Origin of the sequence: Nocardiopsis sp. MT53 (assembly GCF_019598965.1) — a bacterium.
Lineage (GTDB): Bacteria > Actinomycetota > Actinomycetes > Streptosporangiales > Streptosporangiaceae > Nocardiopsis > Nocardiopsis changdeensis.
Map to the genome: position 1 here is coordinate 3,243,433 of NZ_CP080599.1, position 113,985 is coordinate 3,357,417.

Sequence of the window (113,985 nt, forward strand, 5' to 3'; positions counted from 1 at the left end):
GAGCGCGTCGCGTTCGCGTGGCCCGCCTCCCTCGCCGACGGGGCCGCCGCCACGGCCTTCGCCGAGGGGGCGCTGCTGGCCTCCTACACCTTCACGCTGAAGACCGCGGAGCCGGAGGCCGCCCAGCGCCCCGCCCCCGCGATCGACGTCGTCGGGGACGCCCCCGCCGAGGCCCTGGCCCGGGGCGTCGTCCTGGCCCGCGCCACCGCCCTGGCCCGCGACCTCATCAACACGCCCTCCCAGACCAAGGACCCCGCCTGGATGGCCGAGCGCGCCCGCGAGGTCGCCGCCGGGTCCGGGCTCGACATCAGGGTCTGGGACGAGGAGGACCTGGAGAACGAGGGCTTCGGCGCCATCCTGGCCGTCGGCCGGGGCTCGTCCCGGCCGCCCCGGCTGGTCCAGGTCTCCTACACCCCGCAGGACCCCGACGCCCCGCACGTGGTGCTGGTCGGCAAGGGGATCACCTTCGACACCGGCGGCCTCTCGCTCAAGCCGAACGAGAACATGTCGCTGATGAAGACCGACATGAGCGGGTCGGCGATCGTGCTGGCCGTGCTGTCGGCGCTGTCCGCCGTGTCCGCGCCGGTGCGGGTCACCGGCCTGCTGGCCCTGGCCGAGAACGCCTTCTCCGGGGACGCCACCCGCATCGGCGACGTCCTCACCACCTACTCCGGCACCACCGTCGAGGTGCTCAACTCCGACGCCGAGGGCCGCCTGGTCCTGGCCGACGCGCTCGGCTACGCCGTCGACCGCCTGGGGCCCGACACCCTGGTGGACGTCGCCACCCTCACCGGCGCCGCCAAGGTCGCCCTGGGCACCGGCACCGCGGCGCTGTACAGCACCGACGACGCCCTCGCCGAGCGGATCACCGAGGCCGGGAAGGCCGCGGGCGAGCCGCTGTGGCGGATGCCGCTCACGGAGGAGTACGTCCCCACCACGAAGTCGCGGGTCGCCGACCTGGCCAACATCGGCACCCGCAAGGAGTTCGGCCCGGCGGGCGCCACCGACGCGGCCCTGTTCCTGCGCGAGTTCACCGGCGGCCTGCCCTGGGCCCACCTGGACATCGCCGGCCCGGGCCGGTCCATGAAGGAGAGCGGGATCCTCACCCGGGGCGGCACCGCGTTCGCCACCCGCACGCTGCTGCGCTGGCTCGCCGGGGCCTGACCGAGGGGGCGGAGGCGCCCACCGGGCACCGGAGGCCGGGAGCGGACATCCGGGGAACGGGGACGGCCGCGCAGGGCCGGGGGTCCCCGTCCTCCGGGCGCCGAGGCGCGGCCCGAGGCGAAGCCGGGGACCGGAGCACGTACGAGGGGCCGACGCGCGCCGCGCGTCGGCCCCTCGCCGGCTCCGTGCCTCCGGTCCGTGCCCCCGGGCCGGTTCCGGCCCCCGGGCGGCGGACGCCTCCGGGGGCCGCCCGGTCAGCGGCGGATGGCGGCGAGGAGGCCCTCGCCCAGCGGCATCAGCAGCGGGATGAACGCCTCGTCCTCGCGGATGCGCCCGATGACCTCGCGGACCGCCGTCTCGGCCGGGTCCGGGGCGCGCAACGGGCCGTCGGGGCCGCCGGGGCCGGACAGGACCCCGTGCAGCACCACCATGCCGCCCGGCCGCAGCAGGCGCAGCGCCTCGTCCAGGAACGCCGGGTAGGAGCGCCGCTCGGCGTCGACGAACACCAGGTCGTAGCCGCCGTCGGTGAGCCGGGGCAGCACCTCCGCCGCCGTGCCGCGGATCAGCCGGGCCCGCCCCGCGCCGAACCCGGCGCGGGAGAACACCGACCGGGCGTGGTCCAGGTGGACGGAGTCGGAGTCCATGGTGGTGAGGATGCCCTCGCGCGCCATACCGCGCAGCAGCCACAGCCCGGAGGCGCCGTACCCGGTCCCGATCTCCACCACCGACCGGGCGCCGATCGAGGCGGCCAGGAACCGCAGGGCGGACCCCGCGGACGGATCGACCGGAGGGGCGAGCGATCCCGCCGCCGCGTCGTAGGCGTCGGCGAGAGCGTCGTCCCGCAGGGCCTCCTGCTCGAACCGCTCCTGCTCGGTGCGGACCCAGCCGAGCCGGGCCGCTGTCTCTTCCACGCCGGTGATGACGCCCTCCAGCTGCGATGGTCTGTGGGAACTGTGGCCGGGGCGTCCGACCGGCGCAGGGTCACCCACCGTGGAAGGATGATCGCGATCGGGTCACGGCCCAGGGAAAGCCTAACGTGATCCGGTGGACGGACCGAGCGTGGCGGCGGGAACTTAATCGGCGCTCCTCGGCGTTGAACCGGGAGGAACGTACGTTGATCGCCACGAAGCAGGACTCCCCCCGAGCTCACTGCCCGAGCGCTTCGACGGGATGAAGGGAGAAGCGGTGCCAGAATCCGGCCCTGCCGCGGAGTTCGAGGCATGGGAACCGCCGAGCTGGGACGAGGTCGTCCGCACCCACTCCCCCCGGGTGTACCGACTCGCCTACCGGCTGACCGGCAACAAGCACGACGCCGAGGACCTCACCCAGGAGGTCTTCATCCGCGTCTTCCGCTCCCTCGCCAACTACACCCCCGGGACCTTCGAGGGGTGGCTGCACCGCATCACCACCAACCTCTTCCTGGACATGGCCCGGCGCAAGGCCCGCATCCGGTTCGAGGGCCTGGCCGACAACGCCGACGAGCGCCTGGAGGGCCGCGAGCCCTCGCCCGCCCAGCGCTACGACGACCGGCACTTCGACGCCGACGTCCAGGCCGCCCTGGACGCGCTGCCCGCGGAGTTCCGCGCCCCCGTCGTCCTCTGTGACATCGAAGGCCTCTCCTACGAGGAGATCGCCGCGACGCTCGGCGTCAAACTCGGCACCGTGCGCAGCCGTATCCACCGGGGCCGCGCCCAGCTGCGCCGCGCCCTGGAGCACCGGCGGTCCCTGGCCGCCGCCGAGAACAACGGGGAGGCGGAGTGAGCAGAGAACACCTGGGGGAGCGGCTCTCCGCGCTCATCGACGGAGAACTGGGACCCGCCGACCACGAGAGCGCCCTCATCCACCTGGCCAAGTGCGAGAGCTGCCGGTTCGAGGCGGACATGATGCGCCGCCTCAAGCGCCGGCTGCACGGACTGGGCGAGCCCGAGCCCGACCTCGACTTCATGGGACGCCTCGTGGGGCTGTCCCGGGGGGACGGCCCCGGAGGTCCGGACCGGGGCCCTTCTGAGCCGCCGACCGGAGGCGCGGGCTTCGGCGCCCGGCCGCCTCTGGGCTCCTCCCGCCCCCTCGGCGGCTTCCCGGACCCGGGGCCCACCCCGCCGGCGGCCCCGATGATCACCGAGGAGACCGTGGTCGCCCCGGAGCGGCGCACCCGCCGCCGCGGCGAGCGGTTCTCCCACCTGTTCCCCACCCTCCCCGGCGGCCGCTACGCGGTCGCGGGGGCCGCGGTCACCGCGGTCCTGCTGGGCGGCGCGTTCGTCGCCGGGGGAGAGACCGGCGACGCCCCGGTGGTGGAGCCCCGCCTGTCGGACTTCGCGGTCGAGCACGCGGTGACGGGCCGGGTCATCCCGGTCGTGGACACCCCGCCGTTCCCGGACCACTCCGGGCCCGGACCGGATCTGCCGACGCGGTGAGCGCGGGGGGACCCTCCGCGCACCCGGTACCGGCCGCCGTCGCGGCCGTGGTGCTCGTCTGCCTGCTGCTGACCGGCGGCGCCCACCCGTGCGCCGACGCGGTGCCCGGGGACGGCCCCGACGACGGCATGGCGGTGCTGCGCCGCTCGGCCGCCGCCGGCGTGGCCTACACCGCGGTCCGCGAGATGACCGGGGAGGCGGGCGACGGCGCCCCGCCCACCCGGGTGGTCGTCCGTCCGGGCGAGGGCGTGGCGCTCATCCCGATGAGCGGGGACTCGGCCCCCTTCGTGGCCGACGACCCGTTCAAGGAGCTCGACGAGCGGCTGCTCACCACCCTGGAGCGCGTCTACACGGTCGCCGACGCCGGGATCGAGGAGGTGGACGGCCGCCCCGCGCACACGGTGGAGGCGGTCCGCGCCAACGGCACGGTCGCGGGCCGGTTCTGGGTGGACGCCGACACCGGCGTCCTGGTGGGCGGCTCGGTGTACGAGCGCGACGGCCGGGACATGCTCGGCTTCCGGCTGACCGACCTGGAGCCGGGGGACCGGCACTGGCCGGAGGAGGCCACCGAGGACTCCCCGTGGGGCGACGTCCTGACCCCGGACGAGCGCGAGGAGCTGCGCGCGGACGGCTGGGCCCTGCCCGAGAACCTGGCCTGGAACCTGAGCCTGATCGACGCGCGCGGCACGGTCCACGCCGGACAGAGGGTCGTCCACGCTGTGTATTCGGATGGATTGTCGCAGGTGTCGGTCTTCTCCCAACGTGGGAAGCTGGAGGAGGACGCCCTGACCGGAGTCCGCGGCGGATCCGTCGGAACCGGAACCGGGGGAACGGGCGTCACACCACAACATGACACGATCTTCGGCGGCGAGGGCGGCCGGTACCACGGCATGTGGCAGGCGGACGGGTTCGTCTACACGGTCCTGGCCGACGCACCGGAGGACCTGACCGCCTCGGCGGTGACGGCCCTGCCGGGTCCGGACGACTCCGGTTTCTGGTCCCGGGTCCACCGGGGCCTGTCGCGCCTGGGGCTGATGTAGGTCCCCGCCGCCTCCGACCGAAAGCCACAGCGACACACGGAGCAGGTCTTGACTGAGGAAAACGGCCGTTCGGAACAGGGGAGCGGCCCGGGGCGGCCGACCCCGCCGGGGGGCGCGCCCCCCGGCTTCGGCGCCCCCGAACCGACGTCGGGCCGTCCGCTCCCCGCTCACCGCCCCCACGCTTCGCCTCCCGGCAGTGGAGAACCCATGCACCCCGATCCCCAGGGCCGTCCCCCCTTCGGCGCCCCCGAACCCGCACCCGGTCACCCTCCCACCGGCCGACGGCCCGCCCCCGGACCCGGCGCACCCGGCCCCGGTGGTACCCCTGGCCCCGGCATCCCCGGCCCCGGCGCACCCACCGGCAGGCAGGCGTCCTTCGGCCCCGGCGACCCCAACGCCCCCGGCGTACCCGCGGGCCCCGGCGACCCCCACGTCCCCGCGGCGCCCCCCGGGCCCGGGTTCGCGGCCCCGACGGGGCAGCAGGCGTCCTTCGGCACGGGTGTTCCCGGCGGCCCAGGCGTTCCCGGCGGTCCCCCGGGCGGAGTCCCCGGCGACCCCGCCGGGGCGGACCCGGCCGGGCCGTACGCGTACGCGGCGACGGGATCGCAGAGACGGGGGAAGCGCGGCGTCCCCCTGTGGGCCGCGCTCAGCGGCATGCTGGTCGTCGCCGTGGTCGCGGGCGGCGTCGGCGGTGTGGCGGGCGGGGTCTTCGCTGGCGGCACCGCCCAGGAGGCCCAGCCCCAGGCCGAGGGGCCGACCATGAACGAGCCCCCGCCGGAGGCGCCCCAGCGCGACCCCGACACCATCGCGGGCGTCGCGCAGCGGGTGAGCCCCAGCGTGGTGTCCATCCGCAGCGCCGACCGGAGCATCATGGGCGGCGGCTCAGGGTTCATCATCGAGGGCGACTACGTCGTCACCAACGACCACGTCTCCTCCGAGCTGGAGGACGACGGCATCCTCGTCGAGTACAGCGACGGCAGCCTCTCCCCGGCCACCGTCGTGGGCGCCGACCCCAGCTCCGACCTGGCGGTGCTCTCCCTCGAAGAGCCCATCGACGTGGAGCCCCTGGAGTTCGGCGACTCCGAGCAGGTCATCGTGGGCGACGAGGTCATCGCCATCGGCGCGCCCCTGGGCTACTCGGGCACCGTCACCCAGGGCATCATCAGCGCGGTCAACCGCCCGGTGACCTCCGGCGACGGTCCCGACGCCAGCCGGTTCTACGCGCTCCAGACCGACGCGGCCATCAACCCCGGCAACTCCGGCGGGCCGCTGGTGGACACCCAGGGCCGGGTCATCGGCGTCAACTCGATGATCGTGACCATGGGCTACGCCGGCGAGAGCGCCGGCAACATCGGCCTGGGCTTCGCCATCCCCTCCGTGGAGGCCGAGCGGGTCGTGCAACGGCTCATCGAGGACGGTGAGGCCACCTACGCCGACCTCGGAGCGGAGATCGACGTGGAGCGCACCCTGGCGGGGGCGGCCGTCGACTCCGTCGAGTCCGGGGGCGCCGCCGACCGGGCCGGCCTGCGCTCGGGCGACGTCATCGTCCGCTTCGACGGCCGCACGGTCAACTCCGGCCAGGAGCTGCTGGCGATGATCCGCGACCGCTCGCCGGGCGACGAGGTCGAGGCCGAGTACGAGCGCGGCGGCACCACCGAGGTCACCACGATCACCCTCGACTCCAGCGACTGACCGCGGGAACGGCGAAGGCCCCCGGGTGCGCGCACCCGGGGGCCTCCCCACGTCCTCCCCGCCCTCTTACCTGCGCATGGGGGAGATGCCGAGCTGCATCCCGGCCAGGCCGCGCGGGCGGCCCACCAGGCTGTCGGCGATCGAGTCGATGATCTTGGACGCCTCGGCGTCGGGGTCGGTCAGGACCAGCGGCCTGCCCTCGTCGCCGCCCTCGCGCAGGCGCGTGTCGAGCGGGATCTGGCCCAGCAGCGGGATGTTCGTGCCCAGCGTGCGGCCCAGGGCGTCGGCGACGGTCTGCCCGCCGCCCTCGCCGAAGAGGGGGATCCTCTCGCCGCCGTGCTCGTAGTACGACATGTTCTCGATCACGCCCGCCACCCGCTGGTGGGTCTGGGCGGTGATGGAGCCGGCGCGCTCGGCGACCTCCGCGGCGGCCTGCTGCGGGGTGGTCACCACCAGCAGTTCGGCGGTCGGCAGCAGCTGCGCCACGGAGATGGCGATGTCGCCGGTGCCCGGGGGCAGGTCCATGAGCAGGACGTCGAGGTCGCCCCAGTACACGTCCGACAGGAACTGCTGGAGGGCGCGGTGCAGCATCGGCCCGCGCCACACCACCGGGGTGTTGCCCTGGGTGAACATGCCGACCGAGATGACCTTGATGTCGTGCGCGGTCGGCGGGATGATCATGTCCTCGACCTTGGTCGGGAAGTCCGACGCGCCGAGCATGCGGGGCACCGAGTGCCCGTAGATGTCGGCGTCGACGACGCCGACCTTGTGCCCCTGGGCGGCCATGGCCGCCGCGAGGTTGACGGTGACGGACGACTTGCCGACCCCGCCCTTGCCGGACGCGACGGCGAAGACCTTGGTGAGCGAGTTCGGCTTGGCGAAGGGGATCTCCTTCTCCGCCTGGCCGCCGCGCAGCTTGGTCTGCAGCTCCTTGCGCTGCTCGTCGCTCATCACGTCGAGTTCGACGCGCACGGAGGTGACCCCGGCGACCTTGGTCACCGCTTCGGTCACGTCCTTCTCGATACGGCCACGCATGGGGCACCCGGCCACCGTCAGGTAGATGCCGACGTGCACGGAACCGTCGTCGCCGATGTCGACGCTCTTGACCATTCCGAGGTCGGTGATGGGACGGCGGATCTCCGGGTCTTGCACCGTGGCCAGGGCCTTGTGCACCTGATCGGTGGTTGGTGTGGAGGACATGTGCTCAATCGTAGGTCAGCGGGACGGGGTACTCGGTCCGTGGTCTGCCACAACGGACCGTTCATTCCAACGAGGGGGGTTCGCCCCGCTATTCCATGCCGGGCCCGCATGCCCTTCCGGGGCGGCCCGACCGGATCCGCACCGTGACCGGCCGATAACGGCACGGACTTAACGCAGGCAATACATGGCCGGATAGTAATCTCAGCGCACGATGGGAAATGTTCCGCCACCGCCGGGTTCGTCCTGGCCCGCCGCCCCGCAGGGGCAGGAGGGGCAGGCGTCGCGGACCCATGCCCAGGAGCAGACCTGGGCGGGGCCGCCCGGGGGAGGGCGGCTGACCCCGCCCGAGGGGCATCCCGCGGTGAACGCCGGCCACGGCGTGTGGGCATGGCCGCCCCCGAGCCCGGTGCGGACCAAGCGGGCGCACCCGTACGCCCCCGCCGCGGCGCCGGAGGGTGAGCCCTATCACAGGCTCGGGCGGACCTCGTGGTACCGCTGGTGGACGCCGCTGCTGACCCTCGCGGTGCTCGGTGTCCTGATGTTCTTCCTGTGGGTGGCGATGGCGCTGGCCGTCACCCTGGTCGCGGTGCTGGGCGGCAGCGGCCTGGCCCCGGAGTCGGTGAAGGTCGGCGAGATCGCCGGGCTCGCCTTCGGGCTCCTCAGCTCGGCCCTGTTCATCCCCATCGTCGTCTTCCTGGTGCGGGTGGTGCAGTGGCGCCGCGTGGGCTCGCTGATGTCGGTGGCGGGGCGCACCCGCACCCGCTGGCTGCTGCGCTGCGCGGCCCTGGCGGTCGTCCCGGTGGTGCTGAGCACGGCCGCCTACGTCCTGCTGGCCGACCGGTTCGACGCGGTCCCGGTCACGGCCGGGGCGGCGGGGAGCGGCCGGGTCCTGGTCGCCGCGCTGGCGGTCATCGTCCTGCTGGTGCCGTTCCAGTCGCTGGCCGAGGAACTCACCCTGCGCGGCCTGGTCATGCAGCTGGTGGGCGCGCTGGGCGCCCGCCCGGACGAGCCCCGGGGCTCCGGCCCGGTCGCCCGCGTCCTGCGCTCGCCCTGGCCCGCGATCCTGGCCGGGAGCACGCTGTTCCCCGCCATGTACGCCTCGACCCACCAGGACCAGCCCTGGACCATCGCCGCCCTGGCGGTGCTCGGGCTGGCGCTGTCCTGGCTGACCTGGCGCACCGGCGGCCTGGAGGCGGCGATCGGCCTGCACGTGGTCGCCGCGATGGTGCAGTTCACCCTCACCGTCCTGGCGGGCGGCATCGCCGCCATCGGCACCGGCGTCGTCCTGGGCGCGGGCCTGGCCCCGGGGACGGGGACCCCGCTGGTGCTGGTGCTCACCGCCGCCCAGACCGGGCTCTACGTCCTGCTGGTGCGCCGGGCGGCGCGCCGCGCGGGCGTGGGCCGCCTGGCCGCGGCCTGACCCCTCAGGCGCTCTCCCGGACCCCGGCGGGCCGCTCGGGGAACACCCACGTCCGGTAGGAGAAGAACCGGAACAGCGTGCCCAGCCCCACGCCCACCACGTTGCCCGCGATGTTGCGCGACAGCGGGTCGTCGAACCCCAGCACGTACACCGAGAACGCCTGGCAGCCCAACTGGATGAGCAGCCCCACCCCGTTCATCGCCAGGAACAGCAGCGTTTCCCGCCCGTACCCGGTCCGGGCCCGGTCGGCGAACGTCCAGAACCGGTTCCCCACGAACGCCACCGCGATCGACACCAGCGTCCCCAGGACCTGCCCGGGCAGCGCGGCCATCCCCGCCGTCTCCCAGAGGAGGTTGGTGACGGCCAGCTGCACCACGTACGCCACGGCCCCCACGGAGCCGAACTTGCCCAGCTGGGCGATGAGCGCGGCGAGCCGCGGGTGCCGGGTCGGGAACGCGCGCACGGGGCCTCCGGAGTGGGGATCACCTGGGGTGACGGGGCGGCTCGGGCGGGGCCCCGGGCACACCCTAGACTTCTGACCGGGGGTAGGAGCAACCCCGGCCGCGGGTTCCGAGCCGTTCCGGCCAGGCTCCGTCGTGCGCGGAGCCGTCCCGTCACCGCGGTTCGAGCAGATGAGTTGAGGAACTGTGAGCGAGCGTAACCGCACCGTCCCCCGCGTGGGAATGGTGGGAGGGGGGCAACTCTCCCGCATGACCCACCAGGCCGCGATCGCACTGGGGGTGGACTTCGGGATCCTGTCCACCGGCCCCGCCGAGAGCGCCGCCCTGGTGTGCGGGAACGTCACCCTCGGCGACGACCGCGGGCTCGACGACGTCCTGGCCTTCGCCAAGGCCAACGACGTGGTGACCTTCGACCACGAGCACGTCCCCGAGCCGGTGCTGCGCGCGGTGGAGGAGCAGGGCGGCCTGCTGCGCCCGGGCCGCGACCCGCTGCGCTTCGCCCAGGACAAGCTCCGCATGCGCACCCGCCTCACCGAGCTGGGCGCCCCGGCCCCGCGCTGGCGCGCCGTCTCCTCCCCGGAGCACGTCACCGCGTTCGCCGCCGAGACCGGGTGGCCGGCCGTCCTCAAGGCCGCCCGCGGCGGCTACGACGGCAAGGGCGTCTGGGTGGTGGACGACGCCGCCGAGGCCGCCGGGGTCGTGGAGCGCGCGGCCGCCGAGGGCGTCCCGCTGCTGGTGGAGGAGAAGGTCGCGTTCGAGCGCGAACTCGCGGTCCAGGTGGCCCGCTCCCCGCACGGGCAGGTCGCCGTCTACCCGGTGGTGGAGACCGTGCAGCGCGACGGCATCTGCCACGAGGTGATCGCCCCGGCCCCGGGCCTGCCGGAGGAGAAGGCCACCCGCGCCCAGCAGCTGGCCATCGAGATCGCCCACGCCCTGGACGTCACCGGCGTGCTCGCGGTGGAGCTGTTCGAGACGGCCGACGGCGTGGTCGTCAACGAACTGGCGATGCGGCCGCACAACTCCGGCCACTGGACCATCGAGGGCGCCCGCACCTCCCAGTTCGAGCAGCACCTGCGCGCCGTGCTGGACCTGCCCCTGGGCTCGCCCCGCACCAACGCCCCCTACACCGTCATGGCCAACCTGCTGGGAGGCGAGGACCCCGAGGTCTACCGCCGCTACCTGCACGTGATGGCCGCCGACCCCGAGATCAAGATCCACTTCTACGGCAAGGACGTGCGTCCGGGCCGCAAGATCGGGCATGTGACAGTGACCGGCGACGACCACCGCGACCTGCTGGAGCGGGCCCGCGCCGCCGCCGACTACCTGCGAGGAGACGACCAGTGAGCAAGGACCCCGTGGTGGGCATCGTGATGGGCTCGGACTCCGACTGGCCGGTGATGCGGGAGGCGGCCGAGGCCCTGCGCGAGTTCGGCGTCCCCTTCGAGGCCGACGTGGTGTCGGCGCACCGGATGCCGCACGAGATGGTGTCCTACGGCGCCGACGCGGCGGGCCGGGGCCTGAAGGCGATCATCGCCGGGGCGGGCGGGGCCGCCCACCTGCCGGGCATGCTGGCCTCGGTGACGACGCTGCCGGTCATCGGCGTCCCGGTGCCGCTCAAGTACCTGGACGGGATGGACTCGCTGCTGTCCATCGTGCAGATGCCCGCCGGGGTGCCGGTGGCGACGGTGGCCGTGGGCGCCGCCCGCAACGCGGGCCTGCTGGCGGTGCGGATGCTGGCGGTGCACGACCCCGCGCTGGCGGAGAAGATGGCGGAGTTCCAGGTGGAGCTGCGCGAGCAGGCGCACGCCAAGGGCGAGCGGCTGCGCCGCGAGGTCGCCGAGGGCTCCCGGCCGGCCGGATTCGGCCTGTAGGACGGAGACCGAGCGCCCCGGTGCCCGAACGGGCACCGGGGCGCCGCCGTGTCCCGGGTCCGCCCGGGCCCTCAGGAGGGCGCGGTGAGGGCGCGCAGCCCGGCCAGCGCCTGTTCGGCGGTGGGCAGGGAGTCGGGGGCCACCAGGTACTGGAGCACGTAGCCGGCCACGAGGTTGTAGAGGACGGAGCCCACCCCGGCGACGACGGCCGGGTCGATCCCGTCCGCGGGGAGGTCCAGGACGAGCGCGGCCAGCTCCCGGCGGCCCTCGTCGATCCCGGCGGCCAGGGCGGCCCGCATGGACTCGTCGAACTGGGCTTGGCCGAAGGCCTGGACGCTGGAGACCAGCAGGTCGCGCTGCTCGGGGAGGGTCTCCAGCAGCGAGGTGAGCAGGACCCGCATCCGGTCCTCGGGGGCCTCGGCCCGGGAGGCGCGGACCGCCCGCGTGAAGACGTCGCCCCACTCGCCGCTGGCCTCCAGGACCGCGGCGTTCATCAGCGCGTCCTTGGAGCCGAAGTGGTAGCCGATCGAGGCCAGGTGCGCGCCCGAGGCGGCCGCGATGTCGCGCGCCGTGGTCTTGGCATAGCCCTTCTCGACCAGGCAGCGCCGCGCTCCGGCGAGCAGGTCCTCACGTTGACTCATGGGTGCAGCCTAGCATTTTTAGACGTACGTACATATTGACGCGAGATTTTGACGTACGTACGATCAAAGCCATGACGACCGAACACCCTCCCCGCGCCGCGCGCGCCCTGGCCGGGCTGGTCTTCCTGCTCATCCCGGCCCTGCTCGTGTCCATGGACCTGTCGATCCTCTTCGTGGCCGCGCCCGCCATCGCCGAGGACCTGGCCCCCACGGCCACCCAGTGGCTGTGGATGCTGGACGTCTACGGCTTCGTCCTCGCCGGCCTCCTGGTCGCCATGGGCTCCCTCGGCGACCGGATCGGCCGCCGCCGGCTCCTGCTCGCCGGCGCCGCGCTCTTCGGCGCGGCCTCCGCGCTGCTCGCCCTGGCCGACAGCGCCGGCTGGTTCATCGCGGGCCGGGTCCTGCTCGGCGCCGCCGGCGCCACCCTCGCCCCCTCCACGCTGTCCCTCATCCGCTCCCTGTTCGCCGACCCCCGGCAGCGGGCCACCGCGGTCGGCGCCTGGACCGTCGCCTTCACCGGGGGCAGTGTCCTGGGACCCATCCTCGGCGGGGCGCTGCTGGAGTTCCTCCCGTGGAACTCGGTGTTCCTGGTCAACCTGCCGTTCATGGCGCTGCTGCTGGCCGGCGCCCCGTTCCTGATCCCGGAGTCGCGCGACCCCCGCCCCGGCGGATTCGACCTCCTCGGCGCGGCCACCTCGCTGGTCGCGGTGCTGGGCCTGGTCAACGCGGTCAAACGGTTCGCCGAACACGGGGCCGACCCCTACGCAGCCGCCTCCCTGGCGGCGGGCGCCCTGTTCCTGGTGCTGTTCGTCGTCCGCCAGCGCCGCTCCGCCCACCCGCTCATCGACGTGGGCCTGTTCGCCCGCCCGACGTTCGCCGCGGCCGTCGGCGGCAACACCGCGGTCTCCTTCGCCGCCGCCGGGATGGGCGCGCTCACCTTCACCTTCCTCCAGACGGTCCACGGGCTGAGCCCCCTCGTCGCCGCGCTGTCCTCACTGCCCGTCTTCGTCGGCACCCTGCTGGGGGCGGTCCTGGCCGGGACCCTCGCCCACCGGGTCCGCCCCGGGTTCCTGATGGCCGGCGGCCTGGCGACGGGCGCCGCCGGCTTCGGCACCGTCGCGAGCCTGGAGGCGGACACCTCCCTGTGGGTGCTCATCGCGGGATACACCGTGATCACCCTCGGCGTCGGCGTGGTCGCCACCCTGGCCAACACGCTCGTGCTGGCCTCCGCCCCGCCCGAGCGCGCGGGGGCGGCGGCCGGAATCTCCGAGACGAGCACCGAGTTCGGTGCGGCCCTTGGCATCGCCGTCCTGGGCACGGCGGCCGCGGGCGTCTACCGCGACGCCATGCTGGCCGGGGGAGCCACCGGCCCGGCCGCCGAGACCGTCGCCGGAGCGGTGGCCGGGGCCCCCGCGGCGCCCGACCCCGGGGCCCTGCTGGAGCTCGCCTTCGCCGCGCAGACCTCGGGGTTCACCACGGCGGCCCTCACCGGCGCCGCGGTCCTGGCCGCCGTCTCCGCGGTGGTGGCCGTGGCCCTGCGCCGCCTCCCCCCGGGCACCGGGGAGCCGGCCCCGGGGGAGCGGGCTCAGGAGACCGTGTAGCCGGTGAACGCCGCGCACTCCTCGACCGGGCGGCTCTCCAGGTAGCCCAGGTCGAGGAGCTCGTTCACGCGGGCGTACTCGCCCTCGACCGGCTCGGGCAGCTCCCCGGCCGGGACCAGCACCTGCTCGCCGCCGCCCGGCTGCTCGAAGTGCGGGGCGATCGGGCCGGTCAGCACGGTCAGCTCCGCCGACACCTCGAAGCAGGTGTAGTTGTTCTCGGGGCCGTCCGGCCAGGTGTTCAGCGAGTCCGGCGGCAGCGCCCGCTGCGCGTACGGGGCGCCCGCCGGCGCCAGGAACGTGCCCCGGGCGGACCCGAACCGGTCCAGCATCCAGCCCTCGGGAAGGACGGTGATGTCGGTGACCGGCTCGCCGTCCACCACCTCGAAGCCCATGTGGTCCGGGTACTCCCAGCCGTCGGGCCCCCACCACCGGTCGATGAACCCGGCCGGGGACAGCCCTCCCAGCCGGTCGTAGTCCTCCAGCAGCTCCGCGACCGGTCCCTGGTCGGGCAGCTCGGCCGGCCCTAGGCGGCGGTCCCCGCACAGGTACCTCTCCAGGTCATCGGCGGTGGGCGGCGGGTCGAGCACCGGGCAGTCGGCGGGGAGGGCCGGGGCCCCGGAGGAGGGCGAGGGGGCTGCGTGGGCGGGGGCGGCCCCCGCGAGCAGGGCCAGGGCTGCCGCCCCCGCGGCCAGGCGGAAGTTCACCGGTCGGACTCCGTTCGTCACCGACGCACGGCACGCGGCCGAACGCCATGGAATGCATACGGAGAGTAGTCAAGCATGCCCGGGTCGTATCCGGGTCGCATCCGTGGCGGGACCGGGAACGGTGACGGCCGGGACCCCGCGGGGTCCCGGCCGTCACCGTGTGGAGAAGGAGGGGGCTACTGGCGGCCCAGCGCCCGGTAGGTCCAGCCCGAGGCCCGCCAGAAGGTCGGGTCCAGGGCGTTGCGCCCGTCCACGATCCGCTTGCGCGCCACCAGGCGGCCCAGCTCGTCCGGGTCGGCCTCGCGGAACTCCGCCCACTCGGTGAGCAGCAGCACCACGTCGGCGTCGGTGACCGCCCCGCGCATGGAGTCGGCGTAGTTCAGCTCCGGGTGCGCCGCGCGGGCCCGCTCCAGCGCCGCCGGGTCGTACACCGTCACCTGCGCGCCCAGCGAGGCGATGGTGGCGGCCACGTCCAGGGCGGGCGAGTCGCGGATGTCGTCGGAGTTGGGCTTGAAGGCCGCCCCCAGCACCGCCACGCGGCTGCCCGCGAAACCGCCGCCGATGAGCTGGCGGGCGATGTCGATGGTGCGCGCCCGGCGCCGCTGGTTGATGGCGTCCACCTCGCGCAGGAACGACAGCGCGGGCTCCACGCCCAGCTCGTCGGCGCGGGCCATGAACGCGCGGATGTCCTTGGGCAGGCAGCCGCCGCCGAAGCCCAGGCCCGGGCCCAGGAACTTGCCGCCGATGCGGTCGTCGTAGGACAGCGCCTGCGCCAACTGGATGACGTCGGCCCCGGCCACCTCCGACACCTCCGCCATCGCGTTGATGAAAGAGATCTTGGTCGCCAGGAAGGCGTTGGCCGCCACCTTGACCAGCTCGGCGGTCTGGAGGTCGGTCACCAGGAACGGGACGCCGCCGTCGATCTGCTTGTGCCACAGCGCCCGCACGGCCTTCTCGACCCGCGGCGAGTCGGTGCCCAGCACGATCCGGTCGGGCCTCAGGGTGTCCTCCACACCGAAGCCCTCGCGCAGGAACTCCGGGCTCCAGCCCAGCTCGGCCTCCTCGCCCGCGGGCGCCAGCGCGGCCAGCCGGGCGGCCAGGGTCGCGGCCGTGCCCACCGGCACCGTCGAGCGGCCCACCACCACGGCGGGGCGGCTCAGGTGCGGCGCCAGCCGGTCCACGGCGGAGTTCACGTAGCTCAGGTCCGCGGCGCCCGACTCGTCCTTCTGCGGTGTGCCCACGCAGATCAGGTGCAGGTCCGCGAACTCGGCGACCTCGGCGAACGAGGTCGTGAAGCGCAGTCTCCCGGACTCCAGACCCGAGACCACCAGGTCCTCCAGCCCGGGCTCGAAGAAGGGCACACGACCGGAGCGGAGCATCTCGATCTTGGCCTCGTCGACGTCCAGGCCCAGCACCTCGAACCCCAGTTCGGCCAGGCAGGCCGCTGTGGTGGCGCCCAGGTAACCGGTACCGATGACGGAGACGCGCATACGGTCCGCTTCGATCACTGGTTGAGTCCTTCCTCGCTTTCGTCCGCGCCCGTATCCCATGGTTGTTCCCGCTCGTGGCGGTGAGCACCCGGGGGAGGGCGGAAAGACGGACATGAGTCGGCGTCGGGGGAGACCCGCACGCGGAGCCTCACCCTACGCTCCGGGACATGGCCCGTACCCGAACAGGGCGTGAACACATCAGGCGCTCAGGTTACCGGTGCGCACCCGGTACCGGACACAGGGCCCCGGAGCGCCTCAATCCCGGCGCCCGGACTCCCCGTCCAGCGGTGTCCACCCGCCCTCGCCCCGGGAGAACGGCGTGGTCGTCCTGGCCGGATCGCCCTCCCGCGGCTCCCAGACCTCGGTCGCGGTCCGGCGGCCGGGGACCTCGGGCACGGTGTCGCCGACCGGCGGTTCCGGCAGCTCCTCCCGGGGCCCGTGCACGCGCTCCCAGGGGGCGGCCATCATGGCGGGCCCGGCCTCCGCGGGGGAGCGCCAGCGGCCCGGCAGGGCGGCCGAGAACAGCAGCAGCGCGCCCAGCGGCAGCGCCACGGACACCCCGGGCCCGCCCGGGTACACGAAGCTCTCCGGATTGAGCCAGGACAGCGCCGACGCGAGCGACGCCGGGTGCACCGCGGGCCACAGCGCCAGTGCGGCCAGCGGCAGCCCGGCGGCCCCGGCGGTGAGCGGCGAGACCCGGGCCGCGGCCAGGTACGCGCAGGCGAAGCCGACGAGGACCAGCAGCACCGCGGCCGCGACCGCGGCGACCGACACACCGCCCTCCAGGAGCCCCGGGAGTTCGCCCGCCGACCAGGACACGGCGATCCACAGCAGGGGGGCCAGGGCGATGCCGACCAGCAGGCCGAGCAGGTGGCGGAGCACGGGAGCACCTTCCTTCGCGGGGATCACCCGCAGATGTTGTCCCGGGCGGTCGAGGTGGTCAGCGGGGCGTCCCCGGCCGAGGGGGACTCCTCCGGCTCGGGGGCCTCGACCTCCGGAGCGTTGAACGTCGTGTAGTTGAAGCCGATCACGATCTGGATCTCGCCGTCCAGGGTGGTGTCCTCCACCACCTCGGCGCCCGGGATCGTCCCGGCCACGTACTCGGCGGCCGCGGCGTCGCCGGCGCCGTGCCGGACCTGGGTGGCGGGCACGTCCCGGCTGCTCCAGTCGGAGGCGGGGTCGGGCACCTGGAACCCGGCGCCGGCCAGGGAGCCGTCCAGGGAGGCGCCCAGCCCGGGGGTGCCGGTGCCGTTGAACACCCGCACCCGGATGTCGGCCGGGACGGGCTCCGCCGCTTCCTCCTCCGGTGCGGAGGGCTCGTCGGAGGGCCCGGTGATCGGGCGGTCGGCGTTGATGTCGGCGAACAGGTCGCGGGCGGCGGGCTCGTCCCACAGCAGGGCGACGTCGCCGCGCGGGGTCCAGAAGTCCATGTCGGCGATGGGCACCTGCGCGAAGGTCACCGCCGCCATGTCCAGGTCGCGCATCTGGTAGGCGAGCTCGTTGATGGTGGAGGTGTCCAGCCCCTCGTCGACGGTCACCGACGACAGGGCGCTGTCCAGGAACGCGGTGAGCTTGCCGGGGTCGGACAGGGTCTCGCTGCTCAGCGCCTGGTCCAGCATGGCCGCCAGCACCTGCTGCTGCCGGTCGATGCGGTCCAGGTCGCCGCGCGGGGTGGCCCGGGTGCGGGCGAAGGCCAGGGCCTCGGTGCCGTCCACCCGGTGGGTGCCCGCCGCCATGTCCAGGTGGGCCTTGGGGTCGTCGATCGCCTCGGGCAGGCACACCTCGATGCCGCCCAGCGCGTCGACCACGCCGACGAACCCCGAGAAGTCGACCTCCACGTAGTGGTCGACGCGCACGTCCGTGACCGATTCCACGGTGCGCACGGCCAGCTGCGGGCCGCCGTAGGCGTAGGCGGCGTTGATCTTGTCCTCGCCCTCGCCGGGGATGTCCACCCACAGGTCGCGGGGGATGCCGACGACGGTGATCCGGTCGCGCTCGTGGTTGAGCCGGACCAGCATCATCGTGTCGGAGCGGCGCCCGGGCGTGGAGCCCACGCTCAGCGCGCTGCGGTCCTCCTCGGCCAGGGTCTCGCGGCTGTCGGAGCCGATGACCAGGAACGTCAGCCCGCCGGTCTCCTCGGGGCGGTCCCCGTCGGCCAGGCCGCCGAAGACGTCGAAGCGGTTGAGGGTGCCCGACATCCACCCGGTGATCGCCCAGGAGGTCCCCGAGGCGAGCAGGACCAGCACGGACAGGACCGACATCACGACCAGGCCCGCGCGGCGGCGGCGGACGGCGGGGGAGGGCACGGTGATCCGGCCGGACCGGGAGGAGCGCCGGTCGCCGGGCGGGATCGGCCGGGACCGCTCACGGCGGAACTCGCCGTCGCCCGGTCGATTCCGTCCCCCGTTGTCGTCGTTCATCGGTTTCCCCGTCCCGCCCCGGTCAACGGTGTCCTCAACCCTTAGGTTGTCACCCGATCCCCCGCATCGTGTGAGATGTCGATCCTCGGCGTGTTGTTCTCGGCTTGGGGCGTCCCCGTCGGGATGGGGGAGAAAAGGGGCGGGGTCTCCACTGCAGGTCGAAGACCCGGCTCTGTGGTACTTTGTCGCCGATCTGACCGGTACCCGGCGCCGCCCCGCACGGCGCGGGACTCCCCGCCACCGGTTCCCTTCCCGGACACGGACGCCTTCATGTCCGCCGTTCCCCCTGATATTCCGGAGAAACCGATGACGCATCCCCCTGTCTCCCCCAAGAACTGGCTCGTCACCGTTCTGCTGTCCTTCTTCCTGGGCTACCTCGGCGTCCACCGCTTCTACGCGGGCAAGATCGGCACGGGCGTCCTGATGCTCGTCACCTGCGGCGGCGTGGGCGTGTGGGCCCTCATCGACTTCATCATGGTGCTGCTCGGCAGGTTCCAGGACTCCGACGGCCTCCCGATCAAGAACCAGGCCTGACCCCGCCGGCCGCGCCGGGAGACCGGCGCGGCCGCCGCCCGCGGTGCAGTACCTTGGACGCGCGCGGGCGTCGATGCCCCCACGCATCCGCCGCGCAGTCCGACACGTCTCGATCTTGGGAAGTGCCCGTGTCCTGGCCGCCGGTCTCCGTCGTCATGCCCGTCCTCAACGAAGAGCGCCACCTCGCCGCCGCGGTGGAGCACGTCCTCGCCCAGGAGTACCCGGGCGAGCTGGAGGTCGTGCTCGGCGTGGGGCCCTCCGAGGACCGCACCCGCGAGGTCGCCGACGGCCTGGCCGCCGCCGACCCCCGGGTCAAGGTGGTGGACAACCCCACCGGCAGGACCCCCTCGGGCCTGAACGCCGCCATCGGCGCCTCCTCCCACGACATCGTGGCCCGCATCGACGGCCACGCGATGATGCCCTCCGACTACCTCCGCGTGGCCGTGGAGACCCTGGAGGAGACCGGGGCCGACAACGTCGGCGGCATCATGGCCGCCGAGGGCACCACCCCCTGGGAGAAGGCGGTCGCCGCCGCCATGACCTCCAAGGTCGGCGTGGGCAACGCCCGCTTCCACACCGGCGGCGAGGGCGGCCCGGCCGACACGGTCTACCTGGGCGTCTTCCGGCGCTCGGCGCTGGAGCGCGTGGGCGGCTACGACGAGGCCTTCCTGCGCGCCCAGGACTGGGAGATGAACCACCGCATCCGCGAGAGCGGCGGCGTGGTGTGGTTCCAGCCGCGCATGCGCGTCTCCTACCGCCCGCGGCGCAACGTCAGGCTGCTGGCCAAGCAGTACTTCCACTACGGCCGCTGGCGGCGCGTGGTGGCCCGCCAGCACAGGGGCACCATCAACCTGCGCTACCTGGCGCCGCCCGTCGCCCTGGCCGGGGTGGTCCTGGGCCTGCTCGGCGGCCTCCTGTGGTGGCCGCTGTGGCTGGTGCCCGCCGCCTACCTGGCCCTCGTGGTCGCCGCGTCGCTGCCGCTGGGTCGCGGCCTGCCCGCCGCCTCGCTGCCGCTCATCCCGGTCGCCCTGGCCACCATGCACATGTCGTGGGGCGCGGGCTTCATCACCAGCCCACCCGGTCTGGGCTCGGACTCCCGTACCGCACGGGCCTCCCGGGGCGCCCAGGCCTCCTGAACCGGGCCCGGTTCCGGCATGATGTCCCCATGGACGAATTGCGCGGAGACCAAGCGGATTGGGGCTTCGACGGGGAGACCGTCGACATCGTCTACAAGAAGTCCTGGACCGGCAGCGCGCTCCTGAAGGAGCTCGGCCGCCTGAGCGTCCCGGTGGGGGCGATCGCCGGGGTCGAGTTCACGCCGGGCGGCGGCCGCCGCAAGGGGTGGCTGCTCCGGCTCTCGCTGCGCGAGCGCATGGACCCCTACGCCGCCGTCGGCGCCATGCTCCGGGACGACCTCCAGCCCTTCCGGCTCACCGGTCCCGCCAAGACCGAGCTGGTCGCCGAGTACCTCGCCGACCAGATCCGGTTCGCCGCCGAGCAGACCGAGGGCGACCCGGCCCCGGAGACCGTGACCCGGCTGGTCCCCGCCGTCCCCCTGCACATCAAGACGCGGGAGGGCACCGCCACCCTGGACGGCTCCACCCTGCGCCTGGTGTGGTCCGGCGACTACGCGAGCGCGGCCAAGCGCCGCGCGGGCCGCCGCGAGTACGACCTGTCGGAGATCTCCAGCGTGGACTGGGGGCCGCCGGACGGCTGGGGGTGGGGCTTCCTGCGCGTGGTCCCCGCAGGCGAGCCGACACGGGACGGCCGGCCCAAACACGACCTCGGCATGCTGCGCTCGGCCGACGACGGCGGCGAGATCTACAAGGTGTTCCTCATGGCCGCCACGGTCACCGCGCACGTGTGGGCCCGGGGCGGCCCGGCCCCGGCGGGCCCCGGCGGCCGCTGGCGGGAGATCGCCCGCGGCACCGTCCGCGCGCTGACCGGGGCGCCCGCGCTCCTCGGCGCCGACACCGGCCGGGACGCTCAGCCGGACCCGGACCCGGACGCGCGGGCGGAGGAGGCCCCGGACGGGGCCGAGGGGGAGCGCGGCCCCGACACCGCGTGGATCTTCGCCCAGATCGAGCGGCTGGGGGAGCTGCACGCCAAGGGACTGCTCACCGACGAGGAGTTCGCCGCCAAGAAGGCCGAGCTCCTCGACCGGATCTGACCCCGGCCGGCCCCGGCCGGCGCCTCAGGCCGCGCCGTTGAGCTCCGCCTCGCGCAGCGCGGCCACCGCGCCGGGCACGTCGTCCACCACCACCGCGTCCATCCCGGCGGCCGCGAACATCGCCGCGTCCTCCGGGGCCGGGCACCAGGAGGCCACCTCCAGGCCCGCCTGGTGGGCCAGGTCCACGGTGTACTCCACCGAACGCCGACCGGGCAGCGGGCCGTCGTCGGTGAGGCCGAACGACCGCACGTCCACGGCCACGATCGGGCAGCCCAGCCCCACCGCGCCCGCGACCGCCTGGTCCAGCGGGTTGCGCACGAACGGCATCCACGCCGTGGGCACCTCCGGGGCGCCCTCGTGGACGGCCAGCAGCACACCGGGGTCGAACGAGCACACGAACACCCGGCGGCGCTCGGCCTCCCGCCGCAGGTACGGCATCAGCAGCGAGGCGGTCCTGCGGGCGGGGGCGTCCACGGCGTCCTCCATCACCGTCTTGACGTCCACGTCCAGGCCCACCTGCGGGGGGATGGCGGCCAGGCCCTCCTCCAGGCCCACCAGCCCGGCCCGGGCGCACTCGGCCGCGGTCAGGTCCACCACCGCGCGCCCGTCGTCCAGCGCCGCGTTGTGGTAGAGCACCAGCTCGTCGTCGGCGGTGCGCCGCACGTCGATCTCGATCCAGTCGGCCCCGGCCGCGACCGCGGCGCTGAAGGACTCCGGTGTGTTCTCGCGGGCCTGGTCGACCACTCCGCGGCCCACGCCGCGGTGGCCGATGACCTCCGTCGTCCCGCCGAAGACCCCGCTCACGGCGCCGCCTCGCGCAGGGGGGCGTCCCCCCGGGACCGGCGCAGCAGCGCTTCGGCCACCTCCACGTCGCCGGGGTTGGTCACCTTGATGTTCGTCTCTTCGCCCGGCACGATCCGGACCTCCTTCTCGGGCAGGTAGCGGAGCACGACCCCGCAGTCGTCGGTGGCGACCAGGCCGGGGTCGGCGGTCGCCAGGGCGTAGGCGCGGCGCACCGTCCCCAGCCGGAAGCCCTGCGGGGTCTGCATGCGGCGCAGCGAGGAGCGCGCGGGGACCTCGGCGACCGCCTCGCCGCCGGGGCCCTCGACCACGCGCACCACCGTGTCCGCGCTGGGCACCGCCACGCCCACGGCGTCCGCCCGGGCCAGAGCGGCCACGCAGGCGGAGACGGTCGCGGGGGAGACCAGCGGCCGGGCGGCGTCGTGCAGCAGCACGAGGTCGTCGTCGGCGGCGCCGGACACCGCGGCCAGGGCCGCCACGGAGGTGTCGGTGCGGGTCGCGCCGCCCGGCAGTACCCGGGACAGCTTGGCGAACCCGGCGTCGGCCAGCAGCTTCTCCGCCCGGGGAACGTACTCGTCCACCATGAGCACGATGATCTCGTCCACGTCGGGGCACTCCTCGAACGCGGACACGGCGTGTTCCAGGATCGTCCGGCCGGCCAGCGGCAGGAACTGCTTGGGGGTGTCCGCGCCCATGCGCGCCCCGACCCCGCCGGCCAGGACCGCCGCGATCACCCGCGGGCGCCCGGCGCCGTCCACCTCGTCCACCGATCTCCTCCTCATGGCGGTCTCCCCGACGGCGGCGAACCGGCGGGGCCCGTACGCGGAACGGAGGGTGACGCGGCGCGGACGCGACGGTTCCGGCTCCCGGCGGGGACACCCGCGGCCGCGGCGGCCCGGATGTTGCGCGCGTGTTTCCGTTCCCTACGAGCCGAGGCTAGTCGACCGGCCCCGGGCACGCATGGTCACGGTCCGGACACGGATGTGCGGCAGGTTGGTGGGCGCGCCCCGTCCGTCGCAGCGGTAATCTATGCACGCCTGTTCAATGTGCCCGGTCCGACCGCGACCCACAGCGGTCGTCGAGCCGGGCGCGGTCCGTGACAATCCCCCGGTCGCCCGGACACGTCCCCCCGTTTCCCCGGTCGTCGTCCGACCGGGGCCGTGGACCGCGCGTGTCGACCGGTGCGCGCAGGCACGAGAACCCACCTGTCCGGTGGCGCGAGCGTGGACCGGACGGCAATTCTTTCGATCCTTGGAGGTGGCGGTGGCGTCAAGGGCGCTGGCCGTCTGGGAGCACCGGAAGGTCGTCGGCCTCCTGGTCCGACGCGACCTGAAGGTCAAGTACCAGCAGTCGATTCTCGGATACGCCTGGACGATGTTGGAGCCGCTGGCTCTGACCCTGGTCTACTTCTTCGTCTTCGGGGTCATCCTGGGGGCCGACCGCGGCATGCCCGCGAACGCGATGGAGTACGGCGGTTTCCTGCTCTTCCTGGTGGCCGGGATCCTGCCGTGGAACACCTTCGGCGCGATCCTCAGCGAGGCCCCGCGCGCGATGATCACGCACTCCAAGCTGATCACCACGATGAAGGTGCCCCGGGAGATCTTCCCCACGGCCACGGTGGGCACCAAGTTCATCGAGTACCTGCTCACCTGGCCGGTGCTGATCCTCTTCGTGATCTTCCTGGGCGGCCGCCCCTCCTGGGAGGGCGTGCTGGTCTGGCTGCCGCTGGCCATCCTGCTCCAGTTCACCATCGGCCTGGGCCTGACCCTGCTGCTGTCCTCGATCAACGTGCTGGTGCGCGACGTCGAGCGACTCGTGCGCATCGCCTCCCGCATCCTGTTCTACGGATCGGCGATCCTGTACCCGGCGTCCATGGTCCTGGAGTCGGCCCGGGTGCCGGAGTGGCTCAAGGTCGCCTACCAGTTGAACCCGCTGCTGGGTATCTTCGAAATGCACCGCGCGGTGTGGTTCGCCGGGTTCGAGGAGCTGACCCCGGGGCCGATCGCGATCACCTCTGCGGTCGTCGGTTCGCTGCTGATGCTGGTCATCGGATACTGGACGTTCCGCCGCCTGGAGATGTCCGTCCTGAAGGAGTTGTGATGGCCCAGACCGACTACGGCACCGACCTGGCGAGCGGCCCGGTCATCGAGGCCAAGGGCCTCGGTGTCAAGTTCGCGGTCAACCGCCGTCGCAAGCGCAGCCTGCGCGAGATGTTCATCCACGGCACCAAGCGCGACCCCAACGCCGAGGGGGACGAGTTCTGGCCGCTGCGCGACGTGTCCTTCGAGGTCGCCCGCGGCGACTGCGTCGGCATCGTCGGCAAGAACGGCACCGGCAAGTCCACCCTGCTCAAGATGATCGCCGGGGTGCTCATCCCCGACGAGGGCGAGGTGCACGTGCGGGGCAAGGTCGCGCCGCTGCTGGAGCTGCGCGCGGGCTTCAACGACAACCTCACCGGCCGCGAGAACGTGTACCTGGTGGGCTCGCTGCACGGGATGACCGAGAAGCAGATCGACGAGCGCTTCGAGGAGATCATCGACTTCGCCGAGATCAAGCAGAAGTTCGTGGACACCCCGGTGCGCCACTACTCCAGCGGCATGAAGGTGCGGCTGGGCTTCGCCCTGATCTCCCAGCTGGAGCACCCGATCATGCTGGTCGACGAGGTGCTGGCGGTGGGCGACAAGGCCTTCAAGCGCAAGTGCTACGAGGCCATCGAGCGGATGCTGGCCAACCACCGGACCATGGTGCTGGTCTCCCACAACGAGGGCGACCTGCGCCGGTTCTGCAACCGCGGCCTGTACATCAAGGGCGGGGCGCTGGCGCTGGACACCGACATCGACGCCGCGCTGGCCGCCTACAACGAGGACACCAAGGCCGAGATCGCCAAGCGCAAGCAGGCCGAGGAGGCCAAGAAGAAGCGCGCGGAGGAGGCCGAGAAGAAGGCCGGCGGCGACAAGGACGGCGGCCAGGCCGCCTGACCCCCGCCGCGCCCCGAGGGCGCCCCAGGGGGCTCTCAGGGCCCGCAGAGGACACACGGTGCGCACTGCCGGAGGATTCCGGCGGTGCGCACTTTGTCATCTGACCCGACCGAAATGGCGCCACGCCGCTCTGAACAGGCCAAACGGACACCTGTGGCGTGTCAGTGATTGATTGACCACAGAGCGTGGGTGACGGTTGCTCTCACCGAGAACTCGAGAGGGACACGCCCATGGCCAACGGCACCGTGGCGCGCTCGACCGCGCGCCTCCTCGAACGCAGGCACGTCACCCGGGCGGGGATGAGCCGGATCGCCGTGATGGTCTCCGTCGGCGCCGCCGTCTGGTTCACCCGCCCGGACACCGTCGGCGGGCTGGCCGGATCGGCCTTCCTGGTGGCGGTGCTGTTCTGCGACTCCGTCCGCGAGCGCATGCGCGCCGGGCGCTACGACGCCCTCACCCTGTGGCTGTCCGCCATGCTCTCCCAGCTGCGCGAGTACATCGTCTACCTGGGCCTGGCCGTGGGCGCGGTGCTGGCCGGGGCCGGCGGGGCCTGGGGGTGGGCCGCCGGGGCCCTGGTGGCCCTGGCGCTGCGCGACGCGCTCCTGGTGGCCCGGGAGGCGCCGCCCGCGCCCCCGGTGCCGTCCCGGCGCGGCCGGGGCGCGGGGAAGGCGGCCGGGGAGGCGGCGGTGGCGCCCGCGGCGGCCGGACTCGTCCCGCGCCCGGCCACCGGGGGCCACGACCGGGACGGGGCCGCCGTGCCGTCCGGCCACCGGACCGCACGGCCGGGCCCCCGGCCCGCGGCCGGGGCGGCCCCCGGGGACGCCCCGCGGCCCCGCCCCGCCGCGTCAGCGGGGCAGGGGGCGCGGCGGCGGGCGCCCGCCGCCGACCTCGCCCGGCGGCTGCTCGCCTTCCCCCAGCCGGTCCGCTTCCTGGCGATCGCCGTCACGGCCACGCTGTGGGACCCGCGGATCTCCTTCGTCACCCTCATCGTCGGCTGCGCCATCGCCATCACCACGGCGCTCGTCGACCCCGCGGCGGCCCACGGGGGGCGGCGGTGAACGGGGCGCAGGGGGCCGCGCGCACCGCCGGGACCGTCCCGGACCTACGCGCGCTCCGTGATGACGGTCACTTCTGCCGTCTGGCGGGGCGCGTCGCCCCGGGCCTGGTTCCGCCGCTCCCGACCGCGGCGGCGGCCGCGATGGTCGTCCTCGTCCTCCTGGCGGCGGACCGCGGGCTTCCGGCAGGCATTACCCTGTTCGCACCGGTCGCTGCCCTGCTACTGTCCGGAACGGCCTCGGGCCACCCCCACGACGGACGGTTCGACCGACTCGTTCCGCCCGTTCTGCGCGTCATGGAGTACGCGTACCTGATGGTCGTGGGGCTCGCGTCCGGTGTACCCGGTCCCCTGGTGTTCGTACTCTTGATGACGGTCGCCTGTCACCACCGCGACGACGCCGTCCGCCCCCCGGTCGGTGTGGCGAGGTCGCCGCGGACGCGCGCGGCCGCCCTCGGCTGGGACGGGCGCATGCTCGTCGTCGCCGCGGGGAGCGCGCTGCACGTGCCCGTTCCGGTCTACGGCATACTCGCCGGATACCTGGCGGTGCTGCTCGTCACCGAGGCGGTGCGCACCTGGAGCGCCACGCCGGTGGCCGACGTGCTCCCGGCCGGCACCGTCCCCGAGGACGGCGCCGGGCCCGGACACCCCCGGCCCGGGTACGGCCAGGAGGGCGACCCTGCACCGGTCGCCGAAACGTTCGGGGAGGCGTAGGACCTCCCCGCTAAGGAGGAACACGCCCGCATGCTCGGAATGGTTCTCGCCGCAGGCGCGGGGCGGCGTCTGCGCCCCTACACCGACACGCTGCCCAAGGCCCTGGTGCCCGTCGACGGTGAGACGACCATCATGGACATCTCGCTGCGCAACCTGGCCGCGGCCGGCCTGACCGACGTGGTCGTCGTCGTGGGCTACCGCGCCGAGGCCGTGGAGGCCCGCAAGGAGGCGCTCGAGGAGCGCCACGGCGTGAAGCTCACCCTCAGCTACAACGACAAGGCCGAGGAGTGGAACAACGCCTACTCCCTGTGGACCGCGCGCGAGTTCTTCTCCGAGGGCGTCCTCCTCGTCAACGGCGACACCGTGCACCCGGTGAGCGTCGAGGAAACGCTACTCGCCGCCAGGGGTCCGGAACTCCTCCTCGCGGTGGACAACGTGAAAAGCCTCGCCGACGAGGAGATGAAGGTGACCCTCGACGACGACGGCCACCTCGCCACCATCACCAAGCTCATGGACCCGGCCACCGCCGCCGGCGAGTACATCGGCGCCACCCTCTTCGAGGGCTCCCTGGACGCCCGCCTCGCCGACGCCCTCAAGGCCACCTGGGAGCGGGACCCGCAGCTCTACTACGAGGACGGCTACCAGGAGCTCGTCCGCCGCGGCGAGAAGGTCTCGGTCGCCCCCATCGGTCAGGTGGAGTGGGTCGAGGTCGACAACCACGACGACCTGGCCAAGGCTCGGGAGATCGCGTGCCGCTACTAGCCCGAATGCTGCCCTCGCCGGTGGCCATCGACGTCCGGCGCGGGGCCATCGCCTCGCTCGGCTCGGTGCTCGCCGACCGGCGCATCGCCACCGAGGGCCGGATCGCCGTCGCGGTCGGCCCCGGCCAGGGCGAGCAGATCGCCGCCGACCTCGACCTGCCGCACTGCGAGGTGTTCCGGGTCGAGGAGGGCACCGTCGACGCCGCCAACGAGCTGGGCAGGAAGCTCCGCTCGGGCGCCTACGAGGCGGTCGCCGGGATCGGCGGCGGCAAGACCATCGACGTCACCAAGTTCGCCGCCACCATGGCCGGCATCCCGATGGTGGCGGTCGCCACCAACCTGGCGCACGACGGCATCGCCTCCCCGGTCAGCTCCCTGGAGCACGAGGGCGGCAAGCCCTCCATCGGGGTCACCATGCCCATCGCCGTGGTCATCGACGTGGACTACGTCCGGGCCGCGCCCTCCCACCTGGTGCGCTCGGGCATCGGCGACGTGGTCAGCAACATCTCGGCCATCGAGGACTGGGAGCTGTCCGGGCGGATCAACGGCGAGCCGGTCGACGGCATGGCCGTCACCTTCGCCCGGGTCGCGGCCGAGGCGGTCCTGCACCGGCCCGACTCGATCGAGTCCGACGCCTTCCTCACGGTCCTGGCCGAGGGCCTGGTCCTGTCCGGGATGGCCATGTCGGTCGCCGGGTCCAGCCGGCCCGCCAGCGGCGCCTGCCACGAGATCCTGCACGCCGTCACCCAGCTCCACCCGGGCAAGGGCAACCACGGCGAGCTCGCCGGCCTGGGCGCGCTGTACGCGTCCTTCCTGCGGGTCCGCCACCTGGGCTGGTCCGAGGCGCGGATGGGCGAGATCCGGGACTGCCTGGTCCGCCACGGGCTGCCCGTGGTGCCCTCCGACGTCGGCCTGGACGATGAGGCGTTCGCGCGGGCCGTGGTGCACGCGCCGGACACCCGTCCCGGCCGGTTCACCATCCTGGAGCACCTCGGCCTGTCCGAGAGCGAGATCGGACGGAGCGTCGCGGACTATGTCAAGACCGTCGGTCGCTGAGGTCCGCGCGGGCGGCCAGCCCGCGGGGATCAAGGAGCGCACGAACGAGGAGCACTGGGCGGGCCGCCTCTACATGAGGGACCTCTCGCCCTACGTCAGCACCTTCTTCGTCCGGCTGGGCGTGCCGCCGAACCCCATCACCTACCTGATGATGGCGTTCGGCGTCCTGGCCGGCGTGGTGGTCGCCTTCGGCGGGCTGTGGTCGGCCCTGGCGGCCGCCCTGCTGATCCAGGTCTACCTGCTGCTGGACTGCTCCGACGGCGAGGTCGCCCGGTACACCGGCCGCACCAGCGTCACCGGAATCTACCTGGACCGGATCGGGCACTACGTGGCCGAGATCGCCCTGCTCATCGGCCTGGGCGTGCGCGCCCAGGGCGGGCTGGAGCCGGGCGGCTGGGTGATCCTGGGCATGGTCGGCGCGATCGGCGTGGCCCTCATCAAGGCCGAGACCGACAACGTCGTGGTGGCCCGCGCCAAGGCGGGGCTGCCCGAGAAGGTGACCGACGAGGCGATGCGCCCGCGCTCGTCCGGGCTGAGCCTGGCCCGGCGGCTGGCCTCCGCCCTCAAGGTGCACCGGCTGATCCAGGCCGTCGAGCTGTCCCTGATCGTCGTGGTGGCCGCGGTGGTGGACCTGTTCCTGGGCGACCTGCTCGCCACCCGGGTCCTCGTCGCCGCCTGCGCGGCGGTGGCGGCGCTGATGAGCGTCGCGCACTTCGTGAGCGTGGTGGCCTCGCGCCGCCTCGAATAACGCGTCGGTGACGTTCGCGTCACATACGGGGCCGCGGCCCATACCCCGCCCGCGGCCCCGTACACCGGCCTTTTATTCTTTCGTTAGCCTGTTCCTGCGAATGTCGGTCTTCGTCAACCTGCAAGAAGCCTGTCGTCCACAGATACGGTCCCGAACATGACCACACCCGTGATTCCGCCCCGGACCGAGGGGTCCGTGACGGAGGTCTCCCCAGGGCCCAGAGCCGAACGGAGCCGTCCCCAGGTGTCCGGTGCCAGCAAGCCCACCCTCTCCTGCGTTCTGCTCACCATGGGCAACCGCCCGGCCGAGCTGCGCCGCGCCATCACCAGCGTGTTCGAGCAGGAGGGCGCCGACGTCGAGGTCGTCGTCGTGGGCAACGGCGCCGACCTGCCCGAGCTGCCCGAAGGCGTGGTCACCGTCCGCCTGCCGGAGAACGTGGGCATCCCCGAGGGCCGCAACCACGGGGTGCGCGCCACGAAGGGCGACGTGATCCTCTTCCTGGACGACGACGGCTGGTACCGCTCCACCGACCTGGCCCGGCACGTGCGCGAGCGGTTCGCCGCCGAGCCGTCCCTGGGCGCCCTGTCCTTCCGCATCGCCGACCCGGACGGCGGCCCCGACCAGCGCCGCCACGTGCCGCGGCTGCGGGTGGGCGACTCCCGCCGCTCCAGCGTGGTCACCACGTTCCTGGGCGGTGCCAGCGCGGTCCGCCGCACCGCGTTCGAGGCGGGCGGCGGCCTGCCGGGCGACTTCTTCTACGCCCACGAGGAGACCGACCTCGCCTGGCGGATCATGGACGCCGGGTACACCATCGAGTACGACGCCGACGCGGTCATGTACCACCCGGCGGTCGCCCCGACCCGGCACGAGAACTTCTACCGGCTCAACGCCCGCAACCGGGTGTGGCTGGCCCGCCGCAACCTGCCCTGGCCGCTGGCCTTCGCCTACCTGGGCACCTGGGTGGCCCTGACCGTGCTCCGCGAGCGCGACCGCGCCTCCCTCAAGGCCTGGTTCGCCGGCTTCCGAGAGGGCTGGCGCGAGGACGCCGGCCCGCGCACCCCGATCCGCTGGTCGACCGCCTGGCGCATGACCCGCGCCGGCCGCCCCCCGATCATCTGAGCCGGGCGTGCCATGATGGGCGTTCCCGCCCCGTGAGCCTCGGGGCCGTACCCCCTGGGAGGCAGAGTGGGTTCCAGCCTGCTCGGACTCATCATCCTGGCCGTGGTCGCCCTGGGCGGCCTCGCGCTGGTCGGCGGACTGGTCTTCTTCGTCGTCCGGGCGGCCAGGCCCAAGGCGCCACCTGCGCGGCAGTACCATCCGGGCGCCCCGCAGCAGCCCCACCCGGGGCAGGGCGGGCCGCAGTACCCGCAGGGCCCGCCCGGACAGGGGTGGGGGCCGCCGCCGGGCGGCCCCGGACCGCGCTGAACACGACGACGGGCCCCTCGCGGTGCGAGGGGCCCGTGCCGTTCCCTCCCCGGCCGGGTGGCGGTCCGGTCGGAGGCGGGGATCAGACCTCGGTGACGACGGCGTCCCGCTCCAGGCGCGGCAGGCGGTCGAACCAGGCGTCCGGCCCGGGGCGGCCGATGTTCATCACCACGACCGGGCGCAGCGGCGAGTCCTCGCCGAAGAACTCCCTGCGCACGCCCTCGGCGTCGAAGCCGGTCATCGGCCCGGCGGCCAGCCCGGCCGCGCGCACGCCGATGATCAGGTAGGCGATCTGCAGGAACGCGTTCTTGACGGCCATGTCCTCGCGGGCCCCGACCGGCATCTGCGCGAAGTTCTCGCGGGCGTCGGGGGCGACCGGGAAGGTCGTCGGGAAGTTCTCGTGGAAGTCGGTGTCCGCGGACAGGATGAGCGTCAGCGGGGCCGCCGCGGTCTTGGGCGCGTTGTTGCCCGCCATGTGCGGGACCAGGCGCTCGCGGGCCTGCTCGGAGCGGACCGCGGTCACGCGCAGGGACTGCAGGTTCATCGCGGTGGGGCCGTACTTGACCAGTTCGTAGATCTCTCCGAGCTGCTCCTCCGTCACCGGCTCGGCGGTGAAGGAGTTGGCGGTGCGGGCGGCCCGGAACAGCAGGTCCTGGGCGTCCTTGTCGAGCAGCAACTGGGTCATGGTCGTACCTCGGTCGTTCGTGGGGTGTGACCGGCGGAAACGTGCGCCGGTCGGTACACCCGCACCCAACCTGCTTGACCAGGAAGATATTTCCTAGGCCAGGTAAGTGTGGTCGCCCTCACTCGCCGGAGCCCGCTCGTCACTGCGCTGGCGGGGTATCCGCGGTGTCGGACCGCCCGCCTCGTCCACCCACTCCTCGAGCTGCTTGACGAACGCCCGGGCCTGGACCGGCCAGTGGTACGAGGTCTGCGCGATGCGGTGGCCGGTCCGCGCCAGCCGGCCGCGCAGGCCCTCCTCCGCGCGCAGGCGCAGCACCGCGTCGGCCGCCGCGGCCGGGTCCTGGAACGGCACCACCAGGCCCGCCGGCCCCTCGGGCCGCTCGGTCACCAGCCGGACCGCCACCGGGCTCGGCGAGGTGACCACCGGCAGCCCGTGCGCCATGTACTCCACGACCTTGGTCGGCATCGAGTGCCGGTAGTTGGGGGTGTCGTGCAGCAGGCTGATGCCCGCCATCGCCCCCGCGCACATCCGCAGCGCCCGGTCGTTGGGCACGAACCCGTACCAGGTCAGCGCGTCCTCCTGCTGCGCCTCGCGCAGCAGCGGCCGCACGCCCGCGTCGGCGCCGCCGATGATCTCCAGGCGGACCCCGTGCGGCTGGAGCAGGCGCCCCAGCTCGACCATCTCCCGGGCGCCCCGGGCCAGGGACACGTGCCCCAGGTAGACGACCCGGTCGTCGCCCGGAAGGCGGGTCGGGGAGTCGGGGACGTCGGTGGTGTTGGGCACCACCGGGTGCGGCCGCCGGAACCGGTCCCGGTACCCCTCCTCGGCGAGCAGCAGCTTCATCCGCCGCTCCGCCCGCCGCTCGAAGGAGCGCACCAGCATCCCCAGCGGGCGGCGCGCCGGCCGGGGCACCCACGGCTTGGTGAGGACCGCCGCGGCGGTGTCCTCGTGCACGTCCCACACCGTCACCGGGCGCTCGGCCGGCAGCGCCAGCAACAGCTCGGGGTCGTGGAAGAGCAGCAGGTCGGCCTTGGGCGCGTGCTCGGCCAGCACCGCCCGGGCGGCGCGCAGGGCGGACAGCCGCTCGCGCCCGGAGGCGCGCGGGACGTCCACGGAGCGCAGCTCGCTCCACGGGGTCACGCCGCACTCGCGGAACGGCGCGACGTAGGTCACCGTGTGTCCTGCGTCCAGCAGGGCGCGGATCTGCCGGTGCAGGATCCGGGCGTCCTCCGGGTGGTGGACCACTGTGGCCACAAGCGCGTGCATCACATCACCTACCTGTGTCGCCGGTAAGGCGCATCTGAGAAGATGATCCGCTTTTGGGCAGCGGTACCGGCTGTGCGACACGGTATTCATCTGCGGAAACACGCAAAGGTCGGCGGGGTGGACGCCCGGGGGGCAACCGGTGAACCTTGGTGCGACGGCGAGTGAACACACGAGGGCACGCCGTCGGACACCGGGTGTCCGGGACGGCGCGCCCCCGTTCTGTGGGCCCGTGAACGGGCTCTCGGGCGTGTTCGGTGGATGCTTCCGTGCGGCTCGGCGCTCGCGCCGGGTGCCGGGAGCGGTCGTCGGGCGCTCTCTCGCAGACCGCCCGGCGGCCGCGACCCGGAATGATCCGCCGAACAGCCCTAGAGCACCTGGATGCCCTCGCGCTGGACGTAGCGGCGGGCCTGCGCGGGCACCACCGTCGGGTCCTCGTCCTTCGGGGCGCGGCGCAGCACGCCGCGGGTGTCCAGCAGCAGCCGCGCGTACTCCTCCAGCAGCTTGGGCCGGTACTCGCTGTGGTCGGTGAGCAGGATCACCAGGTCGGCCTCGGCCAGCGCCCGGTCCAGGTCGGTGGACCGCTCGATGTCCTGACCGTCCACCTGCCAGGACTCCACGTGCGGGTCGTGGTAGGTGAGGGTCGCGCCCTTGGCGAGCAGCTTGCGCGCCACCGGGCGGGCCGGCGACTCGCGCTGGTCGGCGATGTCGGCCTTGTAGGTCACGCCGAGGAGCAGCACCTTGGACCGCGACAGCGCCAGCCCGGACTCGTTGAGCAGCTCCTGGGCGCGCTGGATGACGTAGGACGGCATCCGGCTGTTGATCTCCTGGGCCAGCTCCACGAACCGGAACGGGTAGCCCAGGGTCTTGACCTTGTACGACAGGTAGTTCGGGTCGATCGGGATGCAGTGCCCGCCCACGCCCGGACCCGGGTAGAAGGCCTGGAAGCCGAACGGCTTGGTGGCCGCCGCCGCGATCGAGTCCCACAGGTCGACGCCCAGCTCCTGGCAGAAGATGGCCATCTCGTTGACCAGGGCGATGTTGACGTGCCGGTAGGTGTTCTCCAGCAGCTTGGCCATCTCGGCCTCGCGGGTGCCCCGCGCCCGGACCACGGTGTTCACGAACCGGCCGTAGAACGCGGCCGCCGCCTCCCCGCACTCGGGCGTGAGCCCGCCCACGACCTTGGGGGTGTTGGCCACGCCGAAGGTCGGGTTGCCCGGGTCGATCCGCTCCGGCGAGAACGCCAGGTGGAAGTCGGCGCCCGCGACCAGCCCGGACTCCTCCAGGATGGGGCGCACGACCTCCTCGGTGGTGCCCGGGTAGGTGGTCGACTCCAGGATCACCAGGGTGCCGGGGCTCAGGTGCGCGGCGATCGACTTGGCCGCGGAGGTGACCGCGCCCAGGTCGGGGCCGCCCTCCGGCGACAGCGGGGTCGGCACGCAGATGACGATGGTGCGGGCGGTGGCCAGGACCGACGGGTCGGTGCTCGCCGTGAACCCGCGGTCCAGCATGGCGCGCACGTCCTCTTCGGACAGGTCGTCCACGTGCGACACGCCGCTGTTGAGGCCGCGGACGACGCGCTCGTTCACGTCGAGTCCGGTGACCTTGAGACCGGCGGAGCAGGCTTCGGCGGCCAAGGGCAGACCGACGTAACCGAGACCGATGATGACAAGGTCGCCGGTCACCGCGGACTGCTCGGCTGCAAGGGCTGGGTTGGAGGCTGCGGCATCCACTTCGTGGTCACACTCGCATTCGTTTCGTGAACGGGCGCACTTCATCGAGGACAGCCGGGAACGTCACTGCAAGCGGGACGTTCGAGTGTAGATAGCCGTTGTCCACGATCACGGGATCTGGCCTGGTTCGGACATTCTCCGGATAAGGGCCCGGTACGCGTGGTTGTAGCGGTATACGGCCCCGGTCCATGTTCGGTTCGCCCCGATAAGGCTGCGACCTGCGAGACCGTAGGCCTCTCGCCTTTCCCGACTGTAAGCGAGTTTTGTCAGGACATCAGCGAGACCTGCCGATTCGCCCGGAGGAATTAACTCACCGGTCACCCCAGGTTCCACGATCTCTCGCAGAGCCGGAAGATCACTGGCCACAACCGGCAATCTTCCGGCCATGGCCTCCACGGGTTTGAGCGGTGTCACCACCCGGCACACGCGGTCGTCGCGCCGCGGCACGGCGAACACGTCCATCGCGGCGTGGTGCTCGCGTACCCGGTCCGCGGGGACCCGGCCGGGGAAGTGGGCGGCGCCGGCCAGCCCCAGCTCCTCGGCGCGGGCGCGCAGCGCCGCCAGCTCGGGGCCGTCGCCGACGATCAGGGCGTGCGCCCGCTCGCCGGCCCCGCGCATCCGCGCCACGGCCTCCAGCAGGGTGTCCAGGCCCTCGTAGCCGTAGCAGCTGGTGGTGGTGCCGACCACGAACTCCTCGGGGCCGATGCTCCATTCCGCCCGCACCGCCGTGCCCGGCGGCAGCGGCTCCAGGAACGACTCGTCCACCGCGTTGGGCACCACGAGCAGCCGCTCGGGCGGCACCCCGCGCGCCTCGATGTCGGCGCGCATCGCCTCGCCCAGCGTTACCACCAGGTCGGCGGCGAGCATGCACTCGGTCTCCTGCGCCCGCTCGTGGCGGTAGAAGGCGTCGTCCACGCTCCGCGAGGGGTCGCGGGACAGCCACGACTCCTCCAGGAAGCCCCGCACCTCGTACACCACGGGCAGGCCGAACCGCTGCCCCAGGGCCAGCGCCAGCCGGGCGTTGCGGTGGTTGCTGGCGGCGTGCAGCACGTCCGGCCGCACCTTCTCCACCAGCTCGGACGCCAGCTTCAGCCCGGACGCCAGCTCCTGCCCGGGGTCGGCCGGAGCGGTCCACGGCAGCAGCCGGTGGTAGGAGATCCCGTCCACACGCACCAGCGTGCGCGCGTCCCTGCTCCCCTTGTCCAGGGGGTGCCCGACCCGGCTCACCACGTGCACGTCCATGCCCGCCTCGCGCTGGGCGACGGCGATGCGGTGGGTGCGCTGGGTGTACCCGGCGTTGGTGTGCGGCAGTGCGTTGGTGACCAGATGCAGCACCCGCACACCCGACCCGTCCACCGGGCCCTCCGGAGGCGATGCGAGACGTTCACCTGCGGGGCTTTCCGGTCGCCGAGCGTTCACCGTGTCTTCGGGCCGCGTTGGGGCATCGCGGGTTAACGTGATCCCGTGGTGGACGGGCGACGGGGACGGGGACGCGGCGACGGCCCGCCCCGTGGCCAGGTCCGTCCGGTGGACGGCCCGGTCGCGGACCGGACCCGGAGGAAGGCGTTCGAGCAGTTCGCGCGCCGTCCGGGTGTCCCCGGCGGCCAGGCAGGCCGCCACCAGGCGCCCCACCCTGCGGGGCCCGGCACCGGACGCGGCGGCGAGCACCGCCTCGCGCGCCTCGGCCCGGCGCCCCTCGTCCCACAGGGCGTAGGCGCGGGCCTGACCGCCCACCCGGGCGGCCGCGCCGCGCGCCGCGCGCCGGGCCGGCCCCGGCATCAGCCGCAGCGCGAGCAGCGGCGTCCGGGCGGGGTCGGAGCGCAGGTGGCGCCAGGCCGTCGACGCGGTGAACGTCACCGCCCGCAGCCTGCGGGTCCGGGGACGGGGCGCTTCGGAAACAGGGATGTCATGCACGGTCAGTCACCCAACCACGCGGATGTGGCCGGATGGTGACACCACGGCGACACGGACGGGACGTCCCGGCGAGGAACGCCCCACCGGACCGCCACGGCCCCACCGGAACCGGTGGGGCCGAACGACGAACAGAAGGAGACCAGAGAGCCGTGGCAGCGAGCGCCCCCCTGGGCAGCCGGGACACCGCGATCGTTCACGTGGTCGGTGCCCGCCCCAACTTCGTCAAGGCCGCCCCCGTCGTCTCCGCCCTGCGCGACCGCGGAGCCCACCAGGCGGTGGTGCACACCGGGCAGCACTACGACGACCGCATGTCCGCGGTGTTCTTCCGCGACCTGGGCCTGCCCACCCCCGACGTCGACCTGGGCGTGGGCTCGGGCTCGCACGCCGCGCAGACGGCGGCGCTCATGGTCGGGCTGGAGCAGGAGTTCACCGCCCGCGAGCCCGGGATCGTCGTCGTGTACGGCGACGTGAACTCCACGGTCGCCGCGGCCCTGGTCTCCGCCAAGCTGCACATCCCGGTGGCGCACGTCGAGGCGGGCCTGCGCTCCTTCGACAACACGATGCCGGAGGAGGTCAACCGCCGGGTCACCGACCAGCTCAGCGACCTGTGCTTCGCCACCTCGCCGGAGGCGATCGGCCACCTGGCCGCCGAGGGCGTCTCCCCGGACCGGGTCCACCTGGTCGGCAACCCCATGATCGACACCCTGCTGGCCAACCTCGACCGGTTCGACGCCGAGGCCCTGCGCGCCCGCCTGGGCCTGCCCGAGCGCTACGTCGCCGCCACCCTGCACCGCCCGGCCAACGTCGACGACCCCGACACGGTGGCGCTGCTGGTCGCCCGCCTGCACGAGATCGCCGACCTCGTGGACGTGGTCATGCCGGTGCACCCGCGCGGCAAGGCCGCCTTCGACCGCGCCGGGCTGGGCGACCACCCCCGCGTCCACCTCCTGGAGCCCCTCGGCTACCTCGACTTCGTCGCCCTGGTCCGCGGCTCCGAGGCCGTCGTCACCGACTCGGGCGGCGTGCAGGAGGAGACCACCGTCCTGGGGGTCCCCTGCCTGACCCTGCGCCCCAACACCGAACGGCCCATCACCATCACCCACGGCACCAACCGCCTCGTCACCGAGGCCGACCTGCTCCAGGCCGTCACCAAGGTCCTGCACGGCCACGGCTCCGAGGCACTGCTCGACACGACTCCGCCCCTGTGGGACGGCCGCGCCGGTGAGCGCATCGCCGCCGTCCTGACCCAGTGGTCCAGGTGATCCCATGCCCCGTCCCCTCCCTTCCCGAAGAGCCCCCGGCCCCCGGCCCCCGGCGGACGACGCCGGGTCCGGCGGCGCTCCGCGGCGGTACCCGGCAGGGCACCCGGCCCAGGGCCCGACACGACACAAGGCGGGCGAATCCACCGTTCCGCCCTCTTCCGGCGGTACCGTTCCCCGACAGAGGGGCAGGTGAGCCGCCGTGTCGTACCAGCACACACCACCGACCGCGCCCCGCGAGCCCGCGACACGGCTCACCAAGGGCATCCGGACCCGTCCCGGGACCCGGCGCGGACCCCACCCGACGGGGTGCTCCCGCACGGTGACCCCGGCGGTTCCGCCGATCCGATCCGAACACAAGGTGGCAGACCGTGAAACGGCGTGAACAGAGCCAGACCGAACAGCTCAGGCAGGCCCTGGCCGAACGCGAGGCCCAGCTCCAGGAGGCCCGCGCCCGCCTTGCGGCACTGGAGGACTCCACGTCGCTGCAGGTGGGACGCGCGCTCACCGCCGCGGCCAAGAAGCCCGGCCGTTCCCTGGTCCGCCTCCCGCGCGACCTCTACCGCCTGTGGCGGCGCAGCGGCACCACCCGCCACTCCCAGCAGCAGCGGCGCCCCGGCACGGAGCCGGTGCGCTCCTTCGACGCCGACCGCCAGGAGGCCCGCCTGCTGGCCGGGGCCGCCGGCGGGGCCTCCGACCTGCTCATCGCCGCCACCGCCCTGGGGCCGCAGGTCCAGCGCGCCCTGGACCCCTACATCCGCTCGATCCCGCTGCGCCCCCACGACGCGCAGATCGTCATGGACGGCGTCGACGTCGACCTCGTCCTGGTCTCCGCCTCCGCCGCGGCACCCGGCTCGCCGTGGGCGCACGTGGGCGACCCCGCCGCGGCGGACCGCACCCGCGCCCTGCACTGGGTGCTGGAGTCCGCGGCCGCCCGCGGCATCCCCACCCTGCTCCTGGACGACGCGCCCACCGCGCCGGGCCTGCGCGCCCTGGGCTTCACCCGCGTCCACCGGGGCGACGCCGGGGTGCCCCTGCACCTGTTCAACCCGGTCGCGGCCGAGCTGGCCGAGGGCCCCGAGACCGTGTTCGTCCGCGACACCCCGGCCGAGCCGGTCCCCGACATCCTCACCGGGCTGGGCGCCGGGGCGGTCGACGCCGACGCCCCCGGCCTGGCCGACGCCCTGCGCGCCGCGCGCGTCGCCGTGGTCCCCGCCCGGGGCCCGCGCGCCGAGGCGCTGGGCCGCCGCGCCCAGGCCTGCGGCACCCGGCCCGTCCCGCACGACCCGGTCGCCGAGGAGACGGGGGAGACCGAGGGGCTGGCCGTCACCGTGCCCCGGCTGCGCGCCGCCGCGCCCACCGCCTCCGAGCAGCGCACCATGCTCCGCGAGGTCTTCCTCGCCGACGCCACCCCGGTCCGGCTCGCCGAGATCCTCGCCGGGCTGGACTTCCCGCCCGGCACGCCCGGCCCCGAGCTGCCGCTGCGCGGCCGCGCCGTCGCCGTCCTGGCCGACCCGGCGGGGGAGGCCGAGGCCGAGGACCTGGCCGACTCCCTGCTGGCCTCACGCCTGCGCCCGGCCGAGGTCGTCGTCCCCGACACCGCCGGCCGCCTGCCCGGCGTCCAGCGCCTGCGCTCCGAGGGCGTCACCGTCCGCACCGCCCGGTTCAGCACCCCGGACACCCCCGAGGAGCTGACCCGGGGCGACGACCGCACCGTGCACCTGGGCGGGCTGGGCCCCGAGCGGTGGGCCGTCCTGGCCGACCGCGCCACCGCGCCCTGGGCCCACCTGTGGACCGGGCCGGTGGGCCCGGACCGCCTGGTGGACCTGGTCTGCGCCGTGGAGTGCTCCGACGCCGACGCCGTGGGCACGGTCGCCGCCCCGGCCGCCACGGCGGGGGACCGCGGGCTCTTCGACCGCCCCACCGGCGAGCAGTACGTCTTCGTCAGCTCCCTGACCCCTGAGCTGGCCCGCACCGCCCTGGTGCGGCGGGGCTGGAACCCGGCGGAGTGGAACCGCCGCGGCACCCGCCTCCTGGCCCTGGGCCCCGACCACGGCCCCGGGACCGACCGGGACGCCAGGGGACCCGCCCACACCGCGGCGGACGCCCCGACCGGCGCCGTCGGATGACCCCCGGCCGCCTCGACCGCCCGGTACGGGCCATCCGCAAGCATCCGAAGGGAAGAACGTGAGCACACCTCCTCCGCGCGCACTCTTGTACGGGGACGTGGACCTGAACATCATCGACGGTTCAGCGATCTGGGCGCAGTCGATGGCGCAGGCCCTGGCCGCCGCCGGATGCGAGGTCACCCTGCTGTTGAAGGCCCCCGTGCGCACCGACCGCCTCATCGCGCCGCTGGCGGGGGCGCCCGGCATCCGCCTGCTGCGCCCCTACGAGGACAAGCTGGTCCCCGACGCCGGGCCGCGCGGCCTCACCCCCGAGCAGGCCGTGTCCCTGCTGGTCTCCCGGCACGAGCGGACCCCGTTCGACCTCGTGGTCGTGCGGGGCAAGCGGCTGGCCGGGCTGGCCGCCCAGGAGGAGTCCCTGGCCGGGCGGCTGTGGACCTACCTCACCGACTTCCCGCACGCCGTGGACGGGCTCACCGCCACCGCGGTCGCCGAGCTCACCGAGATCGCCCTGGCCTCCCGGTTCCTGCTCTGCCAGACCGAGGAGCTGCGCGCCTTCCTGGAGTCGTCGGTGCCCGCCGCCTGCGGCCGCTCGGTGCTGTTCCCGCCGGTGGTCGTGGTCCCCGAGGACGCCCGCGCCGACGGGCAGGTGCACGCCCGCGCCCGTCTGGCCTACACCGGCAAGTTCGCCCCGGCCTGGAACACCCTGGAGATGACCGGGCTCCCGGCCGCCCTGGAGCGCCGCGGTGTGGACGCCGAGCTGGTGATGATCGGCGACAAGGTCCACGCCGACCCCGCCGACTGGTCCAAGCGCATGCGCAAGGCCCTGGAGAACACCCCGGGCGTGGACTGGCGGGGCGGCATGCCGCGCGCCGACGCGCTGCGCGCCTCCGCCGAGTGCGACTTCGGCCTGTCCTGGCGCGACCCGTCCATGGACGCCAGCCTGGAGCTGTCCACCAAGGTCCTCGAACTGGGCGCGCTGGGCCTGCCGGTGATCCTCAACCGCACCCCCATGCACGAGGCCATGCTGGGCGCCGACTACCCGCTGTTCGCCGGGGCCGACCTGGACTCGGTGGCCGAGGCGGTCGCCCGCGCCTACCACGACCGCTCCGTGTACGCCGACGCGGCCGCCCGCTGCCGGGCCGCCGCCGAGGACCACACGCTGGAGCGCGCCGCCGAGCGCCTGCGCGGCCACCTCGCCGAGGCGCTGCCGCCCGCCCCCGCCGGGGCGGACACCGAGCGCCCGCTCAAGGTGGTCGTGGCCGGGCACGACATGAAGTTCTTCACCCGGCTCGCCGAGTACCTGTCCTCGCTGCCCGGCCTGGACGTGCGCATGGACGAGTGGGAGGGGCTGGGCACCCACGACCAGTACCGGTCCCGGGAGCTGGCCGGATGGGCCGACGTGGTCATCTGCGAGTGGTGCGGGCCCAACGCCCTGTTCTACGCCAAGTGGAAGCGCCCCGACCAGCGGCTCATCGTCCGCCTGCACCGGTTCGAGCTGTACGCGGAGTGGCCGCGCAAGCTCGACATCGACAAGGTCGACGCGGTGGTGTGCGTCAGCCCGCACTACGCCGACCTCACCCGGGAGATCACCGGCTGGCCCGCCGACAAGGTCGTGGTGGTCCCCAACTGGGTCGACGACGAGCAGCTGGCCCGGCCCAAGCTCCCGGGGGCGGAGTACTCCCTGGGCATGATCGGCATCGCGCCCTCACGCAAGCGGCTGGACCGGGGCCTGGACGTGCTGGCGGAGCTGCGCCGCATGGACCCGCGCTACACGATGTCGGTCAAGACCAAGCAGCCCTGGGACTACTGGTGGATCTGGAACCGCCCGGAGGAGCGCGCCTACTTCGAGCGCGTCTACCGGCGGATCCAGCGCGACGAGAACCTGGCCGGGGCGGTGGTGTTCGACCCGTTCGGCCCCGATGTGGCCACCTGGCTGCGCCGGGTCGGGTTCATGCTCTCCACCAGCGACGACGAGTCGTTCCACCTGGCTCCGGCCGAGTGCGCCGCCTCGGGCGGCGTGCCCGCCCTGCTGCCCTGGCCCGGGGCCGACACCATCTACGACCCGCACTGGATCCACGGCGACGCGGTGGCGATGGCCGAGGCCGTCCATGCGACGGTTCGGGAGGGGCGGTTCGCGGCCGAGGCCGAGCGGGCCCGCGCCGAGGTGGTCAAGGCGTACGGCCTGGGCCGGGTCCGGTCGCTGTGGACCGACCTGGTGGTGCGGGGCAAGGTCCCGGTCCCGGCCGGCGCCTGAGCACGCCGTCCGCCGCCGCACGCCACCGCTCCCGGCGGGTCCCGCTGCCCGCGGGACCCGCCGGGAGCGGGCCGTCCGCGGCCGCGGGGCGGCGGGTGCCGCGGGCGGTCATACGGGGCCGGTCATCTTGGACAGGCCGCCGGCCCCGGCGGGCAGGAACAGCGCGAAGGTGGTCGGCCGGGCCTGCACCAGCTCGATCCGGGCGCCCTCGGACTCGGCGATGTGCCGGGCCAGGGCCAGCCCCAGCCCGGTGCCGCCGCCCCCGCTGACCTCCCGTTCGAAGATCCGGCCGGACAGGTGCTCGGGCACGCCCTCGCCCTCGTCGCTGACCTCGATGCGCACCGACTGCCCGGTGTCGATGCGGCGGATCGTCACCGTGCCCGCCCCGTGCTTGTAGGCGTTCTCCACCAGGGTCGCCAGGATCTGGGCCAGGTCGGTGGGCACGGTCATCGCGGTCAGCCCCGGCGACCCGGTCACCAGGAGCTTGCGGTTCTCCTGCTGGAAGACCGGGGCCCACTCGGCCTGGAGGTGGTTGAGGACCGGGTCCAGCTGGACCGCCTCCACCTCCGGGTTCTGGCTCTTGCGGGCCCGGCCCAGCAGGCTCTCGACGGTCTCCACCAGCCGCTCGGTCTGGGCGAGGGCGGCCTCGCCCTCCTCCCGGACCACGTCGGGGTCGTCGGCCTCGGCGACGATCTCCTCCAGGCGCATGGTCAGCGCCGTGAGCGGGGTGCGCAGCTGGTGGGAGGCGTCGGTGGCGAAGTGGCGCTCGGTCGCGATCAGCCCGGCGATGCGCTCGGCGCTGCGGTCCAGCACCTCGGCGACCCGGTCGGCCTCCGGGATGCCGTAGCGGTGGCCCCACGGCGTGGTCACCCCCGACCCCAGGCGCTCGGCGGTGGCCGCCAGGTCGACCAGCGGCAGCGTGAGCCTCCGGGCCTGGAACATCGACAGGCCCACCGCCACGCCGATCGCCAGCAGGGACAGCGAGGCGATGCCCAGCCAGGCGCGCACCACGCTCTGCTGGACCACCTCGCCGCTCATCCACACCTCGACCACCGTGCCCCGCCCGGTCGTGGCCGTGGCCCGCAGCAGGGGCGGGGCCTCCGGCGCGTTCGGGTCCAGGGCCGGGTTCCCGGCCGTCACGGTGCTCGAACCGTCCGCCGTCGTGATCCGGATGAACCGTTCGGGGTGGTCCCGGTCGAACTCGGCGAGGTTGATCTCGCCGTGGATCTCCAACATGGTGTCGCTCTCGGCGCCGATCAGCTCGGCCTCGCCCAACAGGGCGCGGCTGCTCTCGTCGTGCACCAGCTTGTAGGTGAGCGCACCCAGGGGCAGGCCGAGCAGCATGACGGCGATGACGGTCACCACCAGGGTGGAGAAAACCATCCGCCTGCGCATGTCACCTCATGTTCGTCCGACCGGGAGACGGCCGAGGCGCGTCGGACACACGGTCCGATCAGTCCCGCTCGAAGCGGAAGCCGACGCCCCGGACGGTTGTGATGTACGACGGCTGGTTGGCGTCGTCGCCGAGCTTGCGCCGCAGCCAGGAGATGTGCATGTCGAGGGTCTTGGTCGAGCCCCACCAGTTGGTGTCCCACACCTCGCGCATGATCTGCTCGCGTGTGACGACCTTGCCCGCGTCGCGCACCAGCACGCGCAGCAGGTCGAACTCCTTGGTGGTGAGCTGGAGCTCGCGCTCGCCCAGCCAGGCCCGGCGGGAGTCGTTGTCGATGCGCACGCCGTGGACGACGGGCACCTCCGCCCCGCCCCGGCGCAGCAGCGCGCGCACCCGGGCCAGCAGCTCGGCCAGCCGGAAGGGCTTGGTGACGTAGTCGTCGGCACCGGCGTCGAGGCCGACCACGGTGTCGACCTCGTCGGCGCGGGCGGTCAGGATGAGGATCGGCGTTCCGTGGCCCTCGGCTCGCAGCCGACGCGCCACTTCGAGCCCGTCCATCTCGGGCAGACCCAGGTCGAGGACCATCAGGTCGATGTCCCCCGCACGGGCACGGTCGAGTGTCTCAATGCCGTTGACGGTCACGTCCACCGTGTAGCCCTCGCGTCGGAGTGCGCGCGCGAGAGGCTCGGAGATCGAGACATCGTCTTCGGCCAGCAAAACGCAGGTCATGCTGTCGATCGTAGGTCCGGGGTCACGCATTTCCCTATTATGCGCGCCGGATGGCCCAAGGTTGGCCGAAAATACGGTATTCGCATACCGGACAAATAGTTCAGTTGCTCAATTCGTGTGCTTTCTTTGCCCTTGCTTGGTGAAAACCCGGTTCTTGGTGAAGTGGTGTGCGTTCAGTGGCCGGTGTGCGCCGTGGGGTCACCGTTTCCCGGAGTCGGCGGTCGTTTTCGGAGAGCAAGGGGTTGGCCGGAAGAAAAGGCGGCACCCTCCCGGTGGCCCGGGTTCGCGGGGGAGAACGCGCGCGGGTCCGCGCGGGCCGAAGCCGCGCACGTGTCGCGACGGGGGAATTGTTCACTCTGGGTGACAATATGGTGATGGACGGTTATCGCCGTCCGCCGTCCCATTCCAGTAGGATCATCCGCCCCGCGCCGGCGACCGGTGCCCGGGGAGCCGAGGAGCATTCCGATGACCCGAGCAGGCACTCTGCGCGCCGCGGCCGCCGCCGTCGCCCTGGCCCTGCCCCTGACCCTGGCGACCCCGGCCACCGCCGCACAGGACGCCCGGGAGCCGGCCGGCACGGCCGCCGCGGAGCGCGGCGCCCTCTCCGTCCGCCACTACTACACGACCTGGCGCGACGCCCGCTCCTACTGGTCGGCGGACACCCGCTACGCCACCAGCGGCTGGCTGTGGGCCGGCCGGCACTACTTCTTCTGCCAGACCGAGGGCACCGCCCACTCCGACGGCGAGGGCGCGTTCTCCACCTGGTGGGTGCTCACCGACGACGACACCGGCAACCGCGACGTGTTCGTCAGCGCCACCGCCCTGCGCGTCGCCGAGCCCTGGAAGCCCGTCGAGGGCCTGCCCCGCTGCTGACCCGGGGCGCCGGCCCCGGGACGCGGAAGGGCCCCGCCGGACGGATCCGGCGGGGCCCTCGGCTCACGGGGTCAGGCGTCCGGAGCGGCGCCGTCCGCCGGCGCCGCCTTGCGCTTGCGGCCCAGGTACAGGGCCGCGCCGCCCGCACCGGCCGCGACCACGGCCGCCGCGACCAGGCCGAGGACCGCGGTGCCGGTCTTAGGCAGCGAGCCGTTGCCGTTCCCCGGCTTGGGGCTCTGGCTCGCCGGGTCGGAGGGCTTGCCGCTCGGCTCCTCTGTCGGTCCGGCCGTGGGGCCGTCCGTGGGGGAGGGCGACGGGGACGGGGAGGGGGACGGGCTCGGCCCGGTGCCCGGCTCGGGGACGGTCGCCTCCTCGCCCACGACGATGCGGCCGGAACCGCCCTCGGGGTAGGCGGCCTCGGTGATCCGGCCGTCCAGGGTGCCGGTGACCAGGCGCTCCAGAGCGCCCTGGTAGGTGGAGCCCACCACGGTGTAGTCCGCCCCGCGGAAGGGGTACAGGTCGCCGCCCCGGGCGGAGAAGTCGTTGGTCACCACGGTGACCGGGTCGCCGTCCACGACCTCGCCGTCCTCCACGATCACTGTTCCGTCGTGCAGGATCACGTTGCGGACCCGCTCGCCCGGTGTCGTGATGGTGCCGTCCGCCGCCGCCACCTGGGCGGTCCGCTCCGGGTCGTAGGCGAAGTTCACGCCCGCCACCTGCATGAAGGCGCCGCTGGCCGCCGGGGCGGCGGCCACGCCCTGCTCCAGCAGCTCCTTGATCTGGGAGCGCGGGAGGTCGGGCACCACGGCCACCTGGTTGGCGAACGGGGCGACGGCGTAGGTGTCCAGCGCGGTCAGCGGCCCGGCCGGGAGCACCGAGGCGTTGCGGATGCCGCCGCCGTTCTGGATGCCGATCTGCGGCTCGGGCACCCCGTACTGCGCGGCGTTGCGGACGCCGGTGTCCAGCAGCCCGTCGGCCACCAGGTTCCCCAGGTTGGTCTCCTGGGTCCGGACGCCCGGGTTCTGGACGCCGTTGAGGTCCACATCGCTCTGGGCGACCACGGTCTCGGCCAGCTCGGCCACGTGGTCGGAGACCGGCTTGGTGACCTGCGCCTCGACCTCGGGGTGCGGGGCGACCGCGTCGTCGCCGGTGCCCGAGACGCGGACGGCGCCGGAGCGGTCCGACACCGACGTCACGTTGCCCTCGGCGTCGAAGTTCAGGACCAGCAGGCCCACGTACTTGTAGTTGGAGCCCGCGGTGACGATCGGCACGGTCTCGCCGTCCGGGTTCGTGGCGAGCAGCGGGTAGGACAGCGGCTGCCCGGTGTCCGGGTGGACGGTGACCTCGTCACCGGGGACCAGGGCGTCGTCCGCGTTGGCCATGACCTCGTGGCCGCCGCCCGAGACGATCGCGTCGATCCCGGTCAGCTCCCGGGCGACCCGCTCCTCGTAGGTGATGTTCTGCAGGTGCGAGATCATGATGATCTTGTCCACGCCCGCCGCGTCGAGGCGGTCGACCTCGGCCTGGACCGGGGCGACGAGGTCCTCGACCACCACGCCGCGCGGGCTGGTGATGGTGGCCAGCGGCGGGTACAGCGCGCCGACGATGCCGACCTGCTCCCCGCCCGTCTCGACGACGGTGCTGGGCGCGATCCGTCCGGCCTCCTCCAGGGCGGCCAGCGACGGCTCCTTGGAGACGTCCACGTTGGCGGCCACCACCGGGACGTCCGGCAGCTGCTCGATGAACTCGGCGTACACGTCCGGGCCGAAGTCGAACTCGTGGTTGCCCATGGAGACCGCGTCGTAGCCCGCGTACCGCGCGGCCACCGCGTCGTAGAACGGGGCGCCGTCCTCGCGGGAGGCGGCGAACTCCGGGCCGGGCAGGTACATGTCGCCGGAGTTGACGGTCACCACACCGCGGTCCTCGGCCTCGTCCGCACCGGCCAGGGCCCCCGACTCCTCCGCCGCGCGCAGCTCGTTGACGAGGGTGGTGAACCGGGCGGCGCCGCCGAAGTCCTCCTGTCCGGAGGCGGCCAGCAGCTGCGACTCCGGGTCGTTGGCGTGCAGGAGCGACAGCGTGAACGCGGTGTCGCCCGCGGGCTCCATCGGGGCGGCTCCCGCCGCGGGGGCCAACGGCACCGTGAAAGCGCCGGTCAGCATCAGTGCGGCCGAGGCGCGCACGAGTCTGGACATGGGTTCCGTGCTCCTTCGTGGGGGATCGGGGGATCGTCGTGATGTTCCGCTCGGGGTGGAAGCGGGCCCAGAGACGCAACCCTAGATGTGATCGCTCCGGGGGTCATGGGCCCCAGGGTTACGATTTGTAGAATCTGTCGGACTGAAGCAGATTTTTCGACCCGTCCGTATCACCGGGTCCTGCACCTCGTCCCACCCCCGGCCCCTACCATGAGGGGTGCCGGTGACCCCGAAACCCCTTGGAGGACGGTCGTGGCTCCCCCTGGCAAGGACCCCTACGAGCCCGAGCACGGGGGCCTTCCCGACTTCGAGGCGAGCTTCGCCGCCCTGCGCCCGGACGCGCCCCTGCCCCGGCGGGTGGCGGTCGTGCGCATCCTCATGTTCATCGGCGGCGCCTGCGGCATCGCGATGGCGCTGCTCTTCCTCCAGGGCCTGGTCCTGCCCCAGGAGCAGATGGAGGAGGCACTGGCCGTCCAGGCCGAGGCGCTCGCCCAGCAGGGTGTGCAACTCGAGCTGGGCGTGGAGGCCATGCGGGCCATGATCCTCGTCCTGGCCCTCGTCACCGGCGTCTACGGGGTGCTGTCCACCCTGCTGGCCGCCCGCATCAGGCGGCGCACGGTCGGCGTCTTCTGGGGCGTGGTGCTCTTCCACGGCGCCGCGGGGGCGCTGCTCGCCTGGAACATGCTCGCCGGCGCCTGGGAGGCCGTCGTGCCGCTGGGCTTCGCGGTGTACATGATCGCCGTCATGTTCGGGCGCGACGCCCGCGCCCACTACGGCCTGCTCTGACCGAAGAGGCGCAGCCCCTGCCGGGGCGGCTCCGGCGGGCGCACCGCCACCTCCGTCCAGGACCGCTCCAGCAGCTCGCGCACCGTCGCCGCGCCGTCCAGGGCCAGCACCTCGCGCAGCAGCCCGCCCGCGTCCGGCCGCTCCCCGGGGTCCTTGGCCACGGCCGCCTCGACCACCTTCTTCAGCCCCGGCGGCAGGTACTCCAGGTCGGGCTCCTCGAACAGCACCCGCCGGGCCATCTCCCCGGCGTCGGCCCGGCCGAACGGGTCGTGGCCCAGCGCGGCGAACGCCACCGTCGCCCCCCACAGGAACACGTCCGAGCCCTGCGTGGTGGGCTGACGCGAGTACTGCTCGGGGCTGATCCACCCGGGGGTGCCCAGCTTGTCCACCCAGGCGGCGACCCGCCGGTCGGGCAGGGTCTCGGGCGAGGGCAGCCCGAGGTCGCGGTAGGCGCGGCGCATCCGCCGCAGCCGGATCCACTTGGTGGGGTCGGGGTCCTCCACCGGGTGCGCGATCCCGAAGTCCACCAGCTTGGGGCCCTTCGCCGACAGCACCACGTTGCTCGGCTTGAGGTCCCGGTGGACCACCCCGGCGGCGTGGATGGCGCGCAGGGCCTCGGCGGTGCCCGCGGCGACCCCGAGCAGCATTCCCTTCCTCAGCCGGCCGAACCGCTCCACGTGGTGGCGCAGCGTCGGGCCGGGCACGTACTCGGTGATCATCCACGGCAGGCCGGCCTGCACGTCGGCGCGCACGAACCGCGCCACCGAGGGGCTGTTCACCCGCGCCAGCAGCCGCGCCTCCAGGGCGAACCGGTCCCGGAACCGGTGGTCGGACGCCTGCTCGGGGTGGATCACCTTGACCGCCATGTAGCCGCCGCTCCCGGGGGAGGCCGCGGCGTAGACGGTGCCCATGCCCCCGGAGCCCACCCGGCCCACGATCCGGTGGCCGCCGACCTCCTCCGGGTCGCCGGGTTCCAGGGGGTGGAGCCTGCGGATGCCGCGCGCCTTCATGGGGACTCCGATCACGGGGGACGTGGCGGGAGTCTATCCGCGGGGCCCCGTCCGAAACCGGGACCGCGGACCACCCGTTCGATATAAAGGAGGACGGAATCCCCCTTCCCCCAGAGGAACCGCTTGGACGTCACACTCGCCGACGGTCGCACGATCCCCCTGAGCCGCGGGCTGGCCGAGGCGGTGCTGGGAGCCTGCCCGCTGCCGGACGCCCCGCACGTGTGGTCGCCGGTGTACCTGGGGGCGCCCGGCAACGCGGCGCTCATCGACCTCGGCCTCGCGGAACGCACCCGCCAGGGATTCCTGGGGCTGACCCCCCTCGGCCACGAGGTCCGCGCGCGCCTCCAGGACCCGCGCCCGGAACGGGTGACCCTGGACCCCGGGCTGTCGGGCGACCGGAAACGGGCACTGCTGGTGGCGCTGGCCGACCCGGAAGCGGGGCCCGGACCCCGGGGGAGGCGCTGGACCGCCCCGCGGGTGGCCTACGCGGCGGCCATCGCGTCCCTGGCCGTTCTGCTCCCTTCGGCGGACCTGCCCCTCATCGCGTACATCCCCGTGGCCGTGGTCCTGCTCGCCGTTATCATGGTCTCCTCGCACCTGGCCGACCGGGAACGCGAGCGCCGTGATCCCCGCCGTGTCCTGGAGTCCCTGGCCGACCACTACGTCCTCCAGGAGCAGGTGGAGGGGGAGTACCGGGCGCTGCTGGAGCGGGCGCAGCGGGCCGTGGACGCCGTCCTGGAGTCGGCGCCGCACCGCGAGGGGCTGCTCCTCGACACCGTCCGCAACCGGGTGGTGCTGGCCGAGACCGAGTGGACCGTCGCCCGCGGCCTGGCCCGCCTGTCCGGCGAGGCGGCCCGCGCCGACGGCACCCCGATCGCGGGCGAGCGCTCCCGGGCCGCGGCCGAGCGGGCCCGCGCCGCCCTGGCCGAGGAGCGCGGCCACCTCGAAAGGCGGATCGGGCTCCTGGAGGAGTACGCGGCGGGTGTGCGCTCCTTCGAGGCCGAACGCGCCGACGCGGCCTCGGCGCGCGAGTTCGACGCGATCACCGACCGGGTCCTGGAGTCCGGCGCCGCCCACGACCTCCACGACGAGGCGCTGGCCTCCCTGGTCCGCGCCCAGGAACTCGCCCTGCGCCTGTCCGACCTCACCGGCCCCGAACGGCCCCGCCCCTGACCGCGGCGGCCCCTGCGGCGGAAGGAGGCGGTTCGCCTTCCGGCGGTGGCCGAGGTCGCCGGGCGGGAGGCGTTCCCGAACGTCGGCGGGGTCTGGCAGGCTCGGGGGAGGAGAGGAGGCCGCCGTGAAACCCGCCCGTTTCGTCGACGCCGCCCTGTGGTTCCCCGAGGCCGTGGAGACCGAGCCCTTCGGTCCCGGCATCCTCGTCCACAAGGTGTGCGACCGGATGTTCGCCCTGCTGTGGGAGGGGGAGGACCCCCGTGTCAACCTCAAGTGCGACCCCCTGCACGCCCTGGAGCTGCGCGACCGCTTCCCCGGCGTCACGCCCGGCTACCACATGAACAAGGACCACTGGAACACCGTCGCCCTGGACGGCACCGTCCCCGAGGACGAGATCCTGGAGATGCTGCGCGACTCCTACGTGCTGGTCGCCCGCGGGCTGCGCAGGGCCGACCGGGAGCGCGTGCTGGCCGCGCTCGGCGACGGCCTGCCCGAGGCCGGCTGACGGAGAGGAGCCCGGGTGCCCGAGGAGAAGCGCGCCCCCGCCGTCGTCCAGGGCGTCCTGGAGCGCATCACCTACGCCAACGAGGAGACCGGCTACACCGTCGCCCGCGTCGACACCGGGCGCGGCTCCGCCGACCTGCTCACCGTGGTCGGCGCCCTCATGGGCGTGCAGCCGGGCGAGGCCCTGCGCATGCACGGCCGGTGGGGCTCCCACCCCCAGTACGGCCGCCAGTTCCACGTGGACGACTACACCACCGTGCTCCCCGCCACCGTCCAGGGCATCCGCCGCTACCTGGGCTCGGGCCTGATCAAGGGCATCGGCCCCAAGATGGCCGAGCGCATCGTCGGGCACTTCGGGACCGACGCCCTCGACGTCATCGAGCAGGAGCCCGGGCGCCTGATCGAGGTGCCCGGACTGGGCCCGAAGCGGACGAGGCTCATCGCCGAGGCGTGGGAGGAGCAGAAGGCCATCAAGGAGGTCATGGTCTTCCTCCAGGGCGTCCAGGTCAGCACCTCGCTCGCGGTGCGCATCTTCAAGAAGTACGGCGAGGCCTCCATCGAGGTCGTCCAGAAGGAGCCCTACCGCCTGGCGACCGACGTGTGGGGCATCGGCTTCAAGACCGCCGACACCATCGCGCAGGCCGTCGGCATCCCCCACGACAGCCCCCAGCGCGTCATGGCGGGCATCCAGTTCACCCTCTCGGAGTCCACCGGCGACGGGCACTGCCACCTGCCGGAGGAGAAGCTCATCTCCGCCGCCGTCAAGATCCTGGGCGTCGACTCCGGCCTGGTCATCGAGTGCCTGTCCCGGCTGGTGGAGGAGGAGGGCGTGGTCCGGGAGGAGGTCCCCGGCCCCGACGGCGAGCCGGTGCGGGCGATCCACCTGGTGCCCTTCCACCGCGCCGAGGTCGGCGCCGCCGCCGGGCTGCTCACCCTGCTGAACCACCCGCACGACCGCATGCCCGCCTTCGTGGACGTGGACTGGGACGTCGCCCTGGACTGGCTGCACAGGCGCACCGGCACCGAACTCGCCGAGGAGCAGCGCGCCGCCGTGATCCAGGCGCTCACCCGCAAGGTCGGCGTCCTCACCGGCGGTCCCGGCTGCGGCAAGTCCTTCACGGTCGCCTCCATCGTCACCCTCGCCGCCGTCAAGGGCGCCAAGGTGGTGCTGGCCGCCCCCACGGGCCGGGCCGCCAAGCGCCTCACCGAGCTGACCGGGCACGAGGCCGCCACCGTCCACCGACTGCTGGAGCTGCGCCCGGGCGGCGACGCCTCCTACGACCGCGACAACCCCCTGGACTGCGACCTGCTCGTGGTGGACGAGGCGTCGATGCTGGACCTCATCCTCGCCAACAAGCTCATCAAGGCCGTCCCGCCCGGCGCCCACCTGGTGCTGGTGGGCGACGTCGACCAGCTGCCGTCGGTGGGCGCCGGGCAGGTGCTGCGCGACCTGCTCGCCGAGGACTCGCCCCTTCCCAGCGTCCGCCTCACCCGGGTGTTCCGGCAGGCGCAGCAGTCCGGGGTGGTCACCAACGCCCACCGGATCAACCGCGGGGAGCCCCTGCTCTTCGAGGGCATGCGCGACTTCTTCCTCTTCCCCTGCGAGGAGTCCGAGGACGCCGCGGCCATGGCCGTCGACGTGGTCGCCCGCCGCATACCGCGCACCTTCGGCCTGGACCCGCGCCGCGACGTGCAGGTCCTCACCCCCATGAAGGGCGGGCCCGCCGGGGCCGGCAACCTCAACACCGCGCTCCAGGAGGCCCTCACCCCGGCGGGGGAGGGGGTGCCCGAGCGCCGCTTCGGCGGCCGCATCTTCCGGGTCGGCGACAAGGTCACCCAGATCCGCAACAACTACGACAAGGGGGCCAACGGCGTCTTCAACGGCACCCTCGGCGTCGTCACCGGCCTGGACCCGGTCGCCCAGGAGCTGACCGTGCGCACCGACGAGGACGAGGAGATCGCCTACGACTTCGCCGAGCTCGACGAGCTCGCCCACGCCTACGCCATCACCGTGCACCGGTCCCAGGGCAGCGAGTACCCGGCGGTGGTGATCCCGGTCACCACCAGCTCGTGGATGATGCTCCAGCGCAACCTGCTCTACACCGCCGTCACGCGCGCCAAACGCCTGGTCGTGCTGGTCGGGTCGCGCCGCGCCCTGGCCCAGGCGGTCCGCAACGCCTCCTCCGGGCGCCGCCACACCGCGCTGGCGCACCGGCTGCGCGGATACGCTCAGGGATCGTGGACCGAGACACCCTGATCGTCGTGGGCGCGGCCATCATCCGAGATGGCCGCATCCTGGCCGCCCAGCGCGCCGAACCCGCCGCCCTGCGCGGCCGCTGGGAGTTCCCCGGCGGCAAGGTCGACCCCGGCGAGAGCCCGGCCGACGCCCTGGTGCGCGAGTGCCGCGAGGAGCTGGGGGTCACGGTCCGCGCCCGGGAGGCGCTCGGCGCCGACGTCCCCTTCCCGGCGACCCCGGGGCGCACCAGGCCCGCCGTGCTGCGGCTGCTGCGCGCCGACCTCGTCGAGGGCGAGCCCCGGGCCCTGGAGCACCTGTCCCTGCGCTGGCTCGCCGCCGCCGACCTGGACGGCCTCGACTGGCTCCCGGCGGACGTGCCGTTCCTGGGGACGATCGGGGACCTGCTCGCCCCCCGCGACACACCCCGCGGCGAACCTCCGTCCGCCGCCGGGTGAACTCTCGGCGCCCGCGGGATGATTCGGCCCCGCGTCGCCGTTGACCCTGTGGGCGTGAGTCGGGGTGACCTGTGCGTATCCCGACCAGCCCCCCATGACCGCATAAACTGGCAACGGGCCGTGGCATCCTGCGGTCTCTACCCGGTATCAGGAGATCGAGACTTTTCCATGTCCACCGTCACGCCCGTCCAGGGCTCCGCCCGCCGTAGCGACCTTCGCAACGTCGCCATCGTGGCCCACGTCGACCACGGTAAGACGACCCTCGTGGACGCCATGCTCTGGCAGTCCGGTGTCTTCCGCGAGAACCAGGACGTGGACGACCGCGTGATGGACTCCAACGACCTGGAGCGCGAGAAGGGCATCACCATTCTCGCCAAGAACACGGCCGTCCACTACACCACGCCCGAGGGCGAGGACGTGGTCATCAACATCATCGACACCCCGGGCCACGCCGACTTCGGCGGCGAGGTCGAGCGCGGCCTGTCGATGGTCGACGGCGTGGTCCTGCTCGTGGACGCCAGCGAGGGCCCGCTCCCGCAGACCCGCTTCGTGCTCCGCAAGGCCCTCAAGGCCAAGCTCCCCGTCATCCTCGTCATCAACAAGGTGGACCGGCCCGACAGCCGCATCGCCGAGGTCGTGGACGACACCTACGAGCTGTTCATGGACCTGGACGCCGACGAGTCCCAGATCGAGTTCCCGATCGTCTACGCCTGCGCCCGCGACGGCAAGGCCTCCCTGGAGCGCCCGGCCAACGGCACCGTTCCGGACAACGACAACCTGGTGCCGCTGTTCTCCACCATCCTGGACACCATCCCGGCGCCCGAGTACGTCCCGGACGCGCCGCTCCAGGCCCACGTCACCAACCTCGACGCCTCCCCGTTCCTGGGCCGCCTGGCGCTGTGCCGCGTCCAGCAGGGCGAGCTGCGCAAGGGCCAGCAGGTCGCGTGGATCCGCACCGACGGCACCACCCAGCAGGTCAAGATCACCGAGCTGCTCATGACCGACGGCCTGGAGCGCAAGCCCGCCGAGAAGGCCGGCCCCGGCGACATCGTCGCCATCGCGGGCATCGAGGACATCATGATCGGCGAGACCCTCGCCGACCTGGAGAACCCGGTCCCGCTGCCGCTCATCACGGTGGACGAGCCGGCCATCTCCATGACCATCGGCACCAACACCTCGCCGCTGGTCGGCAGGGTCAAGGGCGCCAAGGTCACCGCCCGCCTGGTCAAGGACCGCCTCGACAAGGAGCTGGTCGGCAACGTCTCCCTGCGCGTGCTGCCCACCGAGCGCCCCGACGCCTGGGAGGTGCAGGGCCGCGGCGAGCTGGCGCTGGCCATCCTCGTCGAGCAGATGCGCCGCGAGGGCTACGAGCTGACCGTCGGCAAGCCGCAGGTGGTCACCAAGGTCATCGACGGCAAGGTCCACGAGCCGGTGGAGCGCCTGACCGTGGACGCCCCCGAGGAGTACATGGGCGCCATCACCCAGCTCCTCAGCGTCCGCAAGGGCCGCATGGAGAACATGGTCAACCACGGCACCGGCTGGGTGCGCATGGACTGGTTGGTGCCCTCCCGCGGCCTCATCGGCTTCCGCACCGAGTTCCTCACCGAGACCCGCGGCACCGGTATCGCCCACCACGTGTTCGAGAAGTTCGAGCCGTGGTTCGGCGAGCTGCGCACCCGCCCCAACGGCTCCCTGGTGGCCGACCGGGCCGGCGCCGCCGTGGCGTTCGCGATGTTCAACCTCCAGGAGCGCGGCACGCTGTTCGTCGAGCCGGGCACCGAGGTGTACGAGGGCATGATCGTCGGCGAGAACGCCCGCGCCGACGACATGGACGTCAACATCACCAAGGAGAAGAAGCTCACCAACATGCGCTCGGCCACGGGCGACGAGCTGGTGCGCCTGGTGCCGCCGCGCAAGCTGTCCCTGGAGCAGGCCCTGGAGTTCTGCCGCGAGGACGAGTGTGTGGAGGTCACCCCCGAGCACGTGCGCATCCGCAAGGTCATCCTGGACCAGAAGGAGCGCGGGCGCATCACCGCCAACAAGAAGCGCCAGCAGCAGTAGCCGCGGCCTTCCGGGGGCTCCTCCCCGACCGGTGGGCGGGTCGCGTCGCGGCCCGCCCACCGGCGTTTTCCGGCCAGGTCACACGGGTAGACCGCTATGACATGAAGACCGATCCCTCGTGTCCCAGGTGCGGGCGCGCGGTCCGGCCTCCGGGGTTGTGGACCAGCGCGTGGCAGTGCGACGCACACGGCCCGGTCACACCTCTGCAACCGGTCCGCCAGCCCGGCCCCGCCGTCCTGGAGGCCCTCCTGCCCCAGGCCCGCGTCCCGGTGTGGATCCCCTGGCCGCTGCCCACCGGGTGGGTGGTCACCGGGTTCGCCGAGGCGGGCGACGACCGCAGCGGGGCGCTGGCGACCGCCGTGGCCCTGTCCGGACCCGACCCGCTGGGCGGTGTCGGCGAGGCCGTCGTCGTCGCGGAGGCCCCCGGGATCGGCCTGGGCGCCCGCCTGGCCGGTCTGGAGGGGCCCGACGCCGGCGACGGGTTCGACACCCGGGCTCCCGACGCCAAGGTGCGCTTCGAGGGCCACGAGATCCCGCTGTGGAACCTCGACCTGGGCCGCGAGCGCGCCGGCTACACGGGGGAGGCGCTCTCTCAGTGGCTGTGGGTGGTGTTCGCCACCGCCGACACCGCCCTGCTGATGTGCGAGATCGGCTCCCTGAGGGACCTGCGCGACATCAGGGACGGCGGGGTCGCGCTGGAGCCGCCCTTCGGCGCGCCCAGCCCGTTCCTGGCGTCGGCGCTGGCGCCCCGCTCCGCCTGAGCGGCGCGGCCCCGGACGCCGGACCGGTGCCCGGCCGGCCCGGCGCGGTGGCCCGATCCGGGCCGGGGCTTAGTACGATCAGCCGGTGACACGTATCGACCTGCACTCCCACAGTTCCGTCTCCGACGGCGGCGATGCTCCGGAGGAGGTCATCGGGTACGCCGTCGCCGCGGGCCTGGACGTCCTCGCCCTCACCGACCACGACACCGTCGGCGGCGTCGAGGCGGCCGCCGCCGTCCTGCCGCCCGGCTTCACCCTGGTCCCGGGCATGGAGCTGTCCTGCGCCTACCGGGGCTCCAGCGTCCACCTGGTGTCGTACCTGTTCGACCCGGACGACGCCGACCTCAACGAGGAGCTGCGCCGGGTCCGCTCCGACCGCGCCTCGCGCGCGGAGGAGATGGTCCGCAAGCTCCAGGCGAACGGGGTGGACGTCACCTGGGAACGGGTGCTGGAGATCGCGGGCGCCGGACACGCCGAGTACGCCGACGCCAACACCATCGGCCGCCCCCACCTGGCCCGCGCGATCGTGGAGGCCGGGGCCGCCCGCGACGTGCAGGACGCCTTCGACCGGTGGATCGGCTCCGGCGGGCCCGCCTACGCCTCCCGGTACGCCATCGACCCGGTGCGCGCCGTCCGGCTGGTGCGGGCGGCGGGCGGGGTGTGCTCCCTGGCCCACCCGGCCCGGGCCGAGGGCGCCCTCAACGGCTCCGTGCCCCTGGAGCTGGTCGAGCGCATGGCCGCCGCCGGCCTGGGCGGCATCGAGGCCGACCACCCCTCGCACAACAGCGCGCAGACCCGCCACTGGCGCGGTGTCGCCGCCGACCTGGGAGTGGTGGTCACCGGCTCCAGCGACGACCACGGCTCCCTCACCGGGCACCGCCTGGGCGCCCGGACCACCGCGCCGGAGGCGTTCGAGGAGCTGGTGGCGCCGGCCACGGGGGTCCCCCTGATCAGGGGCTGAGGGTGTCGGTTCACCCTGTGGATTCGGTACGGTACGGACCACCGTGCGCGGGCGCGACAATGGTCGCAGCGCAATCACCCATATCGGACTAAGTGAGAGGTCTGACGCCGTGTTCTGGAAGCGGAAGTCGAAGAAGCAGGACGGCCCGGAGGCCACCGATTCCGCTGCGGAGGCCGCGGTGGACGACACGGCGGAGGACGCCGAGGAGGCCGGGGAGACCGAGGGGGCGGCCGGAGCCGCGCAGGCCGCCGAGGCCGAGAAGTCCGACAAGGACGAGAAGACCGAGAAGGACCGGAAGGCCGAGGAGGAGGACACGGAGGCGGAGGCCGACGAGGCCGGGGACGCCGACGCGGACGACGACTCCGAGGACGCGGACTCCGAGGACACGGACTCCCGGGACGACGCCGAGGCGGAAGCCGACCGGGACACCGACGAGGACTCCGACGACGACTCCGAGGACGGGGACGACGAGGCCGGGACCTCTGACGACGTCTTCGCCGACGACACCGAGGAGGCCGGTGTCACCGGCCCTGACTCCGAGGGCATCACCCGGGTCCGCGCCGCGGTCACCTTCGAGTTCGACGACGAGAAGTTCGAGTACATCGGCAACACCTGGATCGTCCGGGCCGACGACGACGGCGTCATCGTCATCGACCCGGGCCCCGACGCCGAGGCCGTCCTGGAGGCCGTGGGCGAGCGCGAGGTCTACCTCGTGGCCTGCACCAACGCCTACGCCCCGCACATCGAGTCCGCGCTGAAGATCGTCGAGGAGACCGAGGCCCCGGTCGCCCTGCACCCCCGCGAGATGCGCCTGTGGCGCCGTCAGCACGGCGCCGAGCACCGCCCCGACTACGAGGTCGAGGGCGGCGGGTCCATGACCATCGGCGACCTCCAGATCGACGTCGTGGCCCTGCCCGGCACCTCCCCGGGCACCGTCGGCTACTCCATCAGCCAGCTCGGCGTCGTCTTCTCCGGCGACACCCTGCGCAAGGGCGAGCCCGGCATGGTGGGCAACACCTACATCGACTACACGACCCAGCTCGCCTCCATCGGCGAATCGCTGCTGACGCTGCCCCCGGACACCCGCATCCTGCCCGACCGCGGCCCGGCCACCACCGTGGTCGCCGAGAGCAAGAACTTCGACTCCTGGGTCTGACCCCGCCCGGGGTCCGCACCCGTCCGGACACCACGGCGCCCCGGCCCCCTCGCGGGGACCGGGGCGCCGCGGCGTGCGCGGTCAGCGGCGGCCGACCGACTCCACCTCGTTCCAGAACGCCGTGAACGCGCTGGCCGTGGTCTCGGGGGCCTCCACGTTGGGGGAGTGGCCCGCGCCGGGCACCACGATCCGCCTGGCGTCCAGCCGCTTGGCCATGTCCTCCTGGAGGGAGGGCTCCCACGCGTCGTCGTTCTCTCCGTACATCACCAGGGCGGGCAGCCGCAGCGCGGCCAGCTCCTCGACCCGGTCGCGGGCCCCCAGCAGGTCCTCGGCGCAGCGCAGCAGGCCCAGGGCGCTGCTGTGCACCAGCCGGTCGCGCAGGAAGGAGCGGACGCCCTCGTCGGGGGTGCGCTGACGGGCCTCGGCGTCGAACCGCTCCTCCCACAGCTCCTCCAGGCGCTCCCGGGAGGGGTCCATGGACAGCGCGGCGATCAGGGCGCGGGTGCGCATCGCCGCCTGGCCCGGCAGGGCGGCGGGGCCGCTGCACAGCAGCGTCAGCGAGGCCAGGTCGGCCATGCCGCTGAGCGCGGTCTCGCGCACCACCAGGCCGCCGAAGGAGTGGCCCACCAGGTGGACGGGCATCCGCCCGCCGACCTGCTCGACGACCTCGGCGACGACCTCGCCCAGCGAGGCCAGCCGGTAGTCGGGGGTCCGCACGCCGGGCGGCGGGGTGAGGGTCTCCGGGCCCGGCGACCCGTAGGTCCCCGGCAGGTCGATCGCGACCACCTCCCGACCGCCCTGGGCCAGGGTCTGGAGGATCGCGATGAAGTCCTCCTTGCTGCCGGTGTAGCCGTGCACGAGCACGGCGGGCGCCAGCTCGGCGCCCCCGGAGACGGGCAGCGCCCGCAGGGCCGCCACCGGGCCGTAGGACAGGTCGAGGTCGACCCGCCGCACGCCCGGCGGCAGGTCGAGGAACTTAGGTGTACTCACGTCCGGTCACCCTAGACGATGGCGGCCCGCTCCGGGGCGGAGCGGGACCGTGATCTCCCACGTCGGCGCGGCACCGGCCGGTACCGCGCCGCCTGTGCGCCGCGGCCCCCGTCCGGGTGCCGCGGCCGTGCCCTCCCCGGTCCGGCGGACCGGAGCGGTCAGGTGTTCTCGGGGTCGCGGCGGACGGCCGAGCCACTGCGGGTGCGGCGGCGACGGCGGACCGTGCGGGTGCCCTCGCCCCCCTCGCCCTTGTCGGCCACGGGGGCGGCCGGGGCCGCCGCGGGCGCCTCGGCCCGCTTCTCCGCGCGCTTGTCGGCGGCGGGAGCCTCGGTGCCCGCCGCCACGCTCTCACCGCTGCGGGTGCGCCGGCGCGAGCGCCCGCTCCTGCCGCCGCGGCGGCGGCCCTCGCCGCGCTCCTGGTCGCCCGAGCGGTCCCGGTCCCGGTCGCGGCCGCCGCGGCCGCGCTGGGTGCGGGGCCCGCCGGTGTCACCGATGTCCTCGATCTCCTCGGCCTCCAGGCCGGCGTGCTCGGCGCGCTTGTCGGCGGCCAGCCGCCCCTTGGTGCCCGCGGGGATGCTGAGCGCCTCGAAGAAGTGCTTCGAGGTGGAGTAGGTCTCCTCCGGCTCGGTGAACCCCAGGTCCAGCGCGGCGTTGATGAGCTTCCACCGCGGCATCTCCTGCCAGTCCACGAACGTGACGGCGGTGCCGGTGCGCCCGGCCCGGCCGGTGCGGCCGATCCGGTGCGTGTAGGTCTTCTCGTCCTCGGGCGTCTCGTAGTTGACGACGTGGGTGACGTCGTCCACGTCGAGCCCGCGGGCGGCCACGTCCGTGGCGACCAGGATGTTGATCTTGCCGTTGCGGAAGGCGCGCAGCGCCCGCTCGCGCTGGCTCTGGCCCAGGTCGCCGTGGACGGCCGCGACCGCGAACCCGCGGTCCTTCAGCTCGCCCGCGACCCGGTCGCACGCCCGCTTGGTCTGGCAGAAGACCATGCTCTGCCCGTGGTCCTCCGCCTGGAGGAGACGGGCCAGCATCTCGATCTTGTCCATCTGGTGGGTGCGGAACGCGTGCTGCGCGATCCGGCTGGTGATCGCCGACCCGTCGATCTCGTTGTCGTCGCCGGCCCGCACGTGGGTGGGCCGCCGCAGGTACTTGCGGGACAGGGAGACGATCTCGCTCGGCATGGTCGCCGAGAAGAGCATGACCTGGCGCTCGGCCGGGATCTTGGTGAGGATGCGCTCGATGTCCGGCAGGAAGCCGAGGTCGAGCATCTTGTCGGCCTCGTCCAGGACCACCGCGGCGACCCCGTCCAGCCGCAGGTGCTTCTGGTTCTCCAGGTCGAGCAGGCGGCCCGGGGTGCCGACGACGACGTCGACGCCCTCCTTGAGGCCGTTGATCTGCGGCTCGTAGGAGCGGCCGCCGTAGACGGTCAGGATCCGGGCGCCGCTGCGCTTGCCGGCGGTGGTCAGGTCGGCCGCGACCTGGATGGCCAGCTCACGGGTGGGGACCACGATCAGGGCACGGGGGCTCTTGGAGGTCCCGGGGGCCTCCTGGGCCCGCTGGAGCAGGGGGAGCCCGAAGGCCAGCGTCTTGCCGGTACCGGTCCGGGCCTGCCCGATGATGTCGCTGCCGCCGAGGGCGATCGGCAGGGCCAGCTCCTGGATGGGGAAGGGCTCGATGATCCCCTCGGCCTCCAGGGCGTCGGCGATCTCGGTGCTCACGCCGAGGTCGCGGAAGGTGATGCGGGGCTGTTGTGTCTCGTCTGTGCTGCTCAGGGCTCAGGCCTCCATCTTGGCGGTACACGAATCGCGTGTCCGCGTCGGGATGCGGTCGCGTGCGGCTTCGGGGGCCGCCGCGGAAGGCGCGGCTCGCCGTCCGTTCCGGTCGGAACGGCGCGGCGGCGCTGCCGTCGGATCCGCGGCCCGGGGGCTCCCGGCCGGAGATCGGATCCATCCGCTCGGCGCGCTCCCGTTCTCCTTCGGGGGCCCGCCGTGGTTCGTCGGGTTCGTCCGCGCGGTCGTCGGTCGCCCTGGGGCGGCCGGATCGCGCGGCGGGGCGCGGCATCCGTGGGACACCGCTGCGTGCGGGAACGTACCCGCGGGTGTGAGAAGGGGTCCGTGTCGGTCCGCACGCGCAGGTCGTCACGGAGAGTCTAGCCGGTGACCCGCCCGGCGGACGTGGCCGCCATCCGTAGCGGGACGGCATGGACCTACCCGTTCCCAGCTGGTGCAACCGTGCCGTTCGGACGTTTAGTCCCCGGTTCGGTGTGAGAACGGCCGGGCGATACCCTGGCGCCCATGACCAAAGGCCCCTCTGTGAACCCCGGTGTGATCGATCTCCTCGGCCTGCTGGCCTACGCCGAGCTGGGTTCCTTCTTCCGTCTCGCCGGTGACGCGGTGCTGGCCCCCACCCTGCGCGGCAAGGGCCGCCTGGCGGCGCTGGCCGCCACGGAGCAGGCCCACTACCAGGTGCTCCGCGACCGCCTGGAGGAGCTGGGGGTCGACCCGGAGGAGGCGATGGCCCCGTTCGTGGAGCCGCTGGACGCCTGGCACGAGCGCACCGAGCCCAAGACCTGGCTGGAGAGCCTGGTCAAGACCTACGTCGCGGACGGGATCGCGGGCGACTTCTACCGCAGGGTGGCCGAACTGGCCGACGACGAGACCCGCACCCTGGTCGAGGGCGTCCTCGCCGAGACCGGCCGCGCCGAGTTCGTCGCCGAGACCGTGCGCGAGGCCTTGGCCGAGGACCCGGTCCTGGCCGGCCGGCTGTCGCTGTGGGCCCGCCGCCTGGTCGGCGAGGCGCTGGGCCAGGCCCAGTCCGTGGCCGTGCGCCGGCCCCGCCTGGCGGCCCTGCTCGCGGAGGGCGTCGACCGGCCGGAGACCGACAGGGAGGACACCACCGGCCTGGGCGACCTGGCCGCGGTGAGCCGCATGTTCGCCTCCCTCACCGACCGGCACGCCGGCCGCCTGGAGGCCATGGGCCTGAGCGCCTGAACCCAGTCCGCGGGCGCCGTCCGCGGCCGTCCGGCCCGGGCGGCCGCGCGGGGTTACCCGCCTCGGCCCGTTCCGATTCCCCCTCGTCCCCGTTCTTGACCCGCGCTTGGGGACACTCTGGTCAAGGGCGGGTAATTTCCAACACTTTCGTGACGATCGGTTGGGGCGCGGACGTAAACTCGATGAAGTTTCCCGTGTCTCGACCACCCCTGAGTAGGTACTTCCATGCCCCGTGGGACCTCAGTGCGCCACCCGTTGGCCGGACTCACCCGTGACTTCCACAAGATCGGCCCCCTCGCCGGTCCGATCGACCCCTGGATGTGCGCTGAGCTGGACCAGCACGCCGCGCAGGTGTGCGACGGCATCGCCTCCTCCGGCGGCGAGGTGACCGCCCGGACCCTGGGCACCTACCTCCACGGGTTCCTCGACGGCTGCCTTGAGCGGGGCTGGGACTCCGCGGCCGTGGAGTACGACTGGGAGACACTCCGCGTCCTCGCGATCTGCCGCTTGGCCAAGGAGCGCGGTTTCGTCCGCTAGGTTGTTGCCAACCGCAGGCACCGTTGTGACCGACGACGCGCCGTCCCCGAGGACGCGTTCGGTGGATGCTTCCGCGCGGTCGGCGCGGCGAGCGGCGGCCCGGCCGTTCCGCGGAGGCATCGAGCCGGAGGCGTTCCCGAGGCCGGCGGCGGTCGACGGGCGGACCCGGAACGGTACACCGGACACGCCCTCGGTCACCCGCCCTGCCCGTTCACCGGCGAAAACCCCTTCACGGGCCTAGGCTGGGGACATCGGCGACCCCACGGCGGCCGGACACGCGCCCCGACGAACCGGGCGCGGACCTGCGGAATGCAACGTGGGATGCACGGTGTTATGCCGGTCCGGGACGGACCGGACGCCGTGACTGGCGGAGCGGCCCGCAGGAGCCGCGAGAAAGGAATGCGAATGAGGAGCGGTCGGCACGGGGCGGCGCGCCCACCGGTCGGCGTCCTGATCCAGCAGGATCGCGTCGACTTCGCGCTTTTCGCACTGATCTTCGTCGTCGCGGTGGCCTCGATGGTCTTCACCGGGCCGGGCAGCGTCGTCTTCTGGCTGGCGCTGCTGCCCATGATCGCCACCGTGGTGCTGGCCGTCCGGCGGATCGAGCACCTGTCCCGCCTCGAGCTGCGGGACTCGGAGTTCCTGTAGCCGGCGACGGCGCACGACAGCGGGAGGGCGGGGCCTCGAGGCCCCGCCCTCCCTTGTCTCCTTCGTCTTGTACCTCTGCGATCCCGAGCCCCCTTTCCCTCGACTGCACGCCTGTGGCGTCCGTACCCGTCAGACGCCGCCCTCGGGGCGCTCGCCCGTGCCCGGCGCGCCCGGGCCGGTGCGCACTCCGGCGGCGCGGGCGTCCTCGGCACCGGCCGGTCCGGTGGTCGCGGGACGGTCCATGGCGGCCTTGCGGCCCGCCTCGTAGCTGCCCCTGTCGGCCAGACGGCCGGTCTCCTCCTCCGCGCGGTCCAGCCAGCGGTCCCAGCGCGACTGCATCGGCCGGATCAGGCCGCCGCCGACGCCCACCACGATGACGCCGCCGACGGTGGCCAGCACGGCGACGAGCACCGGCGTGGTCACGGTCGTGGCGATGCCCATCTGGTTGAGCGCCGCGATGACACCGAGGGCCAGGATGGCCACGGCGGCGATGTTGGCCAGCAGCCGGCCGTACGAGAGGCCGCCCAGGGCACCGCTGATGATGTCGCGGACCGCCTTGGCGATCATCGCGGTCACCACCACGATGACCAGCGCGACGATGCCGCGCGGCATCCAGGCGATGACCTCGTTCAGGAGGGTGCTCACCGGGTTCGGTCCGAAGACGTTGAACGCGAGGGTGAACACGAACAGCAGGGCGACGTAGTAGATGATCTTGCCGCACAGCTCACTGGCGCTCCAGTTGCTGCGCTCGAAGTACTCGCCCACCCCGCCGCGGTGGAGGGCGCGGTCCAGCCCGACCCCGTGCAGCGCCTTGCCGACCGCCTTGCCCACGAGCCAGGCGATGATCCAGCCCACTACGAGGACGACCAGGAAGCCGGCCAGCAGTGGTACGAAGCTCGCCACCATCTGCCAGGCCGTCATCAGACCCTGACCCACATCCATGACGTCTTCACCCCCAAGTCGCTCCGTTCGGTCGTACCGAATGGTCGCCGTTCGGAACGGCGAAAAGAGGCGCGGTGCCTCTCACCCCGCCGATACCCGGAGTGCCCGGTTCAAATCCTTTATCGGAGCAGGTCGGCAGGTATTGCCTTTTCTTGGGAATTCTCTGGCCGGAAAAAGGGGCGCGGATCATTGTCGGTGGTGGACAATGCGCCTTTCCGGGGCGGCCGCGCACGGCGGAGGGCCCCGGTCGCCCGGGGCCCTCCGTGGTGCGTGTGCGGGGGTCAGGAGTCCTGGCCGGCCGACTGCCCCTCGCCGCGGTGCAGGTCCCAGCCGCTGATGCCGCGCCAGGCCAGCCGGGCCACCAGCAGTTCGGCGGCGTCCTTGGGAACCGAGCCCTGGGTGTTGATCCAGTACCGGGCGCTGGTCTCGGCCATGCCGACCAGCCCTATGCTCAGCAGGTGCGCCTCCTCGTCGGAGATGCTGGTGTCCTGCCGGATGACCTCGCCGATCAGCTCGGCGCAGCGCTGGAAGGTCTGCTCGCTCTTCTCGCGCACCGCCGGGAGATTGCGCAGGTCCGATTCGAAGACCAGGCGGAACGCCTCGCCGTCGCCGGCCACGAAGTCGAAATACGCGCGGAAACTCGCGATGACCCGCTGGCGGTTGTCGTCGGTGCTCTCCAGCGCCTCGCGCTGCTTTTCGACCAGCGCCTCGGAATGCTCTTCCAGGAGGGCGAGGTACAGCTCCAGCTTCCCCGGGAAGTGCTGGTAGAGGACCGGCTTGCTCACCCCCGCGCGCTCGGCGATCTCGTCCATCGCGGCCGCGTGGTACCCGCGGGCGACGAAGATCTCCTGCGCGGCGGCGAGGAGCTGTCGGCGGCGCCTGACCCGGGGCAGACGGGTGCCCCGGGAGCGGGCGTCTGAAGGAGCTGTCACACCCACACCCTCCGAACTCGGCATGGCAGATGCACGCCATCATCGGACATCTGCGTGGCTGGCGCCGTCGTGCGCGCGTCCCCGTCACAGGGTGCGCTCCACGGCGTTTTCCGCCATCTTACTCCTGCGTAAGTTACCTGTGACATAGGGATTCGTCCCGCGGAACGAGACGGCGCGGGCCGGGGGCCGCCGATCAGCGCCGGTCGTCGTCGTCGGCCCCGGCCTCGCGCAGCTGCTCCACGACGTCGGCCTCGTTCGCGTCCGGGAGCTCCCCGGCCCCGGCGCGCTCCAGCCAGTGCTCGTCGTCCTCCGCGTCGGAGGCGGCCAGACGCTGCTCGGCGGCGTCGGCCTCGGGGACCGCTGCGTCCGGGTCCTCCGCGGGTGCGGGACGTGTCCTCGGGTCCTCGGTCACGGGTGCCTCCCCCAGTCGACGGACGTACCCCCGACACTACTCGCCGCCGCGCCGCGGGGGGCGGAGGGGAATGGATCGGCGGGTCAGGGCGGTTGCCGACGAGAGGGGCCGGCCGCGGTCCGGCGGCTCGGGCGGGTGTCCGCCAGTGTGCCCGTCGACACCGCCCCGGGGGTGGGAATGGAAAACCCCACCCGTTAGGTTGGGTATAAGAGCAAGCACGCTTCGCGCCCCGCGACCCCTGCGCCCGTGGTCCTCCTGCTTCGGGCGGTGTGAAGCATCACGAACAGACATGAGGAGTCACCGTGTCGCTGCCGCCGCTGGTGGAACCAGCTGACGAGCTGACCGTGGACGAGGTGCGCCGCTATTCGCGACACCTGATCATCCCCGACGTGGGCATGGACGGGCAGAAGCGCCTGAAGAACGCCAAGGTGCTCGTCGTCGGTGCGGGCGGGCTGGGTTCCCCGGCGCTGCTCTACCTCGCCGCCGCGGGTGTGGGCACCCTCGGCATCATCGACTTCGACGTCGTGGACGAGTCCAACCTCCAGCGCCAGGTCATCCACGGCCAGAGCGACGTGGGCCGCCCCAAGGCCGAGTCGGCCCGCGACAGCATCAAGGAGGTGAACCCCAATGTGACGGTGATCCTCCACCAGGACCGCCTGGACTCCGACAACGCGCTGGAGATCTTCGCGGACTACGACCTGATCCTGGACGGGACCGACAACTTCGCGACCCGCTACCTGGTCAACGACGCCGCGGTCATCCTGAACAAGCCGTACGTGTGGGGTTCCATCTACCGCTTCGACGGCCAGGTCAGCGTCTTCTGGAACGAGTACGGGCCGCAGTACCGCGACCTGTACCCCGAGCCCCCGCCGCCCGGCATGGTCCCCTCCTGCGCCGAGGGCGGCGTCCTGGGCGTGCTGTGCGCCTCCATCGGGTCCGTCATGGTGAACGAGGCCATCAAGCTGATCACCGGGATCGGTGAGCCGCTGGTGGGCCGCCTGCTCATCTTCGACGCCCTGGAGATGTCCTGGCGCGAGGTGAAGGTCCGCAAGGACCCCGACACCCAGCCGGTGACCGAGCTCATCGACTACGAGGCGTTCTGCGGCGTCGTCTCCGACGAGGCCAGCGAGGCCGCGGCCGGGTCGACGATCACCGCGGGCGAGCTCAAGGACCTCCTCGACAACAAGCCCGACGAGGTCTTCCTCGTGGACGTCCGCGAGAAGAACGAGTACGAGATCGTCAGCATCCCGGGCGCCACGCTCATCCCCAAGGGCGAGTTCCTCAACGGCAAGGCCTTCGAGAAGCTCCCCCAGGACAAGCGCGTGGTCCTGCACTGCAAGTCGGGCGTGCGCTCGGCCGAGGCGCTGGCCGCGGTCAAGGCCGCGGGCTTCTCCGACGCGGTGCACGTCGGCGGCGGCGTCCTGGCCTGGGTCAACCAGATCGACCCCAGCCTGCCCAGCTACTGAGCGGCCTGTCATAGCGCGTCGCGGACGGCGCCGGGGCGATCCCGGCGCCGTCCGCCGTATGCGGGCGCCCGAATGGGTACAAGACCTCCCAGGGGCCGCCGGTCGAACGTCGGGGCGGCCCCGCCGCAGGGAGGTGGCACCATGCGTGAAAAGGGACGCCGGGCCGACTGGGTGGCGATCGCCGCCGGTCTGGCGCTGGGGATCAGCTTCGTCTGGCACGGGATGTACGGGTTCAGCGGCGGAGTGCTGTTCGTGCTCGGGCTGGGGGTCATCATGGCCGCCGTCGTCTCCCTCACCCGCCCCGGTGCGCTCTCCGGGGAGATCGCGGTGCTGGCGATCGGCGTGCTCGTGTTCGCGATGCCCTGGCTGCTGGGCTACACGCACCTGGCCGCGGCCGCGTGGACGGCCTGGATCATCGGCGCCGCCATCGCCGTGCTCGGCGCCTACGGCCTGGTCCGGGCCCGCCGGACGCGGCGGCGCGACCCCGACTCCGTCTGGAGCGCCCACGTCAACGAGATCCCGACCTGACCGGGAGCGCAGCGCGGGGCCGGTGCCGCACGGCACCGGCCCCGCCTGTTCCCGGCGTCGCGTCCGTCGGCGGCCCTCGCTAGGGTGTGGCCGTGTTCACCGATGAGGACGGCGGGCCCGACGAGTACGCCGACGAGGTCCTGGCCGTGGTCGAGCGGATCCCGCCGGGGAGGGTGATGTCCTACGGGGACATCGCCGAGTACGTGGGCCGGGGAGGCCCCCGGCAGGTCGGCTCCGTCATGTCCACCTGGGGCGGCGGCGTGCCCTGGTGGCGGGTGGTCCGGGCCGACGGCAGCCCCGCCTCCGGACACGAGGTGAGAGCCTTGTCGCACTATGCCGCGGAGGCCACTCCGCTGCGGCCCGGAAGCGACCGTGTGGACATGCGCAAGGCCCGGTGGGACGGGGAAAGCGGAGGCTGAGGGCACCTCGCGGGCTCCCCGGGCCGTCCGGGACGGTCGGCACCCTCTGGTGAACTGGTGGGGTGAACACATTCCCGTACCGTCTCGTGCGGCGCCCCCACCGGGTGCAGCCGACACCGGTGCTGGACGAGAACCAACGCAAGGTCGTCGACCACGAGGGCGGCCCCCTCCTGGTGCTCGCCGGTCCCGGCACCGGCAAGACCACCACCATCGTCGAGGCCGTCGTCGACCGCATCGACAACAGGGGCGTGGACCCCTCCCGCATCCTGGTCCTCACCTTCGGCCGCAAGGCCGCGCAGGAGCTGCGGGAGCGCATCACCGGGCGGCTGCGCCGCACCACCCGGGAGCCCCTCGCCCTGACCTTCCACGGCTACGCCTACGCGCTCATCCGCCGCGAGTTCCAGCGCATGGGCGACCTGCCGCCCCGCCTGCTGTCCGGCCCCGAGCAGCTGATGGAGATACGCGAGCTCCTGCGCTGGGAGGCCGCGGACGGCGGCTCCGCCTGGCCCGAACGCCTGCGCCCGGCCCTGGAGACCCGCGGCTTCGCCGAGGAGCTGCGCGACTTCCTGATGCGCGCGGAGGAGCGCGGCCTGGGCCCCGACGCCCTGGCCCGGCTGGGCCGCGAGCGCGGCCGCGATGACTGGGAGGCCGCGGCCGGGTTCCTGGCGCGGATGAACGGCCGGTTCGACATCGCCCCCGTGCCCACCCTCAACTACGCCGAACTGGTGCGGATCGCCGCCGGACTGCTCTCCGACCCCGCGGTGCAGGAGCGCGAGCGCTCGGCGCACGAGACCGTGTTCGTCGACGAGTACCAGGACACCGACCCGGCCCAGGAGGAACTCCTCCAGGCCCTGGCGGGCGACGGCCGCGACCTCATCGCCGTCGGCGACCCCGACCAGTCCATCTACGGGTTCCGCGGCGCCGAGGTGCGCGGCATCCTGGAGTTCCCCGACCGCTTCCGCACGGTCCGCCGCACGCCCGCCCCCGTGGTGGCGCTGCGCACCTCCCGCCGTAGCGGGTCCGGCCTGCTGGCCGCCTCGCGGGCGGTCACCCGCCGCCTGCCCGCCGTCGCCTCCGCGCCCGGCCGCGTCAACGAGCACCGCGAACTGGTCCCCGCCGCCGGGGTGCCCGCCGGGAGCGTGCGGCTGCTCATGGCCGAGAGCCCCACCCAGGAGGCCGCGGTCATCGCCGACACCCTGCGCCGCGCCCACCTGGTGGACGGCGTCCCCTGGTCGGACATGGCCGTCCTGGTGCGCTCGGCCACCCGCCAGCTGCCGGTGCTGCGCCGCGCCCTGGTCGCCGCGTCGGTGCCGGTCGCCGTCGGCGCCGACGAGCTGCCGGTGGCCGCCGAGCCCATCGTGCGGCCGCTGCTGTCCCTCATCCGGTTCGGGCTGCACCCGGCCGAACTCGACGACGAGGCCGCCCGCGACCTGCTCACCGGCCCCTTCGGCGACGCCGACGCCATCGGCCTGCGCCGCCTCACCCGCGCCCTGCGCCGCCTGGACCTGGACCGGGCCGCCGCCGAGCGCGAGAACGGCGGGGGCGACGGGACCTACCGGCCCGCCTCCCTGCTGCTGGTGGACGCCCTGCGCGAGCCGGCCGACCTCACCCTGGTCGAGCCCGAGGTGGCCGCGCCCGCCCTGCGCATCGCCACCGCCCTGGCCACCGTCCGCGAACTCGACGCCCGCGGCGCCGACGCCGAACAGGTGCTGTGGCGGCTGTGGCGCGACAGCGGCCTGGCCGACCGGCTGCTGCGCGCCAGCCTCGCCAGCGGCCGCCGCGGCGCCGCCGCCGACCGCGACCTCGACGCGGTGGTCGCCCTGTTCGAGAGCGCCGCCCGCTACTGCGACCGGCTGCCCCCCGGCACCCCGGAGGGGTTCCTCGCAGACCTGGCCGCCCAGGAGATCCCCGGCGACAGCCTCGCCGAGCGCGCCCCCGAAGGCGAGTCCGTGCGCATCCTCACCGCCCACCGCTCCAAGGGACTGGAGTGGGGCCTGGTGGTGGTCGCCGGGGTCCAGGAGGGCGACTGGCCCGACCTGCGCCTGCGCGGTTCCCTGCTGGGCGTGGAGGAGCTGGTGGACGCCGACGTGCACGGCGCCGACTCCTCCGGGGCCGCCCTGGCCTCCAAGCTGCTCGCCGAGGAGCGCCGCCTGTTCTACGTGGCCCTCACCCGCGCCCGGCACACCCTCGTGGTCACCGCCGTGGGCGGCGACGATGCCGAGCAGCGGCCCTCCCGGTTCCTCAACGAGATGGGCGCGGGCGACCCCGAGCCCGTCGGCACCGGGGTGCGCTGGCTGTCGCTGCCGTCCCTGGTCGCCGACCTGCGCTCGGTGGTCACCGACCGGAACGCGCCCGGCGCCCTGCGCGACGCCGCCGCCGTCCACCTGGCCCGCCTGGCCGAGGAGGGGGTGCGCGGGGCGGACCCCGCCGAGTGGTACGCCCTGACACCCTTCTCCGACGACCGGCCGCTGGCCGGGGAGGGCGACACCATCCGGGTGTCGCCCTCCCAGGTGGAGAGCTTCACCAACTGCCAGCTGCGCTGGCTGCTGGAGCGCGCCGCCGGGGCCTCCTCCGGCGACTCGGCGTCCGCCCTGGGCACCGTCGTGCACGCCGTCGCGGTCCTGGTCGCCCAGGGCACCCCGCCGCAGGACATCTCCCGGCGGATGGACGAGATCTGGGCCGACCTCGACTTCGGCGGCCCCTGGCAGGCCGACAAGCAGCGCGAGCGCGCCGACACCATGGTCCGCAAACTCCTCACCTGGGACGCCGCCAACGACCGCGAGCTCGTCGTCACCGAGGAGGGGTTCAAGGTCGACGTCGGGGGCATCGAGATCACCGGCCGGGTCGACCGGCTCGAACGCGACGACCAGGGCCGCGCCGTCGTCGTCGACATCAAGACCGGCGCCGCCAAGGCCGAGGACCTGGACCGCCACCCCCAGCTCGGCGTCTACCAGATGGCCGTCCTCAAGGGGGCCTTCGCCGAACTCGGCCTGGCGCAGCCCGGCGGGGCGATGCTCGTCCAGCTCGGCGAGAAGCTCAAGAACGCCCGCGAGCAGGTCCAGCGCCCCCTCGGCGAGGACCCCGACCCCCGCTGGGCCCAGGACCTCGTCACCGAGGTCGCCGCCGGTATGGGCGGCTCCCGGTTCACCGCCACCCGCAACAAGGGATGCAGGTCGTGCGCCGTGCGCGCCTGCTGCCCTGTCCAAGACGAGGGCAGACATGTCTGAAGCCCACCCCCGTTTCACCCCCGCCGAACTCGCCCGCGTCCTCGGGCAGCCCGAACCCACCGCCGAGCAGTCCGAGGTGATCTCCGCCCCCCTCGAACCCGCGGTGGTCATCGCGGGCGCCGGTTCGGGCAAGAGCGAGACCATGGCCTCCCGCGTGGTGTGGCTGGTCGCCAACGGGTACGTGCGGCCCGAGCAGGTCCTCGGCCTCACCTTCACCCGCAAGGCCACCGCCGAGCTGGCCGAACGCGTGCGCAAACGCCTGGACCAGGTGCGCGACAGGCTCGGCGAGGAGGTCGTCGGCGAGGGCGTGCTGGACGGCGAGCCCACCGTGTCCACCTACAACGCCTACGCGGGGCGCATCGTCGCCGACCACGCCCTGCGCGAGGCCGTCGAGCCCACCGCCCGGCTGCTCAGCGAGGGCCAGTCCTGGCAGCTCGCCGCCCGGGTGGTCGGCGAGTACGACGGCCCGATGGACCTGGTCAACGTGGGCGCGGACACCGTCATCGAACGCGTGCTGCACCTGTCCGGGGAGATCGCCGACCACCTCACCACGGTCGAGCGGGTGCGCGGCATCGGGCGGTGGATCCAGTCCCAGGTGGACGCCCTGCCCAAGAGGCCCACCGCCGACACCCGCGACCTGGTCGGCACCCAGCGCCGCCGGGAGCAGCTGCTGCCCCTGGTGGAGCGCTACGACCACGCCAAGCACTCCCGCGAGGCCATGGACTTCGGCGACCAGATGGCCCTGGCCGCGCGCATCGCGGAGAACCACCCCGAGGTGGGGCTGGTGGAGCGCAGCAGGTTCCGGGTCGTGCTGCTGGACGAGTACCAGGACACCAGCCACGCCCAGCTGGTGCTGCTGCGCTCCCTGTTCGGCGACGGCCACGCCGTGACCGCGGTCGGCGACCCCTGCCAGTCCATCTACGGGTGGCGGGGGGCGATCGCCGCCAACCTCACCCGGTTCCCCACCGACTTCCCGGCCGCGCCGGGGCGGCCCGCGGCCGTGCGCAGGCTGTCCACCAGCTTCCGCAACGGCGAGCGCATCCTGGGCGTGGCCGGGTGGATCTCCGAGGAGCTGCGCGCCGAGGCCGCCGAGGTGCCGGTGCTGTACCCGGGGCCGGCCCGGCGCGGACGCGGGCGGGCCGACGTCGCCCTGTTCCGCACCGAGTCCGAGGAGGCGGCCTGGATCGCCTCGCGCATCGCCGAACTGGTCAAGGGGGTGCGCCGCGACCCGGAGACCGCGCCGGACGGGATGCCCTGGCCGCCGGGCGAGTCCGGCGGCGCCCAGGACGGGGGCGTGTCCCCGGGCGACGTCGCCGTGCTGTGCCGCCGCCGCGCCCAGTTCCCGGCCCTGCGCGAGGAGCTGGAGGCGCGCGGTGTCCCGGTCGAGGTCGTGGGCCTGGGCGGGCTGATGCTCGTCCCGGAGGTGCGCGACATCATCGCCACCCTGCGCGTGGTGCACGACGCCGCCGCGGGCAACGAGCTGGCCCGCCTGCTCACCGGGCCGCGCTGGCGGTTCGGGCCCCGCGACCTGGCCTCCCTGGGGGCGCGCGCCACCGAGCTGGCCCGCCACTCCCGCCGCGACCTCACGGGGGACGGACCGGACGGGGCGGGGGACGACGTGCTGCGCCGCACCGTCCTGGACCTCACCGCGGAGAGCGGCAGCCTGGTGGACGCGGTCGACGACCCGGGGGACGCCGAGAACTACTCCGAGACCGGGTACGCGCGCCTGCTGCGCCTGTCCGAGGAGCTGCGCGGCCTGCGCAAGCTGGTCGGGCAGCCGCTGCCGGACCTCATCACCGAGGTCGAGCGCGTGCTGGGCCTGGACATCGAGGTGGCGGCCCGCAGCGGGCGCGACCCGCTGTCGGCCCGCGCCGACCTGGACGCGTTCGTGGACCACGCCGTCCGGTTCGTCGGCAACAGCGATGATCCCTCGTTGGGCAGCTTCCTGAGCTACCTGCGCGCCGCGGAGGAGAACGAGAGCGGCCTGGCGCCGGGGGAGCGGGTCGGCGGGTCGGACAGCGTCAAGCTCATGACCATGCACGGGGCCAAGGGGCTCCAGTGGCCGGTGGTGTTCGTGCCGGGCATCAGCGGCGGGCGCAACCCGGTGTTCCCGGCGTCGCCGCGCCACGCCAAGGCGTGGGTGGCGGCCGACCACCTGCTGCCGTACCCGCTGCGCGGCGACCGGGCGAGCCTGCCCGAGCTGACCGGTGTGGACAAGCAGGCCATCGCCGCGTTCAAGGAGGAGGAGGCGGCCCGCCACCTCACGGAGGAGCGCCGCCTCGCCTACGTGGCGGTCACCCGGGCGTCCTTCCTCCTCGTGTGCACCGGGCACTGGTGGGGGCGCACCGGCACCACGCCGCGCGGCCCGTCGGTCTTCCTGGAGGAGGTACGCGAGGCCTGCGAGCAGGGGGCGGGGCGGGTGGTCGACTGGGCCGACCCGCCCGAACTCGACGAGACCAACCCGCACGACGAGGAGGAGGGCGAGGCCGTGTGGCCGCCCCTCCAGGGCGACCCGCAGAGCGACGGCGAGGCCACCCCGGACACGCTCGCCCAGGTGGAGGGCGCGGTGACCCGCCGGACGGAGATCGAGGCGGGCGCCGCGCTGGTGGAGCGGGCCCGCGCGGCGCTGCGCGAGGGCAGGGCGGTGCCGCCGGACCCGGCGCGCTACGAGAAGCTGGGGCGCCGGCTCCAGGGGTGGGAGCGCGACACGGGGCTGCTGCTGGCCCACCGCGCCCGCGAGGCCCGGCGGGCCGAGGACGGCACGGTCCCGGTGGAGCTGCCCGACCACCTGTCCGTGTCCTCCATGGTGTGGCTGGCCCGCGACCCGTCGGGGCTGGCCCGCCAGATCCGGCGGCCGCTGCCCCGGCCCCCGGCCCCGCACACCCGGCGGGGGACCGCGTTCCACACCTGGCTGGAGCGCCGCTTCGGGCTGGGCACGGCCACCCTCCTGGACGAGCTGCCGGGGGCGGCCGACGAGACGGCGGGGGAGGACGACGACCTGGCCGAGCTCCAGACGCTCTTCGAGGAGAGCGAATGGGGCGGGCGGATCCCGGTCGAGGTGGAGGTGCCGTTCGAGACGGTGATCGGGGACCGGCTCATCCGCGGGCGGATGGACGCGGTGTTCCACGACCCGGAGAAGGGCTACGACGTCGTGGACTGGAAGACGGGGCGGCCGCCGCGGGGCGCGGCGGAGCGGCGGGCGGTCGGCGTGCAGCTGGCGGCGTACCGGCTGGCGTGGGCGGACCTCCAGGGGGTGCCGCTCGACGAGGTGCGCGCGGCCTTCCACTACGTCCGCGCCAACGAGACGGTCCGCCCCACCGACCTGCTCGACGCCGACGGCCTGGCGGCCCTCATCGCCTCCGTCCCCGAGCCCTGACCGGGGCGCGGGGCCGGGCGGGCGTGCGAGGATCGGCGGCGATGGAGACGATCGCGGCCGCCGTCGCCGCCCGCCACGGGATACCGCCCGCCGACGTGAGCCCGCTCCCCGCGGGCGCGGCCAACCACGTCCTGGCGCTGGGGGAGTCCCTCGTGCTGCGCATTCCCCGGGGGCCGGACCACGAGGCCGACCTGCGCAAGGAGGCGGCGCTCATCCCGGTGGTGCGCGCCGCGGGGGTCCTCACCCCGGAGCTGGTCGAGTACCGCGGGGGCGAGCCGCCGACGATGCTGCTGGAACGCCTCCCGGGCACCGACCTGGTCGGCCGCACCCCGGGCCGGGACGTGCTGCTCGACCTGGGCCGCCGGCTCGCCGCGCTGCACGCGGTCCCGGCCGACGCCCTGCCCGGCCTGCCCCGGGAGACCGGGGAACCCGACCCGGCCGCGCTGGTCGGGCGGGTGCACGCCGCGGGGTACATCGACGCCGACACGGCCGGCCTGCTGCGCGCCTGGTGCGCCGGGCTCGCACCGCTGGTCCCCGCCGCGGCGGCCCCCGCACCGGTCCACGGGGACATCGCCCCGCAGAACCTGATCGTGACCCCCGAAGGCGCCCTCGCCGGGATCGTGGACTGGGGCGACGCCGCCGTCGCCGACCCGGCCACCGACTTCGCGAAGCTCCCTCCGGCCTGGCTGCCCGCCGTGCTGGAGGGCTACGGCGCCCCGGGGGCGGAGGCCCGGGTGCTGTGGCACCATCTCGCCTGGGCGCTCGGCCGCCTGCTGCGGCCCGACCCGGTCCGGGGGCGGCGCCACTGGACCGCGCCGCCCCTGAGCCGGATCCTCGCTCTGCTGCTGTTCTTCGCCTCCGGCCCGCCGGACCCCTGGCCCCGCCTCGGCCCGGGAGCCCTCCCGTCCGCGCCCGCCGCCGGGTGACGCCCGCCGCCCGGGCCGGGGGACGCTCGACGCGATGGCGCCGGTGTGCGAGTGGACGGGCGAGCACGGGGACGGGCCGGTGGGCGCCCACGAGGCGGGTGCCGGCCACTGAACGCGCGGGGCGCCGCCGTCCGGTCCCGGACGGCGGCGCCCCCGCGTACGCGCTCAGACCACGCCGAAGACGAAACCGCCGGGGGAGTCGCTGTCCTCGCCGAACAGGAACTGCCGCGCCGACAGCACGAACTCCTCCCGGCTCATGTCCCCGTCCCCGTCCGTGTCCACGTGTGCGAACCGGGTGCGGGCGTCGGCCTCGCCGGCGCCCAGCGCGGCGGCGTACACGAGGAACTCCTCCAGGCTGATCCGCCCGTCGCCGTCCTCGTCCAGCAGGTCGAACACCGCCTCGGCCACCGCCTCGGCCGCGTTGGACCGGCTGCGGTCCTCCGACGCCGCGTGCATGGCCGCGATGAACTCCTGCCGCTCCAGGCGGTCCCCGGCCCCGGAGTACCGCACCAGGCGGTCCCACAGCGACCGGTAGGCCGTCTCGATCGCGTGCGCCTTGGGCTCGGTCGGGTCCAGCGTGTACCCGGTGATGTACCGGTCCACCAGCCGCTGGTAGTCCGCCCAGGTGGCGTACTTGTCCCCATCGGTGTCGAGTACGTCGAACAGCTCGTTGAACCGGGCGACGATCGCCTCGGAGGGGGTGATGCTCACGTGGTTCCTCCCATCGGTGGGGCGGGTGGTTCCCTCCCCGTCCTGTGAGTCCCATCGTGCCGAAAAGGTTCCCTCCGTGCGCTGTTGGCGGCCCGTTCATCCCGATCGTGGACAATGTCCTGTGTGCCGAGCCCAGGAATCCCCCAGGACAGCGGCGCCCCCGTCCGGGCCGGTGTGCCCGAGCACGGCCGGGTGCCCAAGTACTACGCCGTCCGCATCCGCCTGACGGAGCTGGTCGACGGGCTGGAGGTGGGGCGGACCCTGCCCACCGAGCGGGAGCTCGCCGAACGCTTCGGCGCCGCCCGCGAGACCGTGCGCCAGGCGCTGCGCGACCTCCTCCTGGAGGGGAGGCTGCGCCGCCGCGGCCGGGGCACGGTGGTGGCCGGGCCCAAGCTGGAGCAGCCGCTCTCCCTGGCCAGCTACACCGAGGGCGTCCGCCGCCAGGGGCTGCGCCCGGGGCGGACCCTGGTGGACCTGCGCAGCTGGCCCTGCCCGGAGGGGCTGGCCCGGGAGCTGGACGTCGCCGCGGGCGAGCCCGTCTGGCACATGGAGCGCGTGCTGCTCGCCGACGACGAGCGCGTCGGCCTGGAGTCCACCTACATCCCGGTGGCCCGCGTGCCCGGACTGGACAGCGAGTTCGACCCCGACTCCACCTTCTACGGCTACCTGGCGGACAAGGTCGGCATCGTGTTCGCCGACGCGGACGAACGCCTGGAGACGGTGCTGGCCACCCCGCGCGAGGCGCTGCTCATCGGCACCCCGCCGGCCCTGCCGATGCTGCTCATCCACCGGGTGTCGCGGGACGGGGAGGGCCGCCCCTTCGAGCGGGTGCGCTCGCTGTACCGGGGCGACCGGTTCAGCTTCAGCGCCCACCTGTCCGGCGACGGCCGCTGACACGCACGGGGCCTCCGCCCTGCTTTTTTATCACGAGAAGATAACGGGTCTAGTCCAAAGTTTCGCACCGGTTCACCGGGACGCCTCTGCCCTGCTCGGTGCGCTCCACCTGCGCCGACCACGCTCGTGGCCATGCGAGTGATCATCGTCGGTGCCGGAGTCCTGGGCACCATGCACGCCTGGCAGGCCGTCTCCCGAGGCCACGAGGTCGTCCACATCGAACGCGAGGACGCCGCCCGCGGCGCCTCGGTCCGCAACTTCGGCCTTGTCTGGGTCGGCGGCCGCGCCCCCGGCGCGGAACTGGCCGCGGCGCAGCGCTCCCGCGTGCTGTGGGAGGAGATCGCCGAACGGGTGCCCGCCCTGGGCTTCCGCCCCTCCGGCTCCCTGACCGTCGCCGCCACCGAGCGCGAACTGGCCGTGGCCGAGGCCGCCGCCCGCGGTCCGGAGGCGGCCGAACGCGGCTACGAGCTCCTCGGCCCCGACCGGGTCCGCGAGGTCAACCCCGCCCTGCGCGGCGACCTGCTGGGCGCCCTGTGGTGCCGCCGCGACGCCCAGGTCGAACCCCGCACCGCCCAGGCCGCGCTCCAGGCCGAGCTGGCCCGCAGCGGACGCTACACCCTGCTGACCGGCCGGGAGGTCCGCGACCTCGCCGGACCGGCCGCCGTGCGCGACGACCGCGGCGAGGTCCACCGCGGCGACACCGTCGTCCTGTGCACCGGCGCCTGGCTGGGCGGGCTGGTGCGCGAACTCGTCCCGGACCTGCCGGTGCGCCGGGTCCGGCTCCAGATGGCGCAGACCGCGCCGCTGGGGGAGGCCCTCACCACCTCCGTGGCCGACGGCGACAGCTTCCGCTACTACCCCGCCTACCGGGGCCCGGAGCTGGACGTCCTCAACGACGCCCAGCCCCAGGGCCCGGTCCCGGCCGGGCACGCGATGCAGCTGCTGATGGTCCAGCGCGCCGACGGCTCACTCACCATCGGCGACACCCACGAGTACGACACCCCCTTCTCCTTCGACACCTCCGAGGACCCCTACGACCACCTCGCCGGGGTCGTCACCCGCCTGCTCGGCCGCCCGATGCCGCCGATCCGCCGCCGTTGGGCGGGGGTCTACGCCCAGTGCCTGGACCCCGCCGCCGTCGTCCACCGCGCCGCCGTCGCCGACGGCGTCCACCTCGTCACCGGTCCCGGGGGGCGCGGCATGACCTGCTCCCCGGCGATCGCCGAGACCACCGCCGAAGAACTGGGATGGTCATGACCTCCTCCACCGACATCGAACTCGTCACCCTCGACATGGCGGGCACCACCGTCGCCGACGACGGCCTGGTGGAGCGCGCCTTCGCCGCCGCCCTGCCCGAGCGCACCGCCGCCGACCTGGAGTACGTGCGCGCCACCATGGGCGAATCCAAGATCACCGTGTTCCGCCACCTCACCGGCGGGGACGAGGACCTCGCCCAGGAGGCCAACCGCGCCTTCGAGGACGCCTACGCCCGCCTGGTCGACGACGGCCTGTGCGCGCCCCTGCCCGGTGCCGAGGACACCCTGCGCCGCCTGCGCGCCCAGGGCCGCACCGTCGCCCTGACCACCGGGTTCGGTCGCGACACCCAGGACCGCATCCTCCGTGCCCTGGGCTGGACCGGCCTGCCCGACCTGGTGCTGTGCCCGGCCGACGCGGGCGGCCGCGGCCGCCCCCACCCGGACATGGTCCTCACCGCGGCCCTGCGCGCGAAGGTCTCCGCGATGTCGGCGGTCGCCGTCGTCGGCGACACCGCCTCGGACGTGCGCAGCGGGATCAACGCCGGGGCGGGCCTGGTCGCCGGGGTGCTCACCGGCGCCCACGGCGCCGAGGCCCTGCGCGCCGCCGGCGCCGCCCACGTCCTGCCCGGGGTGTCCGGGCTGCCCGCCCTCCTGGACGGGGAGGGCTGACCCGTGGGCATCCGCTTCGACCGCGTCAGCGTCGCCTACGGCGACACCGTCGTCCTGGACGGCCTGGACCTGACCGTCGAGCCCGGGGAGTTCACGGCCCTGCTGGGGCCCTCCGGGTCGGGCAAGACCACCGCCCTGCGCGCCGTCGCCGGGTTCGTCCGCCCCGCCTCGGGCCGGGTGCTGCTCAACGGCCGCGACGTCACGGACCTGCCGCCCCACGCCCGGGGCGTGGGCATGGTGGTGCAGAGCTACGCCCTGTTCCCGCACATGCGCGTCGACCAGAACGTGGCGTTCGGGCTCCGGGCGCAGGGCACCCCGCGCAGGGAGATCCCGGGCCGGGTCGCCCAGGCCCTGGAGATGACCGGCATGGCCGGCTACGCCCGCCGCCACCCGCGCGAGCTCTCCGGCGGCCAGCAGCAGCGGGTGGCGATCGCCCGCGCCCTGGCCATCCGTCCCAAGGTGCTGCTGCTGGACGAGCCGCTGTCGGCGCTGGACGCCCGGCTGCGCTCGGACATGCTCGGCGAGCTGGCCCGCCTGCACCGCGAGCTGCCCGACGTCACCGTCCTCTACGTCACCCACGACCAGAGCGAGGCGCTGACCCTCGCCGACCGGGTGGCGGTGCTGGACCGGGCCCGGCTGCGGGAGTACGACACCCCGCGGGCCCTGTACGCACGGCCGCGCACCGCGTTCACCGCGCGGTTCGTCGGCGGCGCCAACCTGCTGCCCGCCCGCCTGGAGGGCGGCCGGGTCCACTGCCTGGGCACGGCCTGGGAACCCGCGCCGGAGGAGCTGCCGGCGGGCGCGGGGGAGGGCGCCGAGCTGCGGGTGTGCCTGCGCCCGCACCGGGTGGTGCCGGGCGGGGCCGAGTACACGCTGCGCGGGGAGGTCTCCGAGGTGCAGTGGCGCGGCTCCGTGCACCGGATCACCGCCCTGGTGGGCGGCCACCCGGTCACCGCCGAAGTCCGGGAGACGGCTGAGCCGCCCGCCCCGGGCGCGCCCATCTCCCTGGGCTTCACCCGCGCCGACGCCGTCCTGCTGGAGCCGGAGCCGGAGGAGGTGGCCACGTGACCGCCGCGACGGACACCGCCCGGGCCCCGGAGCGCGCCGCCCCGCCGCCGACCCGGCGGCCCCGGCCGCCCCGGCGCTCCCCCGCCGCGCTGTGGGCGGTGCCCCCGGTGGTGCTGCTGGCCGCGGTCTTCCTCTACCCGCTGCTGCTGGTGGCGGTCGAGTCGGTCACCGACCCCGCGGGCGGCCTCACCCTCGCCCACCACGCCGAGGTGCTGGCCTCCGACCGCTTCCGCTCGGCGCTGGGCACCACCGTGTTCATCGCGGTGACGGCCACCGCCGGATGCCTGGTCCTGGGGTTCCTGCTCGCCCTGGTGGTGGCGTTCGTGCCGTTCCCCGGCAGCGGGGCGACCGCCCGGTTCATCGAGACCTACCTCTCCTTCCCGTCCTTCCTCATCACCCTGGCCCTGCTGTTCGTCTACGGCACCGTCGGCATGGCCAACGGCCTGTGGACCGACGTCACCGGGGCGGACCAGGGGCCCTTCCGGTTCCTGGCCACCCCTTGGGGCGTGATCCTCGCCGAGGTCACCTACTTCACGCCGTTCGTCATGCGCCCGCTGCTGGCCGCGTTCGGGCAGATCGACACCGCCCGCCTGGAGGTCGCCTCCTCCCTGGGCGCCCGCCCGCTGCGGGTGGTGCGGTCGGTGATCCTGCCCGAGGCGCTGCCCGCGCTGGCCGCCGGGGGAGCGCTGGTCCTGGTGCTGTGCCTGAACGAGTTCGCGATCGTGCTCTTCACCGGCGCCAAGGACGTCGTCACCCTGCCGATGCTCGTCTACAGCTCGGCGATCCTGCGGGCCGACTACACCACCGCCTGCGTCGTCGCCGTGGTCAACGCGGCCCTGTCGGTCACCCTCTACCTCGTCTACCGGGCCCTCACCGCCCGCCTGGGAGGAGGCGCCGACCGTGCTCGTGCATAGCCGCGCCGCCCGCCTGACCGTGTGGGCGCTGTTCGCCCTGGTCGTCGTGCCGCTGTTCCTGCTGCCGCTCGGGGTCATCGCCGTCGCCGCGTTCTCCACCTCCTGGAGCGGCGTGCTGCCCTCGGGGCCGACCCTGGACAACGTCTCCGGCGCGCTGGGCGGGCCGAACCTGGAGGCGCTGCGGGTCAGCCTGGCCACCGCCGCCACGGCGAGCGTGCTGGCGCTGGTGCTGGGCACCTGGGCGGCACTGGCCGCCGACGGCCTGCGCCGCCGCGACCGCGCCCTGATGGACGCCCTGTTCATGACGCCCGTCGCGGTGCCGACCGTGGTGGTGGGCCTGGCCCTGCTGGTGGCGTTCAGCCGTCCGCCGCTGCTGCTCAACGGCACGCAGACGATCGTCATCGCCGCCCACACCGTGCTGGTCACCGCGTTCGCCTACCAGTCGGTGTCGGCCGCGCTCACCCGGCTGGACCCCGTGTACGCGCAGATGGCCGCCTCCCTGGGCGCCCGTCCGCTGCGGGTCCTGCTGCGGGTGCGCCTGCCCCTGCTGCTGCCCTCGCTGAGCGCCGCCGCCGGGCTCTGCTTCGCCCTGTCCATGGGCGAGCTGAGCGCCACGATGATGCTCTACCCGCCGTCCTGGCTGCCGCTCCCGGTGCGGATCTTCGCGGCCACGGACCGCGGCGCGCTCTTCGCCGGGGCCGCCTCCGCCCTCGTCCTGATGGCCGCCACCCTGGCCGTCCTCCTGCTGCTGTCCCGGGTCCGCACCCGGGCGGCGTTCCGCTGAGCCCCCCCGCCACCGTGCGCCTTCACCGAGAGGTTCCCACCATGACCACCAGAACCGGGACCGCCGCCGCGGCCGGCACCGCCGCACTGGCCCTCGTCGCGGGCCTGACCGCCTGCGGCCCCGCCGAGACCGGCCCCACCGTCACCGTCTACTCCGCCGACGGCCTGCGCAACGAGGAGGGGACGGGCTGGTACGACGAGCTCTTCGCCGAGTTCGAGGCCGAGACCGGCATCTCCGTCCAGTACGTGGAGGGCGGCTCCGGGGAGATGGTGCAGCGCGCCGCCCGGGAGCGGTCCAACCCGCAGGCGGACGTCATCGTCACCCTGCCGCCGTTCATCCAGCAGGCCGACGGCCTGGACCTGCTCCAGGAGTACGTGCCCGAGGGCGCCGAACACGTCGGGACCAAGGACCCGAACGGCAGGTGGACGTCCATCGTGGACAACTACTTCTGCCTCATCCACAACACCGAGGAACTGCCGGAGCCGCCCGCCACCTGGGAGGACCTGCTCGACCCGCGGTTCGAGGGCCGGCTCCAGTACTCCACGCCCGGGGTGGCCGGCGACGGCACCGCCGTGGTCATCCAGGCGGTCCACGACTTCGGGGGGCTGGAGCCCGCCATGGACTACCTCGGCGAACTCCAGACCAACAACGTCGGCCCGTCCTCCTCCACCGGAGCGCTGGGCCCCAAGGTCGACAAGGGCGAGCTGCTGGTGGCCAACGGCGACGTGCAGATGAACTACGCGCAGTCACGCACCATGCCCGACATCGGCATCTGGTTCCCGGCCGTGGAGGAGGGCGGGGACCCCACCACGTTCGCCCTGCCCTACACGGCGGGCCTGCTCACGGGGGCGCCCAACGCCGACAACGGCCGCGCCCTCATCGACTTCCTGCTCAGCGAGAGCGCCCAGAGCCGGGTGGCCCCGGTGGCGGGCGGCTTCCCGGCGCGCGGGGACGTCGAGCCGGAGGGCGAGGAGGCCGAGGAGCTGGCGGCGCTGCTGGAGGGGGTCACGGTCTTCGAGCCCGACTGGGAGGTCGTCGAGGCCGAGCTGCCGACCTACCTCGACGCCTGGGAGCAGGCCACCGGCGGCTGACCGCGCGCGGCGGGGCCCGCCCGTCCGCCCCGGGCGGGCCCCGCCGCACCGTGCCCGGACGCCCCGCCGGCGGGCTCCCCGGTCCGGGTCCCTGCGGACTCCGACGCATCCGACCAGGTCTAAGGTCGGAAGCGACAAGGACGTCGGAACGAGGACACGAACATGGACGTACGCACCTACATCGAGGACCACCGGGACGAGTTCCTCTCCTCCCTCAAGGAGTGGCTGGCGATCCCCTCGATCTCCGCGGACCCCGGGCACCACGAGGACGTGCGCCGCTCCGCCCGCTGGCTGGCCGACCACCTCGCCGCCACCGGCTTCCCCACCGTCGAGGTCTGGGAGACCCCGGGCCTGCCCGCCGTGTTCGCCCAGTGGCCCGCCGCCGACCCCTCCGCCCCCACCGTCCTCGTCTACGGCCACCACGACGTGCAGCCCGTCGACCCCGTCGAGGAGTGGGACACCCCGCCCTTCGTCCCCACCGAGCGCGGCACCTCCCTGTACGGCCGCGGCGCCTCCGACGACAAGGGCCAGATCCTCTTCCACACCCTGGGCCTGCGCGCCGCCCTGGCCGCCTCCGGGGCCGACGCCCCGCCGGTCACGGTCAAGCTCCTGATCGAGGGCGAGGAGGAGTCGGGCTCCGTCCACTTCGCCGAGCTCATGAAGGCCAACCGCGCCCGCCTGGACTGCGACGTCGCCGTCATCTCCGACACCACCATGTGGGCGGCCGACACCCCGTCCATGTGCGTGGGCATGCGCGGCCTCACCGACGTCGAGATCTCCCTGTACGGCCCCGGCCGAGACCTGCACAGCGGCTCCTTCGGCGGCGCCGTCCCCAACCCGCTCAAGGCCATGAGCGACCTGCTCTCCGCCCTGCACGACGAGGACGACCGGGTCGCGATCCCCGGCTTCTACGACGGGGTCGTCGAGGCCGGGGCCGAGGAGCGCGAGCTCATCGCCCGCCTGCCCTTCGACGAGGGGGAGTGGCTCGCCACCGCCGCCTCCACCGCCACGTGGGGCGAGCGGGGGTACAGCACCCTGGAGCGCATCTGGCTGCGGCCCACCGCCGAGATCAACGGCATGTGGGGCGGGCACACCGGAGCCGGCGGCAAGACCATCGTGCCCCGGTCCGCCCACGCCAAGGTCAGCTTCCGCCTGGTCCCCGGACAGGAGCCCCTGAAGATCCAGGAGCGCGTCCGCGACTTCGTCGACTCCCGTGTCCCCGACGGCCTGCGCGCCGAGCTGGAGTTCGGGGGCCCCGGCGTGCGGGCCTGCGCCTCCGACCTGTCCTCCACCGCCCTGAAGGCGGCCCGCCGCGCCATGGAGCGCGCCTTCGGCACCCCGGTGCTCTTCACCCGCGAGGGCGGCAGCGGCCCCGAGGCCGACATCGCCGACATCCTCGGGGCGCCTCTGGTGTTCGTCGCCGTGGGCCTGGACGAGGACAACATCCACGCGCCCAACGAGAAGGTCGAGACGCCGCTCCTGCTCAAGGGGGCCGAGAGCGTCGCCTACCTGTGGGAGGAGCTGGGCGGCACGGCCTGACCCGGCCCGCGACGACCCGAGGGGCACTCCCGCGGGCCCGGGCATGCGACGGGCCCCGACGGCGTTGTCCCTGTCAGCCGGCGGCCGCACCCCGGGTGCGGCCCCGCTCCCGCACACTTCCCGGAAGGACCCATGCACGTCGACACCACCGCCTCCAGGCCCGGCCCCGCCGCGTCCCGCCCCATGCTCTCCCGCGCCGCCGTGGACGCCGCCGCACACCGGCGCACCGACCAGGCCTGGCTGGAGCGGGCGTGGCAGGACCCCGACACCCGGGTCCTCGTCCTGGAGGGCGGCGACCCCACGAGCTACGGGTGGAAGGCCCTGATGGCCAAGCAGTCACGGGCACTGGTCACCACCGACGGGGACCCCGAGCTGGTCCTCACCGCGCCGGAGGCCGCACCCGAGGGCGAGCGCTACCTGCTGGGGGTCGACGGCGGCCGCGCCTACTTCGCGGTCCGCTCCCCGGCCGGACTCGTCGAGCGCGACGGCGCCCGGCCCGCGTCCCTGCGCGAGCTCGGCCCGCTGCTCGGCGACCGCGACACCGGGCTGCTCACCCGCGCCGTGGCCCTGGCCAACTGGCACGCCACCCACGGGTTCTGCCCGGCCTGCGGCGCGCCCACGGTCATCTCCGCCGCCGGCCACCTGCGCCTGTGCGAACGCGAGGGGCGCGAGCAGTTCCCGCGCACCGACCCGGCCGTCATCATGCTGGTCCACCGCGGAGAGGGCGGGGACGAGCAGGTCCTGCTCGGCAACAACCCGAACTGGGACGCGCGCCGCTACTCCGTGCTGGCCGGGTTCGTCGACGCCGGAGAGTCCCTGGAGCAGGCGGTCGTCCGCGAGGTCGCGGAGGAGGCGGGGGTCGTGGTCGAGGAGCCCCGCTACCTGGCGTCGCAGCCGTGGCCGTTCCCGCGCAGCCTCATGGTGGGCTACACCGCGCGGGCCGTCGGCGAGACCGAGCGCACCGACGACGAGATCGGCTCCCTGCGCTGGTTCACCCGGACCGCGCTGGCCGAGGCGGCGGCCACCGGGGAGATCGTGCTCCCCGGTCCCGTCTCGATCGCCCGCACCCTCATCGAGCACTGGCAGGGGGAGGCCCTCCCCGGCCAGTGGTGACCGAGGGGGCGTCTTGGGGGCCGGTCCGTCCGCCGACCCTCCCGACAGGGTCGGTGGCCGTCGTGCCCCGGAGCCGGGTCAGTTGGTACCGGGGGAGACGCCCAGCTCGTCCGGCAGCACCGTCAACGGGCTGGTGCTGCTCTCCACCACGTCGCTCGCCAGGTCGGCGACCTTGCGGCCGCGCGAGCGCGCCGAGGAGCGCAGCCGCTCGAACGCCTCGCGCGGCGGCATGGTGTGCCGCTCCGCGAGGACGCCGATCGCCTGCTCCACCACCACGCGCGAGTGCAGCGCGTGCTCCAACTGGGCGATGGTGTGGCGCAGGCGCTCCACCTCGGTCGCCCCTTCCGGCGCCCGTCCGGGCGCCTGCGCCCGCCGGCGCTCCCCGCCCGCCTCCGCGGTGAGCAGGTCGGCGAGGACCATCGCGCTCACCAGGTCGGGCAGCTCGTGCCCGTTCCCCACGCGCCACCCCGTCGGGGTGCGGCGCACCACACCGACGTCGACCGCGTCGGCGACCGCTATGTCATGAGAACTCACGTCGTCCCCCAACTCAACACTCCCCGTCGTCATACGTCCGAGCCGTCCATGGCCGAGAGCGGCCGCACCGGGGAGAGGGCCCCTCGGGGTCACGGGGCGGTCGGCCCGCGGGCGGGACCCGCGGGCCGGCTTCTCCGGGCTACGACAGCTCGGCCAGCTTCTGCTTCACCTGAGCGAGCGACGGGTTGGTCATCGCCGCTCCGTCACTGAAGACCACCGTCGGGACGGTTTGGTTCCCGTTGTTGACCTTCATCACGAGTTCCGCGGCCTCCGGGTGCTCCTCGATGTTCACCTCACGCCCGGTGATCCCCTCGCGTGCGAGCTGGCTCTTGAGCCGCTTGCAGTACCCGCACCAGGGGGTGGTGTACATCGTGAACTGTTCGGTGGCCGTGTTCGTCATCTCGCTCACGTTTCTTCTCGTCCTACGGTCGGCGTTCTCGCCCGGTCCCACATCCCAACACCGCGGGGCCCGGTCCGCTTCCCCCGACCGCGTGACACAACGTGGGACGCCTCACAGACCGGACTGGTTCTGAAATGTGTCGGTCGGCTCCGTGGCCGCAACCGGCCGCGGTCCGCCCGCCCGGTCCCCGTGGGAGCGGCCTGTGGACGGGTGCGGTTCCGTCCCCGGCGCGGCCGATACTTGAGAGACTGACCCACAGAACCGCACAACCGTCTCGACCATGTTCAGGAGCACCATGGACCCCGACCGCGTCCTGGAGGGACTGGACCCCGAGCAGACCCTGGCGGCGCGCGCCCTGCGCGGCCCCGTATGCATCCTGGCCGGTGCCGGAACGGGCAAGACCCGGGCGATCACCCACCGCATCGCCCACGCGGTCGCCGGCGGGGTCGTCTCCGAGCAGCAGATCCTCGCGGTCACCTTCACCACCCGCGCCGCCGGGGAGATGCGCGGACGGCTGCGCGCCCTGGGCGCCCCCCGCGTGCAGGCCCGCACCTTCCACGCCGCCGCGCTGCGCCAGCTCTCGTTCTTCTGGCCGCAGGTGATCGGCGGCGAGAAGCCCACCCTCATCGAGAGCAAGATCCAGGCGGTGGCCCGCGCCGCCCACTCCGTGGGCGTGCAGCCCGACCGCACCGGCCTGCGCGACCTCGCCTCCGAGATCGAATGGGCCAAGGTCACCCAGGTCCGCCCCACCGACTACGAGAGCGCCGTCGCCAAGGCGTCCCGGCAGGCGCCGCTGCCCGCGGGCGAGGTCGCCCGGGTCTTCGAGGCGTACGAGGAGCTGCGCCGCGAGCACAACCTGCTCGACTTCGAGTCCATGCTCGAACTCACCGCCGGCATGATCAACGAGTACCCGGCCATCGCCCAGCGGGTCCGCGAGCAGTACCGCTACTTCGTCGTGGACGAGTTCCAGGACGTCAACCCGCTGCAGAAGCTCCTGCTCGACGCCTGGCTCGGCGACCGCGACGACCTGTGCGTGGTCGGCGACCCCAGCCAGACCATCTACTCCTTCGCCGGGGCCACCCCCTCCTACCTCACCGGGTTCGCCGCCCGCTACCCGCACGCCACCGTCGTGGAACTGGTCCGCGACTACCGCTCCACCCCCCAGGTGGTGCGGGTCGCCAACCACGTGATCTCCCAGGCCCGGGGCACCACCTCCGCCGGGCACCTCACCCTCCGGGCCCAGCGCCCCGACGGCCCCGACCCCGTCTACCAGGAGTACGACGACGAGCCCGCCGAGGCCACCGGGGTCGCTCGCAAGATCCGCGCCCTGATGGAGGAGGGCGTCCCGGCCGGGGAGATCGCCGTCCTGGTGCGCATCAACGCCCAGTCCGCCGCCTACGAGCAGGCCCTCACCGACCAGGGCATCCCGTTCAGCGTGCGCGGCACCACCAGGTTCTTCGAACGCCCCGAGATCAAGCAGGCCGTCCACCTGCTGCGCGGCGCCCGCCACGAGGCGGCCGGGGAGGAGCCTGCGCCGCTCATCACCACCGTCCGCCAGCTGCTGGGGCAGATCGGCCTCACCGACACCGCGCCCGAGGGCCGCCAGGCCCGCGAGCGCTGGGAGTCGCTGGCCGCGCTGGCCCAGCTGGCCGAGGACATGGCCGCCGCGCCGCGCCCCGGGGGCGCCCCGGTCACCATGAACGACCTGGTCGAAGAACTCGACGTGCGCATCTCCACCGAGCACGCGCCCGGCTTCGAGGGCGTCACCATCGCCTCCCTGCACGCCGCCAAGGGCCTGGAGTGGGACGCGGTGTTCCTGGTCGGCCTCACCGAGGGCATGATGCCGATCATCTACGCCGAGACCGACGAGCAGGTCGAGGAGGAGCGCCGCCTCTTCTACGTCGGCGTCACCCGCGCCCGCGAGCACCTGGCGATGTCGTGGTCCCTGGCCCGCTCCCCGGGCGGGCGCAAGACCCGCAAGCCCTCCCGGTTCCTGGACGGCCTGCGTCCGGCGTCCCCCAGCACCGCCGCCCGCCGGGCCGAGCGCCGCCGCGGGCCCGCCCGCTGCCGGGTGTGCGGGAACACCCTGACCGACGCGGCCGAGCGCAAGCTGGGCCGCTGCCTGGACTGCCCCTCCAGTTACGATGAGGCGCTGCTGGAGCGCCTGCGCGACTGGCGGCGCGCGGTCTCCCAGGAGCAGAAGGTCCCCGCCTACGTGATCTTCACCGACGCGACCCTCCAGGCGATCGCCGAACAGGAGCCCTCCGGGGTCCCGCAGCTGTCGGCGGTGTCCGGTGTCGGTCCGGCGAAACTCGACCGCTACGGGGAGGCGGTGCTCGCGCTGGTCGCGGGCGCCGAGCCCGCCGAGGTCATGGAAGGTCGGGACGCCCCCGACGGCGAAGAGGAGGATGTGGCCGGATGAGCGACAGAGCCGACGAGACCCGGCGGGACCAGTCGTTGGCCGACCTGCTGGCGGTTCTGGACCTGGAGCGGATCGAGGTCAACATCTTCCGGGGCAGCAGCCCCCAGGAGGGCCCCCAGCGGGTCTTCGGCGGCCTGGTCGCGGGCCAGGCCCTGGTGGCCGCGGGCCGGACCGCGCCCGAGGACCGGTACGTCCACTCCCTGCACGCCTACTTCATCCGCCCCGGCGACCCGGCGGTGCCGATCGTCTACGAGGTGGACCGGGTCCGCGACGGCCGGTCGTTCACCACCCGCAGGGTGGTCGCCGTCCAGCACGGCAAGCCGATCTTCACCCTGTCGGCCTCCTTCCACAAGGAGGAGCCGGGGCTGGACCACCAGATCCCGATGCCCGACGTCCCCCCGCCCGAGGAGCTGCCCAGCACCCGCGAGCGGCTGCGCGCCGAGTTCGGCCGGGTGCCGGGGTTCGTGCGCTGGCACCCCATCGAGCTGCGCCCGGTGGGGCCGCTGTCCTACGAGGCCGAGCGCGACCCCCGGCTGCGCACGGCGGTCAACCCGGTGTGGCTCAAGGTCGACGGGAAGCTGCCCGACGACCGGCTCACCCAGGTGTGCCTGATGACCTACGCCTCCGACCTCACCCTGCTGGACACGGTGCTGCTGCGCCACGGGCGGTCCTTCGCCGGGATCTCCATGGCGAGCCTGGACCACGCCATGTGGTTCCACCGCCCGTTCCGCGCCGACGAGTGGCTCCTGTACGCGCAGGAGACCCCCAGCGCCCAGGGCGCCCGGGGGCTGGCCCGCGGCCTGGTCTACACCCGCGACGGGCAGCTGGTGTGCTCGGTGGTGCAGGAGGGCCTGATCCGGGTGGTGGACGCCGAGGGCTGGTCCGACGCCCTGCGCCCCGGCCCGGTGTGACCGCTACCGGCCACGGGGGCCGGCAACAACGCGGGGACCCCGCGGATTCCCTGGAACCCGTGGCCGGATGAGGACGTTTTCCCAGGTCAAAAATAGGTTGCTAGTTTTCGCGGGCGACCCTTAGTCTGTACATCGTCGCCAAGACCGCTCTATGGCGCGGGAGGGATCCCGCCGCCCGACCGTGAAGGAGGTGCCCGATCAAATGATGACCACGAGCTTCGCTTCGACCGTGTCGTCCCGTCAGCAGTGGCTGAACGCTGTCCCGGGCACCGCCCTGTCCTGCGGTCTGCCCGGCGGCTCCGCCCTACGCGGTGAGCGCGCCATCGCCGGCGATGCCCTGAGGGGCATCGGCCTGGCCTCGGCCAAGGGTGCCCCGAAGGGCGTCTTCGTCGAGGGGACCGGTCCGGACTTCGGAGGCTTCGGCTTCCGTCCCGTCGCGACCGTGATCCTCGCCGCCGAGCACGAGTCCAACGGCAGTGGTGTGTCCACCGGCAACGAGAGCGCCCGTGACCGCGGCGAACTCATGACGGCTCGCACCGAAGCAACCCCGCGCCGCTATGGCGCACCGGGGAAGTGTCCACGGAGGAATCCGGCCTAGCCGACTAGGCCCAGGGTCTCCATCCGTGGCCGCGGTCCCCGAATTCGGGGCCGCGGCTTTCTTTGTATCCTCGTCCGCCCGATCTCCCCCGGGGAGGCAGGGCAGGCGTCTGCATCGCAAGTCAGGTCCCGCACCGGAACCGCATCCGGTGAACCGAGAACACCGACCGCGTTGTACGAGACGAACAAAGATCTTGGAGGGCACCGATGCTCGCGTCGGTCCTGGAAACGCCCTGGCTGGGCGAGACCGAAATCCCCTGCCGTATGCAGCCCGACCTGTTCTTCGCCGAGGCCCCCGCCGACGTCGAGGCGGCCAAGGCCCTCTGCGGCTCCTGCCCGGTCCGGGAGCAGTGCCTGTCCGACGCCCTGGACCGCAAGGAGCCCTGGGGTGTCTGGGGAGGCCAGCTGCTCGTCGCCGGCCAGGTCGTGGCGCGCAAGCGCCCGCGCGGACGCCCCCGCAAGAACCCGGCTCCGGTCGCCGCCTGACCGCTCCACCCGAACTCTCCACCGCAGCACTACAGACCCCGAAGGACTGAACGAGACATGATGATCCTGGAACTCCTGGACATGACCAACGAGCCGATCGCCGAGACCCGCGAACGCCAGGGCATCCGCCTGACGGCACGGGAGATGCGCGCCCGCCAGCGGGAGCAGCGCCGTGCCGAAGACGCGCTCATGGAAATCGCGTGGTCACGCCTGTGTTGACCGGGTGACCGGGCGCGGTGGTGACCTGAGGTGACCAGCGCGCCGGACCCGGCCGACAACGGCGGACACATGCGGAACCGGTGCGGAACCGAGACGGGGCCGGATGGCGATCCTCGAAGGGGGTCACCGTCCGGTCTCTTTTCTGTGTACGGACAATAAAGGAATGCTCCGGAACGGGGCCCGGAAGGCCCTCCGAAGCGGGGCGGAATACCCCAGGTCAGGCCGGAATGCGCGACGGGGCCGGGATTTCCGCCCACCCGGTCCGTTCTCACCGAGGAGACGAAATCAAAGACATAACGGGACAACACACTCCTGTTCGAGAGCGCTGTCCTCGGCTACCGTAAAGTTCGTGCCCTCGAACACCAAAATCGAGGTGCGACGCAGTCCTCGCCGCCGGCGCACCGTGTCGGCCTACAGGGACGGGGACACGACCGTCGTCCTCGTGCCCGCGACGTTCTCCCGCGCAGAGGAAAAGCGCTGGGTGGGACGCATGCTGCAACGCCTGGAGGCGCGCGAGGAACGCCGTCGCCCCGGTGACGGGGAGCTCCACGAACGCGCGGTCGAACTGGCCCGCCGTTATCTGGACGGCACCCGATTGCCGGACAGCGTCCGCTGGGTCGACAACCAGAATTCCCGCTGGGGTTCGTGCACCCCCGACACCCGCACGATCCGCATCTCCCGACGCGTCGCCGGAATGCCCTCCTGGGTGGTCGACTACGTCCTCATCCACGAGCTCGCGCACCTGTTCATCCCGCACCACGGCTCGGAGTTCTGGGAACTGGTGCACCGCTACCCCAAGGCCGAGCGCGCCCGCGGCTACCTGGAGGGGTTCAGCGCCGGATCGCGCTCCGAACCCTGCGAGCCCGGCCTGGCCCCGGAGGAGCCGCTCACCGGCGCCGAGGTCGCCCTCGCGGAGGAGTGACCCCGGGCGGCGGAGCCGCCGGGGACAGCGGCCCGCGGCCGGTCCCCCTCACCGGGCGGCGAGGTGGGCGGCGACCGCGGCCGCGGCGGCCGACACCAGGGAACGGGTGACCTCGTCGGTGGGTTCGGGGAGCGCGTCGACCGGGAACCAGCCCAGGTCGGCGGACTCGTCCGGGTCCATCACCGGCTCCGCGCCGGCCGGGGCCAGCAGCGCGTACTGCACGTCCAGGTGGAAGCTGCCGCCGCCGCAGGGCACCGCGTGCCGGTCCAGCCGGATCGGCCCGGGCAGCAGCTCCAGCCCCGGGATGCCGGACTCCTCGGTCGCCTCCCGCAGCACGGCCTCCGCGAGCGTGGCGTCCTGCGGCTCGCAGTGGCCGCCGGTCTGGAGCCACATCCGGTGGACGCGGTGCAGGGTGAGCACCACCCGGTCGCCCTCGGCGGAGACGACCGCCGAGCTGGCGGTGATGTGCCCGGGCAGGCAGCCCCGCCACATCCCGTCCTCGTGGGCGTCCAGGTGCGCCACGTACGCGCGGCGCAGCTCCTCCTGGCGCGCGTCGGGCGCGGCCCAGGCGGACAGCACCGCCCGGGCGTCGGCGTGCAGCGACACCTAGGAGTCCCCTCCCGGCCGGTCCGGCTTCCCCTCGTCGGGCTCCTCGCCGTCCGGCTTCTCCTGCTCCGGCCCCTCGCCGGCGGACGCCCCGGGGGCCTCGCCGGTGAGCGTGGAGATGTCGAAGTCGGCGTCGGCGAACGCCCCGCCGCTGACGAACGCCGTCGGGTCGTCCAGGTCCTCGCTGCCCGGCATCAGGTCCGGGTGCTGCCACACGGCGTCGCGCCCGTCGATGCCGCGCGCCTCCTCCAGCGCCTTCCACAGCGCCTGCGCCTCGCGCAGCCGCCGCGGACGCAGCTCCAGCCCGACCAGGGCCGCGAAGGTGTGCTCGGCCGGACCGCCGGTGGCCCGGCGCCGCCGGGTCGCCTCGGCCAGGGCGTCCGCCTGCGGCAGCCGCCCGGTCACCGCGCCCGACACCACGGTCGCCACCCAGCCCTCGATGAGCGCCAGCGTGGTCTCCAGCCGGTTCAGCGCCGCCTTCTGCTGCGGGGTGTCCTCGGGCTGGAACATGCCCTGGCCGCCCAGCACCTCCTGGAGCGACTCCGGGTTGTTGATGTCGATCTCGCCGAGCCGGTCCTCCAGGCCGCTGATGTCGAAGGACATCCCGTCGGCGTACTCGGCGACCAGACGGAACACGTGCGAGCGCAGCCACGGCACGTGCGAGTACAGCCGGTGCACGGCCGCCTCGCGCGCGGCCAGGTACAGCCGCACCTCGTCGTCGGGGATCTGCAGGCCCTCGCTGAACTTGGCGACGCCCAGCGGCAGCAGCGCCGCGGTGCCCTCGCCGGCCAGCGGCAGCCCGATGTCGGCGGTGCCCACGACCTCCTGGGAGAGCTCTCCCACGGCCTGGCCCGCCTGCTGGCCGACCATCATGCCGCCCATCTGCTGGATCATGCCGAGCAGGGGACCGGCGACCGACTGCATCTCCTCGGGCAGGCTCTGCCCCATGGACCTGACGGTCTTGCTGGTCAGCGGGTCGCACAGCTGCGCCCAGGAGTCCATGGTCTTCTCGACCCACTCCGAGCGGCTCCACGCCTGCGCCGTCTGCACGCCCGAGGGCAGCGAGGTGGACTGGTCCAGCCACAGGTCGCCCAGGCGCAGCGCCTCCTGGACCCTGGCGTAGTCGCCGGGCGGCACACTGGGGTCGCCCTTCTGCGCGACGACCTGTCGCGCTATGTCCTTGGCCATACTCCAGTTGATGCCCGAGCCCGTGCCCTGTCCGGCGGGGGTGCCGCCGGGGGCGGGCTGGGCCGACATCATGTCGGCGAACCGGCGCAGCATGTCGGCCATCTGCTGCGGGTCGCCGAACGGGAATCCTTCGGGTGTTCCGGAGTCCCCTCCGCCCGGGCGGCCGCTGCCGGCACCACCCGAGCCGGAGTCGCCAGCGCGGCGTCCGGACTCGTCATCGGGATCGTTCGGCATGCTGAAACCGAAAGGCAGGTCGCTCACAATCAGACCTCAGGCAGGATTAGGTTTGGTCTCCACTGTCACGTTAGCTGGGAGTCGCCCGGAGTGAATACCGAAAGCAGCCAGGTTCGCCCAGAGCACAGCCGGTCCGGAGGGGCCGGGGCGGTGGTCGCGGTCACCGGCGCGGCCTCCGGGGTGGGCCGACTCCTCGTGCAACGCCTGGCGGCGCCGGAAGGTTCCGCGGCCCCGCGCGAGGTCGTGGCCATCGACGCCGAGTTCGCCGACCTGCGCGGCGTCACCTGGCGTATCGCCGACGTCTGCGACCCGGGGCTGGTCTCCCGCCTGGACGGGGTGGACGTGCTGGTGCACACCGCCGACGACCGCTCCCCGGACACGCGGCCCGCGGACCGGCGCGCCCACAACATCCGGGCGGCGCAGACGGTCCTGACCGCCGCGGCCGCCTCGGGGGTCCCGCGCGTGTTCCTGGTCACCAGCACCATGGTCTACGGGGCGGCTCCGGACAACCCGGTCCCGCTGCCGGAGAACGCCGTCCGCGTCTCGGACAACAGCGACGGCCTCATGGGCGACTTCGCCGAGATCGAGGCGCTGGCCGAACGCGCCCGCCGGGCCCACCCCGGCCTCACCGTCACCGTGGTGCGGCCCGCGCCCCTGGTCGGCCCCGGCCTGGACACCCTGCTCAGCCGCCACTTCTCGGCGCCGCGCCTGCTCACCGTCAAGGGGCACGAGCAGCACTGGCAGTTCTGCCACATCGAGGACCTGGCCGGCGCGCTGGCGTTCTGCGCCCTGCACGGGGTGGACGGCCCCGACGGCGTGGTGGCGGTCGCCAGCGGCGGCTCCCTCACCCAGGGCCAGGTGGAGGAGATCGCCGGGATGAAGCACTTCGAGGTGCCCGCCAACCTCGCCTTCGGCACGGTCCGCCGCCTGCACCAGGCCAGGATCACCCCCGCCGCGGAGGGGGAGCTGAAGTTCCTCGTCTACCCGTGCGTGGTGGACTGCGCGACGCTGCGCGAGGCCGGGTGGAAGCCCGACCACGACGGCGAGGCCGCCCTGGCGAGCCTGCTGGAGTCCCGCGGCGGCCCGGCCCTGGTGGGCCGCAGCATCGGCCGCAAGGAGGTCGCCGTCACCGCCGCCGGGGCCGCGGGTGCCGCCGCGGCCGCCATCGGGACCGCCGTCACCATCCGCCACCTGCGCAAGCGCAAGGGCGGCTGACCGGGAGGCCACCGGGACCCCGTGGCCTCCGAGCGGCCCGACACCCGGGCGGAACACCTGTGGGGTGCCACAAGGGACGATTGGTACCTTCTAGGAGTGGAACAGATCACTCTCGCCTCGGTGCGCGACACCCCTCTCTCGGTGGACGAGGTCCTCGCGGCCGTCCAAGACCCCCGTGCCGGCGGCACCGCCGTCTTCATCGGCACCGTCCGCGACCACGACCACGGGCGCGACGTGGCCCGGCTGGGCTACTCGGCGCACCCCACCGTCGAGGCCATGCTGAGGACGGTCATGGAGAAGGTGCTCGCCGACACCGCCGTCCCGGGCCGCCCCGTCGTCAGGCTCGCCGCCGTCCACCGGGTCGGCGACCTGGAGATCGGCGACCTCGCGGTCGTCGTCGCGGCCTCCGCCGCGCACCGCGAGGAGGCGTTCGCCGCCTGCCGCAGGCTGATCGACGACCTCAAGGCCCAGGTGCCCATCTGGAAGCACCAGGCGTTCACCGACGGCGACCAGGAGTGGGTGGGGACTCCCTGACACGTCCCCTACCCGGGCCGCAATAAGGTGTGCAGCATGCTTCGTCGTGTCATGACCCTTGTCGTCGCCCTCGTCCTGCTCGTCGGGCTCGGGTTCGGCAGCCGTTTCCTGCCGATGCCGTACCTGGTGGCCGGGCCGGGCGTCACCCTGGACACGGTGGGCCGCACCGAGAAGGGGCCGGTCATCGAGATCGACGGCGCCGAGAGCTACGAGCACGAGGGCTCGCTGTCGATGGTCACCGTGCAGTACGCGGGCGGCCCCCAGCGCCGGCTCGACTTCTTCACGGTCGTGCGCGCCTGGCTCTCGCCGACCGAGGCGGTCATGCCCGAGGAGCTGCTCTTCCCCGCCGGCCGCAGCCCCGAGGAGGTCAGCGAGCGGCAGGCCACCCAGATGAACGATTCCCAGACCGACGCCACCGCCGCCGCCCTCAACGAGATCGGCATGGGCTACGACGCGGTCCCGGTGGTCGCCGACGTGGTCGAGGACATGCCCGCCGAGGGCCTGGTCGAGCCGGGCGACGTCATCCTCGCCGTCGACGGCGAGGAGGTCGGCACCCGCTCCGAGGGCGAGCCCGGCACCGCCGTCGGCAGCGCGGCGGTCGTGGAGCGCGTGGGCGAGCGCGAGCCCGGCGACCCCGTCTCCCTGACCCTGGACCGCGGCGGCGAGGAGGTCGAGGTCGAGCTGGTCGCCGCCGAGGGCGAACAGGGCCGCGCCGCGGTCGGCGTCCTGATCGCCGACGAGATGGACTTCCCCATCGAGGTCGACATCACCGTCGGCGACATCGGCGGCCCCAGCGCCGGGATGATGTTCGCCCTGGGCATCATCGACCGGCTCAGCGAGGAGGGCCTCACTGGCGGCGCCTCCGTCGCCGGGTCGGGCACCATCGACTCCGCGGGCCGGGTGGGCGGGGTCAGCGGCATCCCGCAGAAGATGGTCAGCGCCCAGCGGGACGGGGCCGAGTACTTCCTGGTCGCCGCCGACAGCTGCTCCCAGGTCGCCCAGTCCGCCGCCTACGGCGAACTGGAGGTCGTCCGCGTCGAGACCCTCTCCGACGCGGTGGAGGCCCTGGAGACCATCCGCACCGGCGAGGGCGAGCTGCCCCGCTGCGAGTAGGCGGCCCGCACGGCCGCCCCGCCCCCGCGGGATCCGCGGGCGGGGCCGGGGCCCCGCGGGGACGCCGCTCAGCCCTCCAGGTCGAGGGTGAGGGCCAGCGCCGAGGTGAGCGCCGGGACGAGGTCGGCGCCGTTGAGGACCGCCTCCTCGCTGTCGTGGCTGCGCATGCGCAGCGCGCAGTGCCGCGAGCCGTCCCGCAGGACCCCCGCGACCATGCGGATCTCCTCCGTCTCCCTGCCCTGGGCGGAGGCGTCCTCGCCGGGGGAGAGGGTCTCGTCGGAGCCCTTCACCACCAGCCGCTCCATGACCAGGGCGCAGCCGGCCACCCCCTCCGGCCACATGATGCGGCCCAGCGCCTCCTCCAGCGGCAGGTCCGCCGGCAGCGGGTCCTGCTCGACCGGGGTCAGCTCCAGGGGGTCCGGCGCGCCGGAGACGCCCAGCATCTCGGCGAGGGCGGGCTCGGCGGCCAGCAGTTCGGCCGTCGGCACCAGGGCGTACAGGCCCAGCGGCCGGTCCCATCCCTGAGCGGCGGCGTGGCGTTCGAGGTCCATGACGGCTTCGCGAATGTTCGACACGTTCCCATAGTGGCCGATGGGGGAACCTCGCCGCTCCCGTTCGCGGACAGTAGGGTCACAAAGGGACCACAGGAAACCACGGGGTTGCCGGGCCGATACACCAACGATGCGACCTTGTCACCCCCACGGAACGGGTTCCGGGAACTCCGAAGGGTCGAAGTGAAGTTCTCCGTAAACAAGGCGCTGCACGCGCACCGAACGCACCTAACAAGCCATAACGAGGGGGAGGCGTGAGCTTCCGATCGCCCGGCGCACCACCTGCGCGCATGCCTCGTCGATCAAGGTTGCTCGCGCCAGTCGCGGCGACCGTGGTCGTCATCATCGCGGGGTTGATGTTCGCCGCGAACTTCTGGACCGACTTCATGTGGTTCCAGTCCGTCGGCTTCACCTCGGTCTTCCTGACCGAACTCTGGACACGGGTGCTGCTGTTCGCCGTGGCCGCGGTGGTGATGGCCGTCATCGTCGGCGCCAGCATCTTCTTCGCCTACCGGGCGCGCCCCGGAATCCGGCCGATGAGCCTCGAACAGCAGGGCCTGGACCGCTACCGGCAGTCCATCGACCCGCACCGCAAGCTGTTCTTCTGGATCGCCGTGGGCGCCCTCGCCCTGCTCTCCGGCGCCGCGGCCAGCGGTGACTGGCGGTCCTACCTGCAGTTCGTCAACGGCGTGGACTTCGGGGTGACCGACCCCGAGTTCGGGATGGACGTCGCGTTCTTCGCGTTCGTCTACCCCTTCCTGAGGATCCTGCTCGGCTACCTCTACGCCGCCGTGATCCTGGCCTTCATCGCCGCGGTCATCGTCCACTACCTGTACGGCGGCGTCCGCCTCCAGAACGACACCGGTCAGCGCGCCACCCCCGCGGCCCGGGTGCACCTGTCGGTGCTGCTCGGCCTCTTCGTGCTGCTGCGCGCCGGGTCGTACTGGCTGGACCGGTACGGTCTGGTGTTCTCCGAGCGCGGCTACACCTTCGGCGCCTCCTACACCGACGTGAACGCGGTCAAGACCGCCCTGACGATCCTCACCGTCATCTCGGTCATCTGCGCTCTGCTGTTCTTCGCGAACATCTACTTCAAGAACACCATGGTCCCGGTGGCCAGCCTCGGCCTGCTGGTGCTGTCCGCCGTGATCGTCGGCGTCGCCTACCCCGAGATCGTCCAGCGCTTCCAGGTCAGCCCCAACGAGCAGCGCCTGGAGAGCCCGTACATCCAGCGCAACATCGACTCCACGCGGGCGGCGTACGACATCGAGGACGCCCAGGTGGAGCCCTACGACGCCACCACCGAGCTGAGCGCCGAGGACCTGGTCCAGGAGGCGCAGGGCACCACGGTCCGGCTGGCCGACCCCGCCGTGGTCTCGCAGACCTTCCAGCAGATGCAGCAGGTCCGCGGCTTCTACCAGTTCCCCGAGGTGCTGGAGGTCGACCGCTACCCGGACAGCGAGGGCAACCTGATCGACACGATCGTCGCCGTCCGCGAGCTCGACGGTCCCCCCTCGGACCAGGACAACTGGCTCAACCGGCACCTGATCTACACCCACGGCTTCGGCTTCGTCGCGGCCGCGGGCACCCAGATCGACGCCGAGGGCCGCCCGGTCTTCACCGAGTACAACATCCCGCCGCGGGGCGAGCTCAGCGACGTCGTCGGCGACTACCAGGAGCGCGTCTACTACGGCCGGGAGGGCGCCGAGTACGTCATCGTCCAGGCCGAGGAGGAGTACGACTACCCCCTCGACGAGGAGGGCGCGACCCCCGAGGTCTCCACCCCGGAGGACGCGGTCGAGCCCGAGGTGAGCCCGAGCGCGGACGACGCCCAGGCGCCGGCCGACGCCGACGCCGAGGCCGCCGACGAGGAGGCCCCGGCCGAGGACGGGACCACCGAGGAGGAGGCCGGCTCCTCCGCCGGCTCGCAGCAGTACAACCGCTACGACGGCAGCGGCGGCGTGCAGCTGGACTCGTTCTTCGAGCGGATCCTGTACGCGATCAAGTACCAGGAGCCCAACATCCTGCTCAACAGCGCGATCACCGGCGACTCGCGCATCCTGTACGAGCGGGACCCGCTGGACCGGGTCGAGAAGGTCGCGCCGTTCCTCACCGTGGACAGCCGCCCCTACCCGGCGGTCGTCGACGGCAAGATCGTGTGGATCGTGGACGCCTACACCACGTCCAACAACTACCCGTACGCGAACCGGATCGACTTCACCCAGGCGGTGACCGACACGTTCACGGACGGGTCGCTCACCCAGGTCAGCGCGCTCCCGGGCAACCAGGTCAACTACATCCGCAACTCGGTCAAGGCCACCGTGGACGCCTACGACGGCACGGTCACGCTGTACGCCTGGGACGAGGAGGACCCGGTCCTGCAGACGTGGATGGGCGCCTTCCCCGGCACCGTCCAGAGCCGGGACGACATGAGCGAAGAGCTCATCGACCACCTCCGCTACCCGGACGACCTGTTCAAGGTGCAGCGCGAGATCATGCGCGAGTACCACGTGACCGACCCGGCGGCCTACTACGGCGGCCAGGACTTCTGGGCGGTGCCCAACGACCCGACCGGCGCCACCGAGCGTCCCGAGTCGCCCTACCGCCAGACCATCCAGTACCCGGGCGAGGAGGAGGCCAGCTTCTCGCTGACCAGCACCTTCGTGCCCCGGGGCCGGGAGAACCTGGCGGCGTTCATGGCCGTCAACAGCGACCCGCGCTCGGAGGACTACGGGCAGCTGAAGCTGCTGGAGCTGCCGCGCAGCACCGTCATCTTCGGCCCCGGGCAGGTCCAGAACGCGTTCGACGCCGACGCCAACGTCCGCGAGGTGCTGCTCCCGCTGGAGCAGTCCAACGCCGAGGTGACCAGGGGCAACCTGCTCACCCTGCCGTTCGCGGGCGGTCTGCTCTACGTCGAGCCGCTGTACGTGCAGGCGGGCGGCGGCGGTGCCGCGTCCTTCCCGCTGCTGCAGCAGGTCATGGTCGGCTTCGGCGAGGAGGTCGCCATCGGCAGCAACCTCCCCGACGCGCTGAGCAACCTGTTCGACGGGGCGGAGGCCCCGCCGCCGGCCGAGGGCGAGGAGGAGGCCCCGCAGGAGGAGACGCCCGACTCCGAGGCCGGCTCCGGCGGCGACCAGGACCTCACCGAATCCCTCAACGAGGCGGTGGAGGCCTGGGAGGAGGCCCAGGACAACCAGGAGGAGGCGAACGAACGCCTGCGCGAGGCCCTGGAGGGCATCGAGGAGGCGCTCGCAGAGCAGGAGGGCGGCAACTAGCCGTCCGGACGGGGCGGGGCGCCATGCCCTGCCCCGTCCGCCCTCCCGGACCGCGGCCGGGGCGGGGACCGCAGGGTTCCCGCCCCGGCCGCGGCGTATCGATTCGCTTTCCCGTCCCGGGCGCGCTACTGTAGAGAACACAACGACGCGGGGTGGAGCAGTTCGGTAGCTCGCTGGGCTCATAACCCAGAGGTCGCAGGTTCAAATCCTGTCCCCGCTACCAAGGCCCGGACCCGGGATGAATTCCCGGGTCCGGTGCTTTTCCCGGTCCATTCCCCCGTGGAATGGGCAGGGAGGGTGACGGTCTTCACGGCCGCCGCCGGTCCGGACCCCGAGCCCGGGCGAACAGGGCCGATCTCGCCGTTCTCCCTCACCGGAAACGATTTGCGGCCCGGGGGGAAACCCTCTAAAGTAGAGATCAACGACGCGGGGTGGAGCAGTTCGGTAGCTCGCTGGGCTCATAACCCAGAGGTCGCAGGTTCAAATCCTGTCCCCGCTACTGAAACCGGGCCCGGAAATCCAATGGATTTCCGGGCCCGAGTCTTTTTCCCGGCCGATCCCGTTCTTCCCGCCGGGGAGCCGCCCCGGGCGGGTGCCGCCGCCCGGAGCGACACGGCCCGCCCGGTCCGGTACCCGGGAGGCGGAGCCTCCCGGGGGTCCGGGCGCCGTCGGGCGAGGGGACGCGGCGACGGCGCCCGGGGTCTCAGCGGGTGCGGCCCTCCACGAGCTCCACCACGCGGTCGGCGCGCTCGGCGACCTTGGGGTCGTGGGTCACCACGACCACCGCCGAGTCGCGGATCCGGGCCTGCTCCAGCAGCTGGTCCATGATCATCCGGCTGCTGCCGGCGTCCAGGGCGCCCGTGGGCTCGTCGGCGAGGATCAGGGCGGGGTCGCGGCTGAGCGCCCGCGCCAGGGCCACACGCTGCTGCTCGCCGCCGGAGAGCTGGTGCGGCTTGGAGTGGAGCCGGTGCCCCAGCCCCACCGCCTCCAACAGCTCGCGGGCCCGGCCCCGGCGGCGCAGCGCGGGCATCCCCGCCAGCACCAGGGGCACGCCCACGTTGGCCATCGCGGTCCGCCGCTCCAGCAGGTGGAACTGCTGGAACACGAACCCGATGCCCTCGCCGCGCAGCCGCGAGCGCGGGCCCTCGCCCAGCCGGCTGGTCGCCCGCCCGTCGAACGTGTACTCGCCGCCGCTCGGCTTGTCCAGCAGTCCGAGCAGGCTGAGCAGGGTCGACTTGCCCGAACCGGACTGGCCGATGATCGCGACGACCTCGCCCCGGTACACGTCGAACGTGCAGTCGTGCAGGACGTCGATCCGGGTCCCCGACACCATGAAGTGCCGGGTCAGCCCCTCCACCCGCAGCAGCGGGGCCTGGGGCGGGGGAGCCTGCGGGGCCAGGGGGGACGGAGCGGTGGACACTACATCCCCTCCCCTTCGACCATGAACTCCTCTTCGACCCCGTCGTCGGCACCGGGCACGTCGAAGCGCGGGTCGAGCGGGATCGGGTCCATGACCTGCTCCCCGACCTCCAGGCCGGAGACGACCTCGATGAACGAGCCGTCGGAGATGCCCAGCTCCACCGGGCGGGCCTCCTCGGTGCCGTCCTCGGCGACGACGATGACCTCGCCCTCGCCGGTGGTGCCGCGCACCGCCGTCATGGGCACGACCACGACGTCCTCGACCTTGCCGGTGCTGATCGACAGCTTGCCCTGGACGCCCTCGAACACCTGGACGTCGGAGGGCACCCGGCAGGCCAGCTCGCCGCCGGAGCCGCCGCCGGTGTCGCCGCCCTCCATCGGGAAGCCGAACTCGTCGGTCTCGGGCTGCTCCTCGCCGCCACCGCCGGCCTCGGCGGCGCCCAGCGACAGGAAGTCGCACTGGGTGGGCGGCGGGCCGTTCGTGATCTCCAGGAGGATGTCGTCGGGCTCCTCGTAGAACCGGTACAGGTCGTTGGCGGGGATCGTGGCGACGGCCCGGTAGATGTCCGGGGCGACGGTGGCGACCACGGCCCCCGGCTCCAAGACGTCGCCGACCTGGACGTCGGCCAGGCCGGTCACCTTGCCGTCGACCGGCGCGTAGAGGCTGACCTCGCGGGTCACCGGCTCGGCCGGGGCCTCGCCCTCACCGGTGCCGGTGCCCGGGGCGGGCTCCTCGGTGTACTTCACGTTGAGGATGGGCGCGCCCTCCTCCACCGTGGCGCCGTCGGTCACCCACAGGTGGACGACCTGGCCGCCCTTCTGGGCCTTGACACTCCTGCCGGGCTCGGCCTGCACGGTGGCGTCCAGCACCATGACGGAGTCGATGGTGCCCAGCTCGACGGGGTAGGGGACGCCCCCCACGTCGACGGCGCCCTCCATCGGGAGCTCCTCGCCGGAACCGCCCAGCCGGTTGAGCAGGAAGTACCCGCCGCCGGCGACCGCGACCACGAGCAGCAGCGCCACCGAGCCGATGATGATCCACTTCTTCACGTGTGTCTCCTATTCCCGCAGTCCGGCGACGACGGACGAGCGCAGTGCCCGCAGGGCGGGGATGACTCCGGCGAGCAGGCCGACACCGGCGGCGCTGCCCAGGCCGACCAGGACGGCGGTCGGCGGGATGGCGATGGGTACGTCGGGGGGCAGTTCGATGAACGAGGCGGCGATCGCGCCGCCCGCGGCGACCAGGGCCCAGCAGCCGAGCAGGGCGATGACGCCGGCGACCAGCGACACCACGACGGACTCCATCACGACGGCGACGAACAGGGTGAACCTGGTCGCGCCCAGGGCCCGGTAGGTGGCCAGTTCGCGCCTGCGCTCGCGCACGGTGACCAGGCCGACGTTGAGGACGCCGAGCAGACCCGTGGTGAGCGTGATGGCGGCGATGCCGATGAGCCCGATCGACAGGTACCCGATCACCTGGTTGACCTCTTCGGCGTAGTCCGCCCGGTAGGCCATGAGCGAGTCCTGGCGCACCTCGCCCCAGCGGTCGGAGGCCGACAGCAGGCGTTCGGTGAAGACCTCGCCCCAGGGGTCGGTCGCGGCCGGGTCGGAGGGGTCGATCCGGACGCTGTACTCGGGGTCCCGGATCGAGATCGGCGCGGTGGCGCCGTCCTCGGAGGTCTCGACGGGCTCGCCGTAGATCAGCTCCTCGCTGGCGGGCGCGCGCAGCAGGAAGGCGGTGTACCAGCCGCCGTCCAGGGCCGAGCTGGAGGAGACGCCGACCACGCGGACGTCCATCCAGTGGTCGGTGCCGATCTGCACCCGGGTGATGTCCTCCATGTCCGCGGCCAGGCTCTCGTTGACCACCAGCACGGGGGCCAGCGACTCGGCGTCGGCCTCGGTGAACCAGCGGCCCTGGGACATGGTCATCCGGCGGATGTCGCCGAGGGAGACGTCCACGGCCCGGATCTCCACGTCGGGGATGCCCTGCTCCCCGGAGCGCATGGAGACGCCCTCGACCATCTTGTAGATCGACACGTCCACGCCGCCGGCGCGGACCAGGTCCTCCTCGAAGGCCCGCACGTCGGTGATCTCGGTGTCCCAGCTGGAGACGCTCAGGGTCGCGGCGCGTCCGGCGTTGGCCTCGCTGTAGGCGGTGGCGAACCGCTGCCCGAAGTCGCCCGCGGTGACCACGGCGATCAGCGAGCCGACGCCGACGACGATGCCGGCGCAGGACAGGATCGTCCTGGCGATGTTGGCGCGGGAACCGGCGAAGGCGAGCAGTATCCCGGCCACGAGGGAACGCAGCATACGGTCCCTTCCCAGTGAATGTGTGTGGGGTGGCGCCGCCTCGCGGGCAGCGCCGTGCAGGCCCGCGGGGGCGGGGCCTCACCCCAGATCATCGCGGATGTCGCAGGTTTCGGTTCATGATCACCGGGGGATTTTTGTTTTTTTCGGGACCGGAATGGGGACGGCTTGGCGGACCGGGTCGGCGGTGGGGGTCAGACTTCGAAGCCGTCGCAGGTCAGCGGGGTTCCCGTGGCGGCGTCGGACCAGAGGACGGTGTACACCCCGGCGGCGAGGTCGGAACCGCCTTCCTGGGGATAACGGACATGCGACCACTCCCCGGGGGCGGTGTCCGTTTCCAGGGTGTGGAGGTCGCCGCCGGGGGTCCGGACCGTGACGGTCACCGCGGTCGGATCGACGTCCTCGGGCGGCAGCAGGCCCAGTTCGACCGGGCCCTCCCCGGCGGCGGTGCGCGGCGCCTCGGTGCGCCAGGCGTCCCCGCCCGGGACCCCGGCGGTGTCCACGGCGGGCGTGCACAGCAGGAGGTCCGGGTCGAAGACGGTGTCGGCCGCGTCGGCGGCGGGCCCGGAGCCGGGCCCGCCGGCGCGCACCGAGTCGGCGATCATCGCGTCGAGTTCGTCGGGGGTGTGTCCGTGGCCGCCGCCGCAGGCGGTGGCGGTGAGCAGGAGCAGCACGGCGGCGCCCAGGCGTACGGGCGCGGGGATGTGGGTCGGCACGGTCGCCACGCTACTACTCTCCGTGTCCATTCCGCTGCGCAATGTCGAAGAGCGGGGTCCGCGACCCGGGGCCGTCCCGGCTCAGACGGAGCGCAGCGGCGTCGGCCCGCCGTTCAGCCAGGTCAGCGCCTGGTCGTGCAGGATCCCGTTGGTGCACACCAGCGGCCCGCCGTCGGCGAACGAGTCGCCGCGCAGGCTCGTGGCCCGCCCGCCGGCCTCCTCCAGGATGATCGGCAGGGGCGCGGCGTCCCACAGCGACAGCTCCGGCTCGGCGGCGATGTCCACCACGCCCTCGGCCACCATCACGTGCGACCAGAAGTCGCCGTAGGCGCGGGTCCGCCACACCGACCGGGTCAGGCCCAGGAACGACTCCAGCCGCCCCTGCTCCTCCCAGCCGCTCAGGGACGAGAAGCTCAGGGAGGCGTCGGACAGCTCCGACACCTTCGACACGTGGCAGCGCGAGGCCTTGGACAGGCTCCGGCCCTGCCACGCGCCCCCGCCCAGGGACGCCCACCAGCGCCGGAACAGCGCCGGGGCCGAGACCACGCCGACCACCGGCCGGTCGCCCTCCAGCAGGGCGATGAGCGTCGCCCACACCGGGACACCGCGCACGTAGTTCTTGGTGCCGTCGATGGGGTCGATCACCCACACGCGGTTGCTGTTGCCGCTCTTGCCGTACTCCTCGCCCACCACGGCGTCCCGGGGGCGGGCGCGCGACAGGACACCGCGGAGCGTCTCCTCGACCAGGCGGTCGGCCTCGGTCACCGGGGTCAGGTCGGGTTTGGTGTCGACCACCAGGTCCAACGCACGGAAACGCTTCAGCGCGATGTCGTCGGCAGCGTCGGCGAGCACGTGGGCCAGCCGCAGATCATCGTCAAAGGACGCCATGGGCGGTAACGCTACCCTCCCGGGCACGAACATGGCCAAACGGCCCCACACGCGTGACCAGAGTGTTAGTCGCCGACGCCTCCGGGTCACCGAACCGGGGGTGGGAGTCCGGGCGTCCGGATGCCACCATGGGGGGATGGATACCAGACAGGGCGGATCGGTCCGCGAGCGGCTGATGGACGCCGCCTACGCCGAGGTCGTCTCCGGCGGGTGGGCCGAGCGGCGGATGGCCGACATCGCGGCCGCGGCCCAGGTGTCCCGCCAGACCCTGTACAACGTGTTCGGCAGCAAGGAGGGGCTGCTCCAGGACGTCGTGGTGCGCGAGGTCAACGCCCTGCTGGACGAGGTGATGCGGGTCCTGGCCGCCGAGCACGGCGATCCGGCCCACACCGTGAGCCGGACCGCCCGCCTGATCCTCGACACCGCGCGCGGCAACCCCCTGCTGCACGCGGTGGTCACCGGCGACCGCGAACTGCTCCCGGTGCTGACCACGCGTTCGGAGCCGCTGCTGGAGGTGCTCGGCGAGCGCATCGCCGCCTCCCTGCGCGATCACCGACCCGGCCTCGACCGGGCCCTGGCCGAGGCGGTCGCCGACGTCGGCGTGCGGCTCACCGTGTCGTACGCGCTCCAGCCCATCGACCCCGCCGAGGCGGCCCGCCGGATCGAGACGGTGACCCACGGGATGCTGCTGGTCGGCCACCGGGAGGAGTGTTGACCGGGAAGGAGCCCGCCCGGGCCCGGATCACGGCCATCCCGGTGCGCAGACCCGAGCGGCTGGCCGTGCTGGACCGGGTGGCCCGCGCGTTCGAACCCGGCGTGCGCTACACCGAGTCGCAGGTCAACGACGTCATCGGCGGTTTCAGCGCCGACGTCCCCGCGCTGCGCCGCGGCCTGGTGGACGAGGGCTTCCTGGAGCACGACCGCGTCCACTACTGGCGCTGCGGCGGCACCGTCGACCTGTGACCCGGCTCAGGCCGGGTCCTCCAGGAGGCGGTCGACCAGCCCGGCGCCGTCCTGGTCCCCGCCCCCGTCGGCGACGTGCCGTTCCATGAGGTCGGCGTAGGGGCGCAGCAGCTCGGTGCTCACCCCGGCCTCCCGCGCGGTCCGCAGCAGGGTGTCCAGGCCCCGGGACTGCATGGCCAGGTTGGAGACGACCCCGGTCGTGAGGTCGCCGCTCTCCAGGCGTTCGGCGAACCCGCCGGCGGCGTCGGACAGCATCGCCCCCACCCAGCCCTCCAGGAGCGCGGCGGCCTCCTTGGGCGGGACCCCGGACCGGCGGGCCAGGGCGAAGGCGTGCGTGAGCCCGCCGAACATGCCGTTCATGGCGCTGAGCAGCGCCACGTCCAGCAGCGCGGCCAACCCCGGGTCCCCGCCCTGGAACCGGGCGCCGGTGGGGACCGACAGCGCCTCCCGGTGCTCGGCGAACGCCTCCTCCGAACCGCTGTAGAACGTGTACGCGCCCGTCTCCAGGGCGCCCACCATCGGCGGTACGGCCATGATCCCGCCGCTGACGAAGCGGGCCCCGCGCGCGGCCGCCCACTCCGCGCGGGCGCGCGCCTCGCCGGGGGTGCCTGTGGTGATGTCGACCAGGTCCCTGCCGGCCAGGTCCACCCCCTCCAGGACGGATCCGACGGAGGCGTCGTCGAACAGGCAGGTGACGACGAGCCGCCCGGCGGCCACCGCCGAGGCGGGGTCGGCGGCGACGTCGGCGCCCTCGGCGGCCAGGGGCTCGGCGCGGGAAGCGGTGCGGTTCCAGACGGTGAGGGGGTGCCCGGCGGCGAGCCAGGCGCGGGCGAACGCGGTGCCCATGTCGCCCAGCCCGAGCAGGACGATACGGGACGGATCAGTGGTGTTCTCTGTCATGTGGACTAGGCTCGTGGCGGGCGGCGACGCCCACAAGTACGCACTTTGAAGTGGGTGCTCACCCCGAGGTGAGCATGCAGGCAGGGGGAACATGAGGTCTCTTCGCCGCCCGGAGTCGTATCACTGCGGGACCGCCGCCGCGATGGACGTCATCGACGGGAAGTGGAAGATCGTCATCCTGTGGGCGCTGGGCGAGCGCCCGCACCGGTTCGGCGAGCTGCGCCGCACCCTGGACGGCGTCTCGGAGAAGGTCCTCGCCTCGCACCTGCGCGAGATGGAGGAGGACGGGCTCGTCCACCGCGAGGACTTCGACGAGGTCCCGCCCCGGGTCGAGTACTCGCTGACCCCGCTCGGCATCTCCCTCAACCAGGCCCTGGAGCCGCTGGCCGACTGGGGGGAGCGGCACGTCATCGGCCGTCTCCCCACCGCCTAGGGCCTGATCTTCGAACGCTCTCCTGTGCCGCCGGGGTTCGCGAGGCGCCCGGCGGGGTTCCGGAGGCCCGGAGGAGTGGTCCTCGAAAGTCCTGTGGCCGCAGGCCGTCCGTTGAGGACCTTCCGCCGCTCGGCGGCGGGCCGCAGCGCAGCGGAGGTTCGAAGGAACCCGGCCTAGGGTTCGCGTTCCTCGTCGGGCTCGGCGTCGCCCTCGCGTCCGGCGAGCAGCCTGCGCAGGGACGCCACCCGGGCCGGGTCGGCCTCGCCGCGCGCCAGGGCCCCGGCGATGGCGCAGCCCTCGGCACCGTCCTGGTGGGAGCAGCCCGCCGGGCAGTCCAGGGCGAGGTCGGCCAGGTCCGGGAAGCCCTCCACGATGTCCTCCGGGGCGATGTGCGCCAGGCCGAAGCTGCGCACCCCCGGGGTGTCGATCAGCCAGCCGCCCTCGAACGGCAGCGCCACCGCGGACGTCGAGGTGTGGCGCCCCCGGCCGGTGACCGCGTTGACGTGGCCCACCGCCCGGTCGGTGCCGGGGATGAGCCGGTTGAACAGGGTGGACTTGCCCACGCCCGAGGACCCCACCAGCACGGTGGTGCGCCCCGCCAGCCGCCCTTCGAGGCCGGTGAGGTCGCCCTCGGGGCTGAGCACCTCGTAGGGCACGCCCAGCGGCTCGTACATCCGCAGCAGCCCGCCGGGGTCGGCGAGGTCGGCCTTGGTCAGGCACAGCAGCGGGGACAGCCCCGCGTCGTAGGCGGCCACCAGGCAGCGGTCCACGAACCGCGGCTGCGGGGCCGGGTCGGCCAGGGCGCACACGATCGCCAGCTGGTCGGCGTTGGCCACGATGATCCGCTCCACCGGGTCGGTGTCGTCGGCGGTGCGGCGCAGCACCGAGCTGCGGTCCCTGACCCGGACGATCCGCGCCAGGGTGTCCGGGAGCCCGGACAGGTCGCCGACCACGTCCACCCGGTCGCCCACCACGATCGACCCGCGGCCCAGCTCGCGGGCCTTCATCGCCACCACCCGGGTGCCCTCGACCAGGCACCGGTACCGGCCCCGGTCCACCGCGGTGACCAGGCCCTCCACCGCGTTCTCGTGCTTGGGCCGGTTGCGGGTGCGGGGCCGCGACCCGCCCCGGGCGCGGACCCGGATGTCGTCCTCGTCGAGGTGGCGCCCCCCGCCCCGGGTGCGGCTCATGCCAGCGCCTCCGCCCACAGGCCGGGGAAGTCCGGCAGGGTCTTGCGCGTGGTGGCGATGTTCTCCACCTCCACCCCGGGCACCGCGAGCCCGATGACGGCGCCGGAGGTGGCCATCCGGTGATCGTCGTAGGAGTGGAAGACCCCGCCGTGCAGCGGCCGGGGCTCGATGACCAGCCCGTCGGGCAGCTCCTCGGCGTTCCCGCCCAGGCGGTTGATCTCGGCGGCCAGGGCGGCGATGCGGTCGGTCTCGTGGCGGCGCAGGTGCGCGATGCCGGTGAGGCGCGAGGGGGTCGAGGCCAGGGCGGCCACCGCGGCGATGGTGGGGGTGAGCTCGCCCACCTCGCGCAGGTCGGCCTCCAGGCCCAGGATCCGCCCGGTGCCGCGCAGGGTCAGCGCCCCGCCGTCCCGGGACACCTCGCCGCCCATCCGGGTGAACAGCGACCGCAGGTGGTCGCCGGGCTGGGTGGTGTGCTCGGGCCAGCCCTCGACGGTGACCTCGCCGCCGGTGACCAGCGCGGCCGCCAGGAAGGGGGCGGCGTTGGACAGGTCCGGCTCCACGGTGATCTCGGTTACCTTGACCGGCCCCGGCTCGACCGTCCAGACGTCGTCGCCCACCAGCACCGTCACCCCGGCGGCGCGCAGCATCTCCACGGTCATGTCCAGGTGCGGCCGGGAGGGCACGGGGGCGCCCTCGTGGCGCACCCGCACGCCCTGCTCGAACCGGGCGCCGGCCAGCAGCAGCGCGGACACGAACTGGGAGGAGCCCGAGGCGTCCAGGACGACGTCGCCGCCGCGCACCCGGCCGGTGCCGCGCACGGTCATCGGCAGGGCGCCGGCGGAGTCGTCGATGTCGGCGCCCAGGGCGCGCAGCGCCGCCAGCAGCTCGCCCACCGGCCGCTCCCGGGCCCGCGGGTCGCCGTCGAAGTCCACGTCCCCGGCGGCCAGCGCGGCCACCGGCGGCACGAACCGCATCACCGTTCCGGCGTTGCCCACGTCGACCGAGGCGGGGCCGCGCAGCGGGCCCGGGGTGACGAACAGGTCCTCGCCGCGCTCCTCCACGGTCGTGCCCAGGGCGCGCAGCGCGCCCACCATCAGCTCGCTGTCCCGGCTGACCAGGGGACGGCGCACCAGGCACGGCGTCTGCGACAGGGCGGCCAGGATCAGCGCCCGGTTGGTGACCGACTTGGAGCCGGGCAGGGAGAGGCGGGCGCGGACGGGGCCCTCGGCGACGGGAGCGGGCCAGTGCGGTGCTGCTGTGGGCTCAGGCATGCCCCCAAGGTTATCGGGAGCCCTCCCCGGACGCTTATTCTTGGTAACGCCATGGTGTATCTGGATCACGCAGCCACGACCGAGGTCCGCCCCGAGGTGATCGCCGAGGTCGCGGCCGGGCTCGGCTCCCTCGGCAACCCCTCCTCCCTGCACGGGCACGGGCGCGCCGCCCGCCGCGCCGTCGAGGAGTCGCGCGAGCGCGTCGCCGAAGCCCTGGGGTGCACACCCCACGAGGTGGTCTTCACCGCGGGCGGAACCGAGTCGGACAACATCGCCATCAAGGGCCTGTACTGGTCCCGCCGCGCCGAGGACCCGCGCCGCCGCCGGGTCATCACCAGCGCCGTCGAGCACCACGCCGCCCTGGACCCCGCGCACTGGACGGCCGAGCACCAGGGCGCGGTCCACGAGACGCTGCCGGTGGACCCCCGGGGCCGGGTGGAGCCGCGGGTCCTGCGCGAGGCGATCGAGCGCGACCCGGAGTCCGTGGCCGTGGTGTCGGTGATGTGGGCCAACAACGAGGTCGGCACGGTGCAGCCGGTGGCCGAGCTGGCCGCCGTCGCCGCGGAGTACGGGATCCCCTTCCACACCGACGCGGTGCAGGCCGTGGGCGTGGAGCCGGTGGACTTCGCCGCCTCCGGGGTGAGCGCCCTGACGGTCAGCGGGCACAAGCTCGGCGGCCCGGTGGGCACCGGGGCGCTGCTGCTGGCGCGCGGGCTGAGCCCGGTCCCGGTGCTGCACGGGGGCGGCCAAGAGCGCGACGTCCGCTCGGGCACCCTGGCCACGCCGCTGGTGCGCGGGCTGGCCACCGCGGTGCACCTCGCGGTCGCCGAGCGCGAGAAGCACGCCGCCCACCTGTCCGCGCTGCGCGACACCCTGGAGGAGCGGGTGCGCGGGGTGGTCCCCGACGTCGTCGTCAACGGGGACCCGGACCGGCGGCTGCCGGGCATCGCGCACCTGTCCTTCCCCGGCTGCGAGGGCGACGCCCTGCTCATGCTGCTGGACGCCAGGGGCGTCTCCTGCTCCACCGGGTCGGCCTGCTCCGCGGGGGTGGCCCAGCCCAGCCACGTGCTGCTGGCGATGGGGGCCGACCCCGACACGGCCTCCAGCAGCCTGCGCCTGTCGCTGGGGCGGACCTCCACCGAGGCCGACGTGGACGCGCTGGTCGAGGCGATCGGGCCCGCGGTGGAGCGTTCGCGGGCGGCCCTGGCCAAGCGCCGCGGGAACGCGAGGCGGGCTTAGGCCGTCCGCGGAGGGCTCAGCCCGCTCGGTGGACGGTGACGGACTCGATCACCACGTCCTCGACCGGGCGGTCCTGGCCCTCGGTGGCGATCTGGGAGATCTCCACGGCCACGTCCATCGAGGCGTCGTCGGCGACGTGCCCGAAGATCGTGTGCTTGTTCTGCAGGTGCGGGGTCGGCGCCACGGTGATGAAGAACTGCGAGCCGTTGGTGCCCGGGCCGGAGTTGGCCATCGCCAGCACGCCCGGCTCGTCGAAGGTCTCCTCGTCGCTGAACTCGTCCTGGAACTGGTAGCCCGGTCCGCCGGTGCCCGTGCCCTGGGGGTCGCCGCCCTGGATCATGAAGTCGGGGATGACCCGGTGGAAGAGCGTGCCGTCGTAGAACTCGGCCTCGCCGGTCACCGGGTTGGCCACCCCCGCGCCCTCGGCCAGGCCGACGAAGTTGGCGACCGTGACCGGCGCGACCTCGGGCAGCAGGTCCACGGTGATGTCCCCGTGGTTCGTGTGCAGGGTCGCGCCCTCCACGTCGCTGACGTCCACGTCCGGGACCTCGGTCGAGGCCGGCGCTTCTTCGTCGTTGCCGCAGGCGGCGGTCGTGGCGAGCAGTGCTCCGGCCAGCAGGCCGGCGGACAGGGTGGTCAGGCGCATGGAACACTCTTCGGGGTCGGTGGGGACGGTGGACGCCACTGAAGGGTACCGACCCCGGCGGCCCGTCCCGCCACGCGGGACCCGTCAGTCCCGCGTCTCCTCCGGGCCGTCCTGGTCCGGGCGTTCGGCCTGCTCACGGGCGCGGCGGCGCTGCTCCTCGGCGCGTTCGCGGCAGCGGCGCAGGAACTCCTCGTCCTCCTGCGGCGTCGCGGCCCGGGCCCGGTTGGGATGGTCGTATTCGGGGAAGGGGGAGGGCGGGCGCACGGGGCCGGCGGCCCGGGCCCGCCGCGGCCGGCCCAGGGCGAACCACGCCAGCGCGCCCAGCTTGGGCAGCAGCAGGACGACCACCACCCAGGCGGGCTTGGGCAGCAGGCGTACCGCGTCGGCGTCCGAGCCGACGGCGTCGAACAGCGCGTACACCCACACGGCCAGCGCCACGACGAAGAACAGCAGGTAGAGGTAGGCCACGGGTTCTTCCTGTTGATCGGGGGAACACCCGGAGCGCCGGGTGGCATTGTCAGACCTTGTACTGACTTATCACGGATCGCCGCACTCATCGGTCGCTTGACCGGGCACCCCGCTCCGGGAGAGGGTCGGACCACGGGGCCGCCCGGCGTCGATCCAGGTCCGGCCCCACGGGCGACGGAGGAGGATGATGGGCGTGAACACGGTGTTGCCCTCGGCGGTATGGCTCCCCTTCGGCGCGCGGATCCTGCGCGCCCGCTCGGACAAGGGGCTCTCCCGCGCCGAACTCGCCGCCACGGTCGGGGTGAGCGACGACAAGCTCGGCGAGGTGGAGAGCGCCCGTTGCAGGCCGGCCCGCTCCCTGGTCGAGCGGGTGGACAACGCGCTGGGCACCGAGCACCAGCTGGTCGACGCCTGGGCGGTCGCGCTCCAGGCGGAGGCGTTCCCCAACGAGTTCGGGGACCTGCGCGAACTCACCGTGCACGCCCCCGAGGTGTGGGAGACCCAGCCGGTGGTCATCCCGCCGTTCCTGCGCACCCGGGAGTACTCCTGGGCGGTGCTGCGGCCCAGCTACTTCGACCTGTCCGACGACGAGGTCGAGGCCATGGTCGAGGAGGAGATGTCCCTGCGGGCCGCGATGACCGGCCCCGACGGGCCGTCGCTGCGGGTGGTCCTCAACGAGACCGTGCTCCGGCGGCCCCAGGGCGGCGCCGAGGTGCTCAACGCCCAGCGGGGCTTCCTCGCCGACCTGGTGGCGGCCGGGATCGTGCGGCTGGGGATGATCCCGGAGAAGTCGCCCCGCCACCCCGAGCTGGGCGGGCCCTTCCGGCTCATGGAGTACGGCGACCGGTCGCCCATCGTGTACGCGTTCGCCGCCCAGGGCGGGGAGCTCATCACCGACGCCGAGCAGGTCCTGCGGTGCTCCATGGTCCGCGACGCGATCGAGGAGGTCACGGTGGAGCTGACCCCCGAATCGGAGATCCTCAGCGCGCGCTGGCCCGAGGGCTGAGCGCGGGCGGGCCG

General features: G+C 73.6%; 106 protein-coding genes and 2 tRNA genes (1 of these 108 only partly in view). 69 read left to right on the plus strand and 39 right to left on the minus strand.

Annotation, left to right across the window (positions count from 1 at the left end):
- Positions 1–1,164 carry the 3' portion of a leucyl aminopeptidase gene (locus tag K1J57_RS14490; RefSeq protein WP_220564938.1) on the plus strand. Its footprint begins 327 nt before the window's first position, so 1,164 of the gene's 1,491 nt are visible here — the last part of the coding sequence; its start codon lies beyond the left edge, outside the window; the stop codon is at positions 1,162–1,164.
- Positions 1,165–1,418: 254 nt separating this feature from the next.
- On the opposite strand, the gene K1J57_RS14495 is transcribed toward K1J57_RS14490, so the two are convergent.
- On the minus strand, positions 1,419–2,009 hold the full coding sequence (locus tag K1J57_RS14495; protein WP_220565544.1) for an O-methyltransferase: 591 nt from the start codon (positions 2,007–2,009) through the stop codon (positions 1,419–1,421).
- A gap of 325 nt (positions 2,010–2,334) precedes the next feature.
- Between K1J57_RS14495 and sigE the strand changes: the two genes are divergently transcribed.
- The 4 genes from sigE to K1J57_RS14515 all read left to right on the plus strand — a co-directional run bounded on the left by sigE (position 2,335) and on the right by K1J57_RS14515 (position 6,310).
- Entirely contained in the window at positions 2,335–2,925 is a 591-nt protein-coding gene (sigE, locus tag K1J57_RS14500) for an RNA polymerase sigma factor SigE (protein WP_220564939.1), read from the plus strand.
- Positions 2,922–3,578, plus strand: coding sequence for an anti-sigma factor (locus tag K1J57_RS14505; RefSeq protein WP_220564940.1), 657 nt, complete (start codon positions 2,922–2,924; stop codon positions 3,576–3,578). The genes sigE and K1J57_RS14505 overlap by 4 nt, the downstream gene beginning before the upstream one ends.
- Complete coding sequence (locus K1J57_RS14510) at positions 3,575–4,618, plus strand: transcriptional regulator (protein ID WP_220564941.1); 1,044 nt, start codon at positions 3,575–3,577, stop codon at positions 4,616–4,618. Before K1J57_RS14505 ends, K1J57_RS14510 begins: the two co-directional genes overlap by 4 nt.
- A gap of 654 nt (positions 4,619–5,272) precedes the next feature.
- The gene (locus tag K1J57_RS14515; RefSeq protein ID WP_255647058.1) at positions 5,273–6,310 is read left to right on the plus strand and encodes a S1C family serine protease; all 1,038 of its coding nucleotides are present in this window, start codon (positions 5,273–5,275) and stop codon (positions 6,308–6,310) included.
- Positions 6,311–6,376: 66 nt separating this feature from the next.
- On the opposite strand, the gene K1J57_RS14520 is transcribed toward K1J57_RS14515, so the two are convergent.
- Positions 6,377–7,510, minus strand: a complete 1,134-nt coding sequence (locus K1J57_RS14520; RefSeq protein WP_220564943.1) for an Mrp/NBP35 family ATP-binding protein — start codon at positions 7,508–7,510, stop codon at positions 6,377–6,379.
- A gap of 211 nt (positions 7,511–7,721) precedes the next feature.
- Between K1J57_RS14520 and K1J57_RS14525 the strand changes: the two genes are divergently transcribed.
- Entirely contained in the window at positions 7,722–8,930 is a 1,209-nt protein-coding gene (locus K1J57_RS14525; RefSeq protein WP_220564944.1) for a CPBP family intramembrane glutamic endopeptidase, read from the plus strand.
- A 4-nt stretch (positions 8,931–8,934) separates the two neighbouring features.
- Here K1J57_RS14525 and K1J57_RS14530 read toward each other — a convergent pair whose 3' ends face one another.
- Entirely contained in the window at positions 8,935–9,393 is a 459-nt protein-coding gene (locus K1J57_RS14530) for a GtrA family protein (RefSeq protein ID WP_220564945.1), read from the minus strand.
- A gap of 247 nt (positions 9,394–9,640) precedes the next feature.
- On the opposite strand from K1J57_RS14530, the gene K1J57_RS14535 reads away from it, so the two are divergent.
- Positions 9,641–10,735, plus strand: coding sequence for a 5-(carboxyamino)imidazole ribonucleotide synthase (locus K1J57_RS14535; protein ID WP_255647059.1), 1,095 nt, complete (start codon positions 9,641–9,643; stop codon positions 10,733–10,735).
- Positions 10,736–10,761: 26 nt separating this feature from the next.
- Complete coding sequence (gene purE, locus K1J57_RS14540; protein WP_220565545.1) at positions 10,762–11,262, plus strand: 5-(carboxyamino)imidazole ribonucleotide mutase; 501 nt, start codon at positions 10,762–10,764, stop codon at positions 11,260–11,262.
- Positions 11,263–11,333: 71 nt separating this feature from the next.
- On the opposite strand, the gene K1J57_RS14545 is transcribed toward purE, so the two are convergent.
- Entirely contained in the window at positions 11,334–11,903 is a 570-nt protein-coding gene (locus tag K1J57_RS14545) for a TetR/AcrR family transcriptional regulator (protein WP_220564947.1), read from the minus strand.
- 71 nt (positions 11,904–11,974) lie between these two features.
- Here K1J57_RS14545 and K1J57_RS14550 point away from each other — a divergent pair, with 71 nt between their 5' ends.
- Positions 11,975–13,504, plus strand: coding sequence for an MFS transporter (locus tag K1J57_RS14550; RefSeq protein ID WP_220564948.1), 1,530 nt, complete (start codon positions 11,975–11,977; stop codon positions 13,502–13,504).
- Here the strand turns inward: K1J57_RS14550 and K1J57_RS14555 are convergent.
- The 4 genes from K1J57_RS14555 to K1J57_RS14570 all read right to left on the minus strand — a co-directional run bounded on the left by K1J57_RS14555 (position 13,489) and on the right by K1J57_RS14570 (position 18,118).
- Positions 13,489–14,229 (minus strand): TNT domain-containing protein, encoded by a 741-nt coding sequence (locus K1J57_RS14555; RefSeq protein WP_255647060.1) that lies wholly within the window; start codon positions 14,227–14,229, stop codon positions 13,489–13,491. The genes K1J57_RS14550 and K1J57_RS14555 overlap by 16 nt on opposite strands.
- A gap of 155 nt (positions 14,230–14,384) precedes the next feature.
- Positions 14,385–15,716, minus strand: a complete 1,332-nt coding sequence (locus tag K1J57_RS14560; protein ID WP_220564949.1) for a UDP-glucose/GDP-mannose dehydrogenase family protein — start codon at positions 15,714–15,716, stop codon at positions 14,385–14,387.
- A 237-nt stretch (positions 15,717–15,953) separates the two neighbouring features.
- Positions 15,954–16,580 (minus strand): YIP1 family protein, encoded by a 627-nt coding sequence (locus K1J57_RS14565; protein WP_220564950.1) that lies wholly within the window; start codon positions 16,578–16,580, stop codon positions 15,954–15,956.
- A gap of 23 nt (positions 16,581–16,603) precedes the next feature.
- The gene (locus K1J57_RS14570) at positions 16,604–18,118 is read right to left on the minus strand and encodes an LCP family protein (protein WP_220564951.1); all 1,515 of its coding nucleotides are present in this window, start codon (positions 18,116–18,118) and stop codon (positions 16,604–16,606) included.
- 306 nt (positions 18,119–18,424) lie between these two features.
- On the opposite strand from K1J57_RS14570, the gene K1J57_RS14575 reads away from it, so the two are divergent.
- From K1J57_RS14575 to K1J57_RS14585, 3 genes are all read left to right on the plus strand, one after another.
- On the plus strand, positions 18,425–18,652 hold the full coding sequence (locus K1J57_RS14575) for a TM2 domain-containing protein (protein ID WP_220564952.1): 228 nt from the start codon (positions 18,425–18,427) through the stop codon (positions 18,650–18,652).
- A gap of 128 nt (positions 18,653–18,780) precedes the next feature.
- On the plus strand, positions 18,781–19,788 hold the full coding sequence (locus K1J57_RS14580) for a glycosyltransferase family 2 protein (RefSeq protein WP_220564953.1): 1,008 nt from the start codon (positions 18,781–18,783) through the stop codon (positions 19,786–19,788).
- A 29-nt stretch (positions 19,789–19,817) separates the two neighbouring features.
- On the plus strand, positions 19,818–20,822 hold the full coding sequence (locus K1J57_RS14585; protein ID WP_220564954.1) for a DUF4429 domain-containing protein: 1,005 nt from the start codon (positions 19,818–19,820) through the stop codon (positions 20,820–20,822).
- A 24-nt stretch (positions 20,823–20,846) separates the two neighbouring features.
- On the opposite strand, the gene K1J57_RS14590 is transcribed toward K1J57_RS14585, so the two are convergent.
- Positions 20,847–21,626 carry a glycerophosphodiester phosphodiesterase gene (locus K1J57_RS14590; RefSeq protein WP_220564955.1) on the minus strand — a complete coding sequence of 260 codons (780 nt, stop codon included), beginning with the start codon at positions 21,624–21,626 and terminating at the stop codon, positions 20,847–20,849.
- On the minus strand, positions 21,623–22,405 hold the full coding sequence (locus K1J57_RS14595; RefSeq protein ID WP_220564956.1) for a 2-C-methyl-D-erythritol 4-phosphate cytidylyltransferase: 783 nt from the start codon (positions 22,403–22,405) through the stop codon (positions 21,623–21,625). The genes K1J57_RS14590 and K1J57_RS14595 overlap by 4 nt, the downstream gene beginning before the upstream one ends.
- A gap of 469 nt (positions 22,406–22,874) precedes the next feature.
- On the opposite strand from K1J57_RS14595, the gene K1J57_RS14600 reads away from it, so the two are divergent.
- From K1J57_RS14600 to K1J57_RS14640, 9 genes are all read left to right on the plus strand, one after another.
- Positions 22,875–23,723: an ABC transporter permease gene (locus K1J57_RS14600; protein ID WP_220564957.1), complete on the plus strand. Its 849-nt coding sequence runs from the start codon at positions 22,875–22,877 to the stop codon at positions 23,721–23,723.
- Positions 23,723–24,601, plus strand: a complete 879-nt coding sequence (locus K1J57_RS14605) for an ATP-binding cassette domain-containing protein (RefSeq protein WP_220564958.1) — start codon at positions 23,723–23,725, stop codon at positions 24,599–24,601. Before K1J57_RS14600 ends, K1J57_RS14605 begins: the two co-directional genes overlap by 1 nt.
- Before the next feature lie 230 nt (positions 24,602–24,831).
- On the plus strand, positions 24,832–25,659 hold the full coding sequence (locus tag K1J57_RS14610; protein ID WP_220564959.1) for a hypothetical protein: 828 nt from the start codon (positions 24,832–24,834) through the stop codon (positions 25,657–25,659).
- Positions 25,656–26,369 (plus strand): DUF5941 domain-containing protein, encoded by a 714-nt coding sequence (locus tag K1J57_RS14615; RefSeq protein WP_220564960.1) that lies wholly within the window; start codon positions 25,656–25,658, stop codon positions 26,367–26,369. Before K1J57_RS14610 ends, K1J57_RS14615 begins: the two co-directional genes overlap by 4 nt.
- Before the next feature lie 30 nt (positions 26,370–26,399).
- Positions 26,400–27,131, plus strand: a complete 732-nt coding sequence (locus tag K1J57_RS14620) for a sugar phosphate nucleotidyltransferase (RefSeq protein WP_220564961.1) — start codon at positions 26,400–26,402, stop codon at positions 27,129–27,131.
- A gap of 5 nt (positions 27,132–27,136) precedes the next feature.
- The gene (locus K1J57_RS14625) at positions 27,137–28,186 is read left to right on the plus strand and encodes an iron-containing alcohol dehydrogenase family protein (RefSeq protein ID WP_220564962.1); all 1,050 of its coding nucleotides are present in this window, start codon (positions 27,137–27,139) and stop codon (positions 28,184–28,186) included.
- Positions 28,164–28,934, plus strand: a complete 771-nt coding sequence (locus K1J57_RS14630) for a CDP-alcohol phosphatidyltransferase family protein (protein ID WP_220564963.1) — start codon at positions 28,164–28,166, stop codon at positions 28,932–28,934. The genes K1J57_RS14625 and K1J57_RS14630 overlap by 23 nt, the downstream gene beginning before the upstream one ends.
- Positions 28,935–29,222: 288 nt before the next feature.
- Positions 29,223–30,053, plus strand: coding sequence for a glycosyltransferase family 2 protein (locus K1J57_RS14635; RefSeq protein ID WP_220565547.1), 831 nt, complete (start codon positions 29,223–29,225; stop codon positions 30,051–30,053).
- Positions 30,054–30,119: 66 nt separating this feature from the next.
- Positions 30,120–30,359: a hypothetical protein gene (locus tag K1J57_RS14640; protein WP_220564964.1), complete on the plus strand. Its 240-nt coding sequence runs from the start codon at positions 30,120–30,122 to the stop codon at positions 30,357–30,359.
- An 82-nt stretch (positions 30,360–30,441) separates the two neighbouring features.
- On the opposite strand, the gene K1J57_RS14645 is transcribed toward K1J57_RS14640, so the two are convergent.
- The 4 genes from K1J57_RS14645 to K1J57_RS14660 form a co-directional block, all read right to left on the minus strand.
- Entirely contained in the window at positions 30,442–31,044 is a 603-nt protein-coding gene (locus K1J57_RS14645) for a malonic semialdehyde reductase (protein WP_220564965.1), read from the minus strand.
- Positions 31,045–31,137: 93 nt separating this feature from the next.
- The gene (locus K1J57_RS14650) at positions 31,138–32,310 is read right to left on the minus strand and encodes a glycosyltransferase (protein WP_220564966.1); all 1,173 of its coding nucleotides are present in this window, start codon (positions 32,308–32,310) and stop codon (positions 31,138–31,140) included.
- Positions 32,311–32,675: 365 nt separating this feature from the next.
- Positions 32,676–34,040 (minus strand): nucleotide sugar dehydrogenase, encoded by a 1,365-nt coding sequence (locus tag K1J57_RS14655; RefSeq protein WP_220564967.1) that lies wholly within the window; start codon positions 34,038–34,040, stop codon positions 32,676–32,678.
- Positions 34,041–34,148: 108 nt separating this feature from the next.
- A complete protein-coding gene (locus tag K1J57_RS14660) occupies positions 34,149–35,897 on the minus strand; it encodes a glycosyltransferase family 4 protein (protein WP_255647061.1) in 1,749 nt (582 codons plus the stop codon).
- A gap of 206 nt (positions 35,898–36,103) precedes the next feature.
- On the opposite strand from K1J57_RS14660, the gene wecB reads away from it, so the two are divergent.
- From wecB to K1J57_RS14675, 3 genes are all read left to right on the plus strand, one after another.
- The gene (gene wecB / locus K1J57_RS14665) at positions 36,104–37,216 is read left to right on the plus strand and encodes a non-hydrolyzing UDP-N-acetylglucosamine 2-epimerase (RefSeq protein ID WP_220564968.1); all 1,113 of its coding nucleotides are present in this window, start codon (positions 36,104–36,106) and stop codon (positions 37,214–37,216) included.
- A gap of 368 nt (positions 37,217–37,584) precedes the next feature.
- Positions 37,585–39,342 carry a hypothetical protein gene (locus tag K1J57_RS14670; protein ID WP_220564969.1) on the plus strand — a complete coding sequence of 586 codons (1,758 nt, stop codon included), beginning with the start codon at positions 37,585–37,587 and terminating at the stop codon, positions 39,340–39,342.
- 58 nt (positions 39,343–39,400) lie between these two features.
- On the plus strand, positions 39,401–41,596 hold the full coding sequence (locus K1J57_RS14675) for a glycosyltransferase (protein WP_255647063.1): 2,196 nt from the start codon (positions 39,401–39,403) through the stop codon (positions 41,594–41,596).
- A 108-nt stretch (positions 41,597–41,704) separates the two neighbouring features.
- Here the strand turns inward: K1J57_RS14675 and K1J57_RS14680 are convergent, their stop codons facing one another.
- Both K1J57_RS14680 and K1J57_RS14685 read right to left on the minus strand, forming a co-directional pair.
- Positions 41,705–42,991: a HAMP domain-containing sensor histidine kinase gene (locus K1J57_RS14680; protein WP_220564970.1), complete on the minus strand. Its 1,287-nt coding sequence runs from the start codon at positions 42,989–42,991 to the stop codon at positions 41,705–41,707.
- Between the two features lie 58 nt (positions 42,992–43,049).
- The gene (locus K1J57_RS14685) at positions 43,050–43,718 is read right to left on the minus strand and encodes a response regulator transcription factor (protein WP_017570862.1); all 669 of its coding nucleotides are present in this window, start codon (positions 43,716–43,718) and stop codon (positions 43,050–43,052) included.
- A 465-nt stretch (positions 43,719–44,183) separates the two neighbouring features.
- On the opposite strand from K1J57_RS14685, the gene K1J57_RS14690 reads away from it, so the two are divergent.
- Positions 44,184–44,591: a hypothetical protein gene (locus tag K1J57_RS14690; RefSeq protein WP_220564971.1), complete on the plus strand. Its 408-nt coding sequence runs from the start codon at positions 44,184–44,186 to the stop codon at positions 44,589–44,591.
- 71 nt (positions 44,592–44,662) lie between these two features.
- Here the strand turns inward: K1J57_RS14690 and K1J57_RS14695 are convergent, their stop codons facing one another.
- Positions 44,663–46,783 carry a bifunctional UDP-sugar hydrolase/5'-nucleotidase gene (locus K1J57_RS14695; RefSeq protein WP_220564972.1) on the minus strand — a complete coding sequence of 707 codons (2,121 nt, stop codon included), beginning with the start codon at positions 46,781–46,783 and terminating at the stop codon, positions 44,663–44,665.
- Between the two features lie 252 nt (positions 46,784–47,035).
- Here K1J57_RS14695 and K1J57_RS14700 point away from each other — a divergent pair, with 252 nt between their 5' ends.
- Positions 47,036–47,569 carry a hypothetical protein gene (locus K1J57_RS14700; protein WP_220564973.1) on the plus strand — a complete coding sequence of 178 codons (534 nt, stop codon included), beginning with the start codon at positions 47,036–47,038 and terminating at the stop codon, positions 47,567–47,569.
- Here the strand turns inward: K1J57_RS14700 and K1J57_RS14705 are convergent.
- Positions 47,554–48,579 carry a serine/threonine-protein kinase gene (locus K1J57_RS14705; protein WP_220564974.1) on the minus strand — a complete coding sequence of 342 codons (1,026 nt, stop codon included), beginning with the start codon at positions 48,577–48,579 and terminating at the stop codon, positions 47,554–47,556. The two genes, K1J57_RS14700 and K1J57_RS14705, sit on opposite strands and share 16 nt — an antisense overlap.
- Positions 48,580–48,702: 123 nt before the next feature.
- Between K1J57_RS14705 and K1J57_RS14710 the strand changes: the two genes are divergently transcribed.
- The 8 genes from K1J57_RS14710 (at position 48,703) to K1J57_RS14745 (ending at position 57,886) form a co-directional block, all read left to right on the plus strand.
- Positions 48,703–49,752, plus strand: coding sequence for a hypothetical protein (locus K1J57_RS14710; RefSeq protein ID WP_220564975.1), 1,050 nt, complete (start codon positions 48,703–48,705; stop codon positions 49,750–49,752).
- A 124-nt stretch (positions 49,753–49,876) separates the two neighbouring features.
- On the plus strand, positions 49,877–50,257 hold the full coding sequence (locus tag K1J57_RS14715) for an MmcQ/YjbR family DNA-binding protein (RefSeq protein WP_220564976.1): 381 nt from the start codon (positions 49,877–49,879) through the stop codon (positions 50,255–50,257).
- A 15-nt stretch (positions 50,258–50,272) separates the two neighbouring features.
- Complete coding sequence (locus K1J57_RS14720; protein WP_220564977.1) at positions 50,273–52,513, plus strand: ATP-dependent RecD-like DNA helicase; 2,241 nt, start codon at positions 50,273–50,275, stop codon at positions 52,511–52,513.
- Positions 52,495–52,947 (plus strand): (deoxy)nucleoside triphosphate pyrophosphohydrolase, encoded by a 453-nt coding sequence (locus tag K1J57_RS14725; protein WP_220564978.1) that lies wholly within the window; start codon positions 52,495–52,497, stop codon positions 52,945–52,947. Before K1J57_RS14720 ends, K1J57_RS14725 begins: the two co-directional genes overlap by 19 nt.
- A 168-nt stretch (positions 52,948–53,115) precedes the next feature.
- Positions 53,116–55,008, plus strand: coding sequence for a translational GTPase TypA (gene typA, locus K1J57_RS14730; protein ID WP_220564979.1), 1,893 nt, complete (start codon positions 53,116–53,118; stop codon positions 55,006–55,008).
- A gap of 155 nt (positions 55,009–55,163) precedes the next feature.
- Entirely contained in the window at positions 55,164–55,769 is a 606-nt protein-coding gene (locus K1J57_RS14735) for a DUF6758 family protein (RefSeq protein ID WP_370634662.1), read from the plus strand.
- A gap of 85 nt (positions 55,770–55,854) precedes the next feature.
- The gene (locus tag K1J57_RS14740) at positions 55,855–56,730 is read left to right on the plus strand and encodes a PHP domain-containing protein (protein WP_220564981.1); all 876 of its coding nucleotides are present in this window, start codon (positions 55,855–55,857) and stop codon (positions 56,728–56,730) included.
- A gap of 109 nt (positions 56,731–56,839) precedes the next feature.
- Positions 56,840–57,886 (plus strand): MBL fold metallo-hydrolase, encoded by a 1,047-nt coding sequence (locus tag K1J57_RS14745; protein ID WP_220564982.1) that lies wholly within the window; start codon positions 56,840–56,842, stop codon positions 57,884–57,886.
- Between the two features lie 81 nt (positions 57,887–57,967).
- Here K1J57_RS14745 and K1J57_RS14750 read toward each other — a convergent pair whose 3' ends face one another.
- Together K1J57_RS14750 and K1J57_RS14755 are read right to left on the minus strand one after the other, a co-directional pair.
- Positions 57,968–58,876, minus strand: coding sequence for an alpha/beta fold hydrolase (locus K1J57_RS14750; protein WP_220564983.1), 909 nt, complete (start codon positions 58,874–58,876; stop codon positions 57,968–57,970).
- Between the two features lie 158 nt (positions 58,877–59,034).
- A complete protein-coding gene (locus K1J57_RS14755; protein WP_220564984.1) occupies positions 59,035–60,594 on the minus strand; it encodes a DEAD/DEAH box helicase in 1,560 nt (519 codons plus the stop codon).
- 576 nt (positions 60,595–61,170) lie between these two features.
- Here K1J57_RS14755 and K1J57_RS14760 point away from each other — a divergent pair.
- The 3 genes from K1J57_RS14760 to K1J57_RS14770 all read left to right on the plus strand — a co-directional run bounded on the left by K1J57_RS14760 (position 61,171) and on the right by K1J57_RS14770 (position 63,051).
- A complete protein-coding gene (locus K1J57_RS14760; protein ID WP_220564985.1) occupies positions 61,171–61,866 on the plus strand; it encodes a ferritin-like fold-containing protein in 696 nt (231 codons plus the stop codon).
- Between the two features lie 225 nt (positions 61,867–62,091).
- Complete coding sequence (locus K1J57_RS14765) at positions 62,092–62,403, plus strand: DUF6401 family natural product biosynthesis protein (RefSeq protein WP_220564986.1); 312 nt, start codon at positions 62,092–62,094, stop codon at positions 62,401–62,403.
- A 405-nt stretch (positions 62,404–62,808) separates the two neighbouring features.
- Positions 62,809–63,051 (plus strand): hypothetical protein, encoded by a 243-nt coding sequence (locus tag K1J57_RS14770; protein WP_220564987.1) that lies wholly within the window; start codon positions 62,809–62,811, stop codon positions 63,049–63,051.
- A gap of 129 nt (positions 63,052–63,180) precedes the next feature.
- Here the strand turns inward: K1J57_RS14770 and K1J57_RS14775 are convergent, their stop codons facing one another.
- The 3 genes from K1J57_RS14775 to K1J57_RS14785 form a co-directional block, all read right to left on the minus strand.
- Entirely contained in the window at positions 63,181–63,993 is an 813-nt protein-coding gene (locus K1J57_RS14775; protein ID WP_220564988.1) for a hypothetical protein, read from the minus strand.
- A gap of 281 nt (positions 63,994–64,274) precedes the next feature.
- On the minus strand, positions 64,275–64,925 hold the full coding sequence (locus K1J57_RS14780) for a TetR/AcrR family transcriptional regulator (RefSeq protein WP_220564989.1): 651 nt from the start codon (positions 64,923–64,925) through the stop codon (positions 64,275–64,277).
- A gap of 193 nt (positions 64,926–65,118) precedes the next feature.
- A complete protein-coding gene (locus K1J57_RS14785; protein ID WP_220564990.1) occupies positions 65,119–65,337 on the minus strand; it encodes a hypothetical protein in 219 nt (72 codons plus the stop codon).
- A gap of 302 nt (positions 65,338–65,639) precedes the next feature.
- Between K1J57_RS14785 and moeZ the strand changes: the two genes are divergently transcribed.
- From moeZ to K1J57_RS14815, 6 genes are all read left to right on the plus strand, one after another.
- Positions 65,640–66,803, plus strand: a complete 1,164-nt coding sequence (gene moeZ, locus K1J57_RS14790; protein ID WP_220564991.1) for an adenylyltransferase/sulfurtransferase MoeZ — start codon at positions 65,640–65,642, stop codon at positions 66,801–66,803.
- A gap of 141 nt (positions 66,804–66,944) precedes the next feature.
- Positions 66,945–67,331: an SPW repeat protein gene (locus K1J57_RS14795; RefSeq protein ID WP_220564992.1), complete on the plus strand. Its 387-nt coding sequence runs from the start codon at positions 66,945–66,947 to the stop codon at positions 67,329–67,331.
- Positions 67,332–67,423: 92 nt separating this feature from the next.
- Positions 67,424–67,750: an MGMT family protein gene (locus K1J57_RS14800; protein WP_220564993.1), complete on the plus strand. Its 327-nt coding sequence runs from the start codon at positions 67,424–67,426 to the stop codon at positions 67,748–67,750.
- A gap of 86 nt (positions 67,751–67,836) precedes the next feature.
- A complete protein-coding gene (locus K1J57_RS14805) occupies positions 67,837–70,977 on the plus strand; it encodes an ATP-dependent DNA helicase (protein ID WP_220565550.1) in 3,141 nt (1,046 codons plus the stop codon).
- Positions 70,970–74,353 (plus strand): ATP-dependent DNA helicase, encoded by a 3,384-nt coding sequence (locus K1J57_RS14810; protein WP_220564994.1) that lies wholly within the window; start codon positions 70,970–70,972, stop codon positions 74,351–74,353. The genes K1J57_RS14805 and K1J57_RS14810 overlap by 8 nt, the downstream gene beginning before the upstream one ends.
- A gap of 41 nt (positions 74,354–74,394) precedes the next feature.
- Entirely contained in the window at positions 74,395–75,279 is an 885-nt protein-coding gene (locus K1J57_RS14815) for a phosphotransferase family protein (protein ID WP_255647065.1), read from the plus strand.
- A 165-nt stretch (positions 75,280–75,444) separates the two neighbouring features.
- Here K1J57_RS14815 and K1J57_RS14820 read toward each other — a convergent pair whose 3' ends face one another.
- Complete coding sequence (locus tag K1J57_RS14820; protein WP_220564996.1) at positions 75,445–75,990, minus strand: EF-hand domain-containing protein; 546 nt, start codon at positions 75,988–75,990, stop codon at positions 75,445–75,447.
- A 114-nt stretch (positions 75,991–76,104) separates the two neighbouring features.
- Between K1J57_RS14820 and K1J57_RS14825 the strand changes: the two genes are divergently transcribed.
- From K1J57_RS14825 to nudC, 9 genes are all read left to right on the plus strand, one after another.
- Complete coding sequence (locus K1J57_RS14825; protein WP_220564997.1) at positions 76,105–76,884, plus strand: GntR family transcriptional regulator; 780 nt, start codon at positions 76,105–76,107, stop codon at positions 76,882–76,884.
- Between the two features lie 138 nt (positions 76,885–77,022).
- On the plus strand, positions 77,023–78,141 hold the full coding sequence (locus K1J57_RS14830; RefSeq protein WP_220565551.1) for a TIGR03364 family FAD-dependent oxidoreductase: 1,119 nt from the start codon (positions 77,023–77,025) through the stop codon (positions 78,139–78,141).
- Positions 78,138–78,809, plus strand: a complete 672-nt coding sequence (locus K1J57_RS14835) for a phosphonatase-like hydrolase (RefSeq protein WP_220564998.1) — start codon at positions 78,138–78,140, stop codon at positions 78,807–78,809. Before K1J57_RS14830 ends, K1J57_RS14835 begins: the two co-directional genes overlap by 4 nt.
- Positions 78,810–78,812: 3 nt before the next feature.
- Positions 78,813–79,877, plus strand: coding sequence for an ABC transporter ATP-binding protein (locus K1J57_RS14840; RefSeq protein WP_220564999.1), 1,065 nt, complete (start codon positions 78,813–78,815; stop codon positions 79,875–79,877).
- Positions 79,874–80,791 carry a 2-aminoethylphosphonate ABC transporter permease subunit gene (locus K1J57_RS14845; RefSeq protein WP_220565000.1) on the plus strand — a complete coding sequence of 306 codons (918 nt, stop codon included), beginning with the start codon at positions 79,874–79,876 and terminating at the stop codon, positions 80,789–80,791. The genes K1J57_RS14840 and K1J57_RS14845 overlap by 4 nt, the downstream gene beginning before the upstream one ends.
- Complete coding sequence (locus K1J57_RS14850; protein ID WP_220565001.1) at positions 80,778–81,575, plus strand: ABC transporter permease; 798 nt, start codon at positions 80,778–80,780, stop codon at positions 81,573–81,575. Before K1J57_RS14845 ends, K1J57_RS14850 begins: the two co-directional genes overlap by 14 nt.
- Positions 81,576–81,616: 41 nt before the next feature.
- Positions 81,617–82,666, plus strand: a complete 1,050-nt coding sequence (locus K1J57_RS14855) for a 2-aminoethylphosphonate ABC transporter substrate-binding protein (protein WP_220565002.1) — start codon at positions 81,617–81,619, stop codon at positions 82,664–82,666.
- A gap of 162 nt (positions 82,667–82,828) precedes the next feature.
- The gene (locus K1J57_RS14860; RefSeq protein ID WP_220565003.1) at positions 82,829–84,205 is read left to right on the plus strand and encodes a dipeptidase; all 1,377 of its coding nucleotides are present in this window, start codon (positions 82,829–82,831) and stop codon (positions 84,203–84,205) included.
- Between the two features lie 132 nt (positions 84,206–84,337).
- Positions 84,338–85,318: an NAD(+) diphosphatase gene (gene nudC, locus K1J57_RS14865; protein ID WP_220565004.1), complete on the plus strand. Its 981-nt coding sequence runs from the start codon at positions 84,338–84,340 to the stop codon at positions 85,316–85,318.
- A gap of 78 nt (positions 85,319–85,396) precedes the next feature.
- Here the strand turns inward: nudC and K1J57_RS14870 are convergent, their stop codons facing one another.
- Together K1J57_RS14870 and K1J57_RS14875 are read right to left on the minus strand one after the other, a co-directional pair.
- Complete coding sequence (locus K1J57_RS14870; RefSeq protein WP_255647067.1) at positions 85,397–85,885, minus strand: ANTAR domain-containing protein; 489 nt, start codon at positions 85,883–85,885, stop codon at positions 85,397–85,399.
- 106 nt (positions 85,886–85,991) lie between these two features.
- Positions 85,992–86,252, minus strand: coding sequence for a mycoredoxin (locus tag K1J57_RS14875; protein WP_220565553.1), 261 nt, complete (start codon positions 86,250–86,252; stop codon positions 85,992–85,994).
- A 295-nt stretch (positions 86,253–86,547) separates the two neighbouring features.
- On the opposite strand from K1J57_RS14875, the gene K1J57_RS14880 reads away from it, so the two are divergent.
- The 6 genes from K1J57_RS14880 (at position 86,548) to K1J57_RS14905 (ending at position 91,809) form a co-directional block, all read left to right on the plus strand.
- Positions 86,548–88,674: an ATP-dependent DNA helicase UvrD2 gene (locus K1J57_RS14880; RefSeq protein WP_220565554.1), complete on the plus strand. Its 2,127-nt coding sequence runs from the start codon at positions 86,548–86,550 to the stop codon at positions 88,672–88,674.
- The gene (gene tesB / locus K1J57_RS14885; RefSeq protein ID WP_220565005.1) at positions 88,671–89,585 is read left to right on the plus strand and encodes an acyl-CoA thioesterase II; all 915 of its coding nucleotides are present in this window, start codon (positions 88,671–88,673) and stop codon (positions 89,583–89,585) included. The genes K1J57_RS14880 and tesB overlap by 4 nt, the downstream gene beginning before the upstream one ends.
- 202 nt (positions 89,586–89,787) lie before the next feature.
- A complete protein-coding gene (locus K1J57_RS14890) occupies positions 89,788–90,183 on the plus strand; it encodes a hypothetical protein (protein WP_220565006.1) in 396 nt (131 codons plus the stop codon).
- A 206-nt stretch (positions 90,184–90,389) separates the two neighbouring features.
- Entirely contained in the window at positions 90,390–90,668 is a 279-nt protein-coding gene (locus K1J57_RS14895; RefSeq protein WP_220565007.1) for a WhiB family transcriptional regulator, read from the plus strand.
- Positions 90,669–90,725: 57 nt separating this feature from the next.
- On the plus strand, positions 90,726–90,887 hold the full coding sequence (locus tag K1J57_RS14900; protein WP_220565008.1) for a hypothetical protein: 162 nt from the start codon (positions 90,726–90,728) through the stop codon (positions 90,885–90,887).
- A 349-nt stretch (positions 90,888–91,236) separates the two neighbouring features.
- The gene (locus tag K1J57_RS14905) at positions 91,237–91,809 is read left to right on the plus strand and encodes a M48 family metallopeptidase (protein ID WP_255647068.1); all 573 of its coding nucleotides are present in this window, start codon (positions 91,237–91,239) and stop codon (positions 91,807–91,809) included.
- Positions 91,810–91,857: 48 nt separating this feature from the next.
- Here the strand turns inward: K1J57_RS14905 and K1J57_RS14910 are convergent, their stop codons facing one another.
- Together K1J57_RS14910 and K1J57_RS14915 are read right to left on the minus strand one after the other, a co-directional pair.
- Positions 91,858–92,415 carry an NUDIX hydrolase gene (locus K1J57_RS14910; RefSeq protein WP_220565009.1) on the minus strand — a complete coding sequence of 186 codons (558 nt, stop codon included), beginning with the start codon at positions 92,413–92,415 and terminating at the stop codon, positions 91,858–91,860.
- Complete coding sequence (locus K1J57_RS14915; RefSeq protein WP_220565010.1) at positions 92,416–93,864, minus strand: zinc-dependent metalloprotease; 1,449 nt, start codon at positions 93,862–93,864, stop codon at positions 92,416–92,418.
- 123 nt (positions 93,865–93,987) lie between these two features.
- Here K1J57_RS14915 and K1J57_RS14920 point away from each other — a divergent pair, with 123 nt between their 5' ends.
- From K1J57_RS14920 to K1J57_RS14930, 3 genes are all read left to right on the plus strand, one after another.
- Positions 93,988–95,052 carry an NAD-dependent epimerase/dehydratase family protein gene (locus tag K1J57_RS14920; RefSeq protein ID WP_220565011.1) on the plus strand — a complete coding sequence of 355 codons (1,065 nt, stop codon included), beginning with the start codon at positions 93,988–93,990 and terminating at the stop codon, positions 95,050–95,052.
- Positions 95,053–95,148: 96 nt separating this feature from the next.
- Positions 95,149–95,586, plus strand: a complete 438-nt coding sequence (locus K1J57_RS14925) for a molybdenum cofactor biosynthesis protein MoaE (protein ID WP_220565012.1) — start codon at positions 95,149–95,151, stop codon at positions 95,584–95,586.
- A gap of 51 nt (positions 95,587–95,637) precedes the next feature.
- Positions 95,638–96,699 (plus strand): PDZ domain-containing protein, encoded by a 1,062-nt coding sequence (locus tag K1J57_RS14930; RefSeq protein ID WP_220565556.1) that lies wholly within the window; start codon positions 95,638–95,640, stop codon positions 96,697–96,699.
- Between the two features lie 68 nt (positions 96,700–96,767).
- Here K1J57_RS14930 and K1J57_RS14935 read toward each other — a convergent pair whose 3' ends face one another.
- Positions 96,768–97,274 carry a PPA1309 family protein gene (locus tag K1J57_RS14935; RefSeq protein ID WP_255647069.1) on the minus strand — a complete coding sequence of 169 codons (507 nt, stop codon included), beginning with the start codon at positions 97,272–97,274 and terminating at the stop codon, positions 96,768–96,770.
- Positions 97,275–97,582: 308 nt separating this feature from the next.
- Here K1J57_RS14935 and K1J57_RS14940 point away from each other — a divergent pair, with 308 nt between their 5' ends.
- The 3 genes from K1J57_RS14940 to K1J57_RS14950 all read left to right on the plus strand — a co-directional run bounded on the left by K1J57_RS14940 (position 97,583) and on the right by K1J57_RS14950 (position 101,024).
- On the plus strand, positions 97,583–100,525 hold the full coding sequence (locus K1J57_RS14940; RefSeq protein WP_220565558.1) for a UPF0182 family protein: 2,943 nt from the start codon (positions 97,583–97,585) through the stop codon (positions 100,523–100,525).
- A 146-nt stretch (positions 100,526–100,671) separates the two neighbouring features.
- Positions 100,672–100,748: transfer RNA gene (locus tag K1J57_RS14945), tRNA-Met, on the plus strand.
- A gap of 202 nt (positions 100,749–100,950) precedes the next feature.
- A tRNA-Met gene (locus K1J57_RS14950) sits at positions 100,951–101,024 on the plus strand.
- A 204-nt stretch (positions 101,025–101,228) separates the two neighbouring features.
- Here the strand turns inward: K1J57_RS14950 and K1J57_RS14955 are convergent.
- The 5 genes from K1J57_RS14955 to hisN all read right to left on the minus strand — a co-directional run bounded on the left by K1J57_RS14955 (position 101,229) and on the right by hisN (position 105,855).
- Positions 101,229–101,858, minus strand: coding sequence for an ABC transporter ATP-binding protein (locus K1J57_RS14955; protein WP_220565559.1), 630 nt, complete (start codon positions 101,856–101,858; stop codon positions 101,229–101,231).
- An 86-nt stretch (positions 101,859–101,944) separates the two neighbouring features.
- The gene (locus tag K1J57_RS14960; RefSeq protein WP_220565013.1) at positions 101,945–102,994 is read right to left on the minus strand and encodes an efflux RND transporter periplasmic adaptor subunit; all 1,050 of its coding nucleotides are present in this window, start codon (positions 102,992–102,994) and stop codon (positions 101,945–101,947) included.
- A gap of 9 nt (positions 102,995–103,003) precedes the next feature.
- On the minus strand, positions 103,004–104,254 hold the full coding sequence (locus K1J57_RS14965) for an ABC transporter permease (protein WP_220565014.1): 1,251 nt from the start codon (positions 104,252–104,254) through the stop codon (positions 103,004–103,006).
- 191 nt (positions 104,255–104,445) lie between these two features.
- A complete protein-coding gene (locus K1J57_RS14970) occupies positions 104,446–104,976 on the minus strand; it encodes a hypothetical protein (protein WP_255647070.1) in 531 nt (176 codons plus the stop codon).
- A gap of 72 nt (positions 104,977–105,048) precedes the next feature.
- Entirely contained in the window at positions 105,049–105,855 is an 807-nt protein-coding gene (gene hisN / locus K1J57_RS14975) for a histidinol-phosphatase (RefSeq protein ID WP_220565015.1), read from the minus strand.
- Between the two features lie 136 nt (positions 105,856–105,991).
- On the opposite strand from hisN, the gene K1J57_RS14980 reads away from it, so the two are divergent.
- Both K1J57_RS14980 and K1J57_RS14985 read left to right on the plus strand, forming a co-directional pair.
- On the plus strand, positions 105,992–106,570 hold the full coding sequence (locus K1J57_RS14980) for a TetR/AcrR family transcriptional regulator (RefSeq protein WP_255647071.1): 579 nt from the start codon (positions 105,992–105,994) through the stop codon (positions 106,568–106,570).
- Complete coding sequence (locus K1J57_RS14985; RefSeq protein ID WP_255647072.1) at positions 106,567–106,818, plus strand: DUF2087 domain-containing protein; 252 nt, start codon at positions 106,567–106,569, stop codon at positions 106,816–106,818. The genes K1J57_RS14980 and K1J57_RS14985 overlap by 4 nt, the downstream gene beginning before the upstream one ends.
- 6 nt (positions 106,819–106,824) lie before the next feature.
- Here the strand turns inward: K1J57_RS14985 and K1J57_RS14990 are convergent, their stop codons facing one another.
- Complete coding sequence (locus K1J57_RS14990; RefSeq protein WP_220565018.1) at positions 106,825–107,718, minus strand: NAD(P)-dependent oxidoreductase; 894 nt, start codon at positions 107,716–107,718, stop codon at positions 106,825–106,827.
- Positions 107,719–107,809: 91 nt separating this feature from the next.
- Between K1J57_RS14990 and K1J57_RS14995 the strand changes: the two genes are divergently transcribed.
- Positions 107,810–108,151 (plus strand): helix-turn-helix domain-containing protein, encoded by a 342-nt coding sequence (locus K1J57_RS14995; protein WP_220565019.1) that lies wholly within the window; start codon positions 107,810–107,812, stop codon positions 108,149–108,151.
- Positions 108,152–108,324: 173 nt separating this feature from the next.
- Here K1J57_RS14995 and rsgA read toward each other — a convergent pair whose 3' ends face one another.
- Both rsgA and aroA read right to left on the minus strand, forming a co-directional pair.
- Positions 108,325–109,341, minus strand: a complete 1,017-nt coding sequence (rsgA, locus tag K1J57_RS15000) for a ribosome small subunit-dependent GTPase A (RefSeq protein ID WP_220565020.1) — start codon at positions 109,339–109,341, stop codon at positions 108,325–108,327.
- Positions 109,338–110,612, minus strand: a complete 1,275-nt coding sequence (aroA, locus tag K1J57_RS15005) for a 3-phosphoshikimate 1-carboxyvinyltransferase (protein WP_220565021.1) — start codon at positions 110,610–110,612, stop codon at positions 109,338–109,340. The genes rsgA and aroA overlap by 4 nt, the downstream gene beginning before the upstream one ends.
- A gap of 51 nt (positions 110,613–110,663) precedes the next feature.
- Between aroA and K1J57_RS15010 the strand changes: the two genes are divergently transcribed.
- Positions 110,664–111,851: a cysteine desulfurase family protein gene (locus K1J57_RS15010; protein ID WP_220565022.1), complete on the plus strand. Its 1,188-nt coding sequence runs from the start codon at positions 110,664–110,666 to the stop codon at positions 111,849–111,851.
- 16 nt (positions 111,852–111,867) lie between these two features.
- Here the strand turns inward: K1J57_RS15010 and K1J57_RS15015 are convergent, their stop codons facing one another.
- Together K1J57_RS15015 and K1J57_RS15020 are read right to left on the minus strand one after the other, a co-directional pair.
- On the minus strand, positions 111,868–112,497 hold the full coding sequence (locus K1J57_RS15015; RefSeq protein ID WP_220565023.1) for a peptidylprolyl isomerase: 630 nt from the start codon (positions 112,495–112,497) through the stop codon (positions 111,868–111,870).
- A gap of 84 nt (positions 112,498–112,581) precedes the next feature.
- A complete protein-coding gene (locus tag K1J57_RS15020) occupies positions 112,582–112,965 on the minus strand; it encodes a PLDc N-terminal domain-containing protein (RefSeq protein WP_220565024.1) in 384 nt (127 codons plus the stop codon).
- Between the two features lie 187 nt (positions 112,966–113,152).
- Here K1J57_RS15020 and K1J57_RS15025 point away from each other — a divergent pair, with 187 nt between their 5' ends.
- Positions 113,153–113,971, plus strand: coding sequence for a helix-turn-helix transcriptional regulator (locus K1J57_RS15025; protein ID WP_220565025.1), 819 nt, complete (start codon positions 113,153–113,155; stop codon positions 113,969–113,971).
- Positions 113,972–113,985 lie beyond the last annotated feature (14 nt).

Coding starts and splice junctions, on each gene's coding strand:
- typA (WP_220564979.1), top strand. CDS start 53,116: ATGTCCACCGTCACGCCCGTCCAGGGCTCCGCCCGCCGTAGCGACCTT.
- K1J57_RS14860 (WP_220565003.1), top strand. CDS start 82,829: ATGGACGTACGCACCTACATCGAGGACCACCGGGACGAGTTCCTCTCC.
- K1J57_RS14685 (WP_017570862.1), bottom strand. CDS start 43,718: ATGACCTGCGTTTTGCTGGCCGAAGACGATGTCTCGATCTCCGAGCCT.
- K1J57_RS14605 (WP_220564958.1), top strand. CDS start 23,723: ATGGCCCAGACCGACTACGGCACCGACCTGGCGAGCGGCCCGGTCATC.
- K1J57_RS14990 (WP_220565018.1), bottom strand. CDS start 107,718: ATGACAGAGAACACCACTGATCCGTCCCGTATCGTCCTGCTCGGGCTG.
- K1J57_RS14570 (WP_220564951.1), bottom strand. CDS start 18,118: ATGAACGACGACAACGGGGGACGGAATCGACCGGGCGACGGCGAGTTC.
- K1J57_RS14770 (WP_220564987.1), top strand. CDS start 62,809: ATGAGGAGCGGTCGGCACGGGGCGGCGCGCCCACCGGTCGGCGTCCTG.
- K1J57_RS14535 (WP_255647059.1), top strand. CDS start 9,641: ATGACCCACCAGGCCGCGATCGCACTGGGGGTGGACTTCGGGATCCTG.
- K1J57_RS14810 (WP_220564994.1), top strand. CDS start 70,970: ATGTCTGAAGCCCACCCCCGTTTCACCCCCGCCGAACTCGCCCGCGTC.
- K1J57_RS14635 (WP_220565547.1), top strand. CDS start 29,223: ATGGGCAACCGCCCGGCCGAGCTGCGCCGCGCCATCACCAGCGTGTTC.
- K1J57_RS14515 (WP_255647058.1), top strand. CDS start 5,273: ATGCTGGTCGTCGCCGTGGTCGCGGGCGGCGTCGGCGGTGTGGCGGGC.
- K1J57_RS14575 (WP_220564952.1), top strand. CDS start 18,425: ATGACGCATCCCCCTGTCTCCCCCAAGAACTGGCTCGTCACCGTTCTG.
- K1J57_RS14955 (WP_220565559.1), bottom strand. CDS start 101,858: ATGGTGTCGGGGACCCGGATCGACGTCCTGCACGACTGCACGTTCGAC.
- K1J57_RS14835 (WP_220564998.1), top strand. CDS start 78,138: ATGACCTCCTCCACCGACATCGAACTCGTCACCCTCGACATGGCGGGC.
- K1J57_RS14765 (WP_220564986.1), top strand. CDS start 62,092: ATGCCCCGTGGGACCTCAGTGCGCCACCCGTTGGCCGGACTCACCCGT.
- K1J57_RS15015 (WP_220565023.1), bottom strand. CDS start 112,497: ATGCGCCTGACCACCCTGTCCGCCGGCCTGCTGGCCGGAGCACTGCTC.
- K1J57_RS14980 (WP_255647071.1), top strand. CDS start 105,992: ATGGATACCAGACAGGGCGGATCGGTCCGCGAGCGGCTGATGGACGCC.
- K1J57_RS14895 (WP_220565007.1), top strand. CDS start 90,390: ATGCTCGCGTCGGTCCTGGAAACGCCCTGGCTGGGCGAGACCGAAATC.
- K1J57_RS14550 (WP_220564948.1), top strand. CDS start 11,975: ATGACGACCGAACACCCTCCCCGCGCCGCGCGCGCCCTGGCCGGGCTG.
- K1J57_RS14930 (WP_220565556.1), top strand. CDS start 95,638: ATGACCCTTGTCGTCGCCCTCGTCCTGCTCGTCGGGCTCGGGTTCGGC.
- K1J57_RS14705 (WP_220564974.1), bottom strand. CDS start 48,579: ATGAAGGCGCGCGGCATCCGCAGGCTCCACCCCCTGGAACCCGGCGAC.
- K1J57_RS14870 (WP_255647067.1), bottom strand. CDS start 85,885: ATGACGACGGGGAGTGTTGAGTTGGGGGACGACGTGAGTTCTCATGAC.
- K1J57_RS15025 (WP_220565025.1), top strand. CDS start 113,153: ATGGGCGTGAACACGGTGTTGCCCTCGGCGGTATGGCTCCCCTTCGGC.
- K1J57_RS14630 (WP_220564963.1), top strand. CDS start 28,164: ATGTCAAGACCGTCGGTCGCTGAGGTCCGCGCGGGCGGCCAGCCCGCG.
- K1J57_RS14900 (WP_220565008.1), top strand. CDS start 90,726: ATGATGATCCTGGAACTCCTGGACATGACCAACGAGCCGATCGCCGAG.
- sigE (WP_220564939.1), top strand. CDS start 2,335: ATGAAGGGAGAAGCGGTGCCAGAATCCGGCCCTGCCGCGGAGTTCGAG.
- K1J57_RS14875 (WP_220565553.1), bottom strand. CDS start 86,252: ATGACGAACACGGCCACCGAACAGTTCACGATGTACACCACCCCCTGG.
- K1J57_RS14520 (WP_220564943.1), bottom strand. CDS start 7,510: ATGTCCTCCACACCAACCACCGATCAGGTGCACAAGGCCCTGGCCACG.
- K1J57_RS14825 (WP_220564997.1), top strand. CDS start 76,105: ATGTCCTGTGTGCCGAGCCCAGGAATCCCCCAGGACAGCGGCGCCCCC.
- purE (WP_220565545.1), top strand. CDS start 10,762: ATGGGCTCGGACTCCGACTGGCCGGTGATGCGGGAGGCGGCCGAGGCC.
- K1J57_RS14695 (WP_220564972.1), bottom strand. CDS start 46,783: ATGTCCAGACTCGTGCGCGCCTCGGCCGCACTGATGCTGACCGGCGCT.
- aroA (WP_220565021.1), bottom strand. CDS start 110,612: ATGCCTGAGCCCACAGCAGCACCGCACTGGCCCGCTCCCGTCGCCGAG.
- K1J57_RS14815 (WP_255647065.1), top strand. CDS start 74,395: ATGGAGACGATCGCGGCCGCCGTCGCCGCCCGCCACGGGATACCGCCC.
- K1J57_RS14585 (WP_220564954.1), top strand. CDS start 19,818: ATGGACGAATTGCGCGGAGACCAAGCGGATTGGGGCTTCGACGGGGAG.
- tesB (WP_220565005.1), top strand. CDS start 88,671: ATGAGCGACAGAGCCGACGAGACCCGGCGGGACCAGTCGTTGGCCGAC.
- rsgA (WP_220565020.1), bottom strand. CDS start 109,341: ATGAGCCGCACCCGGGGCGGGGGGCGCCACCTCGACGAGGACGACATC.
- hisN (WP_220565015.1), bottom strand. CDS start 105,855: ATGGCGTCCTTTGACGATGATCTGCGGCTGGCCCACGTGCTCGCCGAC.
- K1J57_RS14645 (WP_220564965.1), bottom strand. CDS start 31,044: ATGACCCAGTTGCTGCTCGACAAGGACGCCCAGGACCTGCTGTTCCGG.
- K1J57_RS14855 (WP_220565002.1), top strand. CDS start 81,617: ATGACCACCAGAACCGGGACCGCCGCCGCGGCCGGCACCGCCGCACTG.
- K1J57_RS14760 (WP_220564985.1), top strand. CDS start 61,171: ATGACCAAAGGCCCCTCTGTGAACCCCGGTGTGATCGATCTCCTCGGC.
- K1J57_RS14995 (WP_220565019.1), top strand. CDS start 107,810: ATGAGGTCTCTTCGCCGCCCGGAGTCGTATCACTGCGGGACCGCCGCC.
- K1J57_RS14775 (WP_220564988.1), bottom strand. CDS start 63,993: ATGGATGTGGGTCAGGGTCTGATGACGGCCTGGCAGATGGTGGCGAGC.
- K1J57_RS14545 (WP_220564947.1), bottom strand. CDS start 11,903: ATGAGTCAACGTGAGGACCTGCTCGCCGGAGCGCGGCGCTGCCTGGTC.
- K1J57_RS14965 (WP_220565014.1), bottom strand. CDS start 104,254: ATGCTGCGTTCCCTCGTGGCCGGGATACTGCTCGCCTTCGCCGGTTCC.
- K1J57_RS14880 (WP_220565554.1), top strand. CDS start 86,548: ATGGACCCCGACCGCGTCCTGGAGGGACTGGACCCCGAGCAGACCCTG.
- K1J57_RS14795 (WP_220564992.1), top strand. CDS start 66,945: ATGCGTGAAAAGGGACGCCGGGCCGACTGGGTGGCGATCGCCGCCGGT.
- K1J57_RS14595 (WP_220564956.1), bottom strand. CDS start 22,405: ATGAGGAGGAGATCGGTGGACGAGGTGGACGGCGCCGGGCGCCCGCGG.
- K1J57_RS14620 (WP_220564961.1), top strand. CDS start 26,400: ATGCTCGGAATGGTTCTCGCCGCAGGCGCGGGGCGGCGTCTGCGCCCC.
- K1J57_RS14680 (WP_220564970.1), bottom strand. CDS start 42,991: ATGCGCAGGCGGATGGTTTTCTCCACCCTGGTGGTGACCGTCATCGCC.
- K1J57_RS15010 (WP_220565022.1), top strand. CDS start 110,664: ATGGTGTATCTGGATCACGCAGCCACGACCGAGGTCCGCCCCGAGGTG.
- K1J57_RS14890 (WP_220565006.1), top strand. CDS start 89,788: ATGATGACCACGAGCTTCGCTTCGACCGTGTCGTCCCGTCAGCAGTGG.
- K1J57_RS14690 (WP_220564971.1), top strand. CDS start 44,184: ATGACCCGAGCAGGCACTCTGCGCGCCGCGGCCGCCGCCGTCGCCCTG.
- nudC (WP_220565004.1), top strand. CDS start 84,338: ATGCACGTCGACACCACCGCCTCCAGGCCCGGCCCCGCCGCGTCCCGC.
- K1J57_RS14610 (WP_220564959.1), top strand. CDS start 24,832: ATGGCCAACGGCACCGTGGCGCGCTCGACCGCGCGCCTCCTCGAACGC.
- K1J57_RS14525 (WP_220564944.1), top strand. CDS start 7,722: ATGGGAAATGTTCCGCCACCGCCGGGTTCGTCCTGGCCCGCCGCCCCG.
- K1J57_RS14650 (WP_220564966.1), bottom strand. CDS start 32,310: ATGCACGCGCTTGTGGCCACAGTGGTCCACCACCCGGAGGACGCCCGG.
- K1J57_RS14625 (WP_220564962.1), top strand. CDS start 27,137: ATGCTGCCCTCGCCGGTGGCCATCGACGTCCGGCGCGGGGCCATCGCC.